Source organism: Actinomadura decatromicini (genome assembly GCF_008121305.1).
In the GTDB taxonomy this organism is placed as follows: domain Bacteria; phylum Actinomycetota; class Actinomycetes; order Streptosporangiales; family Streptosporangiaceae; genus Spirillospora; species Spirillospora syzygii.
Genome location: NZ_VSRQ01000010.1, coordinates 1 through 115,343 on the forward strand (window position 1 = coordinate 1; position 115,343 = coordinate 115,343).

The window sequence follows — 115,343 nt, forward strand, 5'->3', positions numbered from 1 at the left end:
GGATGCGGATCGCCGCCGTGGCGGGCGCCGCGCTGCTGGTCATGATGTGGTCGGCCGTCCTGCCCCCGGCCAACAACCCGTTCATGGACGACCACCTGATCTACGCGCTGCTGATCGTCGGCCTGGCGCTGGTCGGCGCGGGCGAGACCCTGGGCCTCGGACGCTGGTGGGGCGGCACCCGCCTCGTCCAGCGCCTCCCGATCCTGAAGTAACACCCCGAATGCCGAAAGGGCGCCCACCTACGTGGACGCCCTTTCGCCGTGCCCACGAGTCATGGGCTGGGTCAGTGATCGAACGCCCCAAAGCCACTTGCTTGCTGAGCAAGTGGCTTTGGGTGTTCGACGTCCTCTCGGTATGGAGGTTGCCCGCTGTCGGTTAGTCGGGGGAGAGGGTGGGGCGGCGGGGCCAGAGGTGTTGCGCGCCGTGGGGGCGGATGACGGTGAGGGCCTGGGCGATGGCGTCGGTCAGTGCTCCGGCGGCGTCGATCGTGGTGGCTTCGGGCCAGGGCGCGGCGTGGGCGCGCATGGCGGCGGCGATGGCGCTGTCGGCGTCCGAGGCGTTCCCCGTACGGTTGCGGATGCGTTCGAGGGTGAGTGTTTCCGGGGCCTCGCAGCGCAGGGATGACAGGGCCGCGTGTTCCCGTTCGGCTGTCGCGGCGAGGAGGTCGCGGTGTTCCTTGGAGGTCCAGGAGGCATCCAGGATGACCGTCTCGCCTTGGCGGAGCAGCTTCGCGGCGCGGTCGGCGAGCTCGTGGTAGGTGCGTCCGTCCCATTCCTGGGTGTAGATGCCGGTGTTGTAGGGGGCGGCCGCGGGATCGAGAGGGGCGAGTCCGGCGAGTTCCTTGCGGGTCCGGTCGCTGCTCAGCAGTGAGCAGCCGAGCCGGTCGGCCAGGGCGCCGGCCAGGGTGCTCTTGCCGGTGCCGGGGAGGCCGCCCACCAGGATGAGGCCGACCCGGCCCGCGCGCAGATGGCGGAGTGCGATGGCGGCATAGGCGCGTGCCTCGGCGGCGGCGTCGGGGTCGCCCTGGGCGTGGCGCAGGCAGGCGACCTTGGCGCGGACGAACGCCCGGTAGCCGGTGTAGTGGTGGCGCAGCGACGGCGGTGCGGGGTCGGCGGCGAACTCGGCGTACCAGGTGATGAAGCGTTCGGCGAGTTCGGGCGCGTCGAGGCGTTCGAGGTCCATGGCGAGGAAGGAGGCGTCGTCGAGTCCGTCCAGGCTGCGGAGTTCGTCGTCGAACTCCAGGCAGTCGAGGATGCGCGGGCCGTCATCGAGGCAGAAGACGTCGTTCGCCAGGAGGTCGCCGTGTCCGTCGACGACGCGGCCGCCTGCGATGCGCGCGTCGAAGAGGGGCTCGCGTCCGGCGAGGAACTCGGCGGCGAGTTCCTCGATCTCGGCGGCCGTCTCGGCTGCGATCACCTCGCCGTGGAAGGGGCGCACTTGCTGGAAACTGTCGTTCCAGCGGGCCCGCAATGCGTCGCGGGTGCCCTGGGCGGAGATCGCGGCGTCGCGGGGTGCGCGGGCATGCCAGGAGGCGACGATCCGCGCGGTGTCGCGGAGCGCGTCGGCGACCGGCGCGCCGTCCCGCACGAGCGTGGCCAGGCGGCGGTCGGCGGGCATCCGCCGCATCACGACCAGATGGTCGCACACTCGCCCGTCGGGGCCGAGCACGTCGGACACGCCGAGGTACACGTCGGGGGCGAACCGCCGGTTCAACTCGACCTCCCGGTGGCAGGCCCGTGCGCGCAGCTCACGGGTGCTGAAGTCCAGGAAGCCCAGGTTCACCGGCTTCTTGAGCTTGTAGGCGCGGTCGCCGACGAAGACGACGACGCCGATGTGGGTCTCGGTGACGGCAGCACTGTCCACCGACTTCACGCCCTCGGGTAGGAGGTGGGACGGGTGTCGTCGTGGTCGTAGGCGAGGTCGCGGACGACCTCGTCGCGGATCTCGGCGTCGGAGCGGTGGAACGCCCGCAGCAGGTCGCGGCGGGCCACGATGCCGGCCGGCCGCCCGTCATCGCCGACGACCGGCAGGGCGGCCCTCGCCTTGGCGTCGGTCCGGGCGTGCCGCCGTGGCCAGTGCGGTCGGGGTCCGGCCTCGCCCTTGCGCTCCTGCTTGTGGAGCAGGTCGGCCTCGGTGACGATGCCGGTGAGGCGATCGTCGCCGTCCACGACGGGGACCGCGCTGATGCGGTGCTCGGTCATCGCGTCGGCGATCTCGGCGAACGGGGCGTCCTCCGTCACCGTCACGACAGCCCTGGTCATGACGTCTGCGACGGTCAGGCGTTTCATGGCTCTCTCCTCCCAGATGCGCGGCGACTCACGAGGTCTGGCGGGGACGCGGCTGTACATCAGGGCATCCCCGCACCACCGGAACGGCGTGGCCGCCGAGCAGAGCTGTGTTCGGCACGGCCTGCATCGGTGACCTCCTCGGTTACCTCCACCGTCGCGTTCGGGCGGGTCGGCGGGTCAGTGCCGAGCGTCCCGTGCGGCCGGGACCTTCGGCCTCCGTCACCGGACGGCGCTGGCCGAACGGCCCGACCCGATGACGTCCCTTCCCCCGTACCCGGCACCTTCGGCTCTTACCTGCGGAAACGAGGCGACCTACGCCGTGCCCGTTCTCCGTCCGGGGTGCCCATGGTTGGCGAAGTACATCGGCACGATCTGGTGGGTGAGCAGGTGGCCTGCGGACCTGAGGTCGCCGGCGGCGAGGTCGGCATGCCTATTTATGGGGTCACCTCGTCGCGTTGGAGGGGGCAGCTCATGCAGCGGGGGCCGCCGCGGCCGCGTCCGAGTTCGCCGCCGGGGATGGTGATGACCTCGATGTCGTGGTGGCGGAGCATCGTGTTGGTGGTGACGTTGCGTTCGTAGGCGACGACGACGCCGGGTTCGACGGCCAGGACGTTGTTGCCGTCGTCCCACTGCTCGCGTTCGGCGGCGCGGACGTCCTGCTCGGCGGTGAGGAGGTGGACGCGGGGCAGGCCCAGCGCGCGGGCGATCGCGGGGAACAGCGCCTCGTTCTCGTGGACGCAGACCTCCTCGCCTCTTCCACGGGTGAGGGTGTAGGAGCGCAATGGCGGCAGGCCGGGGTAGATGGTGAAGGTGTCGCGGTCGACCATGGTCAGGACGGTGTCCAGGTGCATGAAGGCGCGGCGGCGCGGCAGTTGGACGGCGATGACGCGCTGCACCGTCCCGGTGGTGAACAGGCGCCGGGCGAGCAGTTCGATGGCCTGCGGGGTGGTGCGCTCGCTCATCCCGATCAGGACCAGGCCGTCCTCAAGGACATGGATGTCGCCGCCTTCGATGGTGGGCAGCGCGAAGTCGCCGCCCGAGTACCAGACGGGGATGCCGCCGCCGGTGAACATGGGATGGTGGCGGTAGATGGCGTCGAGATGGACGGTCTCGCGGCGCCGCGCGGGTTTCGCCATCGGGTGGAGGGTGACGCCGCGTCCGATCCAGGCGGACGGGTCGCGGGTGAACAGGTGGTTGGGCAGCGGCGGCAGGACGAAGTCGCCGTCCTCCAGGGAGGACAGCAGCAGGCTGTGCACGGCCAGGCCGAGTTCGGCCTTGGTGATCCCGCCGATCAGGTGGCGGGTCATGGTCTCGGGGTCCATGTCGTCCAGCGCATCCCGGACCGGCGTGGCCAGAGTCGGGCCGAGAGCTACCTCCGACGTGGTGGCGTCAAGAATCTGGGTGCGGGCTTCGTCGCTTTTGAGGGTTTCGGCGAGCAGGTCGGACAGGTAGTGGACCTGGACGCCGCGTTCGCGGAGGGCGTCGGCGAACACGTCGTGTTCCTGGCGGGCGCGTTTGGCCCACAGGACCTCGTCGAAGAGCAGGTCGTCCTTGTTGTCGGGGGTGAGGCGGAGCAGTTCCAGGCCGGGACGGTGCAGCAGAACCTGCCGCAGCCGTCCGACCTCGGAGGAGACGGTGAACACGGAACGTTCCTTTCAGGCGGCTTGCGCGGGCGGTTCGGGCTCGTCGGCCTGTGTGGTCTCCACCGCTTGGGCGGGGACGTGCTGGTCGCGGTATTTCAGCCAGGCGTAGACCGGCATCCCGGCGAAGATCAGCAGGGTGCCCTTGAAGACGACCTCCTGGCCCGCGCCGCCGATCGCCCACACCGAGTACCCGAACGCCAGCAGCGCGACGACGGCCGAGCGGGTCAGGCGACCGCGAGAGAACGCGGGACGGTCGGTGGCCAGCAGCACCAGCTCGGCGGCGGCCGCATACGCATAAGGGATGACGGTGGTGAGGGTGGCCAGCAGGATGATGAAGGTGAACTGGTCGACCAGGCTGGCGTTGTAGTTCAGCAGCATCAGCCCCGACACCAGGACGCTGGACACCACCAGTCCGACGATCGGGGTGCCGCCGCGTCCGGTGCGGGCGAAGGCGCGGGGGAACAGGCCGTCGCGGGCGGCGGCGAACGGGATCTGGCCCTGCAACAGGATCCACCCGTTCAGCGCGCCGAACGCGCTGATCGCCGCCCCGGCCGCGACCAGGTCGGCGGCCCAGCCGCCGAACGCGGCGTCGGCGGCGTCGGCGAACGGCGCGGTCGAGGTCGCGAGCGCCGCCGCCGGGACCAGGCCCAGGACCGCCACGGTCCCGAGGATGTAGATCAGCGCGGTGACGGCCGTCCCGGCGACGGTGGCGCGCGGGACGTTCTTCTCCGGGTCCTTCACGTCCTCGGCCGGGACGGTCGCCGACTCCAGCCCGATGAACGCCCACAGCGTCAACGCCGCCGCCCCGGTCACCGCGCCGAACGCGCTGTCCCCGCTGGCATTGAACTCGCCGAAGTTCCCGGACCTGATGAAGAACAGCCCGCCGACCGCGATCAGCAGCAACGGCACCAGCTTGATGACCGTCGTGACCACCTGCACCGCGCCGCCTTGGCGGACCCCGTAGGCGTTGACGGCGGTCAGCAGCCAGATCGTCGCCACGCCCACTCCGGCCGCCAGGATCTTGTTGTCGGCTAGTTCGGCCCAGAAGTGGGCCGTGTATCCGACGAACGCGACCGCGATGGCGGCGTTCCCCGCCCACACTGCGATCCAGTACCCCCAGGCCGTCTGGAACCCGACGAAATCCCCGAACGCCCTGCGCGCGTACGCGTACGGGCCGCCGGTCCGCGGATAGGCCCGGGACAATCGCGCGAACACCAACGCCAGCAGGATCGCTCCGGCCGCGGTGAACCCCCACGCCACCAGGCTGATCGGCCCGTACTCGGCCAGCGAGGCGGGCAGCAGGAACACCCCCGACCCGATCATGTTGCCCACCACCAGGGCCGTGGCCATCCACAGCCCCAGCTTCCGGTGGGCCGGTCGCACGCTCATGGCAGGCCTCCTTCTCGTCACGCTCTTCGTCAAGCCGGGGCGGCGCCGCATGTATGCGCGCGCCGCGCCGCCGGGGCCGCCTCGCCGTCGCCGGGGGAGTCCAGGGGGGTGCCCTCCACGGCGGCGGCGAGCAGGCGGGTCGCTTCGGTCAGCGCGGCGACCTGCCGCTCCAGCGCCGCCACACGGTGTTCGAGGACCAGGACCGGGGACTCGGGGATGATCTGCCTTGCCATCGCGACGCTCCTCCGCGTCGGCGCGCCGCCCGTTGCGGACGCTCTGCCGATCCCAGCGTCCGCCGCGCGGCCGCCCGTCCGTAGGGACCTTTGTCCCGGCGCGGGCGGCTTCCGTCCCTCATCCGAGTTGTCCTGGACCGCCGTGGGCCGACGCCCAGAAGAACGGGACCATCGCCCCTCAGCGCGAGCGTCCCGGCGCATGATCATGGCGTCACGGGGCGGGACCCCGGATGGGATCCGGGCGGGCGGCACTCGGACGATGCCCCGGCGTCCCGCCCTCCAGCGCGTGGTTGTCGGCGCGGGGACGAAGGTCCCGGCGGGCGGTGACTTTGAGGTGCTGGTCTGTGCGGATCTCCAGACCGACTCTGAGGAGTGGGAAGAGGGCGGTCTGAGCCGCGTGGCGGCTTGAGCGCGCGGTGGAACGCCGGCGCTCGCGTCCGCTTCACGCGCCGTCGCGCATGTGATCCCTGCCTGCGCCGCCTCCGCTGATGGGAGACCTCCGTGCGAAACCACCGTCCAGGCACCGGGCACTCCGCCGGCTCCGGCACCGATACGGCCACGACGACCACCGATCCGCGCGAGCCCCTCCCGCTGCTCCGCAAGGAACTGCACACGGGCGACCGGGGACTGTCGGAACGCGAGGCCGCCCGGCGGCTGGCCGTGTACGGGCCGAACCAGGTCCGAAGGCGTGAGAAGCGGTCTCTCGCGCGTCTGTTGTCGGCTCAGCTCCTGCATCCCCTGGCGCTGCTGCTGTGGGGCGCGGGTGCGCTGGCGTTCGTGGCCGGGATGCCGGTGCTGGGTTGGGCGATCCTGGCCGTGATCGTGATCAACGCCGTGTTCGCGCTGCTGCAGGAGCATCAGGCCGAGCGCGCGGTCGAGGCGCTGGCCGCGTACTTACCCGAGCGGGCCGACGTCGTCCGGGACGGACGACGGCAGGCGGTGGAGGCGGCCGAACTCGTCCCGGGCGACCTTCTCGTCCTGGAGGAGGGGGACAAGATCCCCGCTGACGCCCGGTTGACCGAGGGCGCGCTGGAGATCGACCTGTCGATGCTGACCGGCGAGTCCGCGCCGGTGGAACGGGTGGCGGCCCCGTCGGAGCAGGGCGTCGCCCTGGTGCATGAGCCGAACCTGGTCTTCTCCGGGACGACCTGTACAGGGGGAGAGGCGCAGGCGATCGTGTTCGCGACCGGCGGGCACACCGAACTCGGCCGCATCGCCGCGCTCAGCCAGCGCGCCCCGCGCCGGGACAGCCCGCTGGAGACGCAGGTCAAGAAGGTCGCCTGGTTGATCGCGGCGGTGGCGGTCGGGATGGGCGCGGTGTTCCTGCTGATCGGCGCGCTGGTCGGCCTGCCGCTGACGGACGCGCTGATGTTCGCGATCGGGCTGCTGGTCGCCAACGTCCCCGAGGGGCTGCTGCCGACCATCACGTTGGCGCTGGCGGTCGGCGTCCGGGTCCTGGCGAAGCAGGGTGCGGTGGTCAAGCGGCTCAGCGCGGTCGAGACGCTCGGCTCCACCAATGTCGTCTGCACCGACAAGACCGGCACGCTCACCCAGAACCGGATGCGGCTCCAGGCGCACTGGACCCCGCGAACCGGCATCGCCTCCGGCACGCCGCCCGCCGAACTGGCGCGCGCGATGAGCGAGTGCACCACGGTCTCCTACGACGAGAACGGCGAGTTGCGGGGCGATCCGACGGAGATCGCACTGGTCGAGGGAAGCGGGCCGGATCTGCCCGCGTGCCTCGCGGCCCGGGACGGCCGCCGCCGCGCGCTGTTCCGGTTCGACGCGCGGCGGCGGCTGATGTCCACCGTCGCCGAGCACGACGGCCGTCTCGTCGTCTACGTCAAGGGTGCGCCCGAGGCCGTCCTGGCCCGCACGTCCGGCGTTGACCGCGACGCGGTCATGGCCGTGGTCGCCGACCTTGCCCATCGCGGGTTGCGCGTCCTCGCGGTCGCCGTGCGGGACCTGCCGCCCGGCGCCGACGCGCCGGCCCGCCGGGAGGACGCCGAGACCGGGCTCCGTTTGCTCGGGCTCGCCGGGCTGTACGACCCGCCGCGCCCGGAGGTCGCCGAGGCCGTGCGCCGCTGCCACGACGCGGGCCTGCGCGTCCATATCGTCACCGGCGACAACGGCGCCACCGCGGCCGCCGTCGCGGCGGAGGTCGGCATCGGCGTCCCCCGGCTGCGCGTGGTCGCCGAGTCCGAACAGATCCACGACCACGAGCTGGACGAGCTGGTCACCGGCGACGCCGAGATCGTCTTCGCCCGGTCCTCCCCGGAGACCAAGCTGAAGGTGGCCGACGCGCTGCGCGCGCACGGCCGGATCGTGGCGATGACCGGGGACGGCGCCAACGACGCGCCCGCCCTGCACCAGGCCCACATCGGCGTGGCGATGGGACGCTCGGGCACCGACGTGGCCCGCGAGGCGTCCACGATGGTGCTCACCGACGACGACTTCGCCACCATCGTCACCGCGATCGAGTCCGGCCGCAGGGTCTACGACAACGTCCGCAAGTTCATCCTGTACATCTTCGCGCACGCCGTTCCCGAGATCGTCCCGTTCCTGGTCTTCGCGCTCAGCGGCGGCCTGGTGCCGCTGCCGCTGACCGTCCTGCAGATCCTCGCGATCGACCTCGGCACCGAGACCCTTCCGGCGCTGGCGCTGGCGCTCGGCCGCGAGCCCGCCGAGCCCGGCATCATGGACCGGCCGCCGCGCCCGTCGTCCCAGGGGGTCATCTCCCGCGACATGCTGGTCCGCGCATGGGGCTACCTCGGCCTGATCTCCGCCGCGCTGGTCATGTCGGTGTTCTTCTACGTCCTGTGGCGTGCGGGCTGGCATCCCGGCGATCCCATCGGCGACGGCGCCGCCTTGCACCACGCCTACCTGACCGCCACCACGGCCACGTTCGCCGGGCTGGTCACCTGCCAGATCGGCACCGCCATGGCCGCCCGCACCGACCACGCGTCCCTGCGCCAAGTGGGGCTGACCACCAACCCGCTCCTGCTGGCCGGCATCGCCTTCGAACTGCTCTTCGCCGCCGCCCTCATCTACCTACCGCCCCTGCAACACCTGTTCGGCACCGCCGCCCTTCCCTGGGACGTCCTGGCGATCATCGCCGCGTTCCCCGTCATCGTCTGGGGCGCCGACGAACTCCGCCGCCGTCACCGCCGCCGCGCGCACGTGGACAAGCCATGAGAAGTCTCTGCCAGGCGTGACACCGTTGCTGGTCGGCTCGCCCGCGAGAGAAGTGCGGCGGAGTGGACGGCGATGATTGCCGCCGCTCCGGTAATGGGGTCGCGTACGGCTTTTAAGTAGCCTTCGGCCAGGGTGGGCAACACGGCGGGAACCGAATTGTCAGCCGCCGCCGGGCGGCTGCGTGGGCGGGTTTCCGTTGCCCTCGGCGAGGTGCGGGAGTACGGAGGTCATGAGGCCGTCGAGCCAGGCGAGCGCGGCCGCGCAGGCCGTGCGCGTGCCCGCGACTCCCGAGTGCTCGTCGAGCGGCGGGAGCAGCTTGCGCACCTCCTCGGCCAACGGCGGGGACACCGAGCGGAGCACCTCGTCCCGCAGCACGTTGAACATCGTGGCCGCCCGGTGCGCGGCCGCCTCGTCGGCGGCGTCGGCGTGCAACTGCTCGTTCACGGCGGTGAGCAGCCGCCAGGTGCGCAGCAGCCGGATGGGCGCTGTGACCTCGCAGCCGTTGCGGGCCTCGCGGCCGCCGCCGATCGGGATGCTCCTGCGCGGGAACTCCGAGACGGAGCGGTTGGGCGGCTCGTGCCGGGCGTTCATGTCGCCTCCTGGCATTGGTGACCCCGAGTGGGCCGGCGATTCAGGGCAGGCGGACGTGGCCGTTGCGGGCCTTCCAGAGGAAGTACTTCTCGAAGGCGAGCTTGGCCGCGTGCGCCTGGGGGCCGGGGATCAGCACGCCCGCCTTGCGTGGCGGGAGCATGCGGTCGGCGAGGGTCATGACGCCGTTGTTGCCCGCGTCCATGACGCAGACGGCGGGGATATCGCCGAAGCTCTTGCGATGCGTCTGCTCCTCGCCGCGGATTGTCGAGCTCGGTGCGCTTGCCGAACGGCATCCAGATCAGCGAGGGATTGAACAGGAACCGGTCGGACGCCGACACCACGGTGACGTCGACGTCGCCGTCCAGGGCGTGCTTGACGCTGATCGCCGCGGTCAGCCCGCCGAAGTTCCCACCGAGGACCAGGACCGTCTTCCGCATCGCGCTCACCTTCTCCCGCACGGGCCTGCACTTTCAGACTCGCGGAGCGCGGCCGGCCCGGGTACGCGCGAAGGTCCCTTCCGGGAAGGACGTTCGGTCCTTCAGACCGAGGGACGGCCACGCCGCGCCCCGTCGCGTGCGACGGTCACGCGGGCGGTTCGGGAGCAGGGACATTTCGCGCAGTGGACCTCTCAAGGGGCCGATCGCGCGAAGGTGCGGTCGAGGCCGGTGATCCGCAGGATCTTGGCCATCTGCGGACGGACGCCGGTCAGTGTGATCCTGCCGCCGCGGCGGCGGGCGGCCTGGTCCGCCTCGACGAACGCCGCCAGGCCGCGGGCGTCGCAGAACGTCAGGAAGGAGACGTCGACGACGACGTCCGGGCCTCGCTCGTCGATCAAGTCGGCCAGTTCCAAGCCGAAGGCGGCGGCGGACGCGATGTCGAGCTCTCCAGAGGCGATCAGGCGCGGTGGACCACCGTTGTTCTTGACCAGGGTGGCGAACTGCTCGCACTGGCGCTGCCGAATGGCGCCCATGACGGTTCCTCCCCGAGGGCCTTCGCGTATCTCAAGGCTCTCGTATCGCCGGGAGCACCGACAGGGACGTTGGTCCCGGCTATTTCCGCCAAAGTCCGTTCAGGACGCGGCGAGGAGGCCGTCGAAGCCGGGGGTGCACCAGGTGGACCGGTCGGCGGCCACGGCGAGCGCTTCGATCCGAGGGTGCGCTTCCGCCCATGTTCGTGCGGCCTCGCCCATGACGAACGCGGCGGTGGCGAGCGCGTCGACCTCGGTGAGGTGGCGTCCGGTGAGGGTGATGGACGCCATGCCGGTGCTCGGGCGTCCCGTGCGCGGGTCCACGATGTGGGCGCCGCGCTCGGCGGTGCCCGAGGTGGCGATGGCGAGGTCGCGTCCCGAGACGACGGCGATGAGCCGCGACCGGTCGTGCGGGTCGGCCAGTCCGATCCGCCATGGCTCGCCGGGGGCGGCCTCCCCGCGCAGTTGGAGGTCGCCGCCGCCGTTCACATAGTGGTCGCGCGCACCCGCCCGGTGCAGGATGTCGGACGCACGCTCGATCGCCCACCCCTTCACCAGCCCGCTCGGATCCAGTCGGCCGCCCGGTTCGGCGGTGAACGCGCCGCCGGTGGCGTGCCCGATCTCCGCGCAGAGCCGCAGGACCTCGGCGACCTCGGGATCACACGCGTCGACGTCCGTGCGGCCCTCGGCCAGCCGCGTGATCTGGCTGTCGGGACGGTACGGCGAGAACACCCGGTCGACGTGGTGCAGCCAGGCGACGGCCTGGGCGAGCGCAGCGGTCACGGACGGCGAGCGGGGTGCGCGGACGACGAAGGAGAACACCGTTCCCATCGCGTGCTCGACGTGGCGGATCGGCTCAACCATGGGCGCGGTCCAAGGCGCTCTGCAGGGACGTGATGTAGCCGTCGCTGGTGTAGGAGGCGCCGGACACCGCGTCGATGTGCGCGCTGCCCGCCGCGAGCGCCTCGCGGGTCAGGCGCGGCAGCGACATGGCGGCGATCTCCCGGTCCCGGCCGCTCTCCGACGGGGACTTCAGGACCCGGACGGCCGCCAGGCGGCCGCCCGACATCGTGATCTCGACCTGGACGGGCCCGTACTTCGTCTCGACGCTGTCTCCCCGGTAGGCGCCGTCCGCGGGACCGCCGGCGCGGGTCGTCGGGCCGCCTTCGGGGGCGGGCGGCGGCGTCGCGAGGACCGCCGCGCGGTGCGGCTTGGCCGCCAGGAGCAGGGTGACGCCCGCCAGGGTGGCGCCCGTCGTGATCAGCATTCGGCGCATGGGCACCGCCTCTCAGAGCTCGAACGATTCGGTGCGGACGTGGCGGCGCCGCACGCCCGCCTGCCGCAGCCCGCGCAGCGCCGCCGCCGTCATGCCGGGCGGCCCGCACAGGTAGACGTCCCGGTGCCGCAGGTCGGGGACGACCGCCCGCAGCGCCCGGCCGGTCAGCGGCAGGGAGTACCCGGACGGCTCGTCCACGTAATAGAGGGCGCGGGCGCCGCGGACGCGGGCGATGGCGTCCAGCTCGTCGCGCAGCGCCAGGTCCTCCGGGCGGCGGGCGAGGTAGATGAGGGTCACGTCGCCGGGCAGGGTCTCGAACAGCGTCCGCAGCGGGGTGATGCCGACGCCTCCGGCGATCAGCAGGGACCGGTCGTGGTGCGGCCGTGCCCCGGTGAACCCGCCATAGGGCCCCTCCGCCCACACCCGGGTCCCGGGACGCAGCCGGGCCAGGGCCGCGCTGTGGTCCCCGGCGGCCTTCACGGTGATCCGGAGCCGGTGCCCGCGGGGCGGTTCGGACAGCGAGTAGGGGTTGGCCGTCCACCACAGGCCGGGCGCGAGGAACCGCCAGCGGAAGAACTGCCCGGGCTCGGCGGTGAGCCCGTCCAGGCCCCGCCCGGTCATGTAGACCGAGACGACGCCGGGCGCGACGGGCTCGACGGCCCTCACCCGCAGGTCGTGCCGGAGCCCGCGCACGACAGGTGTCACGAACCGGAACCACACGAGGACGACGGCGACCCCGATGTACAGGGCGTACCAGGCCGCCCTCGCCCAGGCGTCCCCGGCGAACTGGGCGCCGTTGGCGAGCTGGTGCGAGAACGCCAGGAAGATCGCCAGGTAGGTCGCGAAATGCAGGTAGTGCCATACCTCGTACCGGAGCCGACGCCGCGCCGCCCGGGCCGAGGTGATCCCGACGCCGAGCAGCAGGACGAACCCGAGCGTGCCCTTGAGCATCTCCGGATAGTCGAGGACGACGGTCGTGGTCTCGCTGACGACGCTCGTCCGGGCGGTCACGGCGTAGCCCCAGATGATCAGCAGGACGTGCGCCGCGGCGAGGCCCAGGGTGTAGCGTCCGCCCGCCGCGTGCCAGCGGGCCAGCCGGTCGGTGCCGACGCCCCGCTCCAGCGCGGGGATCCGCGCCATCAGCGCCAGCAGGACGGCGCATCCGTAGCCCGCGAGGAGGCCGGTGACGCGGCCGGCCTCGGTCAGCCAGCCGTCCAGGCCCACGATCGGGCCGGTGCTCCGCCACCACAGCGCGAGGACCAGGGCCGCGCCGATGTAGACGAGTACCTGCGGCCACCCGGACGGCACGCGCGCCGACCGCCGTGCGGGCGGAGCGGGCCGCATGACGTCGTACCTGGTAGTGGTCATGGCGGCCACCCTGCCAACGCGATTTCTGCGTTTCCTCTGACATCATGGAGAACGGGCGCCCTCAGAGCCTTCTCAGAGGAAACACACAGGTGAGAGAGGGATGCTGGCGGCACCATGACCAATCCTGATTCCGGGGAGGCCACGGGCCTCCGGAGGGCCGACGGCACGCCTGTCCGGGTGCTCGTCGTGGACGATGAGCCCGACTTGGCGGAGGTGTTGTCCCGCGCGCTGGCGCTGGAGGGGTGGACGGTCCGTACCGCCGGGGGTGGTGCCGAGGCGCTGGCGGTCGCCGCCGACTTTCGTCCGGACGCCGTCGTGCTGGACGTGATGCTCCCCGACATCGACGGTTTGGGCGTCCTGCATCGTCTGAGAGCGGACGCGCCTGAGGTGTGCGTGTTGTTCCTCACCGCCCGCGACGCCGTCGAGGACCGTGTGGCCGGGCTGACGGCGGGCGGGGACGACTATGTCACCAAGCCGTTCAGTCTGGAGGAGGTGCTGGCCAGGCTGCGCGGGCTGCTGCGCCGGGCGGGCATGACGCGCCGGGCCGACGCGACCCGCCTGATTACGGTCGGCGCGCTCACGATGGATGAGGACGCGCGGGAGGTGACCCGCGACGGGCAGCTCGTTGATCTGACTCCGACCGAGTTTGAGTTGCTGCGGTTCCTGATGCGCAATCCGCGCCGGGTGTTGAGCAAGGCGCAGATTCTGGATCGGGTCTGGAACTACGACTTCGGCGGTCAGGCGCACGTCGTGGAGCTGTACATCAGCTATCTGCGCAAGAAGATCGACGCGGGCCGCCCCCCGATGATCCACACCGTCCGCGGTGTTGGGTACGTCCTGAAGGCGGAGACTAGGTGACGGGTCCGCGGTCGTTGTGGGCGCGGCTCACTGCCGGGCTCGTGCTGCTGCTGGCGCTGAGCTGCCTGGCGGTGGGGATCGCGACGACGACGGCGCTGGGCCGGTTCCTGGTGGGCCGGTTGGACGACCAGCTCACCGCGTCCGGCGGCCGGTTCCCGGCGAGCCTGGAGCACGAACGGCGCAAGGACAACGACAACGGTCCCGACACCCGCGGGCAGGCGTCGGGGACGTTCGGCGCGCGCCTGTTCGGGCGGACGGTGACGGCGGCGGCGGTGATCCGGGGCGACTCCGACCGGGCGGTGCCCCTCACGGCCGCCGACCGCCGCGCCCTGGCCGACCTGCCCGCCGACGGCCGGGGACGATCTCTCTCCCTGTCCGCCTTGGACGACTATCGGATGGCGGCGGTGCCGGGCGATGACGGCGACGTCCTGGTCACCGGCCTGCCGTTGCGGCCTGCCGAGGACACGCTGCACCGGGTCGTGCTGGTCGAGGTCATCGTGTTCGCGGCCGTGCTGGCCGCCGCCGGTATCGCGGCGGCGGTCATGGTCAGGCTGACGTTGCGTCCGTTGCGGCGGGTCGCGGCGACCGCGTCGCGGATCACCGAGCGGCCCCTGGCCAGCGGGCAGGTGGCGATGCCCGAGCGGGTCCCCGACACCGATCCGCGCACCGAGGTCGGACGGGTCGGCGCCGCCCTGAACCGGATGCTCGGCCACGTGGAGAACGCCCTGGCCCGGCGGCAGGCCAGCGAGGAGCGGCTGCGCCGCTTCGCCGCCGACGCCAGCCACGAACTGCGCACCCCGGTCGCCGCGATCCGCGGCCACGCCGAACTGGCCCTGCGCACCGCCGAACCCGTCCCACCCGAGGTGACCCGGGCACTCGGGCGCATCGAGGCCGAATCGGTCCGGATGGCCGACCTCGTCGACGATCTGCTGCTGCTGGCCCGCCTGGACGCCGGCCGCCCGCTGGACACCCGCCCGGTCGACCTGACCCGCATCGTCCTGGACGCCACCGCCGACGCCCGCGCCACCGGACCCCGACACCGCTGGGAACTGGTCCTGCCCGCACAACCCGTCACCGTCACCGGCGACGCCCGCAGCCTCCACCAACTCATCGCCAACCTGCTCGCCAACGCCCGCACCCACACACCCCCCGGCACCCACGTCACCGTCAAACTCACCACCACCGGCGACACCGTCGTCCTCGACGTCCAAGACAACGGCCCAGGCGTCCCCGAACAACTACGCGAAGAGATCTTCCACCGCTTCGTCCGCGCCGACCAAGGCCGCTCACGCACCTCAGGCAGCACCGGCCTCGGCCTGGCCATCGTCCAAGCGGTCGCCACCGCCCACCACGGCCACGCCGAACTCGCCGATGCGGAACACACGGTCTTCCGCGTCGTCCTTCCGCGAGCAGACGCCGGAGCAGGTGCCGAACGGCCGGATCCGTAAGGACCATTGGCCGCGGCCACGCGGTGATCTCGTGCATAGCGTCGAGAGCGAGGACGCGGGAGGCGCGATGGGCAGGGTGGCGATACGGACCGAGGGCCTGACGAAGCGATACGGGTCCGTCCTGGCGGTGGACTCGCTCGATCTCGAGGTCGGCCGGGGGGAGATCTTCGGCTTTCTGGGCCCGAACGGCGCCGGAAAATCGACGACCATCCGGCTGCTGCTGGGCCTCGCCCGGCCGACGGCCGGTCATGCGTGGATCATGGACGTGCCCGTCGGCGACGTCGAGCGGGCGCACCGCCACGTGGGCTACGTCGCCGGGGACGTCGCCGTCTGGCCGCAGCTCACCGGTTCGGAGACGCTGACCTACCTGGGGCACCTGCACGGAGATGTGGACGTGCCGTTCCGGGACGAGCTGATCGAGCGGCTCCGGTTCGACCCCGCCATGCGAGCCCGCTCCTACTCCAAGGGCAACCGGCAGAAGCTCGCGCTGATCGCGGCGCTGATGACAAGGCCGGACGTGCTGCTCCTGGACGAGCCGACATCCGGCCTGGACCCGCTGATGGAGGCCGAGTTCCAGTCGCTGGCCACAGAGGCCGCCGCCCGGGGGCAGACGGTGTTCCTGTCGTCCCACATCCTCGACGAGGTCCAGGACGTCTGCCACCGGGTGGCCATCCTCCGGGAGGGGCGGCTGATCGAGGTCGCCGCCCTGGAGGAGTTGCGCGCCCTCGGCGGGACGGTGCTGGAGGCGATCGTGGACGGGCCCGTCCCGGATCTCACCGGAGTGCCCGGGGTGACCGGGGTGGAGGCCGTCGACGGCGGGGTGCGGGTGTCGGTCACCGGCTCGCCCTCTCCCGTGCTGGCGCGGTTGAGCGCGTGCCCGCTGGTCCGGCTGCGCAGTCATGAACCGACGCTTGAAGAGATCTTCCTGAGCTATTACGAGGCGGAGAAATGACCAGGGCCGTGCCGGCGCGCCGCCTCGCGGCGCGACCGCGCATCGAAGGGCGCCGCACGGCGGGCGCCGGGGGCGCCTGGCTGACCGTCCGGCTCGTCCGGCGCGGGGTGGGCTGGCTTGCGGCGGCCATCGCCTTCTACGTCGTGGTGGAGGTCGCCACCTACGAGCGGACCTATCCCGACGCCGCGTCCCGGCGGAAGCTGGCGGCGCTGGCGGACGACCCGGCCGTGCGGATGCTGCAGGGCGTTCCGCACGCGGTCGAGACGACCGGGGGCTACATCGTCTGGGACGCGGGCTGGGTGCTGGCCGCGATCGTCGGCATCTGGGCGCTGCTGGCGGCGGGCCGCCTGCTGCGCGGCGAGGAGGAGTCCGGCCGTGCCGAGCTCGTCCTCGCCGCGCCGGTGCGTCCCGCCCAGATCGTGCGGGCGCAGTTCGCCGTGCTGGCGGGCGCGGCGGTCGTGGCGGGCGCCGCGGCGGGAGTCCCTTTGGCCCTGATGGGGACGGGCGTGGTCGGTTCGGTGCTGTTCGGGCTCGGACTCGCCGGATTCGCCGCGACGTCGGCCGGGGTCGCCGCCGTGGTCGCCCAGCTGTTCCAGGTGCGGCGGCGCGTGACGGGGGTGTCGGCCGCCGTGTTCGGCGTTCTGTTCCTGCTGCGGATGGCGGCCAACAGCGCCGACTCGCGCGGATGGTTGCGGTGGTTCACCCCGTTCGGCTGGCTGGACGAGCTGCACCCCTACCGGGACCCGAACTGGGCGGCGCTCGCCGTCTCACTGATCTTTCCCGTCGTCCTCGCCGCCGTCGCCGTCGTCCTGCGAACCCGGCGTGACGCCGGAGGCGCGCTGATCACAGAGCCGGATCATGCCAGGGCCCGGCTCCGGCTGCTCGGCGGACCCACCGCGTTCGCGTGGCGCGGCGGCCGCGGGATGCTCGTCGGCTGGCTGCTCGGCATCGCCGGGTACGCGTTCGTCGCCGGCACCCTGATCGCGACCGTCATCGACTTCGCCGCCGACGATCCGGACTACCGGCGCGTGCTCGAATCGCTCGGCTGGGACGCCGGGGACGTCGCCGACGGGTTCGTCGGCGCCATGGGCGTGCTGATCGGTCTGCTGATCGCGCTGTTCACGTGCTGGCGGATCGGCGCGGCCCGCGCCGAGGAGGCCGCCGGACGCCTCGACCACGTCCTCACCCGGCCCGTCACGCGCCGCCGCTGGCTCGGCGGGCACGTCCTGCTGACCCTGGCGTCCGCGCTGCTGCTCGCGTCGGCCGCCGCGGTCGCGATGTGGGCCGGCGCCGCCGCGACGAACGCCGACGTCGGCCTCGCCGACACGCTCGCGGCCACCCTCGCTCCGCTCCCGGTCGCCGCCCTGGCCACGGGTCTGGCGGTGCTGCTGTTCGGCGCGCGGCCACGGCTGACCGTGCCCGGTTCGGCGTCGGCGGCGGTCGCCGCCTACCTGATCGAGACGATCGGGCCCGCGTTGGACTGGCCGCGTCTCGTCCTTGACGCCTCGCCGTTCCACCACTTGGCCAACGTCCCGGCCGAACCGTTCAGGCCCGTCCCCGCGCTCGTCATGCTCGCCGCGGCGGCGCTGCTCACCGCGGCCGGCCACCTGCTCTTCGAGCACCGGGACCTCACCGGCGACTGACCCGCCGTGCTCTCAGGCTCGGGGGGCCTTCGGAGATGACTTTCGTCCCTTGGCCCGTGCCGGCGTGCGATGGAGCGTGGAAGGCGGTGGTCGTGCGCGTCGACGTGGCTTGGAGCGTCCGGCCGTACCGGGACGAAGCCAGCAACGGAGGAGGACATGATGTCTGAGCCGATCGTCGTCGGCATCGACGGTTCCGACGAGGCGGACCGTGCTCTGCGATGGGCCGCCGCGGAAGCCGTACTGCGGGAACGTCCGCTCCACATCGTCCATGCCGTGGAGAGCTGGCCCTACAAGGCGCCGGTGTTCGTGCCACCCGAGACGCCCGAGTACCTCGCCGGCGCTGGGCGCCGGGCCCTGACCGCCGCCAAGGAGAGCGTCCTGGAGCGGTGGCCGGGGCTGGCGACGACGACCGAGCTGGTCGTCGAGGAGGCGCCGCGGGTCCTGCGGGACCAGTCGGAGAAGGCGTTCGAGGTGGTGGTGGGCAGCCGTGGCCGCGGCGGGTTCGCCGGACTCCTCCTCGGGTCGGTGAGCATGCGCCTGGCGGGGCACTCGGCCGCCCCGGTCGTGATCGTGCGCGGTGACGCCGCCGACCGCGGCGAGGTCGTCGTCGGCGTCGACCTGGCCCGCGAGGCTTACGCGGTCCTCGACTACGCCTTCGACGCCGCGGCCGTCCGCGGCGCCCGGCTGCGGGTCGTCCATGCCTGGCAGAGCTTCGGCACGCTGGTGGAGGCGGGGCTGGTCATCGACGCCGAGCAGATCGAGTTGGACCTGCGGAACCAGGTCATGGCCGCGTACGGGCCCCTGCGCGCCAAGTATCCCCGGGTCGACGTCGTGGACGAGATCGTCCTGGAACACCCGGTGACGGCGCTGTCCAACGCCTCGCGCCACGCCCGTCTGGTGGTGGTCGGCGCCCGCGACCGGCGCTGGAACGCCCCTCGGCTCGGGTCGATCAGCCACGGCGTCGTCCACAACGGGCAGTGCCCGGTCGCCGTCGTCCCCCTCCACTGAACCCGGCTCCGTCCGCGGCCGCCTTCCTCATGCTGGCCGCCCGCCGCGGCTGCGCCGAACAGGACGGCCGCCGCCGCGCTGGTCGCCGGGCCGACGCCGGCGATGCGCAGGCCCGTGCGGGCGTCGGGCGGCTCGCGGCTCAGCCGGTGCTCTGGTCGGCGGCCTCGGCGGCCTCGGCGCGGAGCGCGGCGACCTCGACGGTGAGGTCGATCCCGACCGGGCACCACACGATGCACCGGCCGCAGCCCACGCAGCCGGACGAGCCGAACTGGTCGTGCCAGGTGCCGAGCTTGTGGGTGAGCCACTGCCGGTAGCGGCTCTTGGCGGACGCCCGGACGTCGCCGCCGTGCAGGTGGGAGAAGTCGGGGTCGAAGCAGGAGTCCCAGAGTTGCCACCGCTCGGCGTGGTCGCCGGTGAGGTCAGTGGTGTCGGTGACCCGCGTGCAGAAGCAGGTCGGGCACACCATGGTGCAGTTGCCGCAGCTCAGGCAGCGTTCAGCGACGTCGTCCCAGCGGGCGGCGTCCAGGCTGCCGGCCATCAGGTCGCGCAGGCCCAGGGCGGGCATCTCGCGGCCCATCCGCCCGGCCGCCGCCGTCACCTCGGCACGGGCCCGGTCCACGTCGCCGGGTTCGGCGGGCGCCGCGCCGATGCCGTCCAGGACGAGGGCGCCCGCGTCGGTGCCCACGTCCACGACGTATCGGAGGCCGTTGTCGCCGGTCAGCTCGGTCAGCGCGAGGTCGTAACCGGGGCCCGCCTGCGGGCCGGTGCCCATGGACGCGCAGAAGCAGGTCTCGCCGGGCTCGGTGCAGTTGACGGCGATGATGAACGCGCCGCCGCGGCGGGCGGCGTAGGACGGGTCGGTGTGGCGGCCGCCGGTCAGGACGCGGTCCTGGATGGCGATGGCACGCAGGTCGCAGGGCCGGACGCCGAGCAGCGCCAGTTGTTCCGGGGCGGGCGGCTGGTCCTTGACCTCGAAGCCGTCCTCGGTTCGGGTCGCCTCCCAGAGCTTGACCCTCGACCGGTGCAGGAAGGGCTTCCAGGACTGCGGCCCGGCCGCGTGGGCGAAGGCCGCGCCGTCGTCCCTGCGGCGCAGCCGGTAGCCGCCCGGGCTGAGCCTGACGCCCCATCCGTACGGCAGCCGGTCGATGGAGTCCAGTTCGGCGAGGACGATGGCTTCGTCGCGGACGGTCGGCCCGATGACGGTGTACCCGGCGCGGCGGAGCGCGTCGTAAAGAGGACCGAGGCCGGTCAGTTCCAATGTGGCGTTCATGATGGACGGCTCTCCTTCACGGCGGACGGGAGCGATGCGGCGATCCGGTCGGCGACAGCGGTGACGGCGGCGGCGACCCTCGGGGTCAGCCCGTGGCCGAGGTCGAAGTCGCGTCCCTCGATCGCGAGGACGCGCAGCCGCACGGGCATCTGCCCGACGGCGAGCCCGAGCGCGACGGCGTCGCCGAGCCCGAGGGCGTGACCGGTGACGGGACGCCGGGCGAGCGCCGCGGTCTCGGCGCCGAGGTCGTGGATCCGTCCGGGGACGGGCGGCTCGGCGCGGACCGCGTCCACGACGATCGCCAGGTCCGCCCCGGCCCACAGCGCGATGAGCCGGGCGGGCTCGCCGTCGGTCACCGCGAGCGTCGCGCCCACCCGGCCGCGCAGGGCCTCGATCACAGCCGGGCCCGCGCCGTCGTCGCGGCGGAAGTCGTTGCCGACGCCGATGACGATGGTCACGACCTGTCCACGGTGAGGTCGAGGAAGTGGGTGGAGCAGGAGATGCACGGGTCGTAGTTGCGGATCGCCTGCTCGCAGTGGTGGGTCAGGGCGTGGTCGTCCAGATGCAGGCGGGTCGCGACGAACCGGCGCATGTCGTCCTCGATGGCGGCCTGGTTCTGCGACGTCGGCGGGACGATCCGCGCGGCCCGGATGAGCCCGTCCGGGCCGAGGTCGTAGCGGTGGTAGAGGGTTCCGCGCGGTGCCTCGGTGACGCCGTGGCCGGTGCCCTCCCGTGGCGGCACCGGCACGGATGGGTAGGGCGGCGGCTCGTAGCCGTCGATGATCCGCAGCGCCTCGTCCACCGCGTAGACGATCTCGACGGCGCGGACCAGGACGCTACGGAACGGGTTGCGGCACTCGGCGCCGAGCCCGGCCCGGTCGGCGGCCTCCAGCGCCAGCGGCGACAGGCGGTCCCGGTTGAGGGAGTAGCGGGCGAGCGGACCGGTGAGGTACATGCCGCCGTCGGAGAAGCGGGCGTGCAGGGCGGTCGAGTGCGGGACCTGCTCCTCGACGATCCGCTCCTCGAATTCGGCGGCGGTGAAGGCGCGGCCGGCGCTGCTGCGGAGCGTCCCTCCCTCCAGCGGATACCGGTCGGCCGTCAGCGCGAGGTATTCGTGGTCGTGGGTGAAGTCGGGGAACTCGAACGCCGCCGCCCATTCCACGGTGGCGAGCGCGTCGTCGAGGGCCCGCCGGAGCGTCTCGGCGAGCGGGCCGAGTTCGGCGCGCTCGGGCGTCCGGTAGAAGCCGCCGACCCGGACGTTCACCGGATGGATCGCCCGGCCGCCGAGGACCTCCAGCAGCGTGTTCCCCGCCTTCTTCAGCCGCAGGCCGCGTTCGACGACGTCGCGGTGGTCGCGGGCGAGCTCGACCGCGCCGGGGTAGCCGAGGAAGTCGGGCGCGTGCAGCAGGTAGACGTGCAGGGCGTGGCTCTCGATCCACTCGCCGCAGTACAGCAGGCGGCGCAGGTCGCGCAGGACGCCGTCCACGGTCACGCCGCACGCCGCCTCGACGGCCTGGCAGGCGCTCATCTGGTAGGCGACCGGGCAGATCCCGCAGATCCTGGCCGTGATGTCGGGCGGTTCGGTGTGGGCGCGGCCGCGCAGGAACGCCTCGAAGAACCGCGGCGGCTCGTAGATGTCCAGGCGCACCTCCTCGACGTCCTGGTCGCGCACCCGGACGTACATCGCGCCCTCGCCCTCGACCCGCGCGAGCGCCCCGACCTTCAGCGTCCGGTCATTGCGATGCGTCATCGTCGGCCTCCCGATCGTCGGCCTCCCGCCCGGGCGGGAGCCGTCCGGCCTCCCGCACGGACGGCTCCTCGCGGAACGCGGAGACGTTGAAGGTGGACAGCACCCGGTGCGTCTCGTCCTCGGTCATGTCCAGCCACGGCAGCAGCGCGCGGGTGTTGGGTCTGGTCCCGCCCCATGCGGGGGAGGGGCCGAAGCAGCCGTAGCAGCCCCGCCCGTACGCGGGGCAGATCGCGCCGCAGCCCGCGTGGGTGATGGGCCCCAGGCAAGGAGTGCCGTGGGCGACCATCACGCAGACGTTCCCTCGGCTCTTGCATTCGAAGCACACGCTGTGGCGTGGGACGTCGGGTTCGCGTCCGGCGAGGTGGGCCGTCAGCACCTCCAGGAGCTGCCGGCGGTCGATCGGGCAGCCGCGCAGCTCGAAGTCCACCGGCACGTGCGCGGCGACGGGCGTCGAGTCGGCGAGGGCGGCGATGTATTCGGGACGCGCGTAGACCACGGACGCGAACTCCCGCACGTCGCCGAAGTTCCGCAGCGCCTGGACGCCACCGGCGGTCGCGCACGCCCCGATCGTGATCAGCTTCCGGGACACCGCCCGCACGTGCCGGATCCGGTCGAGGTCGGCGGGGGTCGTGATCGACCCCTCGACGAGCGAGACGTCGTACGGGCCGTCCCCGGCGGCGCTGGACGCCTCCAGGAAATGCGCGATCTCGATCCGCCCGGTGAGGGCGAGCAGCTCGTCCTCGCAGTCCAGGAGGGTGAGCTGGCAGCCGTCGCAGGAGGCGAACTTCCACACGGCGAGCGTCGGCCGTCCCGTCGCTACAGGTCCCATGGCTACAGCTCCCTGACGGTCATGAGCGGGACGGCCCGCTCGTACGGCACGACGGGCCCGTCCCGGCAGATCAGCAGCGGTCCGAGCTGGCAGTGCCCGCACCAGCCGAGCCCGCAGCGCATGTTGCGCTCCAGCGACAGCCGGACGTCCGCGGCGGGAGTCCCCAACCCGATGAACGCCTCCGCGGTGACGCGCATCATGACCTCCGGGCCGCAGACGAACGCGACGGCGCGGGCCGGATCGACGTCGGCGGCGCCCGCCAGCGAGGTGATCAGCCCGACGTGGCCCGTCCAGCCCGGGGCCGGGCGGTCCGCCGTGACCTCGACCTGTGCGCCGCGTGCCCGCCATGCGTCGAGCTCGCCGGTGAACAGCAGGTCGTCAGGGGTGCGGACGCCGATCAGGACCGCGATCCGGCCGAAGGCGTCCCGGTCGGCCAGTGCCCGCAGCACCACCGGCCGCAGCGGCGCGAGCCCGATCCCGCCCGCCGCGATCACGAGGTCGCGTCCGCGTGCCGAGCCCAGCTCCCAGCCGGTGCCGAACGGCCCGCGCAGCCCGAGGACCTGGCCCGGCCGCGTCCCGCACACGGCCCTGGTCACCGATCCCACGGCCCGGACGGTCTGCTCCAGCACCGGCCCCGTCCGGCTCACGGAGATCGGCACCTCGCCGACGCCGAACGCGTACATCATGGTGAACTGGCCGGGAGCGGGCTCCGGGATGGCCGCCGCGACGGGCTCCAAGGTCAGCGTCACCGTGTCGGCCGTCTCCGCGCGGCTCCGCGTCACCCGGTACGGGACGGGCGCCATCGGCGAGCCCTGCGGCGTCACCTGCCGTGCCGTCTGCGAGGTCATCGCACGTCCTCGGGATGCGCGTACAGGTCCAGCATCCGGACCCGGGTGGCTTCGAGCCGGTCCAGCATCACCGCCGCGAACCGCAGCGTCAGGTCATGGCCGAGCCGGGGGTCGGCGGCGCACAGCTCCCGCACACCCGGCCCGTCGAACTGGACGGTCCTCACCGGTTCCAAGGCGACGGCGCCGAACCTCCAGCGGTGCGGCGGAAACAGCCATGACCAGCCCAGCACCGCCGAGGCGGGCAGGGTCTCCACCACCACGGCGCCCCGGCCGGGCACCTGGAGGTCGAGCGCGACCCTGCCGGAGCGCAGCAGCCAGAACCGCTGGGCGGCTCCGCCTTCCTCGAAGAAGCGGTGCCCGGCCGGAACGTCCACGTCCTCGGCGGTCGTGGCCAGTGCGGCGAGGTGCGCATCGGGCATGCCGACGAAGAATCGCGCCTCTGCCAGAGTGCCGGCCGTGACGCCGCTCGTATGCTCCACCGGACCCGACCTCCTCTCGAAACGACTTCTGAACCGTCCCCGACCAGCACGACGCGGCCCATCCTCTCCGGGCACCTGGCACTTCCCACGGCGGCCGCGCCGACGAACAACCTCATGAGAACCCGGAACGCCAAGATCACCAAGGGACCAAGGTCCTTTCTCACCGCATCCGACCGCTTCATGCCCCGCCGACCTGGCGGCCGGGCCCGCGCTCGCCCGGAGCGGTGCTGCCGTTGTGTCGGCTGGTCAGCGACGGTTGCGTCAGGGAGGGCTCCCCGCTGCGGCTGCGACGTCGATCAGGACAACGCCGCCGAACACCAGCGGGCTGTGCGTGGAGGTCGAGCCGTCCGCCGCAGGGTGAAGGCGAAGGGCAGCATCGGCGTACGGCGCGGCGAAGCCGCCGGGCCGCCGCGCCCCTGCGCCGAGACGGTGGCAGTTCCGGCGGGCCGAGGGCCGAGTGCTCTCAGGCCGGGCGGTGGCGGCGCTGGTCGAGACGGTTCCAAGCCCGGTCCCGGGCGCGGTAGCGGCGGCGGTCCAGGCGGTGGCGCAACAGCAGGTAGTGGCGCAACAGGATGATCGCCGAACTCGACGCCGCGCCAGGTGACCTAGCGCCCGGCCACAACGGACCGATGTCTTCGCTGGAAATGTCCGAAGGTCCCGAATGAATCCGCCCACGGAACAGAGGGACGAACGTCCTTCGCCTCCGAGTGCGAAAGGCCCTGTGCCGCGGTCGGGACCGGAGAAAGGGTGAAGGTGATACCTCGCTTGCGGAGGCGAAGATGATGAGCACCATTGTCCGCGGATCGGCACTATCCGTTCTCGCCGCCGGTGCCTACGCCGTTCTCGTGCGTCCCCGACTGCTCCGATGGGGAGCGACCGCGGAGGAGGCGGCGGCCGTGTATCCGGGCGACGATCTCGTCGAGGACCCGACCGGACAGTCGACCATGGCCGCCTCCCTACCCGCACCGCCGGAGAACGTCTGGCCGTGGCTGGTCCAGATGGGCTGCAGGCGCGGCGGCTGGTACAGCTGGGACCTGCTCGACCACGGCGGGCGGCCGAGCGCCGACCGCATCCTCCCTGAATGGCAGGGGACGGCGGTCGGCGACCGCCTGCCGACCGTGCCCGGCGGCGCGTCCTACTTCCTGGTCGAGCTGCTCGATCCGCCCCGGACGCTTGTGCTGCGCGCGGACCTGGCGTTCCCGTCCGGGAAGCCGTTCGATCCGCGCGGCCCCATGCCCAAGGCGTACACCGACGGAATCTGGGCGTTCCACCTGAGGCCGCTGCCCGACGGCGGGACGCGGCTGATCGTCCGGACGCGCGGCCGGGGAAAGCCCGCCGCACTCGATCGCGTCGTGGCCCGGCTTTTCGGGGAGCCCGCCCACTTCATCATGCAGCACCGGCAGTTCCGTAACCTTTGCCGCCGTCTCGTCGAAGACGCTCCGGTCCGCGCGGGGCATTCGGCTGGTGCTCGTGAAATGACAGGAGGAGTCCAATGAAGGCGAACAACGGCGATTGGGTGATCGTGCGAGGCCACCAGGTGGGGGAGGCGGACCGGAAGGCCCTGATACTCGAAATCCATGGCGAGAACGGCGCGCCGCCCTATGTCGTTGAATGGGACGACGGCCACGTCAGCACATTCTTCCCGGCCGCGGACGCCGTCATCGAACGGCATTCCGCGACTCGCCCGCCGGGCTGATCCGTTGGCCGATCGCGCACGGATCGTGTCTTGCTGAGCATCTGCCAAGAGGGGCGCACGGGGGAGTGTTTACCTCACGTGTGTTTCCCATGATCCGGCTACGGGCTAACGTCGGCCCGTGGCAGCCGAAGACTCGGTGGTACCGCGTCCGTCCGGAGAGACGGCGGAGCCTGCCATCCGCCGGTGCGCGGCCCGGCGCGGCCTCGCGGTCGGGACCTTCGTCCCCGACTTCGAGGCCGGGCGGCCCTGATCGGGCCGCGGGACGCGGAGGAGACTCGCCGCATGACCGATACGCGGACACGCGAGGACGGCGGGACGGCCGAGGCGCGGCGGTTAGAGGTCCGCGGGACCGTGCAAGGAGTGGGATTCCGGCCGTTCGTATACAGGCTGGCCCTGGCATGCGGGGTCCGCGGCGACGTGCGCAACAGCGGCGGCGTGGTGGTGATCACGGCCGTGGGAGAGGCGCCGATGCTGGACGACTTCGCGGCCCGTCTCGTCGCCGAGGCGCCGGAAGCCGCGTCGGTGACCGGAGTGACGGCGACGGCGCTGACCGGCGCGGTGGCACCGGCGGGATTCGCGGTGCTCGGCAGCGCCGCGGACGGGTCGGCCACCCGGGACGTGCCGCCCGACCTGGCCACCTGCGAGGACTGCCTGCGGGAGCTGTTCGATCCGGGTGACCGGAGGTACCGGTATCCGTTCGTGAACTGCACCGCCTGCGGCCCGCGCGCCACGATCATCGCGGCGCTGCCCTACGACCGGGCACGCACGACGATGGCCGCCTTCACGATGTGCCCGGCGTGCGAGGCCGAGTACCGCGACCCAGCAGACCGTCGCTTCCATGCCGAGCCCATCGCGTGCCCGGCGTGCGGGCCCCGGCTCGCCTGGAATCCCGGTGGGCAGCAAGAAGAGGAGGCCCTGAGCGCCGCCGCGGCGGCGATCCGCGGCGGCGGAGTGGTGGCGGTCAAGGGCATCGGCGGCTACCAGCTGGTGTGCGACGCCACCGACGCGGCAGCGGTCGGCAGGCTTCGTGCCGCCAAGGGCAGGGAGGCAAAACCGCTGGCCGTGATGGTCCCGGATCTGGCGGCGGCGCGCGCGCTCGCCGACCTGACCGCCGCCGACATCGGCGCGCTGACCTCGTCCGCCCGTCCCATCGTGCTGGCGCCGCGCGCGAGCGAAGCGCTCGCCGCGCGGGTGTGCGACGGTCTGCCGGACGTGGGCGTGTTCCTGCCCTATAGCCCCCTGCACCACCTGCTGCTGCGCGATGTCGCCAGGCCCTTGGTCGTGACCAGCGGAAACCACGCGGGCGGACCGATGGTGATCGAGGACGACGCTGCTCACCACCGACTGGCCCCGGTCGTCGAGGGTGTCCTCTCCCATGACCGGCCGATTCTGGCCCGCTACGACGACTCCGTCGTCCGCGTGGTGGCCGGGCGGCCGTCCACCCTGCGCCGGGCCCGCGGTCTCGCTCCGGCTCCGCTGCCCCTTCCGGTCGCCGCCACCGAGCCGGTCCTGGCGCTGGGAGCCCAGCTCAAGCACACCTTCACCGTCGCCAACGGGCCGCGGGCGATCGTCGGACCGCACACGGGCGACCTTGAGGACGCGGAGACCTACGCCGCGTTCGAGCATGCGCTGGAGCGCTGCCTGCGCGTCGAGGACATCGAACCGACGTACGTGGCGCACGACCTGCACCCGGAGTACCTGTCCAGCAAGCACGCGGCGCGATGGCCCGCGCGCCGCCGGATCCCGGTCCAGCACCACCACGCCCACGTCGCCGCCACCGCCGCAGAACACGGTGTCACCGGCCCGTTCCTCGGCGTCGCCTACGACGGGCTCGGGCTGGGCGACGACGGCACCTTCTGGGGCGGAGAGATCCTGCTCGCCACCTACACGGGATATCGAAGGCTCGGACGCTTCTCCCGCGCGCCGCTGTGCGGCGGCGCCGCGGCCGTGCGGCGCCCGGCCCGGATGGCGCTCGGCTACCTGTTCGGCGCCGAGCCCCTGGACCACGACGGCCCGGTCGCCGACCCGGCAGCGGACCTGGTGGCGCGGCTGCCCGAACGGGAGGTCGCCGTCGTCCGCCGCATGATCGATCGGGGCGTGAACTCGCCCCCGGCGTCCAGCGCCGGACGGCTCTTCGACGCCTTGGCCGCGCTCCTCGGGATCTGCGACGACAACCGTTACGAGGGTGAGGCCGCGATGAGGCTCGAAGCGGCCGCCGCCGGACAGGACACTGCGGATCCGCTCGACTGGAGGCTGGTACGGAACGGCGGGCTGTGGGTGTACGACGGCACGGCCACGCTGCGCGACGCGCTCGCGGCCCGCGCGGACGGCGAGCCGCCCGGGCGGATCGCCGCCGCCTTCCACCGGACCCTCGCCGCCGTCACGGCCGAACTGTGCGACCGCGCCGCCGCCGATGCCGGCGTCGGCACCGTCTGCCTTTCCGGAGGCGTGTTCCAGAACCGCACGCTCGCCACCGCCGTCGTCGGCGCGCTGGACGAGGCGGGATTCGAGGTCTTCATCGGCGAACGGGTCCCGGTGAACGACGGCGGTGTCAGCTACGGGCAGGCGGCGGTCGCGGCGGCGCGGCTGGCGAGCGCCCCGGAGAGGAGATGAACGGCATGTGCCTGGGCATTCCCGGACGGATCATCGAGGCCGACGACTCCTACCCGCGCATGGGCGTGGTCGACTTCGACGGCGTCCGCCGGGAGGTCTGCCTCGCCTACACGCCGGAGGCGGACGTCGGGGACTTCGTCATCGTCCATGTCGGCTTCGCGATCAGCACGGTGGACGAGGAGGAGGCCGCCCGCACCCTGGCGGTGCTCAACGCCATTCCCGACGCGCTGAGCGCCGAACTGGCCGGCGGCGACCCGTCCGGGAGTGCCGGATGAGATATCTCGACGAGTACCGCGACCCGGTGCTGGCCCGGCGGCTGCTCGCCGACGTCCACGCCACCGCCACCCGGCCCTGGACGATCATGGAGGTGTGCGGCGGGCAGACGCACACCATCGTCCGGCAGGGCATCGACGAGCTGCTGCCCGCCGATGTCCGCATGATCCACGGCCCCGGCTGCCCGGTCTGCGTCACCCCGCTGGAGACCCTGGACCACGCGCTGGCCATCGCCGCCCGCCCCGAGGTGGTCTTCACCAGCTTCGGCGACATGCTCCGCGTCCCGGGCACCCGCGGCGACCTGCTCGGACTGCGGGCCAGGGGAGCGGACGTGCGCGTCGTCTACTCCCCGCTCGACGCCGTCGGCCTCGCGGCCGCCAACCCCGACCGGCAGGTGGTGTTCTTCGCGGTCGGGTTCGAGACCACCGCCCCGGCCAACGCCATGGCCGTGCTGCGCGCCCGCGACCTGGGCCTGGACAACTTCTCCATGCTCGTCAGCCATGTGCTGGTGCCGCCCGCGATCACCGCCGTCCTCGACGCGCCCGACAACCAGGTGCGGGCGTTCCTGGCCGCGGGCCACGTCTGCGCGGTCATGGGCTGGACGGAGTACGAACCGATCGCCGCCCGCTACCAGGTGCCCATCGTGGTCACCGGGTTCGAGCCTCTCGACCTGCTCGAAGGGATCCTGATGGCCGTCCGGCAACTGGAGGACGGCCGCCACGAGGTCGAGAACCAGTACGCCCGCGCGGTGCGCCGCTCCGGCAACACCGCCGCCCAGGACGCGGTGCGCCGCGTCTTCCAGGTGACCACCCGGACATGGCGCGGCATCGGCCCCATCACGGCCGGCGGCCTGGCGCTCGCCCCCGAGTTCGCGGACTTCGACGCCGAACGCCGCTTCGCCGTCGACGGGCTCGACTCCGCCGAGAACGCCGACTGCATCGCCGGAGCGATCCTGCGGGGGACCAGCCTGCCCACCGACTGCGCCGCGTACGGCACGCGGTGCACGCCGCGTCATCCGCTGGGCGCGCCGATGGTGTCCAGCGAGGGCACCTGCGCCGCCTTCCACAACGCCGGGAGAACACGATGACCGATCCGACCGCCCTGAGCTGTCCCGTTCCGGCGCCCGAGACCGAACGGGTCCTGCTCGGCCACGGCTCCGGCGGACGTCTGATGGCCGAGCTGCTGCACGACGTGATCGCGGCCGAGCTGGGCGCGGACCGCGTCACCGAGGACGCCGCGGTCGTCGACACCGGCACCGCCGAAGTGGTGACCAGCACCGACTCCTTCGTCGTCACGCCCCGGTTCTTCCCCGGCGGCGACATCGGCTCCCTGGCCGTGCACGGCACCGTCAACGACCTCGCCATGCGCGGCGCCCGGCCGGTCGCGCTCACCCTCGCCTACATCATCGAGGAGGGCCTGCCGCTGGACGAGCTGCGCGCGGTCACCGCGTCGGCGGCGCGCGCGGCGGGCCTGGTCGGCGTCCCGATCGTCAGCGGGGACACCAAAGTGGTCCCGCGCGGCGCTGCGGACGGCCTGTACGTCACCACCGCAGGCATCGGCGTCCGCCGGCTGGGCGCGGCGCCCTCGGCCGCCCGGGGCCGTCCCGGCGACATCGTCCTGCTGTCGGGACCGATCGCGCTCCACGGCACCGCGATCCTCAGCGCCCGGGAGAGCCTCGGCTTCGAGGCCGAGATCGCCTCCGACAGCAGGCCGCTGCACGCGCTGGTGGCCGCCATGCTCGACGCGGGCGGACCGGACGTGCACACCCTGCGCGACCCCACCCGGGGCGGTCTCGCCAGCGCCCTCAACGAACTGGCCGATACCTCGTCGGTCGGCGTCGACATCGCCGAGGACGCCGTCCCCGTACCGCGGCACGCGGCCGCCGCCTGCGAGCTGCTCGGTCTGGACCCGCTGCACGTCGCCAACGAGGGCTGCCTGGTCGCCTTCGTCGCACCGGCCGCGGCCGACGCCGTCCTGCGGGCGATGCGCGCCCGCCCCGAAGGCGCCGAGGCCCGCGCGATCGGCACGCTCACCGACGAACATCCCGGCCGCGTCCACATGCGCACACTGCTCGGCGGCGTCCGCGTCGTCGACATGCTCGTAGGCGAGCAGCTCCCACGCATCTGCTGACACGCCGGACGAACCGGCCCCGGCTCGAGCCGCGACTACACGTAGGAAATGGCGTGCTCCCTACGCATGTGCGCTGGGCGCGGCCGGTCTCGGCCACGTCGGCGGGAGACTCATCCGGGTGGCACCGGGCCGGCGAATACCCCCAGTTCGAAATGTCGGCTGGATTTCGAGGTATCCCATGCGAACATCGCTGGTTCGTTCCTCCTTCTCGGCCCTGTCGGTGGCGTCGTGCATGCTGCTGGCAGCGCTGGTCGTGGCCGGTGCGCCGGCCCGTCCCGCGGCCGCCGGACCCGATCCCGCACCCAGCTCGGCGGCGGGGCCGGTCCTGTTGACGCCGACACCCGGGGTGGGCGAGAAAACGGCGCGGTCATCGCCGACGATGTTCGAGGCGATCCAGCGGGACCTGCACCTGACCCGCGCCCAGGCGATCACCCGGCTCGGCCGCCAGCACGCCGCCGACGCCGTCGAGTCACGGGCCCGCCGCGCCGCCGGACGGTACTTCGCGGGCTCCTGGTTGCGCGCCGACGCCTCGGCACTGATGGTCGCGGTCACCGACCAGCGCGTCGCCCAAGCGGTCCGCGCCGCGGGCGCCACCCCCACGCTGGTCGCCCACTCCCGCGGTGAGTTGGAGATGGCCCGGCTCAAGCTGCGCGCCCGCGCCGGCAAGCTGCCCGGCAAAGCCGTGCAGGATTGGTACATCGACCCGGTGCGCAACCGGCTGGTGGTCTCGGCGGCGCCCGGTGCGCGGCGTGCGGCCGACCGCTGGGTCGCGGGCGCCGGCGTGGCCGCCGACCTGGTGACCTATGAAAAGAGCCCGCGGCCGGCCAAGCTGACCGCCGACCTGGTCGGCGGCGACGGGTTCCGGAGCCGACGCGGCGGCTGCACCGTGGGATTCGGCGTCAGGCCCCTCGCCGGTGGCCCCACCGGGTTCGTCACGGCGGGACACTGCACCCTCGCCGGCGAGCTGATCACCATCGGCGGCCAGGCGGTCGGCAACACCGTCCGGTCCACCTTCCAGTCCTTCAATCCCATCAGCCCCAGGCGCCTGCGGGACCAGGCATTCGTCCAGGTCGCCCCGATCCTCGGCGGGGTCGTCCCCCAGCCGCAGCCGCTGGTGCGGACCAACTTCGGCAACGTCGCGGTCCTGGGGTCACAGGCGGCCAGGATCAACGACATCCTGTGCGGCTTCGGCAACACGTCCCAGTACCGCTGCGGCCCGCTGGTCAGAATCGACCGGGACCGGCCCGCCGAGTTCGAAGAGGCCCCGGGCGACGTGGTGACCATCCGCAACCTCAACGACGTGGGATTCTGCAGCGCCGCCGGCGACTCGGGCGGCCCGGTGTTCGACCCGATCACCGGCCAGGCGCAGGGCACCGTCTCCACCTCGGCCTGCGGTCAGCCACCCCTCGCCACCTCCGGTTACCAGCCCATCAACCAGACCCAGCTCGACCTCAACGTCCGGCTCCTGCTGCCCGGCCAACCCCCCTCCTTCCCCGCCCCGTTCATCACCGCGTTCTCCTGCGACACCGTCAGCGGGCCGCCCGGCCCCGACGGCGAGCCGTACTCCTCCTTCTTCTGCGAGCTGTACTGGGACGGCGGCACCGACCCCGACCAGGTCCAGGTCAGTACGAACGCGCTGTCGGCCAACCGGATCAACGACTACGACGAGAACCACGTCAGCATCAACGGCAAGTGCGGCCGTGACAAGGACGTCTTCGTCTCGGTGTCGGTCTTCGACGCCGAGGGGCGGCGCGCCGACGCCAACGTCAACTCCTTCTGCCCTCGCTGAACCCACCGGGCCCGTCTCCGGTCCACCGAGATCAGGGACGGGCCCTATCGGCCACCTCGGCCTCCCGGCGAATTCCCCATTTGCAGGCCATAGGAGGTTGGTAAGGCGATTTTGCCGTGTTGCCGAGCGGCGTGCCCGTTGAGCGCGGAACTCCTCGTCGCGCATATCTGCGGCGGCTCCGATCCTGTGCTGGAGCAGCAGCTTCAGTGGGTGCTCGGCGAAGGTGTCCAAGAAGATGTCGAGTCCCCGGCCGACATGGACGTGCCGTCGAAGCCGAGTCCGGCGAACGGCCATGTCGCCATGTCGCCTTGTCGAGGACCGACGCGTCCTCAGGTTCATCGCTCGGCATCTGTCCCGTATAGGAACCCCCTGGTCGGCCGCCTTGTAGCGGGGATTTCGCCGTGGGGTTGATTTGAGGTCTGTGGACTGTGGGTTGGGTGTCGTTTGGCGGTGGTGTGGATAGGTGTGGAAGGTGGCGGAGGTCGATTTCTCGGCGGTCTTCGAGGCGTCGCCGGTGGCGGTCGCGGTTTTGTCGCCGGTGTGGGAGTACGTCGCGGTGAACGGCGCCTATGAGCGGTTGACGGGGTGGTCGCGGGGGGAGTTGCTCGGCCGGAATGTGTTCGAGGTGTTTCCGGGCGGGCGGTCGGACCGGGCTGAGCAGTTGCGGGCGTCGTTGGAGCGGGTGGTGGCCGTGGCCGAGGTCGACACCATGCCGTTGCAGCGTTACGACACCGAGGAACCGGGGCTGCCCGGGGTTTTCCATGAGCGGTACTGGAGCATCGTCAACGCCCCGGTCCTGGGGCCGGACGGAGCGGTAATGCTGGTCATCAACCGGGTCGAGGAGGTGACCGGGTTCATCCAGCGGCTGCGGGAGATCGATGCCGCGTCCGGCGGTGAGCCGCTGCCGGAGGAGCTGGTCGCGGGGACCAGGGCGATCGAGGCCGAGTTGTTCGTGCGGGCCCGGGAGTTGCAGGAGGTCAACCGGCGGCTGCGGGGCGCCCGGGAACGCGAGCGGCAGGCCGCGGTGGCGGCGCGCAGGGCGCTGCGGCGCCAGCAGCAGGCGGTCGCCGACACCTCCCATGACCTGCGGGGTCCGCTCGCCGGGCTGCAGACCCGCCTGGAATCGGCCCTCGCCGACCCCGACGCCGATTCCCGGCAGATCCTGCACGCCGCGCTGCACGACGCCGAGCGCATCGGCGACATCGTCTCCGACCTGCTGGAGCTGGCCCGTCTTGAGGCCAACACCCCGTTGCGGACGCAGCGGGTCGACCTGGCGCACCTGGCCCGGACCGAAACCGCCCGCCGCGCCGAGGGCCACCGGCTCCCCGACGTGTCCGTCACCGTCGACGCCGAGGACGCAGTCGAGGTGGACGCCTCTCCCGTCCGGCTCACCCGGTTGTTGAACAACCTGCTCGACAACGCCGAACGGCATGCCCGAAGCCGCGTCCACATCACCGTCACCCGAGAGGACGGACACGCGGTCGTGGACGTCACCGACGACGGCCCCGGCATCCCCGCCGACGAACGAGAGAACGTCTTCGACCGCTTCTACCGAGGCGCCGACGCCCGCCGCTCCGATCCCGGGGGCACCGGCCTGGGCCTGCCGATCGCCCGTCAGATCGCCCTGGCCCACCACGGCACCCTGCACATCGCCGACCACTCACCCGGCACCCGCTTCACGCTACGACTCCCCCTCCACCGCCCCGACCACAACAACTCCAACCACTGATGAACCGACCCTCCACACCTCCGGCCGCATCAACCGCGCCCCGAAGCCCGAGCAGCGCAGGCTGCGGCCGGTGACGTCGCTGACGGTCGGCGCGCCCTCAAGCCCGAGGTTCGCTGGGCGGGTACGCCCGCTCGTCTTGACTAATGGTCTTGTGGCGAAAGGTAGGTGGCGGCGAGATGGTCGTGGAACTCGGCGTGCCGGAACTGGTAGACCGGGCCGACTGTTCGTAGCAGGCCCAGCCGGTGCGCGTCGTCGAGGAAGGCCATCAGGGAGCGTGGTAGCCGATGTTGCCGGGCTAGCCAACAGGTGGCGATCAGATACGCCAGCCAGGCATGATGCTTCCCGGACGCGAGCCCGAGCGTGAGGCCGGCCGCGACCCCGGCCCCGAGCCCGCCCGCGAACCCGCCCAGGTGTTCGAACCCGAACTCGGGCCGGAACCAGAGCCCGAACGTCAGCCCGCCCGCCAGCCCGAAGGTACAGGCGCGCAGAAGGTGCAGGGCGCGGTCCGCGCGCCACGTGGCGACGGGCGTGTTCGCACGTCCTGTGGCCGCCGGGGTCTCCACCCATGCGCTGAGCCCGAACGCGAGCACGGCCCAGGGCCCGGCAGCGAATCCGGCGGCGAGTCCAGCAGCGAGTCGCCGGACGAGAAGACCCTTTCTCCCGGTGATCTCGAGCCTGGCGTAGCCAGGGGTTTCCTGAGCCCACTCGTGAGCGCCGATCCCGATCCCGATCGCGGACACAAGCCCGAACACGATCCCGGAGATGAGCCCGAACACGATCTCGAACGTGCACCCGAACGCGATCCCGGTCGCAATCCCGAAGGCGAGTCTGGCGAGGCGGCTGATGGGGGTGTGGCTGGTGGCGGCGAGCCGCCACCAGGCCAGGTCTCGGGTGGGGACGGTGTCCAGGAGGTGGGCGAGGTAGCCGAGCCAGCGGGTGGCGTGGTCGGGGTCGTGTCGGTGGCGGAGGCGGAACAGGTCGGCGGGGTCGGTGCTGGGTGGGCGGGTGTGGATGAGGGCGGGGATGAGTTGGTCGAACAGATGGGCTTGCAGGTGTTGCGGGGTGGGGTAGCGGGTCGGGTCGGTGAGCGGGGTGGGGTCGATACGGGTGGTGATGTGGGTGGTGCGCAGCAGCCACAGCCCCAGTGGATTGGAGACAAAGCTGGTCAGGTGGGGGGCGCCGCCGGTGCGGATCTGGTGCAGGGTGTCGGCCCAGCCGGGCGGTGGTATCGGTGGCAGGCAGGAGTCCAGGTGGTCGGCGGCGGTGTCGGCGGTCAGGGGTTGGGGCTGGATGACGGCGGCGGAGGTCACGACGTCGCGGGCGAGGGTGGCGTCGGTGTACTCGCGGGTGCGGCTGGTGAGGATGAGTTGGTCGTGGTCGGCCAGCGATCGGTTGAGCGCGGCGATCACGTTCGTGCGGGCTTGGGCGGGGATTTCGTCGAGTCCGTCCAGGACGGGGAGGACGTGGGCGCGCTGGACCAGTTGGACGGGTGCGTCTGTGCCGTACTGCGGTGCCCGCAGCGAGGGGTAGGTCTCGGTCAGGCGGGCGGCGAGCCAGCCCTGGAGCCTGGGGAAGCGTTCGGTGTCCCAGTCGGCGATCGAGACCAGCACGGGGACCGGGTCATCTGGGTTGGGGTGGTCGAGCAGTTCGCGGACCAGTTGCACGGCCAGGGTGGTCTTGCCCGACCCCGGCCCTCCGACGATGACCAGTCGGCGGCGCCGCAGCGTCCGGAACCGCCCGGCCATCTCGCTGATCTGGTCTCCGGTGCCCGTCCAGGTCAGGACTGCGGCGGCGGTGATGTGCGCGGGATGGTCCATGATCCGCGGGTCGGACGTGAGTTCCCACTGGATGGGGATCGGGGCCGGGTCGTCCAGTTCCCGGATGCGTGCTTCTTCCCGCCATTGGGCGGCGACCATGACCGCCAGCGCGTCCTTGGCCGCGGCCAGCGTGTCGGCGTCGGTGACCGGGCTCGGGCCCCGCTGCCGCCACCACCATGACACCAAGCCGACCACCAGCGTCGGTACGGCCAGCAGCACCGCGATCAGCGCCGCCACGTTCACCGAGGTCTGCAGTCCCTTGGCTCGCCAGGCCGCGAACATCCACACCAGCAGCCCGGCCACCACCACCAACCCGGCGGCCATGACCACCCCACGCCATAAGCCGCCACGCCCTCGCATCCCACCATCGTCCGGCCGCAGCGGCCGCAGTGCCGGAAACTCGCCCAAACCGTGTTCAGCGCGGCGGCGACCACCTTCGGCCGTCAGTCTCCGTTTCAGCGCGGCGGCGACCACCTTCGGCCGTCAGTCTCCGTGGTTCTCGCGGCTGATCGAGGTCAACGTCGCCTCCCTGAGCGAGCTGCCGTCAGGAAAGGCGCCACTGTGCGGGGCCGACGCGCCAGGCGGGCGTGAGGCCGGGGTCCGGACCGGAACCATCCCCGCGTGCGCGGGGCCGACCGGCCGCTGCCTGGTGCCGGGATCAGGTCGGTGGTCAGCGAGGTCAGCGCGTCGATGGTGCGGGCGTTCAGTGCGGCGTCCAGCCGCTCCTCGAACTCGACCGGGTCGAGTCGGCCGTCGGCGACCGCGCCGCGCAGCAGGCCGATGACCTGGTCGCGGTCCGCGTCGGACGCGCGCAGCGCGGGGGAGCCGGGCGGATCTGCGATCATCGGGCCTCCTAGGCGACGGTGCGGCGGTACATGGCCATGGCGAGGCCGTAGGCGGCGATCAGGATGCCCACGCACCAGGCGAGAGCGGTCCAGATGTCGGTGTGGACCGGCTCCTGGGCGAACAGGTCGCGGATCGTGTTGACGATGGACGTCACGGGTTGGTTGTCGGCGAACGCGCGCACCGGGCCGGGCATGGTGTCGGTGGGCACGAAGGCGGAGCTGATGAATGGCAGGAAGACGATCGGGTAGGCGAACGCGCCCGCCCCATCGGGGGTTTTGGCCGTGAGCCCGGGAATGACGGCGAGCCAGGTCAGAGCCAGGGTGAACACGATGAGGATCCCGGCGACGGCAAGCCAGGCCGACGCTCCCGCGCCAGAACGGAACCCTATGAGAAGGGCGACGAGAACGACCAGCACGAGCGAGATCAGATTGGACACCACCGAGGTCAGCACGTGCGCCCACAGCACGCTCGAACGGGCGATCGGCATGGACTGGAATCGCTCGAAGACGCCGCTTTGCATATCGGTGAAGAGCCGCAGTGAGGTGTAGGAGATGCCCATCCCGATCGTGATCAGCAGGATGCCGGGCAGCAGGTAGTTCACGTAGTGCTGCGACCCGGTGCGAATCGCGCCGCCGAACACGTAGACGAACAGCAGCATCAGGGCGATCGGCGTGACCGCGACCGTCAGGATGGTGTCCAGGCTGCGGGTGACGTGACGCATGGTCCGGCCCGTCAAAACGGCGGTATCGCCGAAGAATCGAGTGGTCATCGTTTTTCCTCAGCGGTCTGGGCGGCCGCCGGGGCGTCCGCGCCGGTGTCGTCGCCGATGATGGCGAGGAAGACGTCTTCGAGGGACGGTTGCTTTTCGACGTATTCGACCTCGGCCGGGGGGAGGAGCCGCTTCAACTCGTCGAGGGTGCCGTCGGCGATGATCCGTCCCCGGTGGAGGATGGCGATCCGGTCGGCGAGCTGTTCGGCCTCGTCCAGATACTGCGTGGTGAGCAGCACCGTCGTGCCCCGTCCGGCGAGCTCCTTGATGCTGTTCCACACTTCGACGCGGGCCTGCGGGTCGAGGCCGGTGGTCGGTTCGTCCAGGAAGACCACCGGGGGATTTCCGATGAGGCTCATGGCGATGTCCAGGCGGCGGCGCATGCCTCCGGAATATGTCGACACCCTTCGTCTCGCCGCGTCGGTGAGCTGGAAGCGGGCCAGCAGGTCATCGGCGACCTGGCCGGGGCCTGCCACCCGCCGTAGCCGGGCCACGAGTACCAGGTTCTCCCGGCCGGTGAGGGTTCCGTCCACGGCCGCGAACTGCCCGGTGAGGCTGATGGACTCCCGCACCTCCGCCGGTCGCGCGGCGACGTCGAAGCCATTGACGCTGGCCGTTCCCCCATCGGGTTTAAGCAGCGTGGAAAGGATTCTCACGACGGTCGTCTTTCCGGCTCCGTTGGAACCGAGCAGGGCGAAGACGCTGCCGGGCGCCACGCCGAAGTCCACGCCGCGCAGCACGCGCAGCTCCTTGTACGACTTCTCAAGACCCTGTACGTGAATCGCGTGTGTCGTCATGCGGATCTCCCTTCGTCGGCCCGTGACGGTCTCACTCGCAGAGAACCTGCACCTTGGCGTCGGGGTCGTCTACGTCGACGGTGACCTCGTCGAGATGCTCGATCAGGTCCTCCAGGTGCTGCGGCTTGAGCTCGGTGAGGTCGATCGGGACGCCCGCCTTGTCCAGCTCCACGTTGGCCCTGGCGAGCGCCCGCGGAGGGACGAGGCTCGCGAGCCGGACCCCGGCGCGCAGCAGTTGCAGCGGGACACGGACGTTGATCCGCCCCGGTCCGTCGCCGCCGCTGTCCGTCCAGCTCACCAGCACGCGCAGGTACTTGGGCCGGGGTGTCGGGGACGCCGTCGTCGGTGGCGGCGGCTCGGGCCGGGCCTTTTGCACGGCATTGATCAGCCGCTCGGCCTCGTCCACGGTGATCTTGCCCTCGGCCAGCATCTGCAGGATCTGGCGGCGCTGCTCGTTCATCGCTGCTCTTTCCTCTGACTCATCTCACGCTCACCAGCACAGACGTCCGTCCCTGCTCGATCTCGAAACGGGTACCGGGCAGCGCCCACACCAGTTGCCAGATGCCGCACAGCGCGCCCACCGGACTCACCCGGAAGACAACGCATGCCACCAGTCCGGCCGCCGCGGCGAGCAGCAGCAGCGGTGACAACACCACCAGCACCGGCACGACAGGGAGGTACAGCCGTAGCCGACGGCCACTGCTACGGCGATGGCGTACCGTCACCAACTGCGGGAACATCAGGACCTCTCCAGCTCGGCCAGCGCCTCCTGAGCGCTGATCTCCCCGCGCCGCAGGCGGTCGACGACATCGGCGCCGCTGGGCGCCGGGTCGGTGTCGACGAAGTCGAGACGCTCGGTGATGCGGTTCAGCCGGGCCTTGACCGTCGGGTAGCTCACCCCGAAGATCCGCTCCATCTCCTTGATCGAACCGTGCGCCCGGACGAACGCGGCGACGAACACCTGGTCGTCGACGCTGAGCTGAGCCAACTGCGGCGGCTCGAACCGCCCCTCGATGGCGACATCGCTGTCGGCCAGCCGGACCCGCTCGACCACGAACGGCCGACCGTGCGTCAGGTCCGTCAGCTCCTGCCAGTCCACCCTCGGCCCCCTCGGTCGACGACTCGTTTCCAGCTTCAGTTGTATCTTGACTTTCTGGAGTCGTCAACGCCGAGAGATTGATTTTCTTAATCTAATCATCAATGATCTGAATCCAGCGGTGTTCGCCTAGGTTCTGCTCCCGTGGCCGACCATCCACGCCCGGCGGTCTCGATCGACCGGCGGGCCCGCGAGGGCGCTTGACGAGGGTTTCGTCATCGAGACGTGTGATCCCAGCCGTGGCATCCGGATGGTGAGGGGAGCGCGGAACGAGCGCCCGCAGGGGCGCGGGTACGTCAACCGGGAAGTCGACGTCCAGCCATCGTGACGTCGGGAGCGCACCCTTCTCACCCATCGAACGCACTGATTCCAGAGGCTCGATGACCGTGGCGACGGCCTGCTGCGGACGTCCCGGACAAGGTAGTTCTTTCGGAACCCTCGGGAAGCGCGTCCAGCGACCGCCACCACACCGGAGCCCACCGGTTCACGCGAAACCCCGCCGGTATCCGGCCGACGGCCAGCAGCACGGTTCCGTCCGGTCCCCGCAGCGGCTCACCGGGAGTGCCGGGACGGCCGGGCTCGCCGGGCCTGAACCAGCCGCCGCCCGCCAGCCCGGAGGAGGTGAGGGTCGAACTCGATCGGCTCCAAAGAATCCAGGCGGGATTGCCCCAAGCGACCAAGACCTTGGAGAAGGCCGTCCAGGAACTGGTCGGGCTGAAGGTCGCGGAAGCGTCCTTCACCTCGTTCACCTACTCGCTGGCCATCGCCTACAACGAAATGGAGGCCCATACATTGCGGGAACTGCGGCTCCTACGAACACCCCTGGGAGTGAGAAACGAGTGGATCAACTCGAGGACGCTCTTGGGTTCGACCCCGAAAAGCTGGCTAAGGACGCCGACACCTTCTTCAACCGGCTCCGCGACATGCACCAGGCCGACGCGGAGATCACGGCCCGCGCCGAGTCGGCCGACCGGCGAGTCGCGGTGGAGTACTCAAGTGCCGAAGGTGTCCGGACGCTGCACATCGATCCGCGGGCGATGCGCACCGGGGCCGACGAACCAACGCAGCAGAGACCCTCGACAAACTCCAAAGCCTCCTGCGCCGCTGAGCCCTCGAAACCGGCCGAGCGGCGGCGATATCAAATACCGGCCCTGCGCTGGCCCCTGCCGTCTGTGCGGACCATCCGCCTCCCCAGCACACAGGCCAGCGAACATGGGGCCGCCCTTCGGATTCTTTGCGAGCTGGTCCGGAGGGTGTGTTTGCGAGAGCCCGGTTGATGGCGTTACCCACCCATCTCCGAGTGGCCACAAGTAGGCGCTACCTCGTTCGGAACCCACCCCGCGGGACGTCCTGGCGAGCTCGGCGCGCGCCGCCGAGCCAACATCGAGCCGACGCGGGGACGAACTGGACGGATCCGGCGGGGAGCATACCGGGCATCTTCTTTGTTTGCCCTGGTCAGGGGTGGTGGGTTGCGTGGGACTCGAACCCACAACCTACGGATTAAAAGTCGGCTGCTCTCGTATCAGAGCAGCGCTCTCAGTATTAGACTATACCGCTCTGTCCGCATCCAGCACCATCCCCGTGCCGCTACATCCCGCTCCCTGCCAGTCCGTTTCGAAACCGCCGAGCAGACAACGAGCCGACATGGTCGTACGGCGCCCGCGGCTAAATGCCATGAGCGGGCCCCGTCCTTAGCCTGTAGCTAGCAGAGAATGTGAACCATCCTCGCGTGCACGGGGCCGACAATTTGTGGTTCTTGCCCTCGTACTCTGTCCCAGGAGCATCCCCGCATGCGCGGGGCCGACGACGAGGAACTCGGGCTTGTGGACCGGATCGAAGAACCATCCCTGCGTGCGGGGGCCGACCGTTCTGCGCATGATTACTGGCACGTGCTCGCCTTCGCGGGCATTGCAGGAACCCGGTCACCGGGATGCTCCGCCGGACGTGCTCTCCGCCCGGTGGACAAGCGAGAGCAGTGCGGTCAGGAAGCGCGCTCATCGTGCAGTTTGCGAATCCGGCGCTCGGTCCGCCCACCCGGCCGCCTACCGGCCGGACGCTGATCAGGGTGAGAGCCCATGCGTCTCTCCTTGGAAGGTCGGGGACGCCAGCAGCGACAGCCACGTCCATACCGCTGTGGGCGTGGTCGGCGTCAGAGAGATCAAGGGGCCGTTCGCTGCGCCGACAGCTTCGGGCGGGCAAGGCTGGACGGCCCACAGCCCCGCTGAGGCGCAGTCGAGGATCTCGATGTCACCGCCGGGCGCGGCCGTGACCCGCCAGCGGGCGATCAGCGAAGCGCGGATCGTCGCCAGCAGGTCGAGCCAGTCGCGGGAGATGTCCGGCTCCCGGCAGTCGCCGAGCAAGACGTCGAGTCCCGTCTGGGACGTGACGAGCATGCCCGAGGTCTTCGCCCGGGGCCGGGGCGCCAGGGCCACGAGCGCGGCGATCCACTCGGGGACGACGTCCGCTGGCACCACGCGCGGGCCGTCCATGCCGGGGAGTTCGACGGCCGCGACGCCGTCCCCGATCACGCAATTGCCCGTTCCCGGGTGGCGTCCCACGAGGACGGTGACCTCCACGGTGCGGGTCTCCTCACTCACCGCGAGTAGCTCCTCATCGACCGCCCTATTGCGGGAGCGAGCCCGGCATACCGGGACGCCTCGACGGCGGCGCACAGCACTGCGGGCCGGTCGCCCTCGACGAACCATATTTCGGACGTCAGCGCGCGCCCGTTCTGCGTGTGCGCGGTGAGCAGTCGACGCGCCGAGACGCCGCCACGGCACCGTACCGGTTCGTCGTCCAGCACGAGCACCCCCGTCTCCCGCCACGCGTCGCACAGCGGATCGCCTGCGTTCCCCTGACCGGCGGTGACCGTCAGCACGCCGACCGGGCGCTCCCCGTCGCCCCGCGGAAGCGCCGCCACCCGGACGTCGCCGATCGTCGGGAGCACCACCCAGCCGGTAGGGAGGCGCAGCGGGAACTCAGTCGCCATCATGCCGTCCTAGAAGATCTTGTTGACGACGGGGATGTGCTCCTTCGCGTCGCCGATCGCGTCGCCCAGCGGGTCGATGGCGTTGTCGTCCAGCCACTGGCCGCCGTCGCCGACCTTGTCCACGCACCAGGTGGCGCCGTCGGCCAGGTACTCGTTCTGGTGCAGCTTGCTGTCGGCGATGGTCCAGGTGAGCTGGACGAGCGGGCCCGCGGGCCCCGGAATCCGGGACAGCCCGACAGTGACGGCAGCGTGCGCGAGGCTCCGGCCGATCTTGCGGTCCATGCCGATGTATGGGTTGCGGAACTCGGCCGCGACCGCGCTGCCCAGCTCGATCGCCGCGCCGCCGAAGCCGAGCCTGCTGCGCAGCCGCTCCGCGCCGAGCTGGTAGGCGCGATTGACCTTGGCCGCGTCCAGGTTTCCCTTCTTGGCCGCCGCGATCGCCTCCGACCTGCTGTACTTTGCGATGGCCTCAAGTTGGAGTTTCAGCGGCTCCACCGCCCACGTCAGCTTCCCGAGCGCGTCGGCGAGCTCGGCCAGGCCGCCGCGCCGTGCGACCTCCTGGCCCAGTCCCTCCACGGCGCGGGCGGCGGCCATGATGTCGCCGCGGGCTGCGTCGACGGCGCCGACGACCCGGCCCCGGACGCCCGGCGGCATCTCCACGCCGAGGTCGAGGCCGGTCAGCGTGCGCGCCGAGTCGATCAGGTTCAGGTGCAGTTGCGTGAGCTGCGGGGCGGCTGCGGCGAGCTCGTCGGCGTCGATGGTGAGGGTGGTCATATCTTCCCCTCCGGGATCCCCGAACCGCGGTTGACGAGTTCCGAGTAGCGGGTGGCCCAGCGAACCTTGGCTGCGGCGACCGCGTCGGCCTCGCGCTCCAGGAAGTCGGCGGCGCCGAGCAGGTTCCGGGCCGTGCCGTCCGCCAGGCGCAGGGCCCCGGCGATCCGCGCCTTGACGCGCCTGCCCTCGTCCGACTCCCAGTGGGACAGCCGGACGTTGGCGCGGGAGCCGAGCCGGTGCGCGGTGCATCGCAGCTGCGCGGCCAGCGCTCGCATGCCGTCGGGATCGCCCTCGGGCTCCGCCCCGATCATCGCCCGGGCCTGACCCGGGGGCAGCGTTTCCATGTCCCGACCGTACGAACCGGCCGCCCGCCGGGGCTATGGGTAATGCTCCCCAGCAGGCGGCCGGTGCGGGCGCCGCCAAAGCTCGTCATGGCCAGACGCATCCGAGTTGCTCGGAGTCCTCGGCTCCCCAGGACGTGGGGCTGTCGGTGATGCCGTACCTCCGTTGAGCGCCCACGTCTTTCCAAACCCGGTAGATGGGCTTGGTGTCGGCGCCGCAGCTCATGAACACTGCCGCCGGGCCCTCGTTCACCCATCCGTCCCATGCTTGGAGTCGGCTGTAGAAGCGGTTCGGTTCCAGGCCTCGGCAGCGTTGTCCGCTGGTGCAACTGAACTGGTTGACCGGCCGGGCCCCGGGGATGTTGCCATCTGCGGCGGTGTAGGCGCGGCCTACGAGGAACGTCCCGCCGCCCTGTTGCATGGTCCAGACATTCGGACTGGTCTCGGTGATGTAAAAGGGCACCGCACGCCATGGCGACCAATAGATGTTGATCGGAGTATTCGGCGGGAGTTGCTGTCCGGCCGCATCCTGGCGGTTGACGACCCGGAAATTCCCGGCCAGCTCATGATTGTCGGCGCACGCGAAACCCGCGCCCTGGAGCCTGCTGCACGCCTCATCGCGGTCCAATCCCACCACCGAGGGAACAGTGGGGTTGGTGCCGTAATAGGTGAGCGTCGCCGTGTCGCCCTGCTTGGCCACCTGCCCGGCCGCGGGCGTCTGGCCGTAGACCCTGCCCGTCTGCTGTGCGTCCGGCGGCGGGTCGCCGAGTTTCGCGTCGCAGTTCATCCCGAGCCGCTGGAGCCGGTCGCACCCGTCCTCCTGGAGGCCGCCTTTGACGTCCGGGACGACGAAGGAGTTCGGATAGGTGATCGTCACCCGCCGGTCGGAGGGGACGGCGCCCTGCCCGGGATTCTGGGCCGTCACCACGCCGAGCCGACTGTTGTCGGTGACCGGCGTCGGGTCGATGCTGGCAACGCAGCGGTGGCCCGCGTTCCGGATCAGGCGGCAGGCGGACTCCTTGGTCAGGCCGACCACGTCCGGCACCGGCCGCGCCTGCTGCGCCGGAGGCGGAGACGGCTTCGGCGTGCCGCGTCCGTTCCCGCTCCCGCTCCCAGGGCCGTTGCCCTCGCCGCGGCCCGGGAGCCGGTTCCTGGACGGCACACCCGCACCCGACCCCGGCTTGGCCCGGACGGGCCTTCTGACCGGCGTTCCCACTGGGCCTCGCCCGCTTCCGGGATCCGGGGCCCGCGAGGTGGTGCCGCCCTGGCCGAGGTCGGGGAACCGCGCGTTCCCGGACCGGTCGACGGTGATCGCCCAGCGCTGGAACTGGTTGTTCGCCCAGATCCGTCCGCCGCTCACCTGCAGGTCGAACGGCTCGCCGTGACGCCAGCCCTCGGCGGGCACCGTCTGGCGCATCGCGCCGGTGGACGCGTTGAACCGCCGCAGCCCCGGTGCGGAGTAGTCCGGCACGTACACAGTATCGTCTAGGACGACCGGAGCGCCGAGCAGGGAACCGGGCTGCGCGGCGAGGTCGGCAACCTCCACGTGCCCGGTTCGGGGATCGAGCGCGGCGGCCCGGCGGGAGCGGGTGTCCACGCCCAGGACATAGCGGCCCGCCCCCCGCCAGGAGCCGAGCAGAATCCGGTCGCCGGATAGCCGCAGTTCGCCCACCGACCGCGGCCCACCCGCGTCAAGGGCAAAGGCGCGGCCCGCCCGGGTGACCGCGACCGCGTGGCCGTCGGCCACAGTGATGCCGATGACCGGCGCGTCGAGCCGGACCGTGCGGACGACCCGCCCGCCCGTCACTTCCAAGATCCGGCCGTCGGGCACCAAGAGCCACATCGAGTTCCCCGCCGGGACCGCCGCCCTGATTCCCGGCGGGAGCTGGATCGGCGCGCCCGCCGGGCGGCCCGGGGCCGGCACCTCGCGGACCGCGCCCGTCCGCTTGTTGATGACATAGCCGCCCGAGGCGGTGCTGATCCCCTCTATCTCGGAGCCGCCGTCCGGCACGGCGCTCTTCGGCCCGGTCGGCAGCATCGTGGAAGGGTCGATCACGGTGTACGTGCCGTCCTTCTTGTTGACCGCCACTAGGCGGCCGTCGCCCAGCCGGGTGATCTGGAGCGGCTCCCCGCCCGCGGCCAGCGGGCCGGTCTGCGCGTCGATCTTCCGGCTCTCTCCGTTGACGTGCGCGACCTTGTCGTCGCGTGCCAGGTAGGCCGAGCCGTCGTCGAGCAGCGGCCGCGCCACCGAGTAGCCCGCCCCGACACCGGCGGAGACCAGCGCCGCAAGCAGGACGACCGAGAGCACCGAGCCGCCCGCCTTGCCCGCGGGCCCGGTGACCGGCCGAAGCCATCCCAGCCGCGACGACCTTTTCCGCCGCGGACGACGCGAATCCGAGTTCTGTTCGGATTTCTTCCGCCGGGCGATTCGGAGCCATCCGAAAAGAGGTCGTCCGTTAAGGCGGGATCCGGTCATTACATTCCTTCGGCTGGCGCCATCACCGCAGAGAAGCATCAGAGTAATGCCGGGGAACCTGTAGCGAAATGGGACACGCTCCCCAAAGATGGGAGCGAATACCGAATCGTGGACGGGAACGGGGCGCATGGGCGGGACCGACGTGGACCAGAGGAGCATCCACATCACGGCGGACGGGCGCCGATGGGAGGTACCGGCCGGCGACACGTTCACCTTCGGCCGGGCGGCCGACTGCGACTTCCGCCTACCGGACGGCGACTCCGCGGTGTCCCGCAGAACCGGATCGGTCGAACGCGCCGCGGGCGTCTGGATGCTGGTGAACCGGAGTTCGAGCCGGTCCCTCACCGTCGTCGACCCGTCCGGGCTGCGCAACGTGCTGGCCCCGGGCAAGAGGATCCCGGTGGACGGCCGGATGCGCGTGATCGTGGAAGGCGCCGCGAAATACGAACTCGTCCTGACCGGCCCGGAACCGGAGCACGCCGTCACCACGGGCGACGAGACAGGAGCGCCGACCTCCGCCGGCGCGGACGTGCTCATCAACGAGAACGATCGCAAGGCCCTGGTCGCATTGTTCGCCGGATACCTCCTGGAAGGCGTCCGGTACAACCCGGCTCCCCGCTCGTACGCCGCCGCGGCCTCCCGCCTGGGCTGGCCGCGAACCACACTGGTCAAACGCGTCGAGTACATCCGAACCCGCCTGACCAACGCCGGAGTACCGAACCTGCAGGGCTTCAACGCGCTGAGCATGCTCGCCGAATACGCCCTGACCACCAGGTTGATCACGCCCGACGACTTGCGACTGATCGGCCTCACCTCATCGGGCGGGACGACCGCCCCGTAGCACCGAGACTGGGGAGCTCTTCCGATTCCGCCGCGCCGGCGCGGCTCCTACCTTCGGTGACAACGCGGGCCTGTGGCCCGTCTCGATCCGGAGGAGGCGACATGACCATCCAGGCAGACCTGCTCGAACTGGAGACCCTCTCGCGCAGGCTCGGCACCTGCAGCAACGAGGTTGACGACCTCAAGCACGCGCTCACCACACTCATCTCCACCACCACCTGGACCGGCGGGGCCGCCGACCGCTTCCGGCAGGCGTGGGAGGCACAGTTCCGTCCCGCCCTGGACGCGCTGGCACGCGAGCTGACCGTCGCCTCCCAGGAGGTCAGCCGCAGGAAGATCGCGATCGACCACGCGGCCAACTGAGCGGCAGCGCGGACGGGGCCCGGGATGACCATGAACCTCGATCTGCTGGTCCATGCGGGGAACGACGACCCGGTTGCTGTGACCGTTCACGCTGACCAGAATGCGAGCGTCGGGGATCTGCGGGAGTGCCTCGTCCGGGTGATCGGTGCGGATGCCGCCGCGCCCGCCGAGCCCGGGGAGGAGCGCCTGGCCGACGGTCTTCCCCTGACGACCGCCGGGCTGGTGACCGGGGCGGCCGTCGCGGTGGGCACGCGTCCCGGAGACTTCGCGATCAAGGCGGCGGAGCGGGTCAGCGGCGCACTGGAGGCCGTCGTGGTGGGCGGCCTGCACGCGGGCGCCGGGTGCCCACTCCCGGCGGGGGCCGTGCTTGACGTCGGCCGGTCGCCCGGCCGCGGGCTGCGGATCCCCGATCCGGAGGTCAGCCGTCGGCACGCCCGGATCGAGGCCGCCGCGGACGGCTGCACGGCCGCGCTGCGGGACGAGGGCTCCGCCAACGGGACGCGGCGCGGCGCCTGGCGACTCGAAGGCGACGCGGTGCTCGGCGGGGATGGCGAGCCCGTGGGGATGGGCGAGTCGATGCTCGCCGTGCGCCCGCCCGTCGGCGGCGACGCCGAGCTGACCGCCAGCGCGGCCGCAGGCGTCAGACTCGTCAACCGCCCGCCGCGGATCGCCGTCCCCGACCGGCTCCCCGAGCTGCTGGTGCCGGTCGCGCCCGCCGAGCCGCGCGGGCTGCGCTTCCCCTGGGCGGCGACGTTGCTCCCTGCGCTGCTGTGCGGGGCGCTCTACTTCGTGCTGCCGCGCGGCTTCGCGGGCTATCTGCTGATCATGCTGGTGCTGTCGCCCTTGATGGCCATCGCCAACCTGGTGTCCGACCGGCGTTCGGGTCGGCGCGACCACCGCGCCGAGCGGGTCGCATACGTGCGGGCCCGGGCGGCCTACGAGAAGGCGCGGGACGAGGCCGTCGCCGCCGAGGAGGCCACCGCACGCGCCGCCCACCCCGATCCGGCGGCGGTCGCCGCCCGCGCCGGTGTGCCGCCGGGTGCCGGCGCGCCCGCGGCGCAGCCGTCCTCGGCGCTCTGGGAGCGGCGGCCGGGCGACGCGGACTTTCTGCGGCTGCGGGTCGGGCTGGCCGACCGGCCCGCCCGATTCCCGCAGCGCGTCGACCCGTCCGCCGGGGCCCGCGCCGCGGACGCCGCGACACCGGAGCAGCCGATCGTCCGGGACGTCCCGGTCACGGTCGACTTGGCCGCTGCGGGAGTCCTCGGAGTCGCCGCGCCGCGCCCGGCCGCGGCGGCGATCGCGCGGGCGCTGCTGGCGCAGGTGGCTGTCCTGCACTCCCCGGCCGAGCTGGGCCTTGTCGTGATCACCGGCCGGGACGCCGCTGCGGGCTGGGACTGGGCCACCTGGCTCCCGCACACCCTGCCCGGGTCTGGGGCCTTCTCCTGCACCCGCATGATCGCGACGGACGCGGCGCAGGCGGAGGCGCGGCTCGCCGAGCTGCGACGGCTGGTGGACGAGCGCGCCGCCGAACGCCGCGGCGCGCTGCGGCAGGGGCCGCCCACCGGTCGGTCGCTGCTGGTCGTCCTGGACGGCGTGCACGCCCTGCGCGACCTCGCCGGCCTCGGCGACCTGCTGGTGGACGGCCCCGCGTCCGGTGTTTACGCGCTGTGCTTGGACGCGGAGGAGACCGCGCTCGCCGACGAGTGCAGCGCGACGCTGGTGGCGTCCAACGGCTCGGGCACCCGCGCCACCCTGCGCTGCCGTGGCGTCCCGCCGGTGGAGGACATCCTCGTGGACGGGCTCGTCGACACCACGGCGGCGGCCGTCGGCCACGCGCTGGCCCCCCTCCGGCCGCTCGGGGAACGCGGCGGCGACTCCGCCCTCCCGGACACGGCGCGCCTGCTCGACCTCGCGGACCTGGACTCGTGCACACCCGAGGCGATCCGCGCGCGGTGGGCGCGGAGCCGCGCTGGCCGTTCCACCACCGCTCTGCTCGGTATCGGGGCGGACGGCCCGGTGAGCGTCGACCTCACCCGGGACGGGCCACACGCCCTGGTCGCGGGCACGTCCGGATCGGGCAAGTCCGAGCTTCTGCAGACCCTCGTGGCCTCCCTCGCCATCGCGAACACCCCGGACGCGCTGACGTTCGTCCTCGTCGACTACAAGGGCGGCAGCGCGTTCGCCGCCTCCGCGGACCTGCCGCACTGCGTCGGCCTGGTCACCGACCTGGATGGCCATCAGGTCGGACGCGCCCTAGAGTCGCTGTCGGCGGAGCTGCGGCGCAGGGAGGAGCTGTTCGCCGCCGCCGACGCCAAGGACATCGAGGACTACTGGACGCGCACCGGCGCCCGCCTCCCACGGCTGGTCATCGTGGTCGACGAGTTCGCGTCGATGATCGAGGAACTGCCCGAATTCGTCCCCGGCATCGTCGGCATCGGCATGCGGGGACGGAGCCTCGGCGTGCACGTCGTGCTGGCGACGCAGCGTCCGGGCGGCGCGGTGAGCGCCGACCTGCGCGCCAACCTCAACCTGCGCATCTGCCTGCGGGTGACGTCGCCGTCGGAGTCGGTCGATGTGATCGAGACGGCCGATGCGGCGCGCGTCCCGGTGCGCTTGCCAGGCCGCGCCTACCTGCTCGCGGGCGGCGGCGAGCTCCGGCAATTCCAAACGGCACGCGCCGGGTGGCCGGTCCCGTCCGACCCGGCGGCGCAGGACGCCGCGCCCGCGGTCCAGGCCACGATCCGCCGGATCGAATCCCTCGGCCGTGCCCCGGCCGGATCCCGAACGTCCGCTCAGGTGGAGTCGTCGGAACGCACCGATCTCACCGAGCTGGTGACGGCGATCTGCAAGGCCGCCGACGATGCCGGTCTGGCGACGCCGCCCCGCCCGTGGCTGCCGCCTCTTCCCGACCGCGTCGCCCTCGCGGACCTCGGCTCGTGCGGCGCTGAGGGGCTGGCGGCGGCCGTGCTCGGCCTGGTGGACCGGCCCGCCGCGCAGTCCCAGGAACCGTTCGTGCTCGACCTCGCGCGCACCGGGCCCGTGGCGATCGCCGGGATGTCCCGGTCGGGACGCTCGACCGCCCTGCGCGCCATCGCGGCCGGGCTCGCCGCCAGCGCGTCTCCCGCCGACCTGCACCTGTACGCCGCCGACTTCGGCGACCAGGCGCTTGCCCCGCTGGCGGCTATGCCGCACTGCGGCGCGGTCGTGGACGGCGCCGACGCCGCCCGGTTCGACCGCCTCCTCACCACCCTGCGCGAGGAGATCGGCCGGCGGCAGCGCCGGACCGCGCACCGCCCGCATGTCGTCGTGCTGATCGACCGCCTGGAGGTCTTCCTGTCCCGCTACGTCGACGTCGACGGCGGCCGGCTGGTGGACCGGCTGGAGGATGTTCTGCGCACCGGGCCGGGCGCGGGCGTGACGGTCGTCCTCACAACCGACCGCACCGGGTTCCAACCGCGGATCGCTTCCGCGGTGGCCGGGCGGCTCGTCCTGCGGCAGGCGTCACCGGACGACGCGGCCGTCTTTGGGCTCGATCCGCGGGCCCTGCCGCGCACGATGCCGCCCGGCCGCGGACTCTGGGCGGACGGCGGCCAGGAGATCCAGGTCGCGCAGCCGGACGACGAGGCGTTCGAGCGGCTCGGCCCGGAGCTCACGACCCGCTGGGACGGGCTCGCGGAACACTTGCTGCCGCGCCGGGTGGACGCCCTCCCCGAGCACATCACCCTCGCGGAAGCCGAGGCACTGCGCCGGACTCCACGCCCGCAGGGCCCGGCGGCTTGTGCGCCCGCGGTCGGCGGCGACCGGCTCGGCCCGGCCGACATCGACCTCACCGAGGCCGGAGGGGCCTTCCTTGTCTGCGGCCCGCAGCGTTCCGGGCGCTCCACCGCGCTGGCGTCGATTGCGCTCACCCTCGCCGGCAGGTCCGACCGGACGCTGCCCGTGGTCCTGGTGGCCCCGCGCCCGTCCCCGCTCCGCGAGCTCGGCGGCGAGCCGGGCGTGGACGATGTGCTCCACGGGAACCCGGCCGACATCGCGATGGCGGTCGCGGACGCGGCGGCGGCCGGTCCCGTCGCGCTCGTGGTGGACGACGGCGAGCTGCTCATCGACCCTGCCCTGGCCCACACCCTGGAGTCGGTCGCCCGCGACGCCCGCGACACCGGCTCGATCCTGGTCGCCGCCGCCACCACAGAGGACGTGCAGATGAGCTTCGGCCGGGGCTGGCTGGCGGCGGTGCGGCGGCCGCGCTCAGGGCTGCTGCTGAACCCGGTCTCCACCGAAGGCGAGGTCTTCGGCCTGACGCTCTCGCGCTACCTGAACCGGGGCTGGCCGCCGGGGCGGGCGTTGCTGGTCCGGCGCGGCGACGCCGTCCAAGTGCAGGTCGCGCAGCCCGGCACGGGGAGAGGTCCGGAAGAAGCATGAATCAAACACCTGGCGTGACTGACTTCGATACTTTTGTACCTACTTCCTTCCCGTCGCCGACCTTTACCGACAGCGTCGGCAGTGACGAGGTGGCGACCCGCGTGACGAACCATCCCCCTATTGCGGGCGTGCGGCTGCTGGATCCGCTCCCGTCCGGCGAACCGCTTGTCACCGTGCCAGCCCTGCAAGCCGACCGACCAGTGCGCGCCGTCCTAGTCACTGCGGCGCTCGACCCGGTGCAGGAGCGGCGCGTCCGAAAGGAAAGCGCGAACCTGGAGGCGTTGCTCGCCCGCGTCGACCCGGACGCCGTCCTGCAAGTCCTGGACCACGGGCTCGACACCCAGGGCCGGCGGTTCCTGATCGTCGACATGCCCGGCTCGGAGGCGGCCGCGCCCCTCTCGCCGGACGATGTCGCCGCCGCGGCGCGCGCGATGGCGACCGGCCTGGACGCCCTCGCCGCGCACGGCTTCGTCGGCTCCCCGCCAGGGCTGTGCACGACACCGTCCGGGGCGTTCGTGCTGATGGCACCGCTGCCGCCCGTCTTGGACGAGCTGGTCGCGGCGACCGGCCCGGGCACCGGCCACGAGCCGCCCGAGGTCTTATGCGGCAGCGACTGGACGCGGGCGAGCCAGGTGTACACCTGCGCCTCCATGCTGTGGACGCTTCTCACGGGCCGCTCCCCTCACGCGGACCACGGGACGGAGGACCGTCAGCGGCTCGCCCGGCTGAACGGAAGCGAACCCGTCGCCCCAGGCGACGCCCCGGACCTCCTGATCGACGTGCTGCGCACCGCCCTCCTCAAGGACCCGGCCGAGCGTCCCGCCGAACCCGCCGCGCTCGCCGCGGCGCTGGAGGCCGCCTGGTCGCCGCGCTCCCGGCCGACCATGCCGCCGAGGCCCAGCCCGCCCGGCACTGCGGGCGCGTTCCGGCGGGAGTACGAGCTGCTCAGGAAACTCGGCAGCGGCGGCACCGCGCACGTGTGGGCGGCACGGCGCCGCTCGGACGGCATGGACGTCGCCGTCAAGCTCCTCGACCAGAACCACAGCCGCGATCCTGAGGTCGTCGAGCGGTTCACCCGCGAGTACACGCTCCTCATGGAAGTGCGACACCCGCACCTGATCCGCGTCCACCAGCTCGTCCTCGATCCGGAGGAAACCGGGCTCGTGATGGACCTGCTAGGGGATAACCTCCACACGGTCGCGTCCCGCGGCAGGCCCGCCACGACCGACGCGGCTGGATGGCTGGCGCAGGTCGCCGCCGCGCTCGCCGCGTTGCACCAGGCCGGGATCATGCACCGGGACGTCAAGCCGCACAACGTCCTGATCGGTGAGCGGGACGGCCGGAGCGTCGCCGTGCTCGCCGACTTCGGCGCCGCCCGCAGGACCGAGGGCGCCACCGACACCCGACTAATCGGCACCGTGGCCTATCTTGCGCCGGAGCTCGCCGCTGGGCGCACCCCCACCACGGCGGTGGACGTCTACGGGCTGGGCGTCATCGCCTACGAGCTGTTCGCCGGCCGCCCGCCGTACCGGAAGGAGGACACCACGGCAATGATGCTGGCCCACATGAACGGCGGTGCTCCTCGGCCGGACGGGATCAGCGACGACGCCTGGGCGGTGATCTCCGCGTGCATGACCAAGGACCGGGAGGCGCGCCCCACGGCCGCCGAGGCGGCCCTGCGCTGGGAGGCGCTGGCCGGACGTCCCGTCCTCGACGGCGTGGACGTTCCCCGGCCGCCCGGCGGCGGGCGATCCTCGGCGCAGGCGCTGGCCCCCGAAGATCCCGGATGGGTCCCGGCCGTGCTTGGGAAGGACGACGAGCCGGGCTCCGGCACGATCATCTCGGCGCGGCCCGTGCCCGCCCGTCCGAAGGAGTCGGCGCCGCCCAGGGCGCGCCGGAAGATGACGCTCGCCGCCGTGAGCATCGTCGCGCTCGGCGTGATCGGAGGTGTCGGCGCGGCGATGCTGACGGCGGACTCCGACCACCCGTCCCAGAAGAGCGCCGCCGCGAAGCCGAGCACTCCGCCGCCCCAGCTGACCGTCCAGCCCGTTCCCGCCTCGATCGCGACGACTGGGCCCGGCTCGATCCAGATCGGCTGGACGGCCGACCGGGCGTCCCTGCCCGGCCTAAGCGGCTACGCGGTGTGGGACGTGACCGCCAACCGCCCGATCTCCGCGACCCTGCCCGCCGCCAGCTCCTCCTTCAGGATCTCCGGTCTGCCCGCCGGGGAGCGGGCGTGCTTCCTCGTGGTCGCGTACGTGACCGCCGCCCCACAGGGCCCCCTCGCCCAGTCGACCTGCGTCACCCCGACCAACTGATGAGGACTTCCATGCAGCCGCCCACTCCCGCGTCCGGCTCGCCCAACGGCTTGGGCGAGGTGTCCGAGCTGGCCCAGGCCGTCACCGCCAACGTCGAGCCGGTGCTGCGCGGCAAGTGCATGGTGATCCGGCTAGCGCTGACCTGCCTGATCGCAGGCGGCCACCTGCTGATCGAGGATGTGCCCGGCACTGGCAAGACCTCGCTCGCCAAGGCGCTCGCCGCCAGCTTCGGCGGCACCGCCAACCGGATCCAGTTCACCCCCGACCTGCTGCCGACCGACATCACCGGCGTCTCGGTGTGGGACCGGCGCGGCGAGGAGTTCACGTTTCGCCGCGGGCCCGTGTTCGCCAACGTCGTGGTCGCCGACGAGATCAACCGCGCGTCGCCGAAGACGCAGTCCGCGCTCCTGGAGGTGATGGAGGAGGCGCAGGTGACGGTGGACGGCGAGGCACACCGCGTCCCGTCCCCGTTCCTGGTGGTGGCGACCCAGAACCCGATCGACCTGGAGGGGACGTACAGGCTGCCGGAGGCCCAGCTCGACCGGTTCCTCATGCGCATCGAGATCGGCCACCCGGCCCTGGAGGCCGAGCAGGAGATCCTCACAGGGCGCGCCGCCCGCTCCGCCGCCCCGAAGGTGTCACCCGTCACGACCGCCGAGCACCTCGCCCATGTCCAGCAGAGCTTGGCGAGGGTGCACGTGTCCGCGGAGGTGGCCCGCTATGTCGCACTCATCGCCCAGGCCACCCGCGAGCACCGCGACCTGCGCCTCGGCGTCAGCACCCGAGGGTGCCTGGCCCTGGTCCGGGCGGCGCAGGCTCACGCGGCGTGCGCGGGGCGGCACTTCGCCGTCCCGGACGACGTCAAGGCGACCGCGCCCGCCGTCCTCACCCACCGGCTGGTGCTCGCGCCGCAGGCGGAGGCGTCCGAGAGCACGGCGGCGCGGGTGCTGGCGGGAATCCTCGACCGCGTCCCGGTGCCGGCGCTGAGCACCGCGCGGGCATGAAGCGGGCGCCCATCACCGGCGCGGGCACCGCCCTGGCGGTGCTCGCCGCCGCGTGCTACGCGGCTGGGGCGGCGCTCGGCTACCCGGTGCTGATCGCCTTCGCGGTCGGCGCGGCCGCGTTGCTGGCGGCCGGCGGCTGCGCGGTCGCGATCAGGCCGTCCGTACAGCTCACCCGGGAGATCTCCGGGACGCGCGTCACGGTGGGCGAACAGGTGGCCGCACGGATCCTGGTGCGTAACACCGCCCGCCGGCCGAGCGTGCCGTTCACCGCGGTGGAACGGATTGGGGACGAGACCGTCCCGCTGGAGATCAGGGCCCTGCCGCCAGGCGGGCAGCGGCCGGTGAGCTACCCGGTGACGGGACGCAGGAGAGGCCGCGTCCCGCTGGGCCCGCTCACCATGGAGCGCCGGGACACGCTCGGGCTGTTCCGCTGGGCCCGTCCGCAGACCGGCGAGGACGTGCTCTGGGTCCATCCGCGCGTGCATCCGATGCGGGCGCTCCCGGTCGGGATCGTCCTCGACTACGAGGGCCGAATCGACGAGAACGCCCGGATCGGCACCGTCACCTTCTCCTCGCTCCGCGAGTACGTGCCGGGCGACGACCCGCGGCGGATCCACTGGCGGTCCACGGCCCGTACCGGAAAGCTGATCGTCCGGGAGCACGTGGACACCACCGAGCCCACCACCACCGTCGTCCTCGACACCCGCGCCGACGCCTACGACGACGCCTCCTTCGAGCACGCCGTGGAGGTCGCCGCGTCGGCGGTGCGGGCCGTGGAGCTGGTCGGACGCCCGGTCGGGCTGCACATCCTCGGCGAGCGTCCCGCCGCTGCTCGCGCGGCCGGAGCCGAGTCGGCGCTCGACCGCCTGGCGCTCACCGCACCCGACGCGGCCGCCGGACTGGCCGGGCTCCTGGCGCTCGTGGACCACGCCCCGGGCGGCGGCGCGCTCGTCGTCGTCACCGGACGGGCGGCGCCCGCAACCCTGACCAGACTCGCCGACCAGCGCCGCCGGTTCCGCCCGGTCATGCTCGTCTCCCTCCTCGGCGGCCGGACGGACGGCGACACGGGCCAGGTACCGCAGCGCCGCCTGGGTGTGATCGTGCTGCCCGTCCGCACCGCCGATGAGGCGGCCGCGGGATGGAACCAGGTGGTCGGAGGAGGCTCGCGGTGAAGGCGCTGCGCGTTCTGACGGCGGCGGCGCTGGGCTGGCTGGCCGGGCTCGCGTTCGGGCCGGTGTTCGGCGGGTTCCCCGCGCCCGCGGCGTTCATGGTGGCGATCTCGGCGACGACGGCCGCCGCGACGCTGGTCGCGCTGCTGTCGCTGACGGCGGCGTGGCGGGCGCCGATGCTACTGTCGCTGTCCGGCGCGATCGCCGTGCCCGCGGTCGCCGCCGCCGTGACCGGCACGGGCGCGGACATCGTGCGCGGACCGGCGCAGCTGCTCACGGGCGCGCTGCCCGCCGAGCCTTCGGGACCGCCGCTCGCCGCCGCGGCGGCCGTCACGGGCTGGGCGGTCCTGCTCGGCGGGCTGCTCGCCAGGTCCGGCCGCAACAGCGTCGCGCCCGGGCTGCCGCCGCTGGCCTGCCTCCTCGCCGCCCTCGCGCTCGGCGCGTCTATCGCGTCGCCGCCCGGCTGGTACGCGCCGCTCTGCGTCGCGGCCGTGATCGTGCTGCTGGGCGCCGCCGCCCGGCCCGCCGTTTCGCTCCGCCGCCTGGCGGGCGTGGCCACGATGGCCGCCGTGGCGATCCCGGCTACCGTCTTCATCGGCCCGGCGGCGCCGGGGACGCACCTGCGCTCCCCCGCTGACGCCCGCACGCTCGTGGCGCCGCCCGTCCAGCCGCGGAACGGCGTCAGCCCGCTGCAGCAGTACCTCGCGCTGCGGAACGGTGATATCCCGCTGAAGGTGGCCGTCGAGTCATCCCGGCCGCGGGAGCGCCTCCGGCTGGTCACCCTCACCCGTTTCGACGGGACGTTCTGGACCGTGGCCGCCGAGTACCGGCGCGCCGGCACCCACCTGCCGCCGCCCCCCGCGCAGGGCGACCCGGTGCGGGTGACCCAGAAGATCACGATCGAAGCGGGCCAGGAGTACCTCGGCTGGTTGCCGACGGCGGGCCGCCCGACCCGGACCTCGGCGAACGGCATGGCGGTTGACGAGGGCACCGGAGACCTGGCGGTCCCGAAGGGCACGGCGCCGCCCGCGTCGTACTCCGCGTCCAGCGTGGTGAACGCGGCCGGTCTCGCGCGGCTGCGCGCCACCGAGCCGGTCGCCGCCCCGGCCCAACCGGCCTCAGCGCCGCCGCCGCTGATCCGGAACTTCGTGAAGCGGGTCGCGGCCAGCGAGTCCTCCGCGTCCCGCCGGCTCATAGCCCTGTACGTGGCGTTCACCAGGAACGGCGGGTTCGCCTACGACATCGGGAAGGACGCGGCCGGTGGGCACGGTTACGTGCAGATCCAGCGCCTGCTGAAGACGAAGCGCGGGACGAGCGAGCAGTACGCCAGCGCGTTCGCCGTCATGGCCGCCTATCTCGGCATGGACGCCCGGGTCGTCATGGGCTTCGCACCCAGGGCCCGCAGCGGCTCGTCCTCCGTTGTGCAGGGCCGGGACGTCGACGCTTGGGCCGAGATCCGTTTCGCCGGCCTCGGCTGGGTCCCGATCGATCCCAGCCCGCGCGACAACCAAGTCGAGGGCCGCACGCACACGCGCGCCATGGAACGCCCGGCCGACGACCCATTCACCGCACTGGCCGACGCGCCGGACGATCCCCGCCAGAATGCGGCTCCGAAGACGCAGGAGCGTCCGCCCGTCCATAAGGACGGCAATTACCTGGCGCTGACCCTCATCGTCATCGTCGCCATTGCCTTGGCCTCCATGCTCTCCATCCCGGCCGCCAAGACGATCAGAAGGTTTCGCAGGCGCCACGACCGGTCGGCGCGGCGCGCCGCGCTCGGCGCCTGGTGGGAGACCCGGGACCGGCTCCGCGAGGCCGGGTACACCGTCACAGGCTCCGCCACCTGCGGCGAGGTCGTCCTGCTAGCCTCGCACGTCCCGGGCGTCCGCGCCTTGGCCGCCCTCGTCGACACCGCCGCGTACGCGCCGGAACAGCCGTCACCCGACTTGTCCGCCGACGCCTGGCGAACCGCCCGCGAGATTCGCGGACACCTGCACTCTGCCATGCCCGTCCACCACCGCCTCCGCGCCGCTTTCGACCCTCGTCCGCTACGCCGCCTGTAGCCGTGGACGCTGTCCAATGGCCAACCCAGGCCACCCACCCGGAACGGCTGGGCCTCCCTTCGAGTTGTGCGTGGGACGGGGGCGACGGGCTACGTGGCCTCGCGGGGGCAGGCAAGAGGCGGTCGAGCAGGCAGGCGACGGTGACAACGCGATTACCGGGGCGCCTGGTGCGGTCGGGTTCCGCAGAGACGGCGACGACGAGGCTGCAACTATTCGCCATGACGCTGGCGATCTCCAACGCGGTGGCGTCGGCGTCGACGACGGGCAGCGGCTTGCGCTCCTGCGTCAGCATGGTATTTGAGCCGCACTGGGTTCCGTGCAGGACCTCAAGGCAGCGTTCCAGCTTTGCTGAGGCATCACAGAGGTCCGGCTTCAGCCTGTTTGGTTTCTGGTGGGGATGGCGGCGGCGGTTTGTCGCGCACACGATGAGCGCATGGGAAGAGTAAGGAGTGTCGGTGGTGTGTACCGGCGGTGCGGTTGTGAGGACCCGCAGACCGGCCGAGCGGTGGGGCGCACCTGTCCGCGGCTGGCGGCGGAACGCAGCCACGGGAGTTGGTATCTGCGGCTGGAACTCGGCGCCGAGGAAACGGTCGGGGGCTGGATCGTTGTGGCCCGGGCGCCGGTCGGATAGGTGAGGGCCGTGAGGGCTGGCGAGGTGTGTTCTGGGCCTGCTGTTTGTGGCCTCAGGTCGGCCCCAGGCGGGCCTCAGTCATGATTCCCGGCACACCCCGCGGAGGGTGTTTGCCCTGGTCAGGGGTAGTGGGTTGCGTGGGACTCGAACCCACAACCTACGGATTAAGCCCGGTGACACCGGTTCCGTTCGACGGACCAACTGTGGTACTTCCGGTAGGGGCACATCCTGGCCTTCGTGGGCCCACGCACAGCGGGTTCAGCGGTGGCAGCGATCCCGTAGCTCGGCGATGATTGCCTTCTCGTGCTTGTTGAGATCCCCGTCGATGGTAGCGACTCGTTCGGCGGCGTAGACAATGTCGCTGAGGTTCCCGGGCTCGGCGTCTACGCGGTGCCATACCTCGTCCGGGTCGATGTCGACGACGTTGGCGAGTTGCCCGTCGTTGATCTGATGCCGTTCCCTGGCAAGTCGCGTCAGCCGCTGGAACAGCAGGCGCTCGGCGTCAGTGATCTTACCGTCCGCGTTGATGACGAGCCACGTGACCCACAGCATCAGCTGCAGGTGCCGGGTACGACGGATCAAAGTGTCAGCGAGTTCGATAACCCGTGCTTCCTCACGGAATACGGATCGGGCGTGGCGTCCCGCGAATACGGTCGTGTAGCGGTTCACCAAGATGGTGAGGGGGATCCCGATGCCAGGGATAGCGAACTTGATGATGTTGCGTTGCAGGAGGTGTTTCCCGACGAACGGAAGGCTTTTCGCGGCGGCAAGAACCGGACCGGAGTAATATTTCTTAAGGACTTGCCGGACCAGGCCGGGTACGAACTTCGTCACACCGCTGCGCATGGCCTCTCCGGCCCTTACGCCGAATGCCACCCGGATGAGCTTAAACATGTCTTCGGGGTCGTTGACGTCCAGGGGGATCCGGTAGATCACGGCTATGTCGTGGGCCAAGCGCATCTGCAGCTGGGAGATGTACGTCAGGTCGACCATGAACGTGACGAACCCGGCTGGGACAGTGGCGGGACTGGCGCCGCCCAACGACCCGATGGTCGCGGCGATCGTCCCGGTGTAGAGGCTGGAGGTAATCCCGCCTTCGATCCCAGCGTACTTTGCCGCTAGCTTGATCTGCTGCTCGACGATACCGTCCGCGGGCATGCCCTTGTACTTCTGCTGGAAGTACTCCCAGGTGGCATTCTCGGTGTACGACCGCAGCGCCTGGGCGCAGAGTTTCGTGAACCAGCCGCCCGACTTGATATCGTCCGTGCTCAGCCCTTTGACGAACTCTCGCAGTTTGGCGCGCTCCTGTTCGACGGCCTCGCGGTCGGCATCGCCGTCGTCGGAGTTAAGGGGGCCGGGCAGAGCTTCGGTCACGGGGCATCCTCCTGGTTGGCTCAGCGACCGCCAAGGTTGCCAGATATGGGAGATCGACGGGCGGATCGACCGGGTAACCGATGAGCGCTTTCGTACCTTGTCCCTTGACTGCGATGCCGCCGACCAGTACAGCAGGGCCGATCATCACGAAGTTGAGTGCCGTGGCGTCGAGCGTCGTGCACCCACCGTCCGACGCGAGTGAGTCCGCCCCGGGAAGGCAGGGTGGCACTCTCGGCGAGCCCCGGCAAGCCCGGGGAACGCCCACTTGGGTGGAGCAGTGGGAGCGGGCGGGGGAGCGGCCAGCGGTGGCGGTGTGGACGGCCGCGCACACCACCACGTTCCTATACGCCATCTGCGGTTATCGGTTGTACGCCGCCTACTATCTGATCGCGCTGCGGAGGCTGCGGTGCGGTGAGGGGTTGCTGGGCTTCGCTGGGTGGACGTGGACCTAGCGCACTACTGCGACCATCTGCCTGCAACTGCGGCGGCGGAACAGCCAGATGACGCTGCGTCCACAAGCCCACCGAGACCTCTGGCAGCACTGGTCCGCCTTGTCGTATCTTCCTTTCCAATTCAGTTATCACTGGCTGGAAGTGATGGATGGATCACCGCCTGGTCCAGACCGCCGTGCTCGGAAGGCCGGACTCTCTCGAGCCCGTGATCATGCCTATGGCCTACGAGGTCGCTATGGGTCTGCGACTTACGTACGGCGGAAGGACGTTCTGGTGTGGGACATGGCTCGGCGGCTGTGGCAACCGACTCATGACCAAGATCGGGAAGCGGAAGGTCCCACACTTCGCCCACTATCCGGAGATGGTCGGAGAGTGTCGGCGACGCAACCTGGACGAGACCAGCGCCGACCACCTCTTCATCCACCGGGACCTGAAGACCTGGCTGGGCGACCAGGGAATCGACATCCGGCGTCCCCGATTGCTTGGTGACATTAAAAGGTCCAACGGTGGGACGGGCTCGTCACGCAGTGGCGGGTCGCCTGGGGCGAGCCGGGGAGCTGGCCGGTGTGGGCGCTGGTCATAGCACGGGGCCTTTTACCTTGACGGACGTAGGCATGTCGACTAGATCCAGCGTGTGCCCCACCGGGTATTGCGCGTTCAGCAGCCGGACTTCCAGATCGGGCAGTTCACTGCCGCGTCCCTCGATTGCCATGGACGAGATGTGGCCGGGGCCACGGGAGGCCAAAGCTCTTGGCGGTCCGATGCGGTACCGGGCACATCGTGGAACGGACCGCCGTGGGCGCAGCCAGTCCTCGATCGCCCGCTGCTCGGATCGTCTGGGTACCTGTGCCGGAGTGGCTCCGACCTGCCGTTCCCCGCGAAGCGTACCCACATACCCGACGTTGCGCACTGAAGCGGTCGTATCGGTCCGGAGTTGAAGGAATCGGTTGTCTCGTTGCGTGAAGGATCAGGCGACCAAAGTGGGATTCGGTCCTCGGAGTCGACCCTCGCCATCTCGGAGCGCGGCCCGCGCTGGCGATGTGCGCCCTGTCTCGACACAATCATGACAGCGCGTAGTAATGTCCTGGTCGGCGCCTCGATCTCCGTTCCGCCCAGTGGCGGTGAAGGTGTCGGTAGGCGGAGTGAGGAGAACGCCTGATCGCTGCCGCAGCGGTCGAGGGAGCGTGACATTTGGGATTATGGCCACGCCTATAGGTACGCCCCATGCCTGCATCGCCCGCGTGGCCTAGTGGGCGGATTTCCGCGAAACTTCCCGCGACCGCCAATTTGGCTGCGTTATGCTCCCGCTAAGGCTGCGGTCTCCAAACTCGGGGGGCACCGAGCGAGTACGTTGATCAAAAAGATGGTCGGCAAGACCTGCTCCAGCGTCATTCTTCCAGGTCGTGGCGGTGCGTGCGGTCACGCCGTGTCGGCAATTGGGGAGAACGTGCACGTCCGCCCGCTTTGTCGACTCCGGTATGGCGCGGATCTCGGGCTGACCCTGGTTGCTTGCCCACACCGGGAGGGGTCCCGTGCCGAACGGTCACACTGTATGTCTGCCGTTTCCATGGGGCCACTGCCAGCTTATCGACGGTCGCTGCCGTAGAACGCTCGCGTAAGCAGATCCGCGAGGAGAGTGAAGAAAACAATATGGAAAGGGGGCATTCATGCGGGACGCTGTTCCCACAGGTCGCGAGGCGCGGGGGCATGTCACGTCGCTCTTCGCTCTTCCGCTCGTGATCCCTCGCTCAACCCTTTACGCACAGCTCGGCGTCGCGCCGGAGGCGACGCGCGGGGAGATCCGCGCGGCGACGAACAGGCTAGTCGCCCGTCTGAAAGCGGACGGCGCTGACGAAAAGACGATCTCCGAGACGCCCGGTCTCAACCTGGAGAAGGGCGAGGCGAGGGCCGCCTACGATGCGCAACATCCGCCGCTGCCGTTGATGCGCCTGGAGCCGGCCTGGGCCCCGGTCTTCGACGACCGGGCGGCGTGCCTGGCCGCCCTGCGCCGGGAGCTCGAAGCCTTTCTTCTCGATGCCGGAGAGGCGGTCTATTTCCCGGACGACACCACCCGAACCGATTTCACCGCAGATTTCACACCGACCCCCCTGCTCGACGGCCCGGAGTTCGACTGATCCCGTGAAAAGCCTCGCCAAGGACGACGACAAGAGTATGGACTTCACGAACCCGAACCTGCACCGAGTGATCGGCATCGACCTGGGCACGACGTTCTCCGCCGTGGCGGCCTTCGACACCGAAGAGCTCAGCTCCAAGATCATCACAGACGACTCGTTCGACGAGCCCGCCGACACGACCCCTTCCGTGGTCGCCTTCGACCCCGCGACCCGGCTGCTCGTCGTCGGCGCCGCCGCGAAGGAGGCGATGAGCCTCCCCGGCCGCGGCCGAGAGACCATCATCGAGATCAAACGCGAGATGGGCGCGCTCTTCACGGAAGAGACGCTTGCGAAGTTCGGCGCCAAGGGCACGTCCTTTCAGAAGGATGACCCGCTGCGAGTCCGGCTGCACGGCGAGTGGCTCCGCCCGCAGGAGGTCAGCGCGCTGGTCCTCATGCAGGTGAAGGAGGTCGCCGAGCGAAGGCTCGGCGGAGAGGTCCACGACGCGGTCGTCACCGTTCCCGCTTATTTCACCGAACGCCAGAAGAAGGCCACCGAGGAGGCCGCGCTGCTGGCCGGGCTCCACCCCCGCCAGTTGATCCCGGAGCCCACGGCCGCGGCGATCGCCTACGGGGTGGACCGGGAGGAGGAGGAACCGAGGATCTATCTCGTCTTCGACCTCGGCGGCGGCACGTTCGACGTGTCGATCATCGAGACTCGGGAGAACCAGATCAACGTCCTGGCCACCGCCGGCGACCCGCGACTCGGCGGCGGCGACTTCGACGCGGCCGTCGCGGAATGGCTCAACGAGAAACTCGGCCGCACGGCTCCGAACGAGGACGAGCGGCTGCGGACGCTGGCAGCCGCGGAGAAGGCCAAGATCAGCCTATCTCGCCAGGAGTCCACCACGATCGTCCTCGGCGACGGGACGGAGCCCGTCGCCCTTGACAGGGCCCAGTTCAATTCGCTGGTCGAGCCGACGCTGAAACGGTCGCTGGAGAAGGTGGACGAGGCCCTGGAAATGGCGGGCGGCGGCAAGGACGCGCCCCCGTTGAACATCGACGCCGTTCTGCTGGTGGGCGGCTCGACCCGCATCCGCCTCGTGCGGGAAATGCTGATGGACCGGTTCGGCAAGGACGAGGACTTCGTGCGCGCCGACGGTGACCCCGACACCCTCGTCGCCCGCGGCGCCGCGATCCTCGCCCACCGCTTCGAGCCGTCGGACGGCTTCGACCTGAACAGGCGTCCGACGGCGGAGCGTCCAGCCGACGAGGACGACTTCGACATCAGGCTCATCACCGAGCACACCCTGGGAGTGGGTGTGGAGGAGCACCAGTTCAGCCCCCTCATCCCGCGCGGGGAGAAGATCCCGACCCAGCGGAAACGGACCTACACCAACCAGAAGGACTCCCAGAACGTCGAGATCCCCATCTATCAGGGGGAGTCGGACGTCGTCTTCAACAACACCCGTGTCGGCTCCATTCTCCTCGACGAGATCGAGCCCCGTCCGGCCGGTTTCCACCAGTTCGACGTCATCTTCACGCTCGACGTCAACGGCCTTCTTGAGGTGAAGGTCTATCACGTCAACGCCGACCGCGAGTACGAGGCGACCTTCCGACAGAACACCAGCATCGGAAGGATCGACATGCTCGCCGAGAGCCGCCTGCGGCTCCAGCGGCTGAGAACCACCCAGGCGGACGAGGAGGAACCGGCCGGGAACGAGGACGCGGCGGCGACCGCAGAAGCGGACGGCGTTCCCGAATTCGCCGTGCCGCCCCCGGTCGACGCGACTCCCGAGAAAGGCCCCGCATCTGGGTCGAGTCGCGCCTCCGACGACGTGCCCCTGATCGACCCCGACGCCGTCCCAGCCGAGTATCGGCGCATATTCCGCAAGGTAATCGATTGGGTCTCGGACCACGAGACGCCGGCGGAGTTGTCCGCTGCGCTCCGGGACTTCGCGGCCGGGGTGCGCTCCAACGCCGCGGCCGACGCGCTTGAGCCCCTCGCCGACCGTCTTGAGGACGCCTATGACAGCGCCCGCCGATGAACCCGTCCAGCAGATCGCCCGGGATCTCGACGCGGAGTACGTCGGCGTCGGCCGGTGCGGGACCCTGTACCGGGCCCCCGAGCGGCAGCGCTGCTACCGCCTGATTCCCCGCGCCGAGCTGAGCGCGGACCACCGTGACGAGCTGAAGCGCTGGCAGGGCCTTCCGCGACGTCCCGGCCTCGCTCCCGTGGTCGCCGCCGGCGCTGACGGCGACCAGCAGCATCTAGGCGGCCGCTGGTACCAGGTCGTCTGCTACGAGACCCGTGGGCGGCGCAGCCTCGCTGACGCGTTCGCCGATCCCGTGCCGGCCAACCGGGTGGACGCGGTCATCGTGGCGCTGCGCGCTGTGACCCGATGGTGGAGTTCGCTCGGGCCCGGCATGATGCCGATGCCCGCCGACATCGTGCTCACCGACTCCGGCACGCAGCTCCTGCCGCTGCCCTCCTGGGGCGTGCCCTCGCTCACCGAGCTCATGACCGGACCCGAGCGCGTGCTGCACCTCGCCCCGAACCTGGCGCGCGGGCAGGCCGAGGTGGGCCGGGCGGAGGACCTGTACACCCTCGCGGTCGCCGCGCTGCGCTGCTTCGGCACCATCCCCGACGCGGGTCCCGAACGGCTGCTGCACCGCGCCGCCTGCGCCGTGGCGCCCTCGGGGGAGCGTCTCGACGGCCGGCTTCCGGGCTGGATGCGGCGGGTGGGCCCGATCAGGTCCGTCCTCGACGAGCTGTGCGAGCTGACCAGCCCGGCCGCCATGGCTGAGCGGCGCGGGGACGACGACGTGGCCTGGCTCGTCGGCCGGCTCGAACGCGCCAGGGACGCCATGGACCCGGTCACGGCCGTACGGTCCCTGCGCGACGCCGACGAGCCGCAGGAGGCCCTCTCACTCGCTCGCACCATCCTGGTCGACGACCCCCACTACGACGTCCTGGTGCTCGCCGCCGCCATCGCCTACCAGGACGCGGGCTCGCCGCTCGAAGCCTTGACGCTGCTCGACCGCGCCGTCCAGACCGACCCGGAGCGGCTCGAGGCCTACGCGGAGCAGATGTCCATCATCGGCGACCTGTGGACGACCGTCCTGACGCTCCTCTCCGAAGCCATCGACGACTCCTTCGCCCGAAGGCTCGACACCACCCTCCAGACCGCGTTCCACCACTTGCCGCAGGCCGAGCGCCGTGCGCATGCGGCGACGATGGCCGGCCACCTCATCCGCCAGGGGAAGCTGCGCGAGGCCAACTCGTTCGCCCATCAATGGCTTCATGGCGAAGACGGCCTGATGTGGTGGCGGATCGACCTGATGATCGTGTATGGCACCACCTTCCTGTTGCTGGACCGCGTGAACGAAGCCGCACAGATCGCCGAGGTGATCAGGAAAGGCTTGCGCCGCGTCACCGTCAACAAATCGATGGACGCGGCCACCATCGGGCTGTACGGCCGGCTGCTCGCGCAATTCGAGGAGGAGATCCGGCGTGCCCGCGGGTCTGGGCGGGACGAGCATGAAGAGGGCGAAAATGGTCCGGAGGGGGAATCGTGACCACGGTGCTCACGGCGGCGTGCGCCTTTCTGCTGGTCCTGTGCGCGCTGGGCGGCGGGTATTTCCTGGTCGTCGTACCGCGCCGGTGGCGGGTGCCGCTGCGCGAGGCGCTCGCCCTCCTGGAGAAGGAGGGGAACGAGCGGACGGAGCTCGAAACCGCCGACCGGCTGCTCGAAGAGGCGGTGAACGCCGGTCCCCGAGGACGCGACCTGGCCGACGCGCGCTTCGCTCACGCGTTCGTCCGCGCCATGCTGGGCACTTTCACGCCCGACCAGTACTGGGTTGCCTCCGCCACCGTCGACGGGCTCGCCGCCGCGGCCGATGAGGACCCCGCCACCGCGCACCTCGCGGTGTGGCTCCAGTACAAGCTGGAGCGGCACGAACGCGCGGTCGAACTCTTCCAGCGGCACGCCGATTCGCTCACCGGAAGGCCCGCGGCCCGGCGCGCGGCCGCGGCGTCGCACCTGCAACTGGCGGGCGCGCACTGGCGACGGCGCGAGACCGATGCGGCGATACGCCATTTCGACCGGGTCCGCGAATTGGGCGAGCTCACCGCCGAGATCCCGAAGGCGGCGGACAGCCTGCACGTGCTCAACGGCATCCAGTCCCATTTCGACCAGCGGCACACGGACGCGCGCACGGCCTTCGGGACGGCGCGCGAGCGTGCCGCCGCGCTGGGGCGGGACACCACCGAGGCCGAACTCGGGCTGATCGCCTGCGACTGGACGGTGGGCGTCCCCAACGAACTCGACGCCCGCCTGGCCCAACTCTTCGATCGCGTTACCGACGTCTCCAAGGCCAGTGCGAAGGAGGCGAAGACGGCGGGGGCCGATCGAGCGGAACGGACGAAGGACCCGGCCGAGGAATACCGCAAGCAACTCCGCGGCGTGATCGCATTGCTCCGGCTGGTCGCGCTGCTGCGGGTGTGGCGGGCACGCCCGCTCTCGGGCGAGCTAGGTGCGCGGGATCGGGCGGAACTGATGGAGCGCGCCGACACACTGCGCGAAGCCGATCCCCAGCTAGGGGACGCGTCCCTGATCGAGGGCCTGATCACCTACTACTTCGCGAACGGCGAGGAGCAGCGGGAGGCGTCCCTCGCCCTCCTTGAGAGCGGAATGCGGACGGCCAAGGGCATCGTCGTGCCCGAAGTCCTCCATCTCGTGGAGAAGGAACGCGCGCTCGGCAGCCAGGGCGACGCCATGTCCCGCTTCCTGCGCCTGGTGCACGAACTCCTCGCCGATCCGACGGCCTCGGCGCCGCACCGCGCCGAACTCCGGAGGCTGCGCGATCGGTTCGCGTTGTACAGCGACGATCTCGGAGGCGATCTGGTGTTGCCGCACCGGCCCGCGTCCCCGCACGAGCTGCAGCAACGGATCAACGCGATGCGCCGCCGCATCGACCTGATCGTCTATCCCCGGCTGCGCGATCTGCCGAGCGACGCTCCCTCCCACGTCCTCATGCGAGAACGGCTGACCGAGCTGGACGATGTCGCCCTGGCGTTCACCGAGCAGGCGGAGGCGCTGCACCACAGCGAACTCGAAATCCTCAAGGCGACCGGAGAACTGCTGCTCCCTCAGGAGGAATTGGAAGATGACGACGCAGCCATCGCCGCACCGTTCACGGTCGAACCGAGCGAGCCGCTGGGCGGCGTGGAAGCGACGGATGACGCCCTGGGAGCGGCCGACGCTTGACCGCGAACGGCTGGTGCGGCGGCTGCCGCCGGTGGAGTATCACCGCTCTCCCGACGAGCAGCAGCTGTTCGATGAAGCGTCCCTGCCCAAGTCCCTCCCGCTGATGCTGCGACTCGACCAGGAAGCCGAGTACCTGATGTGCCGCGAGGTAGCCGAAGAAACCCTCGGCGCCGTACCCGACCCAGATGATCTACCCGGCTGACGTCCGCCGTCCGCCGCGGACGGCGGGGAAGGGACACCGATGACCGACGAAGACCGAGCGGCCGGGGACCGGGCCGCGGAACCCGCGCGGCCCGGCTCGCTGGCCCTGCCGTACGCGCCGCAGCAGCTTCCCGACCTCCTGTCCCTGCCGTTCCTCGGCGGCGCGGAGTTGAGCGAGCATTTCGGCCGGCTGGAGGAGATCGGGCGGCGGCGGCCGGAGCGGGAGCCGGCACTGCCCGCCCTCGTCCTGCCCGGTCAGGGCGCCCTCAGCGTCGAGGACTCCCTCGAACTCGGCGAGGAGGGCGAAGACCTGCTTGAGGACGCCCGCGCCAACATCGCCCGAGGCGAGTATCCGCTCGCGCTGGAGCAGCTCGCGGAATTCATCGAGATCTCCCCGGGACATCCCGAAGCCCGTTATCTGTCGGCGTACTGCCATTACCGGTTGGGCGGGGCGGGCCTGATGACCGCGCTCGGCGTCCTGCGCCCGATGCGGGACGAGCCGCTGGAAGACCCCGAACTGCGCACTGGTGTCCGGGATCTCCGCGCCAAGCTGCGCGTCATTCTCACCCAGCAGGAGATGGCGGCGTTCCTCGACGCCTCTCCGCGGGACCCGCGCGCCGCGGCCGACCGGCTGCGGCGCTTCATCGAACTGGCCCCCGAGGAGCCGGAACCCCAATACCTGCTCGCCGTCACGCAAGCGCAGAACGGCGAGTTCGAATCCGCGCTCCGAACCACGAAGTACGCTTTGCGGCAGGCTGAGGGGAACACCGGCCAGCTCCGCGTACTGGCCGAGGCGCTGGAGACGGTGGTGGTGCGCACGCTGGCGGGGCCGGCCGTCCGCGCGCTGCGTGACGGCGCCTATCGGCGGGCCCGCGAGAACCTGGCGAGGGTCGACCGTGAATGGCGCGAGACCGAGGTGCTCCGCGACCTCGACGCGTTTCTCTCCGACCTGTGCGAACGCGGTCATCCGCCGGCGAAGCGGCTCCCGCCGCCGCGCGGCCCGGCCGACCGGGCGGCCCGGCTCTACGCGTTGATCTCCGACGAGGACGGCCGCGAATCCGTCCAGTTGCTGATCGCCGGGCGCTTCGCGGAGGCCGAGCGTGTCCTGGCCCGGATGCTGCACGTCGTTCCGCGCTTCCCGGTGGCGAACTTCATCTATGCCATCTGCCTGTGCGTCCAGGGACGGGAACCGGAAAGGGCCATCGCGGCCGCCGAGATCGCCGCGGGCGACCCGTCGCTGCCCGACACGGGCCAGCTGCTGCGCACGGCCCGGGAAATGTCGCAGGTCCTCGCCATCAACGCGGCGGTCGAGGAGCACAACGCCGCCGTGGAGGCGGTGTCGGAGAAGCCCTCGCGCCAGGAACTCGCCGACCTCGAGCGAAGAATGCGCAAGCTGCGGCAGCGCTTGCCCGAAGTGCAGTCCATGGCGACGACCCGGCAGAGCGCCGCCCGAGTGAGACAACTGGCGAAAGCCGTGGACCAGCGGCTTAAGGATGTCGAGCAGGCCATGGAGAGCGTCGACGTCCCCGAACTCGTCCTGCGGTTCAACCGGTGGGCCGAGCAGGCCGCGAGCGTCCAGGCCCTGTACGACGGTGGGATGCCCGGGTCTCCTCGGGCGGACGGACTCCGGTCGTCGAGCCGATACGTCCACGGCGGTTTTGGCGCCGACAGAGAATCCTTGCTCGACATGGACGAGTTGAGGTCGATCAACCGGAAGGCAAGGCAGTTACTGCGCACCGCGGCCGATCCGCGCGCCCGGAAGGTGCTGCAGGATCTGCTGAACGCCACCGACCGAATCATCCGCTGAAGGGCGGGAGGATGACCGAGCCCGAGACCCACTATGGATGGGACGTCTTCATCAGCTATGCGCGCGAGGACTACCGGAAGGCCAGGGACCTCGCCGACGATCTGCAGAAGTGCGTCACCGCGAAGGGTGTCCCGCCGCGGGTCTTCCTGGACGTCGATCGGGATGGGACGCCGGTCGGAGTCGACTGGGTGCAGTACCTGGAAAAGGCGCTGCGCGGCTCCCGATATATCGTCGCCCTCTACACGCAGCGCTACTTCTCCAAGGGAGTCTGCCTTTCAGAATTGCAGGAGGCCATCCGGCTCACCGACGCCAAGAAGGCTCAGCTCATCCCCGTTCTGATGGAGGACGCGGCCCAGGAGAAGATCGCCTTCATCGCGAACAGGATCAACTGGCTTCCGGTCACCCACCCGAAATGGTTCGATCAACTGCGCGACGCGCTCGACCTGCGCCCGGCCGCGAGCGGCCGGAAGCTGCGGTTCGAGACGACGGTCGCCGACGCCGTCGTCAACCACACCCTCCCGACCGTCCGCGTGACGGTCGTCGGCGCCGACGGCGCACCGGTCCCGGAGAGCGGGGAGCCGGTCGCGCTCACCGTCGTGCCGCCCGGTCCCGGTCTCAACGGCACCCTCGTCGCCTCCACCGTGCGGGGAGCGGCGGAGTTCGCCGACCTGTCGTTCCGCGCGCCGGTCCAGTCCGTCCGGTTCGTGGCCGAGGCCCCCGGCTGCGAGCCGGCCGAGAGCCCGCCGATCCAGGTGAACCCGCCGCCGCGGCCTGGCCGGACGCGGCCCGCCGACCAGGACCGGGACCCTCCGCAGATCATGACGAGCGGCCGCCCGTTCTTCTTCTCCGACGCCCGGGCCCTGGTGGTCCTCGACGATGACCGGTTGACCGTCCACGGCTTCGAGCGGCGATCGCGCGTCAACGGCGCCGTTCAGCTGGCGGCGCCGCCCCGGCTGTGGGCGCGCGGCGCGCGGCGGCTGGCCGTCGTCGACTGGACCGGACGGGTCGTAGTGGCCACGCCCGACGGCCATGCCCGCGCCGTGGACCTGGCCCGCGCCCCCGGCCTGGCCGTCCCAGGGGCGCTGGCCTTCGATGGCAGCACCCTGCTCGTCGGCATGTGGAACGGCACCATCTGGTCGCTGGCCGAAGACGCCGAGCCCGAGGTGCTGATCGAGCACCCCGCGGGCGTCCAGCACCTCGCGGTCGACGGCCCGAGCCGCTGGGGCGGGGGCGGGCGGCTCCTGGTGGCCGACCTGGACGGCACCCTGACGGCGTACGAGGGGGGCCGTCCCAGGGCCGAGTACCCGCTGGAGCGGCTGCTGCTCGGCGTCCACCGCGGGCCCGGGCACACGATCCTCCTCGGCGAGCGGCACATCTACCGCCTCGACGACGGAGCCTCGCGACCGCTGGTGGCCGAGCTGCCCGTCCAGCCCGCCGCCGACGCCCTGATCGGCCCGGAGCTGTCGATCGCGCTCAACGACGAGGGCGTCGGCGTCAGCTTCGACACCGAACTGGGCGTGCACCTGGGCTTCCGCACCGTCCCCGGCGCCCGGCCGGTCTGCGCCACCCGCGACGGCCGGCTCGTGGTGTTCGAGTACCCCGACCGTTCGCACGTCCTCATGTGCGACGGCCGTATCGGGGTCACTTCGGCCTACCCTCTCGCCATCTCCGCGGACGGCCGCACGGTGGCCACCTCGGACGGGCAGCGCATCCTCATCCTGCCGACGGAGGAACTCCATACCGACGCCGCGGAACCGGAGCCTTCGAGGGAGGAGACGACGTGACGACCGCGGTCGGCCTCGAGACCCGGCCCGAGAAGCTGCGCGCCATCGCCGACCGGCTGTGGGACCGCTTCGAGGAGGGCCATCGGCTCCGTCCCGAGGAAACGGACGCGCTGGCGGAATCCTGCTTTCGGCTCGCCGTGTTGCCCGGAACGACGCCCGGCCGGGCCGTTTCTCTCCTGGCCCGGGCCCACCGCGTCGATCCGGTCAATCCCAAGCACCCGTACCACATCGGCCTGATCCATCTCCGGCACGGACGGCTGGACGCCGCGCTGGAATGGCTCACCGCCGCCGCCGAGTCGGCGCCCGCCAACCACCGGATCTGGGCGCACATGTCGATCGTCCACCAGGATCTGCACGACCGGCGTCGGGGCGGCGGCGAGCGGGACCCGCGCTCCAGGAAGATCGCCGCGGCCGTCCGGGCCGGACGAGACGACCACGTCTTCGAGCGCTCCGAACCGCCCGACGATCCTGCGGCGCCACCGCCCGCCCCCGGGGTGTCCGTGGCGTCCGTGCTGCGTCCCGGCCGGTGCCGCTGGTCCGGCATGCACGACATCGACGCCGGGTTCGACCTGCGCCGGCCGACCAGCAAGCGGAGCCGGGACCTCGTCGCCGATGCGCTAGAACGAACCGCCCGCCTCGCCGGCCCGCGCACCGGGGGCACCGCGGCCTTCGTGATCCTGGCGGTCCAGTGGATGGTCCACGGCTATCCGTCCGCCACCGTCCGGCGGCTGGCCGGGGCGCTGCCCCCGGAGGACGGGCCCGCCCGCCGGTTGCTCGACCTGGTCTGTGAGCTGTTCGAGGCCGACGAGGAGGCGCTGCCCGGCCGGCTCGCCGCCTGCCTGGCCGAGGAGCGCCTCCCGGACCTGCTCATCGCCTTGATCCACCAGCGGCGCCTGTGGTGGCCTCCGTTGTCCCTGCCCGACCTCGGCGCCTACACGGCGGCGCGATGGTTCGCCGAGGAGGGGAGCCAGGACGACCCGACGCCTCACCTCAACGCGATGAGGTCGGCCGTGCGCGCTCTCGCCGAACGTCCGAAGGCGCTGGCCGACGTGTCGGTGCCGGGTGGTCCGGAGGCCACTGGCGCGGGCGCGCCCGACGAGCGGCTGGCGGTGTTCGAACGGGACGCCGACCTCGTCAGGCGGCTCAGGGAGCGCACCATGAGCCTGGCCAAGGAACTTCGCGGCGCCGACGTGCGGGACCCCGACCGGCACGCACGGGCACGCGCCGATAAGACGCTCCTGGCCGACATCGCGGGGCGGCTTGAGGCGGTCCGGGGCGGACAGCTCCAAGAACTGCAGGAATTCAGGATCGCCACCGTGCCGCTCGCGCGCTCCGCGGACTTCGACGCGCGCCTAGAGCGCTGCGAGAAGTCACTTCAGCAACCGATCGGGCTGAAAGCGCTCATCAAGAAGATCGGGAGAAGACTGCACTCCGCGGAAAAGGAGTTCGCGAAGTCGGCGCCCGTGCCGCCCTCCACGATGCCCGTGCCGCCCTCCGCGGAGGCGGCGGCGCTCGGCGCGGACCTCGCCGTCCTCGAAGCCGGACCGGACCCGGCGACCGTCCCGCCGACGGCGGCCGCGCAGGACGCCGGGCCGTGGCCGTCGGCGGAGTCCGTGGCCGAGGCGGTCGAGGCGGCCGAACGCGCCCTGGCGGACAACGCCGACCATGCCCTGCGGACGCTCGACGCCTATCCGCCGTCCCTCCGGCGCCGCTCCGCGCTCGTCCTTCTGAGGTCCTACCTTGACGGCCGCCTGGCCGAGACCTGGCACCGGATGGGCCACAGCGTTGCGGCACGGCGCCACTGGCAGGCGATGCTCACCGAGAACCCGACGTCTACTCCGGTGCTGCGCAATCTCGCCGTCGCGCACACGGGGGCCGGCGACCTGCCGGCCGCGGCCCAGGCCTGGCACCGCTACCTGGAGGCGCTCTACATGGAGGCCCTGGTGGCGGGCACGCCCGCCTGCGGCGCGGCCGAGCGCGCGAGGGTCCATCGCGTGCTGGCAGGCTCCTTCGGTACCGCCGCGCTGTGCGGGCAGCCGCCCGCCGAAGACGCGCCGGACGAGCGGCCGCGCGGCGTCCCGGCCGAGCTGACCAGTCCGGCACGTGCCGCACTGGCCGTCGCCCACCTGCGGCTGGAGGAGCTCAACCGCGCGCTGTCGTACCGCGGCGCGGTGCTGCGCCTCGGTGTGGCGCGCTCGGTCCTGCGTCCGGAACTCGACGCGGCGTTCGACGACCGGCTGGAGCTCGTCGCCACGGCCTGCGCCCCGCTTTCCGAGCGGGTGCGCGCCCCGTTCGAGGAGCTGTGCCGCGAGGCGTTCCGGGTCGCCCATGAGGCGGCCTGCGATCCCGGCGGCCGCACCCGCGAGGTGACCGACCCGGCCGAGGAAGAGGCGCACGCCTCCTGGGCGCGCGAGCGGATGAGCTGGAAGGAACGGATCGCCCGCGAGCTGACCGGCGCCGCCGACTGGCCCGTCACCGAGAGCTCTGGCGAGGTCCTCGCCAGCCTGCGGCTCATCGACGGTCTGCGCCTGGACCCGCGGGACGAGGCCCTGCGGCGGGCCGCCGTGCGGCTCGGCCACGGAGATCCCGTGCGACACCTCGCCCTGCTCAACGACCTGTCGGGCCTGGCCGCCGACTTCGCCGTCCAGAAGATCTTCCAGGCCGCCGAGCGGAGGCTCGACTCCTCGACCGACTTTCCGGACCGCTACCTGCGCATCTGCCTGGCCTGGCAGCGCAACGGCGTCTCTGACCGGCACCTCGATCTGCTGGACGACCCCCAGCCCGTGTACGTTCCCTCGGTCCAGCCAGCCATGGACCGTCTGGACGAAGCCGGGGTCGCCGATTCGGAAGTCCGCGGCGCGATCCTGGCGGCCGTGTCGGACATGGAGCACTGGGTCGCCAGGTTCCGCGGCGCGTCGGGGCCCGCTGCCATGCTCGGCCAGTTGCTCCGCGCGGTCGGCGAGGAGGACAGGGCGCGGCCGATTCTCGCCGAGGCCCACGCCGTCGCCTTCGCGGGGGCCTCGATGGCCCGGGCGCGGCTGGCCATGGAATGCGGTGACTTCGCCGACGCCGCGGCTCGCCTCGGCGGGCTCGCCGAGAAGCGCGACCCCGAACATCCGGACCGGGCGGCCGCGCGCCGACTGATGATCGAGACGTACGAGCGCTGGGTCGTCTCTGACGGACCGCTGCCCTCGGTCGCGCAGATCCTGGACGACATCCGACGGTGGCCCGGATCCGTAAGCGAGCACGCCGTCCAGAGGCTCGTCGTCGATGTGACGATCAACAGGCATCAGCGGCGGCCGGGCGACCTGGACTTGGAAGCGCTCGCCACCAGCCTGCGTCGGCTCCTGCTGGAGGACGCACGGAACTCCTTCGCCCGCTACCAACTCGACCGGTTGCTCTTTCAGCAGGCCGTCCAGGTCCGCATGCAGATGCAGAAGACCTTCGGACCGTCGCGTGACGCCCTGCGCGACGAACTGTCCCGGATCTGTGGGGAGTGCGCCTCCCATGCCGCGGAGTTGCTTAATGAGGTCCAGAGGTCTCGACCTACTGACGCTTACCACGTGCTTGCCAATCCCGCCCGCCGAGCAGAGATCGAGAAGATCTTCCCGAAGGTTCGCCGCTACCTTCCGTAGGAACGGCGGCCCACGGGTGAACCGATCGCGGAATTGCCAGCAGGCGGCAGGTGGCGACAGAAGCTCCTGTCTCTCCTCGGCGACTCAGAAGGCCAGCACGAGGAATCCCAGGGTGTAGGCGGTGATGAAGATCAATGGAACCCATCGCTCGACATGCGTCAGCGGAAGATATACCCGCCAATCCCGGCCTTCGCCGAGTTCTCTCCACTCGGTGGGATAGAAGGGCCGCGCGGGAAGGCGTTCCTCCAGCGCGCCGATGACCGCGAACTTCCCCCTGTTGAGTTGGCGGTAGGAGCGCACCAGCATCCACCAGGCCGCGCAGGCCGAAACCAGGATCATGAGCGCCGGCAGGAGCGTCCACACCGACAGCCGTTCCTGCACCCCTGGCAGCATGGCCGAGAGGAAGGTGACGATGAGGGAGTTGAAGGTTAAGAAGAACGTGTTGGCCAGATTGCGCCGCGCGCTGACGCGGTCTGCCATCTCGACGAACAGTTTGTACTGCTCCAGCACGGCATTCTGGTACTTTTCTCCGGGGTCGGTGTAGGTGGACGGATTGATCGACTCGTTCCAGAGGTGCTCGCGGAGACTGGTCATGCCTTCGATCATTCCGGAATCACGTCCACAATGCGTACGATCTGCTCAATCAATGGAATCGGCTAGTAGGGCAAGCGTTGTCAGGCACCGGAAGGGTTGCCGTGGGCCTTGTTTCAGTGAGAATGGGGAAGGGGAGTCTGGAACCCCATAGCAGGAGGGACGCCATGACGAGTCTCGCTGTAACCGGTCACATGGATCTGACGAAGAACAGCGTCCCCCTCATCCGTGCAGGCCTCGACGAACTGCTCAAGCCCTATGCGTGCGCCGGACTCACCGGCGTCTCCTGCATGGCCCGGGGGGCCGACTCCATCTTCGCCGAGAGCGTCCTCGCCGCCGGGGGCAGGCTCGTGGTCGTGGTCCCTTCGCAGGACTACCGGCGCACAACCGTCCCGGACGATCACGCGGAGACCTTCGACCGGCTGCTCGCCGCCGCCGCCGAGCTTCGCGTGATGCCGGCTCCGACCGCGAACCTCAAGGCCTACGAAGCCGCCAACACCATGCTCCTGAAACTCGCCGAACGCCTCGTCGCCGTCTGGGACGGTCGTGTCGGCGAGGGCGGCGGAACCGCGGACGTGGTGGACCAAGCCCAAGCATCGAACATCCCGATCGACATCGTCTGGCCGGCAGGAGCAGCGCGGCTGACCCCCACGCCACCCGCCAGCCCTTCCAGCAGAACCGTTAAAGAGTGGTGACGCGCGCGACGGGAACATGCTCTGGGCGGCTCACAAATGTGTTCCAGGGCCTGCTAACCGCCGACACCTACACCAGCGTGCTCTCTAAGCTCGCGCACACCGCTCCCGAAAAGACCGCCACGCACGTGCTGCGAGCCGGGTGGTGGGTGCCTGGCCCTGGCCCCAAACGGCGCCGACGACCACCGGTGCTCAAGCCGCTCGCTGCCCCACGTGCTAGTGGCCGGTTCGCCGCAGTGCTTGCTGCGTGGTTGAGAGCGTCAACTCCCGCGTCCTATGTCATCTCCAGGGGAATGGGTAACTGAACATCAGACCGCATTCAGCCCAAAGCAGGGGTCGAACGCCGGCGAGTTCGGCACGCCCGCAAACCTGCAATTCAGGCCGCGTAACTCAATCTTCGGCGGGGCGCAGCTCTACTGCGATTTTATGGTCGAGGTCCGGAGTCGGTAGCAAGGATGATACTACGGAGATCGGCGAGCGCGATTTTGCACATCAAAATGAACTCACTCTTCTGCAACCGTGGGCTGCCAATCGCGGCGCGCTGGAGCAGTCCGATGAACGTGCTGTTATTCAGGTGCCGATGAGCGGTCCGGGGGCCGAGTTGGACGCCGCCGCCTGGGCCAAGGGAGGCGGGGTCGTTGAGTAGAGCTTCGGCATAACCTAGCGCAATATAGTGGCCCGGGAGGATGTGGGCCGGGTTCGCGTACATAGCGCCTGCTTCCAGCAGTTTGGCGTACGTCCAGTCCTCACTCAGACGCCAGTCCTCGGCAGAGTCCTTTTTGTGAGGAAAACGATCCGTCCAGTACCGCATTCGCCGTAGCTGGTCACGGAAGCGCTGGTCGGGGTTCAGATAGCTGCGCTGATTAAGAATCTTGTATTGGACTCCAACCACAGATTGAAGATCATTCCGCAAATAGAGCAAGTCTACGCCGGTCCTGGATTCGACAGGCGTCGCGTTGATGCTCATGATCTCCATGAATCGACCGTCTCCGTCCGTAAACGTTTTGATGTCCGAACGGATCTGCTGGCTGGTATCGTTATCCCAGCCAGGGAACTGCTGGCTGTCATATTCGATCATCGCGGCTTCTGAGGAATTCGTTAGATCGGCCAAGGACAACCCGAGTCCCCGATCTCGTGTAACGCCTTCCCTTGTGCGATCTTCGGCAGCCATTCGCGCTTCCCGGCCAGCAGGGTCATGAGGCGATCCCGGCACCGTCAGTCCGACGGAAAATGGTTCGTCTGCCCGGTTGGGCGGGTGCCAGGCGTCCAGACCTGCTTGTGCTGTGGTAATACCCGCTGCCCGCACGGCCAGCACGATCGCATCTCGCTCTAGCCGCCAGAACGGTGCGGCTGGACCCCTGACTTCCAGCCGCTCATCTGCACCTTGGAGATGCGCAAGTACCTCGGCCAAGCCTGGCTGCAAGCTCACGACTGCCGATTTCAAGACAAAGACGTTCTGGTAGCGGGTTACGGCTCCTGCGTAGTCAACGCCAGCACCCCGCAGACGTTCCAACTCCTCCGCCCGCCAAGCTGCACCCCCATAAGGCGCTTCCAGTTCCCCGATCCGGTCCAGCAAATTCTGGAGGCCGATCGGCTCCTCCAAGTACTCGAGACGCACAACCTCCACAACTCGCTGGGTTGTTGTGCGCGTAGCCCTCGGTATGCCGTAGCCCACTGCGACCATCCGCACCCCAGCCGGACGGTTCCGGAACACCCAGCAGATACCGGCCTGGAAATTGACAGCTTCAGTGATCGCCCGGCGAAACGACTCTGCCGTGCTGTCCTCGAGCTCCGAAGCGCTCGCCATGATCAGATAAGCCGTCATCAGTCGCCATCCCTTGCCATGTTGGCCAAGCCCCAGCTCTGGCGATAAAGCGTATGTGATCCATACGCCGTTCGGGCCGACGGCGATGCTGCTGTGGGTCAACAGGCCCAGCAGCCGTATGCTCTCGACTCCCACCTGGGAACATGACGACAACCGTGCGTTTGCCACCCCACTGTCGCCGGCGGGTGAGCTGTACCGGGTTGGATGAAGTGTTTGAACCCGGTGTGGCCATGGCGAGGAGAGCATCGCCGTGGTCGCTCCTGGTTTGACCGTTCTGGTCAGGGCGTGCGGTAGGAAGTTCGCCACTGTGCGGTTCGGGTTGGTGTACGAAGCGTGCATGGCGAACAAGAGTGCTGGTGGGATCTACCGGCGATGTGGGTGCGCGGATCCGCGGACGGGAAAGGCGTGGGGAGACCGGTGCCCGAAGTTGGCGGCCGGCCGACGGCACGGGAGCTGGTATCTGCGGTTGGAGTTGCCGGTCGGTTCTGATGGCCGCCGCCGGCGGATCCGCCGTGGTGGCTTCACCACACGCAAGGCGGCCGAGGAGGCGCTGGCCCAGGTCCGGGCGCCGTCCGGTTCGGGTGGTGGGCTGGTCACGGTGGGCGAGTGGCTTACGCATTGGCTGGCCACCCGTTCCGGCGCGGCTTCGACCATCGGTGGGTACGCGAGTCACGTGCGTCTCTACCTGGCCCCCTATCTGGGGACGGTGGTGCTGGCCGAGTTGTCGGTCGCGCATCTGCAGGCGGTGTTCGCGAGCATCGCCCGTCACCATCAAGCGCGAGGAGCGCCGCTGACGCCGGCCACGCTGAACCGGATCCGGGCGACGCTGCGGACCGCGCTGAACGCCGCCATCCGTCGGGGGCTGATCAGCGACAATCCTGCGTCCCGGGTCGAGTTGCCCACGGCCCGGCGTCCGCGTGCGGTCGTGTGGACCGCGGAACGTGTGCGGCACTGGCAGCGGACGGGGGAGCGTCCGCCGGTCGCGGTGTGGACGGCGGCGCAGACCGCCGAGTTCCTCGACACCATCCGTGACCACCGCCTGTACGCCGCCTACCATCTCATCGCGCTGCGGGGGCTGCGGCGTGGAGAAGCGGCGGGGCTGCGCTGGTGCGACGTGGACCTGGACCAGGGCGTTGCGGTGATATCGCAGCAGATCCAGCAGCATCAGGGCCAGTTGACGGTGTGCCCGCCTAAGACGGCCTCCAGCGCGCGTGTCATCGCTCTGGACCGCACTACGATCCGTGCCCTGCGGGCCCACCGTGACCGTCAGCAGGCCGAACGGCAACGGGCAGGGGAGGGGTATCGGGACAGCGGCTACGTGTTCACCCGTCCCGGCGGTGATCCGTTGGGCCCTGATCGGCTGAGTTGCACCTTCCGCGCGTTGATCGCCGAACACGGGCTGCCGCCGATCCGGCTGCACGACCTGCGACATGGCGCCGCCACCCTCGCCCTCGCGGCCGGGGTCGAACTCAAGGTGGTGCAGGACATGCTCGGACACTCCAGCATCGTGCTGACCGCCGACACCTACACCTCCGTCCTGCCCGAGGTCGCGCACCGTGCTGCGGAGAAGACCGCGGCCCACGTCATGAAGGCGCGAGGCATAGTCCCGGGCACCAATCGGACCCGTCGCCGAGCACCCAGTCGGAAGAAGCGCCGTCGCGGCAGGAAGACGGCAACGCGTCCCGGAGCTTCGTCGGCCCATCCCGCACGCCAGATAGGTCACCCGCAGCGACGCTGAACCTCGGCCGTCAGCCGGTGATTGCGCACTTCTAGAGCCTTCCGGCTCCCTCGTCCCTCGCCGACGACCTTTGAAAGGCCAATTGAATAAGCCTCGCGTGTCGCCCAACCCGGGGTCGACGCGGTGATCAGTCATGCCCAGCGTGGGGGTGGGCCGCCGACCGAGATGGGAGGTCAGGCGGCTGTCCGGTGTGCCCAGAACGTCTGGGACCCAGGACGGCCTCAGTGTGGCCCCAGGTCGAAGTAGCCGGGGCCGCCGCTCTAGACGGTGTTTGCCCTGGTTAGGGGTGGTGGGTTGCGTGGGACTCGAACCCACAACCTACGGATTAAAAGTCCGGAGCTCTGCCAATTGAGCTAGCAACCCTCAAAACTCGTGGATCTACCTGCGGCTTCTTGGTCCGACCTTGATCGTACCCGGCGTACATGGGTGCCACAGCTTAGGATTCCGGCCCCTTGGGGCTGCCACGAGTGTAGAGGGCGGTCCTGGCTTACCGCATCCCCGTATCTGGGCGGGCTCGTCGGCCGGGGATCGCCGACGTGGAGAGGGCGATCTTGGGGGCGGCTGCGGTGACCGGGGTGGTGGTCTGTGGCTTTCGTGCTGGGGTCAGGGGGGTTGGGTCAGGTGGACGGGGAGGTGTTTCAGGCCGTTTTGGAAGTTGGAGGCCAGGCGGACGGGCGGGCCGGTGCGGGTGATGTCCAGGGGGAGGAGTTCGGTGAAGATGGCGCGCATCTGGGTGCGGGCCAGGTGGGCGCCCAGGCAGAAGTGGGGGCCGAAGCCGAAGCTGACGTGGTCGTTGGGGGTGCGGGTGATGTCGAAGCGGTCGGGGTCGGGGAAGACCGTTTCGTCGCGGTTCGCGGAGGCGTGGTAGACGACGACCTTGTCTCCGGCGCGGATGGCGTGGCCGCCGAGGGTGAGGTCGGTGGTGGCGGTGCGGCGGAAGTCCATGACGGGCGGCCAGTAGCGGAGCATCTCCTCGACCGCGGAGGGGAGCAGGGACGGGTCGGCGCGGAGCCGGGCGAGTTCGGCCGGGTGGTCGAGGAGGGTGAGGAGTCCGCCGGGGATGCCGTTGCGGAGGGTCTCGTTCCCGGCGACGGCGAAGAGGAAGAACATGTTCTCGAACTCGTGCGTGGTCAGGCCGCCGTCCAGCATCCGGGACATGATGTCGCCGGACGGGTTCTCGCGCTTCTCGGCGGCCAGCGCGTGGGCGTAGGCGAACATGTCGGCGAGGGCGGTGTAGGAGCGCGGGTTGATGGGGCGACCGTCCGGGTGGGTGGACGTGGTGGGCCGGTGGAGGGCCGCCTCGCGGGCGATGGGGCTCATGGACGCGGTGTCGGCGGTGGAGAGTCCGGCGTGTTCGTCGTCCTGGTAGCCGATGACGCGGGACGCCCAGTCGTACAGCAGGCGGCGGTCGGATTCGGGGACGCCCATGATGTGGGCCAGCGTCCAGACCGGGAGGTCGGCGGCGAGTTCGACGAAGTCGGTGTCCTGGCCGAGGGCGGAGGAGACCAGGGAGCGGGCTCGGTCGTTGATGGTTTCTTCCAGGGCGCGGACGGCGCGGGGGGTGAACGCGGCGGCGACGATGCGGCGCAGACGGGAGTGGTCGGGCGGGTCCTGGTTGAGCATCATCGCGCGGACGAACGCCAGGTCCTCAGGCGTGTCGGGGTCGCGGATCTGGGTGGCGCCGAGGTTCGAGGAGAAGAGGTCGGGGGAGCGCAGCACGTGCTTGACGTCGGCGTGCCGGAACACCGCCCAGTAGCCGGGGCCGGCGGGCCACGGGCCGACGGCCGGTTCCGGCACCCGGACGACCGGGGACTCGGCGCGCAGCTTCCGGAACGTTCCGTACGGGACGCCGGAGGCGTAGGTCGTCGGCAGGAAGATCTCCTCGTGCATGCCCTCAGCGTGCATCATGTCGGGTGTGACGGTGAAGCCCGAAGAAATCCTGCGTGCCAACTTCGCGCCCTGGGTCCTGGACCTGGGCCTGGTCGTCGAGGAGGTGGGGGACGGGACGGCCGTGCTGCGGCTGCCGTGGTCCGATCGGCTCGCCAGGGAGGGCGGCGCGATGTCCGGGCAGGCGCTGATGGCGGCGGCGGACACGGCCGTCGTGATCGCCGTGTCGGGGGCGAAGAGCGGGTTCGTGCCGATGACGACCGTCCAGCTCAACACCTCGTTCCAGCGGCCGGTGATCGGGCGGGACGTGATGGTGAACGTCGAGGTCACGAAGCTCGGCCGGACACTGGCGTTCGCAGAGATCGACCTGACCGTGGACGGCGGGACGACGGTCGCGCACGCCAGCGCCGTCTACGCGATCATCGGTTGACATGAGGCGCACCGAGAGGGTCGCCGTCGAGGACGGCGAGTTCAGTCTGCACGTGTGGAGCTCCGGGGCGGACGGGCCGGGGATCCTGCTCGTCCAGGAGATCTTCGGGGTCGGCGACTACATGGAGGCGGTCGCGGAGGACCTGGTCGCGCTCGGATACGTCGTGGGCGCGCCTGACATGTTCTGGCGGATCGAGCCGGAATGGTCGACCGTGCACAACGATGAGGCGCTCCCGAAGGGGGTGTCGATGGTCTCCCGGTTCGACTGGGAGAAAGGCGTCCAAGACGCGGCGGCCGCGCTGGCGGTGTTGAAGGAGCTGCCGGAGGTCGGCAAGGTCGGTGTGCTCGGCTTCTGCTTCGGCGGGACGCTCGCCTATCTGCTGGCCCTCGATGCCGACATCGATTCCCTGGTGTCGTTCTACGGGTCGGGTGTGCCGGGCGCGCTCGACCGGCTGGACGATATCCGGGCTCCGGCGCAATTCCATTTCGGCGGCGACGACGCCTATATCCCGCGCGAGGACGTGGCGGCGGTGGAACGCGCGGTCGCCGGACGGGACGGCATGGAGATCCACGTCCAGGAGGACGGCGGGCACGCCTTCCACAACCGCAAGGCGCCGATGTTCTACCAGCCGGGTCCCGCCGACCGTGCGTGGCGGCTCACCGAGGAATTCCTCGCCCGAACGCTCACGTAGCTCTCGCGAGGGCGCGCATCTGGTTGCCCGTGCAGTGCTCTGACCAGGGTCCGGGCGGGAGGGCGGGCGAACGCTATCGGGGTGGGGCGGTGTCCAGGGTGAGCTGGGCTAGTTCTTTGCGCGACGAAATCCCGAGCTTCGGATACGCCTTGTAGAGGTGGTATTCGACCGTCCGCGGGCTGAGGAAGAGTTGCGCGGCTATCTCGCGGCTGCTGGTCCCCGTGGCGGCGAGCCGGACGACCTGGAGTTCCTGCGGGGTGAGGCGGGCGAGGAGGTCGGGGGCCGTCGGTACGGAAGGACCCGACTCGCCGGTGGCGCGCAGTTCGGCGCGCGCGCGTTCCAGCCAGGGGGCTGCCCGGAGTCGCTCGAAGGTCTCCTTTGCCGAACGGAGCGGGACACGCGCCTCCGACCGCCGCCGCGCACGGCGTAGCCATTCGCCATAGAGCAGTTCGGTGCGGGCTTTCTCGAACGGCCGCGTCGACTCCTCATGCATCCGGACGGCCCGTTCGTAGAGTTCCCCGCTGTCGGAGAGCAGGGCCTCGCAATGCAGTGCCACGGCGAGCGCCCACGGCTGCCGTGCCGCCTCAGCCCACGCGCGGAACCGTTTTTGGGCCTCATGCGCGCGGTCGTGCTGCCCGAGTCGCACCGCCGCCTCGACCTGGTCGGCGGCGGCCATCATGCTGCCGGTGCTGTGCCTGCGCGCGCCGGACGCCATTCTTTCGAGGCGCCGGAGCGCGTCGTCGAAGCGGCCGAGGCCCAGGTCGAGAAGCGCCAGCGAGCACTCCGCGAGCTCGCCCCGCGGCGCCCCGGCCAGCAGCTCGCGCAGCCGTGCCTCGTCGCCCTCGATCGCGGCGACGCGCGCGAGGACGGCGCCGAGTCCTCCCGCGCGGTGCGGCAGGCCGGTGTCGCGGGCGAGCGCGACCGCCTCGGCGACGGTGGCCTCCGCGTCGGCGTGCAGGCCCATCGCGATCTGCGCCTCGGCCAGCGTCCGCAGGACGTTCGGCAGCGCGCCGACCAGGCCGTGCCGCCGATGGTGCGCGACCTCGGCCGCCGCCAGTTCCAGCGCCGCCTCGTCCGCCCCGATGACGAGCGCGAGCTGCGCCCCTCGAAGCCGCTCCCCGCCATCGAACCCGGCCCCCTTCTCATCCGCTGCGACCTGTCCCCGACCCGCGCCGAATCGGGACGCCTTCTCATCCGCGGTGAGCTCTCCCCGACCCGCGCTGAAGCGAGACGCCTTCGCATCTGCGGTGAGCTCTCCCGTGCCCGGAGACTCGCCATCGGAGTCGGACGCCTTCCCATCCGCGACGGGCGCTCCTGCGGCCGGGGACTCGTCGTTGATGCATTCGGCGGGTGGCGGGGTGCCGGGCGCGTGTAGAGGGCCTTCCGGGGTGGTGGTGCGGGTCTCGGTCACCAGTTGGGCCAGGAGAGGGATTCCGGTGGCATGGTCGCCGGAGGCCAAGAGGGACAGGCCGCGGACGGTGCGGTCGTCGGGGAGCAGTTCGGCGGCGCGCTGGACTGCGGGCAGTTCGCCGGACGTCCAGCCGTAGACGGCGCCGGTGCGCAGCATCGCGGCGCGTTCGGCGGGGGACGCGTTCGCCGCGTGGTCGACCATCATGCGGGACGCGGCGCGCGGGTCGCCGCGCTCGTGCTCGACCGTGGCGTGGACACGGGCGAGCCGCGCCCACTCGGCCGGGTCGTCGGTGAGCTTCTCCGCCTGGACGGCGAGCTCCTCGGCCTCGTCGAGCCGTCCCGCGCGCAGGATGAGGGCGGCGGCGGCGCTGAGGCGTCCGGCACGGGCCCGCGGGGCGGGCGTGAGGTCGGCGGCCTGCCGGTAGAGCGCCGCCGCCGTCGCGTAGCCCATGCGCGTGCGGGCGCGCTCCGCCGCGCGCTGGACGTCGGCGGCGGCGTCCTCGTCCGGGGCGAGGACGGCCGCCGCGCGGTGCCGGGCACGGCAGTTGTCGTCGTCGGCGGTGTCGGCCAGCGCCTTGTGCACGGCGATGCGGCGCGCCGCCACGGCGCCGTGGTAGGCGGCCGCCCTGATCAGCGGGTGGCGGAACGCGATGCTGCGCCCGCTGACCTCCACCAGCCGGGCGCGTTCGGCGGCCTCCAGGTCGGCGAGGCCGACCCCGAGGGGCCGTGCCGCGTTGAGCAGCGTCGGCATGTGCCCGCGTCCCTCCGCCGCCGCGATCAGCAGGATCAGCCGGGCGTTGTCCGGCAGCCCGGCGATCTGGGCGCGGAACGAGGCGAGCACCCGGTCGGCGACGGGCAGCGGGTTCGGGCCGAGCGGCGCGAGCGGGTCCGGGTCGAACGGCGCGCCGGATCCGGCAGAACCCAGCTCCTCCAGGGCGAGCGGGTTGCCGTCCGCCTCCAGGAGGACCCGGGCGCGGACGTCCGGGGCCAGCTCGCGCCCGTCGAGGACCCGCTCGGCGTCGTCGCGGCCGAGCCGGTCGAGCCGCAGCTCGGGCAGGCCGGTGCCGGTGAACGCGTCGTCCCGCGCGGCGAACAGCATCACGACGCCCTCGGCCGCCAGCCGCCGGGCCGCGAAGAGCAGCGCCTCGGCGGTCGGTGCGTCGAGCCACTGCGCGTCGTCCACGAGGCAGAGGACGGGGCCGCCGTCCTCGGCGAGGTCGGCGAGCAGGGTCAGCACGGCGAGGCCGGTCATGAACCGGTCCGGGACGGGCGCGGCGTCCGCCGCGCCGCCGAACGCCAGGCGGAGCGCAGCGGCCTGCGGGGACGGGAGCGCGTCCAGCCGGTCGCGGACGGGCCACAGCAACTGGTTGAGCCCGGCGAACGCGATCCCCGACTCGGCGTCGTTGCCGGTGACCCGCATGACGTGCGGCGGACCGTCCGCCGGGAGGAGCGCGGCCGCCTCGGCGAGGACGGCCGACTTGCCGATGCCCGCCTCGCCGCGCAGGACGAGCGCCGCGCTGCGCCGGCGGTCGCGTGCCTCGGCGAGCAGTCGGGAGATGCGCGCCTGTTCGTCGTTCCGCCCGTAAAGCACGAATCCAAACTACGGGCCCGATTACTGAAACCGCACGGATTCGCTCCGTAGCGGACGGCTCGTACGTTCTTGACCGGCGGAAACCATTGAGGAGGACGTTATGCGGGAACTGTTCGAGCCGCTGTCGACCGGAAAGTTGGAACTGCCCAACCGGTTGGTGATGGCGCCGATGACGCGCAGCCGGGCCGACGACGACGGAAAGGTGACCGAACTGACCGTCGAGTACTACCGGCAGCGCGCGTCCGCCGGACTGATCGTCTCGGAGGGCACGCAGCCGAGCGTCCAGGGCCAGGGCTACCTTTGGACGCCGGGCCTGCACACCGGCGACCAGGTGAAGGCATGGCGCCCGGTGACCGACGCCGTGCACGCCGAAGGCGGACGGATCTTCGTCCAGCTGATGCACGCCGGGCGGGTGGGGCACCCCGTCCTGTATCCGGACGGCGGGCTGCCGGTCGCGCCGTCGCCGATCGCGTCGGGCGGGCGGATCTTCACCCCGGACGGCATGCTCGACCACCCCGTGCCGCACGAGCTGACACCGGACGAGATCGCGGAGACCGTCCAGGACTTCGCGGACGCGGCGCGTAACGCGATCGAAGCGGGATTCGACGGAGTGGAACTGCACGGCGCGAACGGCTATCTGATCCAGCAGTTCCTCGCCGACGGGAGCAACCACCGGACCGACGCCTACGGCGGGACGGTCGAGAACCGCACCCGGTTCGCCGTCGAGACCGCCCGCGCGGTCGCCGACGCGATCGGCGGGGCCCGTGTCGGCTTCCGCGTTTCGCCCGGCGGCGGCAACGAGAACGGCGTCTTCGAGAGCGACACCCTTGAGCTGTACTCGGCGCTGCTCGCGTCGCTGGCTCCGCTCGACCTCGCCTACCTGCACGTGCTGGAGGTCGGAGACCGGGCGACGACCCGCCACGTCCGCGCGGAGTGGCCGGGCACGCTGATCCTCAACGCGCATCCGACGCCCGAGGCGTTCCCGTCGAGGCCGGAGCACGGAGCCGAGGCGCTGCGCGAAGGCGTGGCCGACGCGGTCGCGTTCGGCGAACTGTGGCTCGCCAACCCGGACCTGCCCGCCCGCATCCGCGCCGGAGGCCCCTACAACAAGGCCGACTCCGCGACGTTCTACGGCGGCGACCACAGCGGCTACACCGACTACCCCGTACTCAAGTAGTCCGTTCGATATCCCTACCGCCCAAAGTCGAACATGAGCACGCTCCCGCGCGGGGTCGCAAGGACGGCCGTGTACAGAGTCGTGAGGACGGCCGCGCACGGGATCGTGAGGACGGCTGCGCCTGGAACTGCGAGGACGGTCGCGTGTGGAGTCGCGAGCGTGGCCGCTTGCGGGCAGGTGCGGGGCGGGTGTTCGGGGACGGGGGAGGCGAGGCCCCGCGTGCGGGGGTGGCGGGGCCTCGCCGGGTCGAGCGGGCCCGGTTACAGTCCGGGACGGACTCCGCCGTTGAAGTTGCGCTTGTAGTAGCTGGTCAGCTTGATCTTCTTGACCCGCTTGCCCGAACTCGGGGCGTGGATCATGTAGCCGTGTCCGGCGTAGATGCCGACGTGCGTCCGGCCGCCGTAGAAGAACAGCAGGTCGCCCTTGACCGCGCCCTTCCAGGAGACCTTCTTCTTGACCGACCGGTACATCTGCTGGCTGGTGCGGGGCAGTTTCACCCCGGCCTTGCGCCAGGAGGCGCCGACGAGGCCCGAGCAGTCCCACGAGCCGGGACCCGAGCCGCCGTAGCGGTAGGGGTCGCCGATCTGCTTCGCGGCGTAGTTCACCGCGTAGGCCGCCTTCTTCTTCTGCCGGGCGGCCCTGGACGTTGAGGTCGTCGCCGCGACCGGTGCGGTCGCGATGGTGGCCCGCTGCGGCGAAGCCGCCTGTGCGGAGCCCGCCGGACCGGCCACGAGGAGCGAGGCTCCGAGCGCGGCGGTCGCGGTGAGCGCGAGGCCACCGTGGGTGATTCCGGTCTTCAGGGGAATTCGAGGGGTATGCAGAATGACTCCAGACCTCGCGGGTGGTGCCTACCGGGCAGCCGTCACCCCCGAGGACTTCGTCAAGGGGGGATGGTGCCGCGACCGCGCGATTCCACAGCGTTGTGAGGAATTGGGCGACGCTTCCGGTTCCGTGCCTCTCGGCGGCACGGATTCGGCGTCCGACGGCGGCGTCCGGGGGGACTGCTCGCGGGGTTCGCGCCGGCCGATCGAGGACGGCCGTACGCGCCTCAGCCGCACGTCGGGATGCGTGTTCTGTTATCTGGGCGGCCTGCTGTGCCGCTTGAACCGAGCAGGAACGTACGCAGAACGCGACGAGCATGGCAAATCCCCTAGGCCATTTCGGCGGCGGCGGGCGGCGGCGCCGGACCGGCCACCCCCACCGCTGCCTGCGCGGATTCTGATCGAATTCCGGGAAATGTGAACTAAGTCACGAATCCAGAAAGAAGATCGGTTCCATCGTCGGCCGCGCCGTCCGGCCGCGGAAGTGGAACGGCGTTCTGTGGAAAACTCGAACCGCGCCCACAAGTGTTGTGGGGTACATCACAGATAGAGAAATATGGCCAATATCGACATTCTTGCCACTGTCGGTGCCGAATTGGCGACGGTGAGTGGAGCGGTCCCGTCCTCGGCATCGGTCGGGCGCGCTGGCCGCATGGCCTATGTCGGCCGCACCGCCCGTGTCGCTCGGGTCGCTCGTGTCGACCGCACCGTGCCCGTGCTGACCCGCCGCCCGCGCCGACCCGCGCCGGGGTGTGCGCGGGGCGGCGGACGGCGGCTGGGTAGCATCTCCCCCGAACCACATTCGGTCTCTCACGTAAGGTGCTGCTATGGACTTGAACGGAGTTTCCGCCGTCGTATCCGGCGGCGCGAGCGGCCTCGGTGAGGCCACCGTCCGCGCGCTCGCCGCCGAAGGCGCCAAGGTCGTCGTCGCCGACCTCAACGAGGACAAGGGCAAGGCCGTCGCCGACGAGGTCGGCGGCGTCTTCGTCAAGACGGACGTCTCGAACGAGGAGCAGGTGCAGGCCGCCGTGCAGGCCGCCGTCGACACCGGCGCACCGCTGCGCGTCGTCGTCAACAGCGCCGGCATCGGCTGGGCGTCCCGGACGGTGAACCGCGACGGCTCCCCGCACGACCTCGCCTCGTACGAGACCGTCATCCGGGTCAACCTGATCGGCACCTTCAACCTGATGCGGATCGGCGCCGCCGCCATCGCGAAGACCGAGCCCGCCGACGCCGACGGCGCCCGCGGCGTCGTGATCAACACCGCGTCCGTCGCCGGGATCGAGGGCCAGACCGGGCAGGTCGCCTACTCCGCGTCCAAGGGCGGGATCATCGGCATGACGCTGCCCGCCGCGCGCGACCTCTCGGCGATCGGCGTCCGGGTGAACACGATCTGCCCCGGCATCATCGACACCCCGATCTACGGCCAGGGCGAGGCGGCGGAGGAGTTCAAGGCGAAGCTCGCCGCGCCCGTCCCGTTCCCGAAGCGGATGGGGCGCGCGTCGGAGTTCGCGCACCTCGTCAAGTCCCTGATCGAGAACGACTACATGAACGGCGAGACCATCCGCTTCGACGGCGGTATCCGCTTCCAGCCGAAGTGAGGCCCTGAATGTCCGACGCTGTTCTGACCGAGGAACGCGATGGCGTCCTCATCATCACCATCAACCGTCCCGAGTCGCGCAACGCGATCAACGGCGCGGCGGGGCACGGCATCGCCGCCGCCGTCGACGAGCTGGACGCCCGCAAGGACCTCTCCGTCGGCATCCTGACCGGCGCGGGCGGCACGTTCAGCTCCGGCATGGACCTCAAGGCGTTCCTCGCGGGGGAGAGCCCCGTGGTCGAGGGACGCGGGCTCGGCGGCATCACCGAGCGCGCCCCGGCCAAGCCGCTGATCGCCGCGATCGAGGGCTACGCGCTCGCGGGCGGCTGCGAGCTGGCGCTCGCCTGCGACATGATCGTCGCGTCCCGGGACGCGCAGTTCGGCCTGCCCGAGCCGAAGCGCGGACTGGTCGCGGCGGGCGGCGGCCTGCTGCGGCTGCCGCGCCGCATCCCGTTCCACATCGCCATGGAGATCGCCCTCACCGGCGACCGGTACCCGGCGGAGCGGATGGCCGAGCTCGGCTTCGTCAACCGGCTGACCGAACCGGGCGGCGCGCTCGACGCCGCGCGGGAGCTGGCCGCGCGGATGGCCGAGAACGCCCCGCTGGCGCTCGCGGCGACCAAGCGGGTCATCCTGGAGTCCGCCGACTGGACGGCCGACGAGATGTGGCAGAAGCAGCAGGAGATCACGCTGCCCGTCTTCACGTCCAAGGACGCGCAGGAGGGCCCGGCCGCCTTCGCCCAGAAGCGCAAGCCGAACTGGTCGGGCGAGTAACCGCCCCGCCGACGCCACCAGGACGCCCGGAACGAACCCGTTCCGGGCGTCCTGCCGTTTCCACGGGACGCTCTGTGGTCTGACGGGGGCGGTCTTTGGAGGCGCTCTGGGTTGGACCGATCGCGTTGGTCCGGGGGCCGTGCGGTGGACGTACCACTGCCCGGAACTGGGATCGTTGTGAGCGCCCCCGCGCGTGGTTATTGTCGGAGCGGCGTCCGATCCTCCGGAGGGGAGCGAGTTATGGACGTCGGTGCCGCGCCGCCCGCGGTCAGGACCGGTGCATCGCCGACGCTGGTAGGCCGTGCGGCCCTGCTCACGGCCTTGGAGTCCCGCCTCGCCGCGAACGGCGGCGTCGTCCTCACGGGACCGAGCGGCATAGGCAAGACCGCGCTGCTCGAAGCCGTAGGGGCGGCGGCCGCGGCCCGCGGCGAGTTGGTGCTGCGCGTCGCCGGTACCGAGACCGAGCGGTGGGTCCCGTGCTCGGGGCTGGCCGAGCTGCTCGACCAGCTGCCCGGCGCGCTGACCGCCGAGCTGCCGCGCGAGCGGCTCACCGGGCTGCCCGCGCCGCACCCGGCGCCGCCCGCCGGGAGGTCCCCCGAACGGCCGCCCGAAGGACCCGCCGAGCGGCCGGTCACCGACCGGTCGAGCATGGACCACGTCGCGTGCAGGCTGGCCTTCCGCGGGCTGGTCGCCCGGTGCGCCGACGAGCGCCCCGTGCTGCTGCTCGTGGACGACGCGCAGTGGCTGGACGCCGAGACCGTGCACGCCGTCCGGTACGCCGTGGGCAGGCTCGCGTCCCGGGGCGTCCGCGCGGTCGTCGCCGGACGCTGGCCGGACGGTTTCGCCGCCGGCGACGGAGGCAGCGCGCCGTGGGCGCCCGTGCCCGACGCGCTGCACCTGCCCGTCCCGCCGCTGACGCAGGACGAGCTGGCCGAGATGTTCGAGAGCTACGGCCTGCCGGTGCGCGTCGTGAACACGCTGCACTCCGACTCGGGCGGCAACCCCTACCTCGCGCTGGCGCTCGGCGGCGCGTTCACCGACCGGATCCCGCGGCACTGGCGGCCGGCGCCGCTGCCGCAGCGCGTCCAGGCCGTGATCGCGGAGCGGCTGGCCCGGCTCCCGGCGCAGGCGCACGAGACGCTGCTGATGGCCGCGCTCGCGATCCGTCCGACCACGGACCTGTTGCGCCGTGCGGGACGCACCGAGGCGGCCCGCGACATCCGCACCGCCGCCGTGCTGGGCCTGCTGATCACCGAGGGCGGCGGGATCCGGTTCACGCCGCCCGCGGTCGGGACGGTCCTCGCCGAGTCCGCCGACGCGCGGCACCTCGCGCGGGTGCACCGGGCGCTCGCCGCCGTCGTCCCGGACGCGGCCGGACGCGCCAGGCACCGCGCCCTCGCCGACCCCGGCCCGAACGCCGAGCTGGCGCACTCGCTGGTGACGGCGGCGGAGCAGGCCGTCCGGCAGGGCTCGCACCGGATGGCGGCGGAGCTGTACCGGCTGGCCGCCGACCGGTCCCCGGCCGAGCCCGCGGCGGAGCGGCTGGAATGGCTGGTCGCGGCGGCCGAGACGGGCGCGAACGGCGGCCTGCCCGACCTCGTGCACCGGGCGGCGGAGGCCGTCCTCGCGGCGGACGCGACGCGCGGCCAGCGCGTCCGGGTCCGGCTCGCGCTGCTGGACCTGTCCGGGCAGGGGCTCGCGGAGATGGGCGAGGTGTTCGCGGCGGCGCTCGTCGACGCGGACGGCGACCCCGCGCTCCTCGGCCCGCTCCGGCTGCGGATGGCGATCGGGCTGCTCGTGAACGGCGCGTCCGAGCGCGCGGAGCACGAGGCCAACGGCGCTCTCGCGCACGCCCGCGCGATAGGGGACACGGCACTGGAGGCCAAGGCGCTCGCCCTCCGCGCGAACATCTCCCTCCTGGAAGGACGCGGAGACTACGCCAGCGACCTGAAACGCGCCCGCCGCCTGCCCGAACCTCCACTCGACGGACAACTTCACACAACGCCCCGATACCTGGCCGCCTACTGCGCCATTTTCGAAGACCGTCTCACCGAGGCCCGTACGGAACTACTGCGCATGCTGGCGCTGGTGGAGCGCGGGTCAGGCGAAGAGGTCGTGCACGTCCTGCGGAACCTGTCGGAGGTGTCCGTCCGGACGGGACGCTGCCGCGAGGCGCTCGACTTCGCGGACCGTGCCATGCGCATCACCGAGCAGGCCGCGCTCAGCCCCGGACCGGCCTGGTACCACGGCGCCCTGGCCGAACTCGCCGGGGGCAGTGTGGACCGTGCCGTCGCGTTGGCCGAGCAAGGGCTGCGCGCGTCCGAGCAGGAGAACGACGTCATCTTCCAGAGCCGGCTGCTACACGTGCTGGGTGTCGCGTACATGCGCGCGGGCGACGTGCGTACGGGAGTCGACACCCTCCTGCGCATCGAGACGCTGGGGTCGTCCACCGACGAACACGAACACAGACGCGGGCCGCTGTCCCCGATGGTGCTGCGCTGGCACGGCGACCTCGCGCAGGGCCTCGCGTCCCTGGGGGACACCGAGCGGGCCGAGCGGGTGATCCGCGCGACGCGCGCCGTCGTCGGCGACCGGACGCGCGGCGTCGGCGTCGGCGGCCAGCTCGACCGGGCCGAGGCGTGCGTGCTCGCGGCGCGCGGCGAGCACGACCAGGCCGTCGCGCTGCTGCGCCGCGCCGCCGCGCTCTTCGAACGGCTCGGCCAGCCGCTGGAGGTCGGGCAGTGCCTCCTGGAGGAGGCGCGGATCGAACGGCGGCGGCGGCGCGGCGGCCCGGCCCGGCGGACGGCCGCGGAGGCCCTGGAGATCTTCCTCCGCTGCGGCGCGCGGCCGTGGGCCGAGCAGGCGCGGCACCGGCTCGCGCGGCCCGACGCGGCCGTCCCGGACGGCCCCGCCGCCGCCGTGCCCGCGACGCAGATCACGCTGACCGAAGGGGAACGGCGGATCGCGCTGCTCGTCGGCCAGGGCGCGACGAACCAGCAGGTGGCGCACCGGTTGTTCCTCAGCGTGAAGACCGTCGAGGCGTCCCTCACGCGGATCTACCGCAAGCTCGGGATCCGCTCCCGGTCGCAGCTCGGCTCGCTCCTCGGCGGAGGGCTGGACGGGCCGGGCGCCACCCTGTCCCGATAACGCACCCTCGTCAACCCCTTGGGTGTGTAGGGGTTTCCCTTGCGCCCCCTCCGATGTCCCTATGGATGGTGGCGAGCCGCGAACTTTGCGGTGACATGCACACAAATGCATGCGATCGTTCCCGGGTCAACCGCCTCCCAGCACTCCGGAGCTCCGTGGGCGCGACCGCGCCCGCCCGGAGAGCGACCCCCCTCGGCCGTCACCCCGAGACGGCCGGCAGACAAGGAGCACCGCGTGAGATCCACATCCCGAGGACGTGCCCACAGGCGCGTCGCCACCGGCACCGCGCTGGTCACCGTCGCCGCCATGGCGGCGATCGGCCTCCAGGCGGGACCGGCGTCCGCCGCCCCGGCGAAGCCCTCCCAGGGCGACCCCGGACAGCTCCCCGCCAAGGTCAGCGCCCAGGAGTACAAGGCGCTGGTCGGCAAGGCCAAGGCCCAGGAGGACACGACCGCGTCCGAGCTGAAGTTCAGCGACAAGGTCGAGCTCAAGGCCAAGGACGTCGTCAAGAACCAGGACGGCACCACCCACACGCGCTACCTGCGCACCTACGAGGGCCTGCCCGTCATCGGCGGCGACCTCATCGTGCACCGGGCGCCGTCCGGCGAGATCGAGGGCGTCACCCAGGGGCTCACCAGTGAGCTCAAGGTGAACACGACGCCGCGGACGCTCGCGTCCACCAAGCCCGCCACGCCCAAGGCCAAGGGCAGCGTCGCCCCGCAGAAGATCGTCTGGATGCAGGGCTCCAACCCGGTCCTGGCCTGGGAGACCGTCGTCGGCGGGACGCAGAGGGACGGCACCCCGAGCCGCCTGCACGTGATCACCGACGCCGCCACCGGCAAGACGATCACGCAGTGGCAGGGCGTCCAGACCGGCACCGGCAACAGCCAGTACTCCGGCACCGTCCAGCTCGGCACCAGCCAGTCCGGCGGGCAGTACGTGCTGCGCGACACCGGCCGCGGCAACCACGAGACGACGAACCTGAACCGGGCCCAGTCGGGTCGCGGGACCCTGTTCTCCAACTCCAGCGACACCTGGGGCAACGGCTCGCCGAGCAACAGCCAGACCGCCGCCGTGGACGCGGCGTACGGCGCGGGCGAGACGTGGGACTTCTACAAGACCGTCTTCGGCCGGTCCGGCATCCGCGGCGACGGCGTCGGCGCGTACTCCCGCGTCCACTACGGCAGCAACTACGTCAACGCCTTCTGGGACGACAGCTGCTTCTGCATGACGTACGGCGACGGCTCCGGCAACAACGCGCCGCTGACCGAGCTGGACGTCGCGGGCCACGAGATGAGCCACGGCGTCACGTCCAACACCGCGGGCCTCATCTACGAGGGCGAGTCCGGTGGCCTGAACGAGGCGACGTCCGACATCATGGCGACCGCCATGGAGTTCTGGGCGAACAACCCCAGCGACATCGGCGACTACCTCATCGGCGAGAAGCTGAACATCTTCGGCAACGGCCAGCCGCTCCGGTACATGGACAAGCCGAGCAAGGACGGCAACTCGCTCGACAACTGGTCGACGAACGCCGGAAACGTGGACGTGCACTACTCGTCCGGCATCGCGAACCACTTCTTCTACCTGCTGTCCGAGGGCAGCGGCGCGAAGACCATCAACGGCGTGTCGTACAACTCGCCGACGGGCGACGGCAAGCCGGTCACCGGCATCGGCCGGGAGAAGGCCGCCGCGATCTGGTTCAAGGCGCTGACCGAGCAGATGCGCTCGAACACCAACTACGCCGACGCCCGCCGCGCGACGCTCGCCGCCGCGTCCGCCCTGTACGGGGCGACCAGCCCCGAGTACACGGCGACCGCGAACGCCTGGGCGGGCGTGAAGGTCGGCAGCCGGGCCAGCGACCCGGGCGACCCCGGAAACCCGGGCGACCCGGGCGGCTCCACCACCTGGGCCGCGACCGGCTCCTACAAGGTCGGCGACCTCGTCACCTACGAGGGCGTGCAGTACCGCTGCCTCCAGGCGCACACCGCGTCGCCCGGCTGGACGCCGCCGAACGTTCCGGCCCTCTGGGAGAAGGTCTGACTCCCGTCCGCTCCACGTGACTGACCCGCGCGCCGCGGTGCTCAACGGGCCTTCCCGAGCACCGCGGCGCGCGGCCGTCCATGCCGCCGGCCTGCTTCGCGGCCGTTGTCGGCCATTTACCGGCGGCAAAACATGATCTTCCATTCATTGTCAGGGCTAGGGTGGATCGCATGGTCGGCGAGGACGAGACCGCACCGGCGGGCATCGACATCACCACCCCGCATATCGCCCGAATTTACGATTACTGGCTAGGCGGCAAGGACAATTACGAGTCCGACCGGAACGCCGCCGAACAGGTCATGGCGGCCACCCCGACCATCAAGCCCGGAGTCACCGCGAACCGGGCGTTCCTGAGCCGCGCCGTCCGCTTCATGGCCGGACGGGGAATCACCCAGTTCCTCGACATCGGCACCGGCATTCCGACCGCCGACAACACGCATCTCGTCGCGCAGGCCGTCAATCCCGACTGCCGGGTGGTCTATGTCGACAATGATCCGATCGTGCTCGTCCACGCGCGGGCGCTGCTGTCCGGCGTCAGCGCGCCCACCGCGTTCATCGACGCCGACCTGCGCGACACGGGCCTGATCCTGAAAGGCGCGTCCGGGCTGCTCGACCTCAACCGTCCCGTGGGACTGCTGCTGATCGCGATACTGCACTGCGTCCCGGACGAGGACGAGCCGGGCGAAATCGTCCGCGAACTCATGGACGCCTTTCCGCCCGGCAGCCTCCTCGCCATCACCCATCCGGGAATCGACCAATTGCCGGAGCAGATGGAGGCCGCCGAAAAGGCCCTCACCAAGGCGATGGGATACCGCGTCACCTTCCGCACGCACGAGGGCGTCAGCCGGTTCTTCGACGGCTTCGACCTGCTCGATCCCGGCGTCGTCCCGGTGCAGGACTGGCGCCCCGAGCCCGGCGCGCCCCCGTCCCTCACGACCGGCATGTGGGGCGGCGTAGCGAGCAAACCCTCACTTCGGCGGGGGTAGCAGATCGGCGTGCCGGACCTGGTAACCGCCCTTGGTGACCGGCGCGAAAGCCGCGGGGCCCATGCACGTCCCGACCTTTCCCTCCTCCCATTCGCCCTTGTCGTTCTGGACGCCGTTGACCACCGCCCAGGAGAATCCCATCCGGTCCGGCTCACCGTGGCGGCCGTCCTGGACGCTGAACCCCAGGCGCTTGCCGATCCAGTCTTTGATCGGCTCGTCCGCCTCGTAGACGACCGCCGTGAACGTCGCGTTTCCGGGACTCGTCGCCAGGCAGTCCACCTTGGCCTTCGACGTCACCGTCCACCCTTCCTGCGGCGAGTGGTGAGAGATCTGCACCGTTCCGCGCGCATCGGTGGGAAGCCCCTGCGGGGCGCCCTGCTTCGGCTCCGAATAGGGGACGCCCGTCACGTCGAACGTGAATGCGCGGACGTCCTGATCGGGCGAGAAAGTCAACTTGATCTGCGCGGAGCCTGAAACCCGCGCGCCTTTCGCGGCCCTTTCCGCCTTGTTCCCCGTCTTGTTCCCCGCATTGTTGCCCGTCTCCTGCGCCGCCACGGGAGCGGCAACCAGCGCGACTCCCGCCATGGCCAGCACACCCAACTTGATCGCCTTGCCGAACATCGAGACTCCCGTCCGTTCCAGCCGGACCCGAATGGCCCGACCCCTCGATGCTCCGCCCGACGACCCGTCCCTCCCTCCCCAGCGCGACCGATCCCTTTCCCCCGCCGGTATGAGAGCGCACAAGGAAAAGCCCCCGGGAATTATCTCCCAGGGGCCACAGACTCCGGACGCGAACTAGTGCGTCACACCCTCGGACTTGGAGACCAGGCGGGCGACGTGCCCGGCCATCTCCTCCTGCCGAGCGGCCATCTTGCCGATCTCACCCATGAGCAGGTTCACGGCCGACCCCAACTCCTGCCGGACCGTCCCCACCTCCTGCTTGATCTCCAGCTTCAGCTCCTGCCTGACCCCGCCGATCTCCTGCTTGAGCTCGCGCCTGAGCTCGGCGAGGTCGTCCTTCGTGGCCAGGTTCTTCAGGTCGTCCTTGGTGGCCAGGTCAGCGAGTGTTACCTCTGCGAGGGGCTTGGACGCCATGTCGGTGATGCTACCTCTCGTCGGTCCTCCGGCACGGGTGCCGGACGGGGGAGCCCCATCCTCCCACAGCTGGACACGCTCCGTGATCAACCAGTCGCAGATGGTTTAGCTCCCGTCACGCCGGGTCGGGAACTCAGGCTGCGTGATCTCCCACCGTGATCGTGAAGGTGGTCTCCATCGCCTTGGCGATGCGGTCGAGCATTCCCAAGGTAGGGATTCCGCCCCCGCCCTCGATGCGCGAAAGCGCGGGCTGGGTGATGCCGGCCCGTTCGGCCACCACGCCCTGGGTGAGGCCGAGCTCGATGCGGCGCTCCCGGACCATGTCGCCGAGCCGCAGGTCAAAGCCCGCCTGCTCGTACTCGGGGTGCGGCGCCGCGTCCTCACGCAGCCGCTTCTCCCGGTAGGTCCGCCACGCGGAGTGTCCCGTCATCACCGGCTCCTCTCGTAGACGTGCCCCGCCGGTCCCAGGTGAGACGACTCGCAGATCCCGCGCAAGGCGACCGCTCGCTCGACGTCTCGCGGCTGCGCGTCGTTCCTGACCTTCTGGAACACGGTCAGCAGACGATGAGCCGTCCTCGCCCGGTCGGCAGCCAGTAGGTGATCCGCCACGCCGTTTCCCCAAGGTAGAGCCACAGTTCGCGAACGCCGTCCCGTAACGCCTTGGTGTGGTTCCCGTCGAGCAGGTCGCCGCGGTCGACGAGGTAGTCGTCCACGTTGCGCATGACGCGCTGGTGCTGGGCGAAGCTCAACGTGTCCAGCCACGCGACGACCTGGGGCTCCATCTCGATCTCGAACATATCGTTGATGATATATACCGTCGATGATAAGTCGGGGGCGGCGATTCGTCCAGCACGTAGCGCGCCCCTTGGCTGCGGATCAGTCCCAGCGGGTGGTGCGTTGGCGTTTTATGGCGGAGCGGCGTTTCTTGTTCTCCAGGCGGCGTTCGTTGATGCCGCGGGGGATCTTCTTCGGGACGCGCTTCTTCGGGGGCGGGGCCGTGGCGTCGGCGAGGAGGGTGGCTAGGCGGGTGCGGGCGGCGTCGCGGTTGCGCTGCTGCGAGCGGTACTCCTCGGCGCGGATCGTGAGGACGCCGCGGACCAGGCGGGACGCGAGCCGCTCCAGCGCGCGGGAGCGCATCGGCTCGGGCAGGGACGGCGAGTTCGCGACGTCGAAGGAGAGTTCGGCGGCGGTGGCGCTCGTGTTGACGTGCTGCCCGCCCGGACCCGACGAACGCGAGAAACGCCAGCTCAGCTCGGACTCCGGGATGGAGACCGAGCCGCGCACGTGGACCTGGTCGGGCATGTCTCCATTGTCGCAGGGTAGAAGTGATCTTGTCGCCTCGTTAACCCCCCGCCCTCGACATCTGAAAGTACTTACTTACACTGATCGCCATGACCGATGGACTGTTCTCGGACGACGACCTCATCCGCGTCGTCTCGCGGGAGGGCGCGCTCATCGCGGCGGGCGGCGCGGCGTCGCTGCTCCAGACCGCGCATCCGCAGGTGGCGCAGGGCGTGTACGACCACAGCTACACCGCCGACGACCCGCTCCGCCGCCTGCGCAACACGATGGGCTGGCTGTACGCGGTGCAGTTCGGGACGCGGGAGGAGGCCGAGGCGTTCAGCGCCCTGGTCAGGAAGGGCCACGAGAGCGTCACCGGGCCCGGCTACGAGGCGAACGACCCGGAGTTGCAGGTGTGGGTGGCGTCCACCCTGTTCGCGGTGGCGGTGCAGTTCTACCAGCTCCTGTTCCGGCGGACGTTCGACCCGGCGGAGCTGGAGGAGTTCTACCAGCAGGCCAAGATCTACGCGACGATCCTCGGCTGCCCGGAGGAGCGGATGCCCGCCACGTATCCGCTGTTCCGCGAGTACTACGCGGACATGGTCCAAAGCCTGGAGATCACCGACGCCTCGCGGGCGATCGCGGCGCAGGTGCTGCGTCCGCGGCTGCCGGGCGGGCCGCTGAACGCGCCGGGGCTGATGGCGATCAGGCTGCTCACGGCGGGGCTGATGCCCGCGCCGATCCGCGAGCAGTACGGGTGGAAGTGGGACGCCGGACGGGAGCGCCGGTTCCGGCTCCTCGTCGGGACGCTCGCCGTCGTCTACCCGCGGCTCCCGCTGGCCGTCCGGACGCTGCCGAGGCGGTACTACCTGCACACGACCCGCCGGATGCTGGCGAAGCTGAACCGCCGTCCGGCCGCCGCGGTCAGGACGGGCTGACCGGGGGCCGACCGGGGAGGAGTGCGGCCGCGCGACCCGTGCGGAGGCCGCGCGGCCGCCCCCTCCCCCCGGATGGTCAGACCGACGCCCCCGCGATGATCGTGTCGGCGGCCTTCTTCGCCGTGTCCATCGGGATCGCGAACCCGACGCCGATGTTGCCGGAGCTGCTGCCCGAGGTGGCGATGGCGGTGTTCACGCCGATCACCTGCCCGGCGGCGTTCACCAGCGCGCCGCCCGAGTTCCCGGGGTTGATGGCGGCGTCGGTCTGGATCGCGTTGCTGATCACGGTCTGCTGCTGCTGGGACAGCTGCCCGCGCAGCCCGGGCGGGAGCTGCGGTTCTTCGCCGCCCTCGCGCACCTCGCGGCCGAGGCCGCTGACGATGCCGGACGTCACCGAGCCGTCCAGGCCGAGCGGGCTGCCCACGGCGAGGACCGTGTCGCCGATCGCGAGGGTGCGGCTGTCGCCGAGCGTCGCGGCCTTCAGCCCGGACACGCCCTGCGCCTTCAGCACCGCGACGTCCCCGGCCCGGTCGGCGCCGAGCACCTCGGCGGGCGCCGTCCTGCCGTTGCTGAACTTCACCGACACCGAGCGGGCGCCGGAGACGACGTGCGCGTTGGTGAGGATCACGCCGTCCGAGCGGAGGACGATGCCGGAGCCGCCGCTCGTCCCGCCGGACAGCCGCGCCTCGATCGACACCACGCTCGGCTGGACGGCGGCGGCGACCTGCGCGGTCGTGCCGCCGTTCGTGGGCACGCCCGACACGGCGGCCGGTCGCGCGTAGCCGGTGCCGTCGCCGTTCAGCGCGGTCGTGATCGCCGCGCCCGCGCCGCCCGCCGCGATGGCCAGCGCCGTCGCGGCGGCCACCGCCGCGAGCTTCTGCCGGACCGTGCCGAACGTCCGAGGACGCTCCACCGGCGAGGACATGGGATGTCCCGGCTGCGGCGCCGCGGCGCCATACGGCGTGAAAGGTCCAGGCGGCGCGGGAGGTCCGGGCCGCATCGCGGAACCGAAGGGCATCGAGGGGCGAGGCGGCATGGAGGGGCCGGGGGGCGTGGAAGGCCCGGGTGGCGTCGAGGGGCCGGTGGGCACTGAAGGCCCAGGCGGTGTCGAGGCGGAGGGCGTCGAAGGCCCGGGCGGCGTTGAAGAGCTGGCGGGTGTCGACGGGCCGGATCGTGTGGGGGAGCCGGGGGGTGTCGGCGGGGCGGGGGGCGGGGTGTGGTCCGGGTCCTGCCAGGCCGGGTTCGCCCACTGGCCGGGCTCCGGTCGTCCGGGCTCGCGCGGTTGCTGTGGTCGGTCGGCGTTCATCTGCATCCCCTGTCGTCTGGTCACTTTGAAGGATGCGTCCGGGGGCTCCAGCATCCCTGGACCCCACCTGAAAGTGTGCTGAACGCCCCGCGGCGCGAAAGAACCGCGGCCGGGAGACGAGTCGGACTCGTCCCCGGCCGCGGTTCCGGTGTCGTGGCTGGCCAGGGCGCGGCCTCCCGCTCCCCGTCGAGATCGGGGCGCGCCCTGTACGTCCTACCTAAGCGCAATTTCCTGAACGTTGCCTGAACGCCCGAGGCGCCGGACGGGACGGCGGTCAGCCTTCGTCCAGGGGCAGGACGACCCGGAACGTCGCGCCCTCGCCGGGCGTCGAGTCGGCCTCCACGAGCCCCTCGTGCGCGGCGACGAGGGCGGCGACGATGGACAGCCCGAGGCCCGCGCCGCCGTCCTGCCGGGACCGCGCCTCGTCGGCGCGGTAGAACCGCTCGAAGACCCGTTCCGCCTGGTCGGGCTGGAGCCCGGGGCCCTCGTCCGCGACCTCGACGACGGCGGCGGGGGCGTCGCGGAGCGTGCCGGGGGCGAGCCGCACCGAGACCGGCGTCCCGTCGGGCGTGTGCTTGACGGCGTTGTTCAGCAGGTTGCCGAACACCTGGCGCAGGCGCGGCTCGTCCCCCCGCACCTGGTACGCGACACCGCCCTCGACAGACAGGTCGATGGCTCGCTCAGGTGCCAAGATCCTGGCCTCCTGGACACAGTCGGCGGCGACCGCGAGCAGGTCCACCGGACGCCGCTCGATCGGCCGCTGCCCGTCCAGCCGGGCGAGCAGGAGCAGGTCCTCGACGAGCAGGCCCATCCGGGACGCCATCTCCTCGATCCGCCCCACCAGCCGGTCGGTCTCCTCCGGGGTGCGCGCCGCGCCCTGCCGGTAGAACTCGGCGAACCCGCGGATCGCGGTGAGCGGGGTGCGCAGCTCGTGGCTCGCGTCGGCGACGAACCGGCGCATCCGCTCCTCCGAGTACAGCGCCGTCCGCTCGGAGTGGCGGGCCGCCGCCTCCGACTCGGCGCGGGCCCGGAACGCGGTCTCGATCTGCGCGAGCATCACGTTCAGCGACCGGCCGAGGCGCCCCATCTCGGTCCGCGGATCGCCCTGCGGGACGCGCCGCGACAGGTCGCCCGCCGCGATCGCGCCCGCCGTCTCCTCCACCGCCGCGAGCGGCCGCAGGCTCGCCCGGACGACCCACACCCCCAGCCCGACCAGCACCGACAGGACGAGCAGCCCGACGATCGCGTCGATCATGACCAGCCGTCCGACGGTGCGGTCGACCTCGTCCAGGCTGAACGCGAGGACGATGATCGTGCCGTCGGTGCCGGGAATCGGCTCGGCCAGGATCCGCCACGCCGCGTCGGAGCCGCCCGCCCCGCGCACCGTGAACGGGCGGTCGATCCGGCCGGACAGGTCGGCCGGCAGGTGCGGCGTGCCCGGCTCGCTCCAGGCGTCGCTCCACCCCACGGCGCGGCCGTCGTTCGTGCGGATCTGCCCGTACATCTCGCTCGGGATCCGCACCGTGATCCGGCCGTCGCCGCTCCGCAGCTGCGGGACGACCTGCTCGATCGTCCGCCCGACGGAGCCGCGCAGCTGGTCGTCGGCCCGCCCGATCAGGTAGTGGCGCAGGACGGACGCGCCCGCCGCGCTCATCACCAGCATCCCGAGCGTGACGAGGACGAGCATCCCGGCGATCAGCTTGACGCGCAGCGGCGTCCGCTCCCACAGCCGCGCGAGGCCGCGCGGCGACCACCCGGGACGCCCGCCCGCCGCGGACCCCGGGACCAGCGTGGCCATCAGCCCGGTTTCGCGGGCTCGCGCAGGACGTAGCCGACGCCGCGCAGGGTGTGGATCAGCCGCGGCTCGGCGTTGTCGACCTTGCGGCGCAGCGCGGACACGTACGACTCGACGATGCCCGCGTCGCCGCGGAAGTCGTAGTTCCAGACGTGGTCGAGGATCTGCGCCTTCGACACGACGCGCCCCGCGTTCGCCATGAAGTAGCGCAGCAGCTTGAACTCGGTCGGGGAGAGCTGGATGGCGCGCCCGCCGCGCCACACCTCGTGGCTGTCCTCGTCGAGCTCGACGTCCGCGAACACCATCCGCGGCGGCGGCTCGCTCACCCCGCCCCGGAACCGCCGCAGCACCGCCCGGATGCGGGCGATGACCTCCTCCAGGCTGAACGGCTTGGTGACGTAGTCGTCGCCGCCGATCGTCAGCCCCTTGATGCGGTCCTGGACCGCGTCCCGCGCGGTCAGGAACAGCACGGGCGTGTGGTCGCCGCCGGACCGCAGCCGCCGCGCGACGTCGAACCCGTCGATGTCGGGGAGCATCACGTCCAGCACGATGAGGTCCGGCCGGTGCCGCCGCGCCGACTGCACAGCGTCGGCCCCGTTGGTGGCGGTGACCACGTCGAACCCGGTGAAGCGCAGGCTTCCGGCGAGGAGCTCCAGGATGTTGGGCTCGTCCTCGACGACGAGCAGGGTCGCCTCCGCCGGTTTGCCGCCGTTCGCCGTTCGATCAACCAATGGCACAGTCCCCCTCATTAGTCAGGGCGCAGGTTCGCACGCGAAGCTGAATGTCCCCTGAATGCGAGCAAAGGAACGGTTGAGTCCGCGCTGATACGGAACCGGTGGCCAAGTCCGAGGTCAGCGCCGGAAACGGGGAGAACCCGGCCGTGGGGCGTCAGCGGTCGAGGGCGCGGATGGCGCGCATCGCCTCCCGGCGCGCGTCGCCGGACAGGACGTCGATGTACACGTTCCCGTCCAGATGGCCGCACTCGTGCTGGAGGCAGCGCGCGAAATAGCCCGTCCCCTCGACGCGGACGGGCTTGCCCTTCACGTCGACGCCCTCCACGACGGCGTGCGCGTGCCGGGCCGTCTCGAAGTGCATCCCGGGGACGGAGAGGCAGCCCTCCGGCTCGACCAGCATCTCCCCGTCCGCGGCGACGAGCCGCGGGTTGACGACGTGGCCGACGTGCCTGCGCCCCTTGTCGTCCTTGCAGTCGTACACGAACGCGCGCAGGCCGACGCCCACCTGGTTGGCGGCGACGCCCGCGCCGTCCTCCTCGTACATGGTGACGAACATGTCGTCGACCAGCCGCTCCAGCGAAGCGTCGAACGTCCGGACCGGGTCGCATTCGGTGCGCAGGACCGGATCGCCGAGAAGCCTGATGGGACGGGCCGTGCCCTGCCGCGCGTGGGTCCTCTTGCTCACGCGAAGATCCTATTAAAGACGCGACGGTGCGCACCGACCCGTTAGGGCCGGTGCGCACCGCCGCGCGCTGTCTGTCCCGCCTGACGTTTCCGGTGCCGGGGCGGGCTACAACTCGATCGGCCCGCGCGACTGCTGCGGCGGGACGACCGGAGCCGCCTGGCCCACCGCGTCCTCGGCCGGACGCGGGGACTTCGGCGGCTGCGGGGCCGCGGGCGGGGCCGGCGACGGCGCCGACGGCGCCGACGCGACCGGGGCCTCGGCGGCCGGTTCGGGCTTCTTCATGGACGGCGCGCTCTGCGGCGCGGGCGCGGCCGCCGCGGGCTTGGCCGCCGCCGGGGCGGGCTTCGCGGGCGGCGGGGACGCGGGCTGCTTGCGCGGCGCGCTCTGCCGGACGGCGTCCTCGACCATCTTCTCCAGCGGCCCGGCCTCGTTCTCCGCGGTGAGGAGGCGGTGCAGGGTGTCGCTGATCTCGGTGAGCCGCTGGAGCGCCTGCGTGTGGTTCTTGGTGAGCGCGGTGAGCCGCTGCGTCGCGCCCTCGTTGATCACGCTGGCCCGCCGCTCGGACGCGGTGAGGGTGCGCTCGGCCTCCAGCCGCGCGCTCGTCACCGTCTGCTCGGCCTCCTGCTTCGCGGACCCGAGGACGCTCTCGGACTCCTTCTTGGCGGACGCGAGCACGTGCTCGGCCTTCTCCTGCGCCTGGGCGAGGTTCTTCTCGGCGTGCGCGCGCGCGTCGTCGATGATGCGCTTGGACTCCTGCTCGGCGTCCTTGCGGATCTCCGTCCCCTTGGCCTCGGCCTCGGCGACCTTGTCCTGGGCCTCGTCCTCGGCGAGGTTGATGATCTGGCGGAGCCGGTCGCTCAGGTCGTCGCCGGTCGGCTTGCGGGCCTCCCGGAGCTCGGCCATCTCGCGGCGGAGCCGCTCGGAGTCGTCCTGCGCGCGGGCGAGGCGGGCCTCCAGCTCACGGTGCTTCTGCTGGGCGCGGGCGATGTAGTCGTCGACCTGGCGGCGGTTGTAGCCGCGCATGACGATCTCGAAGGACTCTTCTTGGAGGAGGTTAGGCAGGATTTCGGCTTCGTTGCTCATGATGCCTTGGGGGGTCGTTGGCGGGGGTCGTCACCCCGTCAGGGTCGGTTGCGATCCTCACCCGCCGGTTGAGCGGGTCCACATGTGGAAACGTCAGGACGACTCTTGTCCGGTCCACCCCATTCGCGCAACCGGAACGCGCCTCTCGCTGCCGTTTCTTCACCTGGTAGAAGCGACAAACTATCCAATCTCTGGAGAATTCGCGCGAAGGGCGGGCGTGTCGTCGAAGCGGATTCGGATGGACCCTCCCGAGCCGCTCCCGCGGGGGCCGTGTGCGGGGACGCGGCCGGGGCCGTCCTAGCATCGGCGGCATGAGCGGCGACACGAGGTACGTGGGAGCGTTGGGCGAGGGCCGGCCGAAGATCGACCCGGACGCGTGGGTCGCGCCGGGCGCGGTCGTCGTCGGACGGGTGACGCTGGGCCGGGCGTCCAGCGTCTGGTACGGCTCGGTGCTGCGCGGCGACGACGAGGAGATCGTCGTCGGCGACGAGTACAACATCCAGGACCTGAGCTGCCTGCACGCCGACCCCGGGACGCCCGCCGTCCTGGAGGACCGGGTCAGCCTCGGGCACAAGGCGATGGTGCACGGCGCGCACGTCGAGGCGGGCTCGCTCATCGGGATCGGCGCGATCGTCCTGAACGGCGCGCGGATCGGCGCGGGGACGCTGGTCGCCGCCGGGGCGCTCGTCCCGCCGGGCCGGACGATCCCGTCCGGGGTGCTCGTCGCGGGCATGCCGGGGAAGGTCGTCCGGGAGCTGACCGACGACGACCGGCTCGTCCTGCGGCACACGTCCGAGGTGTACGTGGCGAAGGCGCGGCAGCACCGCGACGCCGTCTGGCAGTGATCCCGGCCCGCCCGTCCGAGCCCATTGCTGATGCGCTGACCTGCGCGGACGCGACGAATGCCCAGATGCGCGGCACCCCGCCCGCGTTCTGCTGACTACCATGACCAGCGTGGTGTGGGGACCGGGCTATGGCAGTGCTCCGCCGCCCAGCCCCCAGGCGGGGCAGGATCCGTTCGCGGAGGCAGAGCGGGACACGCGGGCGATGGTGGCCGCCGCGTGGTGGCCGTCGGCGCCGCCGCAGCAGCGCCAGCACGCGATCGGCGGCCGCATGCTCGTCCTCCCGGACGGGACGTGGTGGCTGTTCGGCGCGTGGGCGCGCTGGTACCGGCTGCATCCGGCGGACGGCCAGTGGTACCTCTGTCCGCCGCCGCGCACGCCCGCCGTCCGGATGGCGGCGCGGCCCGCGCAGCACGGCGCCGGGCAGGTGCCGATGCTGCCGCCGCACGTCGTCCCGGCCGGGCCCGACTTCTCCTACGACCCGCCCGCCGGGCTGCCGTTCGTCGCGCACGGGTTCGCGACCGAGCTGACCGCGCGGGTCCGGGCGACGGTCGACTCGGCCGCCGCGCTGACCGCGCCCGACTACCCGCACGGCTGGCCCGAGTTCACCGCCGAGACGCCGTCCACGGTGGCGGTGGCGTGGGGCGTGATGCTGTGGTGCTCGTCCGCGCCCGCGTTCGACTCGCGGCTGGACGCGCAGATGCTCGACCTGTGGAAGCCGTACCGCGCGCGCCCGCTCCCCGAGGTGGACGGCCCGCGCTGGCTCACCCCGCCGCCGCTGGAGACGCTGGTCGGGCTGTACGCCGAGCGGCTGCGCGCCAGCCGGGTGGACGCGGCGGTCGTCGTCCTGCGGACGATGTGGGCCGTCGCCAGCGCGCTGCGCGACGACGTCCGGTTCCAGATCAGGGCGGACGCGCTGCTCGCCATCCTCGGCACCACGCTCGCCAACCCGACCGTCGACTACGGGGCCCTCCCGTACGGGGACCAGGCGATCGTCCAGCAGTGGCTGACCCGGTGCCCGCCGAACCTGGTGCCCGCGCTGCGCAACGAGAGCTCGCCCGGCGACAACTTCCGGCACGCCTTCTACACGCTGAGCGAGCTGATCGCCGGTTTGTCGGGCGATCCCGCCGAGCCCGCCTACGTCGAGCCCCGGCTCGTGGCCGCCGCGTTGCTCGCCGCTGACCTCGATGTCGTCCGCAAGGACATGGTGGGCACCATCGTCCCCTGGCTCGACCCCGAGATCCGTTACACGGTGCAGGCGGTGTCGGAGCAGAAGGGGCATCCGCTGCGCCGGCTGTGGCCGCAGGACATGCGCCTTCCCGAGCCGCTGCGCTCGGCCGCCGGGTCGGGGCCGGGCGCGGAGTCGCTGCTCGCCGCGATGTACGAGGTCGACCTGGCCTGGTGCAGGCTCGGCGGGATGCCCGCGCGGCCGCGCGGGTTCCCCGTCCCGACCGCGGTCATCGCCGGGATGATCGGACGCGGGCGGGCCCGCGCGACGGGCGCCGTCCCGACCGCGACGCCGCCGCCCGTCCCGGCGCCGCCGCAGCCGAACCCCTTCGTGATGCAGAGCCAGCCGGGGCTCGCGCCGGGCGCGTCGCCGCAGCCCGGCACGCCGCCCGCCGGGCCGGACCGCCCGTTCGTGCAGCCGCCCGCCCAGCCCGGCCGGGAGAACGCGCCGGGTCCGGCGGGGCCCGGCCCCGGGCCGGGGCAGCAGGCCGCGTTCGCCTCCCCGGACCCGCTGATCAGCGGGGCGTCGCACATCGAGGACGACGGGGGCGACGCTCCGGCCGCACCGCCTTACACCGAGCTCGGCTTCCAGCGTCCGGGCGCGGCTCCGCCCGCTCCTATGCAGAGTCCTGCTCCTATGCAGAGTCCTGCTCCTATGCAAAGCCCCGCTCCGATGCAGAGCACGCCTCCGCCGCCGGTGCCGAATCCGGGGGCGATGCAGAAGCCGGGGGCGATGCAGAAGCCGGGGGCGATGCAGGCCGGGCCGCCCGCGCCGTCCCCGTCTCCGCAGGTCCCGCCGCCCGCCGCCGCCGTGTCCGAGCAGCCGCCCGGCGGCTTCTCCCCGCCGGAGGGGGAGCAGCAGGACGAGCCCTTCGCGCCGCCGTACACGCAGCTCGGCTACCAGCCCGCGGGCGCCGTCCCTCCGCAGCAGGCACCGCCCCAGCAGATGCCGCCCCAGCAGGCGCCTCAGCAGCAAGTGCCGCAGCAGAGTCCCGTCCCGCCGCCGCAGCCGAGGCGGCAGGCGCAGCGGCAGCCGTCCGCGCAGACCGCGTTCGACCCGTACTCCACCCGCATGGACGACGGCGCGCACCCCACGAACCCGGAGGTCCCGCCCGTCCCGGCGAGCCCGCCCGGCACGCGCATCCTCGGGCCCGGCGACCTGGAGGACGACCCCGCCGCGCCTCCGCCGCCGCCCGTCCCGGCGGCCGGGCCGGGCACGAAGGTCATGTCCAAGACGATGGTCGGCGACTTCGACTTCCTGGACGACACCCCGTCGCCCGACCAGCCCGTCCACGAGATCCCGCCGCCGCGCGACCGCAGCGAGCGGCGCGTCCTGGAACGGTTCGGGTTCGGCTTCGTCTACGGCGACCACGACGCGAGCGACCTGCTCGCCGGGTTGAAGCAGCAGGTCCAGGAGTGGGACGCGCAGGTCGGCGAGAGCCCCGAGGAGACGCGGGTCGACGGCGCGCCCAGCTCGATGAGGCCCGGCGTGCCGGGCGTCCTGCTGGTCGGCGCGCCGCACTCGGGGCAGCGCAGGCTGGCCAGGATGATCGCGCTGACGCTGGCGAACGCGGGCCTCGGGGACGGCTCGATCCGCGCGCACGACGCCGAGGACGTCCGGGACGCCCCCGCCGACAAGATCGGCCGGATCCTCGCCCAGCCCGGCCCGGTGATCCTCTTCGAGCGGCTGGACGTCGCCGTCGCCTCGGCCGCCGACCCGGGAGCCGTCGTCGGCGCGGTGCGCCGCGCCCGCCGCGACCCGGTGAACGCGACGCCGGTGATCGCGACCTGCGAGCCGCACGCCTACAAGCGGCTGCTGCGCGAGCACCCGAAGCTCGTCCAGGCGTTCCGGGTGCACCGGCTGCCCGACTTCACCGACCTCGACAACCGGATGACGCTGCTGCACCTGCTCGCCGAGGAACGCCGCGTCACCATAGGCGCCGCCGCGCTGGAGGTCGCCCGCGAGGACCTGAACCGCCTGCGCGGCCCCGGCGACCTGGTCGGCGCGCGGCTCGTCGAGGCGTACCTGGACCAGGCCGCCCAGCGGAACATGGAGCGCGCCGGGGCGTCCCACGACCGGCTCGTGCTCACCCCGGACGACCTCACCGGCGTCGCCGAGGGCATCGAGCCCGCGCTGCGCCCGCCCGGCGACATCGACGGCTACCTGCGGCGGCTCGACCAGCTCACCGGCCTGGACGAGGTGAAGGGCGCGGTGCGGGAGCTGGTCGAGGAGGCCGGGCTCGCCGCCGACCGGGCGCGCTACGGGGTGGCGAGCGACGGCGCCCGCCACCTGGTGTTCGTCGGCCCGCCCGGCACCGGGAAGACGACGGTCGCGGGGCTCGTCGGCGGGATCTACGCGGCGCTCGGGCTGCTGGACTCGGGGCACGTGGTCGCGTGCCGTCCCGTCCACCTGGCCGGACGCGACCGGGCCGACACCGAGCACCGGGTCGCGAGCATGGTCGAGCAGGCGCTCGGCGGCGTCCTGCTGATCCAGGAGGCGTACCGGCTCGACCGCAGCCCGGACGTCGTGGCGGAACTCCTCGCCCGCATGAACGCGGGCCGCGCCAGGCTCCTCGTGATCTGCACGAGCCCGGCCGCCGAGATGGAGGGCTTCCTCGCGGGCAACCCGCGCTTCCAGGCGGAGGTCGCGCGCGTCATGGAGTTCACCGGGATGGGCGACCGCGACATGGTGCGCCTCTTCCAGAGCTACGCCGAGCGCGACCTCTACATGCTGGACGAGGAGCTCCGCGTCGAGCTGCTGAGCCGCTTCGAGCGGCTCCGCGAGGACCCGAGGTTCGCCTACGCGCGGACGGTCCGCGCCCTGTTCGAGCAGACGGTGGCGCGGCAGGCGGCCCGGCTCGCGGGCGCGGACGTGAACGCGGCGACCGTCGCCCGGCTCACCGCCCGCGACCTGCCCGAGACGGCCCTTGAGCAGCTGCTCGGCGACTTCCGTCCAGGCGGCTGAGGCGCGGCGGGCGAGTCCCGACGTCCCAGGACGAACAGGACATAGGTATCAGACCGTCGTCTTCGGGGAAGGCTACGACCATCGGGGCCATGGTGGGCCACATGACGACCCACCTCGAGTGGCCCTTGAATGGCCCTGATGGGTCATGTGCCGCCGAGGGGCGGAAGCGTAGCCTCGACCTTGGGTGTGGGGGAGACGAACGGAGGTGGACGCGGTGCGCCAGAACCTCGATCTGCGCGTCCACGACCGTGTTGCGCTGGACGAGATCGAACTCTATGCCGAAATGCTCAGCGCGGTGGCGGCGGCGGAGCGGCCGCTGACCGTCGCCGAAATCGACATGGTGCTCGGGGTACGGTCCGACGGAGCCGGTCGTCGCGAGCTGACGCAGATCGACTGAGCCGAAGCCCGCAGTAACCGGGGACGCGATCCTGGCGTCCCCGGTTTTTCGTGCACGGAGAGTGGCGAAGACCACCGTGCGGTTACTGTAAGCAATCTCACTTCGGCCCCGCCCGACGACCCGCGACCGGGACCGGACGCGGGCCCCCGCGACGCCCCGGAACCGCGCGCATCCCCGCAGATAGGGGCCCTCGCGAGAGGTATGTTCCCGGTGATCTAGGGCAATCTTGAAGATGAGAGGATGGAGGACACCAGCCGAAGCTGGGGCAAAGGTTCTTTTTACGGCCGGTTGCGCCTACGATCCTCTGCGGACTGTTCCGGCACATCAGGAGAACGACGTGCGCTTGCGTCTCACGCCGCGTGAGGACAGCTTCTACGACATGTTCGCCGACTCGGCGAACAACCTGGTCACCGGCGCCAGGCTGCTCGTGGAGCTCATCAGCGAGGGTGCCGACCGGTCGGCGATCGCGGAGAAGATGCGCGCCTGCGAGCACGCCGGCGACGAATGCACCCACGCCATCATGCGCCGCCTCAACGAAACGTTCATCACCCCGTTCGACCGCGAGGACATCTACCGGCTGGCCTCCACGATCGACGACGTGATGGACGAGATGGAGGAGGCCGCCGACCTCGTCGTCCTCTACAAGATCGACGAGTTCCCCAAGGGCATCGTCAACATGGTCGAGGTGCTGGAGCGCGCGGCGGAGCTGACCGCCGAGGCGATGCCGAGGCTCCGCTCCATGAAGGAGCTCAACGAGTACTGGATCGAGATCAACCGGCTCGAGAACCAGGGCGACCAGGTGTACCGCAAGCTGCTGGCGCACCTGTTCAGCGGCGAGTACGACACCCTCACGGTGCTGAAGCTGAAGCAGGTCATCGACCGGTTGGAGGAGGCGGCGGACGCCTTCGAGCACGTCGCCAACACGGTCGAGACCATAGCGGTCAAGGAATCATGAGCGACGTCGGCTCGACGACCGTCCGGGAGCCGGTGCCGGAGGACGATCCGGCCTCCCTCGGCGAGCAGGCCACGCGCCGTGTGTCCGGCCGCGCGTGGCTGCTGCTGCTCGCCGGGATCGCGCTGGTCATGGTGGCCGGCGCGCTCGGCCTCCGGGCGGACGCGCAGGCGGCCGTCCTCATCCTGGTCATCGTCGTGGCGCTGGTCTTCGACTACACGAACGGGTTCCACGACGCGGCGAACGCGATCGCGACGGCGGTGTCCACGCGGGCGCTGACGCCCCGGGTCGCGCTCGGCATGGCCGCCGCGATGAACATGATCGGCGCCCTGCTCGGCGTCGGCGTGGCGAAGACCGTCAGCGAGGTGATCAGCCCGCCGGACGGGCTGCACGGCCTCACCGTGGTCGCCGCCGGGGTGCTCGGCGCGATCACCTGGAACCTGATCACCTGGTACTTCGGGCTGCCGTCGTCGTCCTCGCACGCGCTGATCGGCGGGGTCGTCGGCGCGGGGCTCGCGTCGGCGTCGTCGGTGAACTGGAGCAGCGTCCTCGACAAGGTCGCGATCCCGATGGTGCTGTCCCCGGTCGTCGGGTTCGCGCTGGCCTACCTGGTGATGGTGGCCATCCTGTGGACGTTCCGGCACGCGCAGCCGAGCCGGATCGGACGGCGGTTCCGCATCGCGCAGACGCTGTCGGCCGCGTCCCTCGCCCTCGGGCACGGCCTCCAGGACGCGCAGAAGACGATGGGGATCATCGTCCTCGCCCTGGTCACGACCGGGCACTCGGACGGCGAGACGGTCCCCTGGTGGGTGATCGTGTCGTGCGCGGGCGCGCTGTCGGCGGGCACCTACGCGGGCGGCTGGCGCATCATGCGGACGCTCGGCCGCAAGGTCATCGAGGTCGATCCGCCGAAGGGCTTCGCCGCGGAAGCGACGGCTTCCGTCGTCCTGTACGCCACCGCTTTCGTGTGGCACGCTCCAATTTCCACGACCCACACCATCACCTCGGCCATCATGGGCGCGGGCGCGACCAAGCGGCTGTCCGCCGTCCGCTGGGGCGTGGCCGGGAACATCATCACGGCCTGGGTCCTCACCATGCCGATGGCCGCCGCCGTCGCGGCGATCGTCTACTTCATCGTCCACTTCTTCGGAGCCTGATCTCCTGGGTGTGATGGTGAACGGAGCCCGCCGTCCCTCCCAAGGACGGCGGGCCGTTCTTCCGTCAGTACGTCACCGGGCCGTGATCCGGTTCAACGCGGGCGCCGAGACGGTGCCCTGGGCCTGGAAGTAGGCGACGAGGGCGTCCAGGTCGACGGGGCCGAGGACCTGGTCCTTGCCCTCGGTGAAGACCGAGAAGCCGTCGCCGCCGCCGAGCAGGAAGTTGTTCGCCGCGACCTTGTAGACGGCGGCCGGGTCGAGCGGCGCCCCGTCCACCGTGATCGCGGAGACGCGGTCGCCGACCGGCCTCGCGCGGTCGATGGTGAAGCGCAGGTTCGCCGACGGCTGGAGGATCTTCTCGCCCGCCGCCGTCCACTGCTGTTCGAGCAGGGCGTCGAGCTGCGCGCCGGTCAGCGACGTCACGCCCATCACGTTGCTGAACGGCTGGACGGCGAACGCCTCGCCGTAGGTGACGACGCCGTCGCCCTCCGAGCCGCTCGCCTTGAACGTGAGGTCGGTGCGGACGCCGCCCGGGTTCATCAGCGCGACCTGGCCGCCGAGGTCCTTCGTCCCGGCGAGCTGGGCGTCGGCGATGACGTCGCCGAGCGCGGTCTCCCCGGCGGGGGACTGCGCGCGGGTCAGATCGGCGGTGATCTTGCCGATGGGCTTGTTCGCGATCGCCGCGACGCGGTCCTGCCAGGTCTTCACGAACGCCTGCGTCGCCGGGTCCGGCGGGACGTCCCGGGTGACGACGTGGTTGTCGCCCTGGAGGGACGACCGGACGACGTCCCCGGTGCGCCGGTCCACCTTGAGGTTCACCTCGGTGATCACCCGGCCGAAGGACGAGCCGGACGAGAACAGCCGGGGCCGCCCCGCCGGGTCCTGGACGGAGCAGATGTACTGCTGGTGGGTGTGCCCGGACAGCACGACGTCGATCTCCGGGTCGGCGTCCTTCGCGATGCGCGACCCGGCGCCGGGGACGATCCCGCACTCGTCCGGCCGCGACCCCGCCTTCACCTGGTCGCCCTCGTGGACGAGCAGCACGATCGCGCGGACGCCGCGCCGCTTCAGCTCGCGCGCGGAGCGGTTCGCGGCGGCGACCTCGTCGTCGAACGTCAGGCCCTTGATGCCCGCGGCGGTGACGATGGTCGGCGTGGTCTTGGTGACGACGCCGATGAAGCCGACGCGGACGCCGTTGACGCGGCGGATCGTCCACGGCTTCAGGATCGGGCGGTTCCTCTTCAGCACGTTCGCGGCGAGGTAGTCGTACTTCGCGCCGCGCCACTTCCCGTCCGGCGTGCAGCCGTCGACGGGGTGGCAGCCGCCGTTCTGGATGCGCAGCAGCTCCTTGTACCCCTCGTCGAACTCGTGGTTGCCGACCGCCGAGGCGGTGACGCCGATGTCGCCGAGGAACCGGACGGACGGCTCGTCGTGGTAGGCGGCCGAGATCAGCGGCGAGGCGCCGATCAGGTCGCCCTGCGCGACGGTGAGGGTGTCGCGGTTCTGGAGCCGCTTGATGTGGGCCGCGACGTAGGCGGCGCCGCCCGCGTCGACGGTGTTGCCGTTCTCGTCCACGGCCCGTCCGGAGCTCCCGGTCGGCGGTTCGAGGTTGCCGTGGAAGTCGTTTAAGGCGAGAAGGCGTACTGACGCGGTGGGGGCCGGGCGAGCGGCGGCGGGCTGCGCGGTGAGGCCCGCGACCGTCAGCGCCGCCGTGGCGCAGGCCAGGATGGTGCGTCGTCGAGTCATGCTGCGGACGGTAAGTGCGTCCGGCATACGGTTCCCGGCGGCGCGATGACGTTTTCATGACGACTTGATCAGGGGCTATGCGGCCGCGCGGGCGCATAGGGTGGCGATCATGAGCGAGTCGCGT

At 71.4% G+C, this 115,343-nt stretch carries 96 protein-coding genes, 1 tRNA gene and 1 pseudogene (1 of these 98 running past the window's edge); 51 read left to right on the forward strand and 47 right to left on the reverse strand.

The features are described from left to right. Window positions 1–212, forward strand: a pseudogene (locus FXF68_RS36180) (hypothetical protein); the annotation flags it as partial. Between the two features lie 163 nt (window positions 213–375). Here the strand turns inward: FXF68_RS36180 and FXF68_RS36185 are convergent. From FXF68_RS36185 to FXF68_RS36205, 5 genes are all read right to left on the reverse strand, one after another. Beyond that, entirely contained in the window at window positions 376–1,863 is a 1,488-nt protein-coding gene (locus tag FXF68_RS36185) for a bifunctional aminoglycoside phosphotransferase/ATP-binding protein (RefSeq protein WP_222870262.1), read from the reverse strand. Window positions 1,864–1,868: 5 nt separating this feature from the next. After that, window positions 1,869–2,288, reverse strand: coding sequence for a CBS domain-containing protein (locus tag FXF68_RS36190; protein WP_187438290.1), 420 nt, complete (start codon window positions 2,286–2,288; stop codon window positions 1,869–1,871). A 434-nt stretch (window positions 2,289–2,722) separates the two neighbouring features. Next, window positions 2,723–3,931: an arginine deiminase gene (locus FXF68_RS36195; RefSeq protein ID WP_148767350.1), complete on the reverse strand. Its 1,209-nt coding sequence runs from the start codon at window positions 3,929–3,931 to the stop codon at window positions 2,723–2,725. A 12-nt stretch (window positions 3,932–3,943) separates the two neighbouring features. Further along, window positions 3,944–5,320, reverse strand: a complete 1,377-nt coding sequence (locus FXF68_RS36200; RefSeq protein WP_148767351.1) for an amino acid permease — start codon at window positions 5,318–5,320, stop codon at window positions 3,944–3,946. A gap of 29 nt (window positions 5,321–5,349) precedes the next feature. Then, window positions 5,350–5,553: a hypothetical protein gene (locus FXF68_RS36205; protein WP_148767352.1), complete on the reverse strand. Its 204-nt coding sequence runs from the start codon at window positions 5,551–5,553 to the stop codon at window positions 5,350–5,352. Window positions 5,554–6,054: 501 nt separating this feature from the next. Here FXF68_RS36205 and FXF68_RS36210 point away from each other — a divergent pair. Beyond that, window positions 6,055–8,748 carry a cation-translocating P-type ATPase gene (locus FXF68_RS36210; protein WP_148767353.1) on the forward strand — a complete coding sequence of 898 codons (2,694 nt, stop codon included), beginning with the start codon at window positions 6,055–6,057 and terminating at the stop codon, window positions 8,746–8,748. A 159-nt stretch (window positions 8,749–8,907) separates the two neighbouring features. On the opposite strand, the gene FXF68_RS36215 is transcribed toward FXF68_RS36210, so the two are convergent. The 6 genes from FXF68_RS36215 to FXF68_RS36235 form a co-directional block, all read right to left on the reverse strand. Then, complete coding sequence (locus FXF68_RS36215) at window positions 8,908–9,339, reverse strand: hypothetical protein (RefSeq protein ID WP_148767354.1); 432 nt, start codon at window positions 9,337–9,339, stop codon at window positions 8,908–8,910. Between the two features lie 40 nt (window positions 9,340–9,379). Continuing rightward, window positions 9,380–9,541 carry a hypothetical protein gene (locus FXF68_RS42830; RefSeq protein ID WP_187438291.1) on the reverse strand — a complete coding sequence of 54 codons (162 nt, stop codon included), beginning with the start codon at window positions 9,539–9,541 and terminating at the stop codon, window positions 9,380–9,382. 426 nt (window positions 9,542–9,967) lie between these two features. After that, window positions 9,968–10,309 carry an STAS domain-containing protein gene (locus FXF68_RS36220; protein WP_148767355.1) on the reverse strand — a complete coding sequence of 114 codons (342 nt, stop codon included), beginning with the start codon at window positions 10,307–10,309 and terminating at the stop codon, window positions 9,968–9,970. 99 nt (window positions 10,310–10,408) lie between these two features. Beyond that, window positions 10,409–11,170, reverse strand: a complete 762-nt coding sequence (locus FXF68_RS36225) for an FAD:protein FMN transferase (RefSeq protein ID WP_222870263.1) — start codon at window positions 11,168–11,170, stop codon at window positions 10,409–10,411. After that, window positions 11,163–11,582, reverse strand: a complete 420-nt coding sequence (locus FXF68_RS36230) for an FMN-binding protein (protein ID WP_148767356.1) — start codon at window positions 11,580–11,582, stop codon at window positions 11,163–11,165. The genes FXF68_RS36225 and FXF68_RS36230 overlap by 8 nt, the downstream gene beginning before the upstream one ends. 12 nt (window positions 11,583–11,594) lie before the next feature. Further along, window positions 11,595–12,950, reverse strand: a complete 1,356-nt coding sequence (locus FXF68_RS36235; protein WP_148767357.1) for a ferredoxin reductase family protein — start codon at window positions 12,948–12,950, stop codon at window positions 11,595–11,597. A 186-nt stretch (window positions 12,951–13,136) separates the two neighbouring features. On the opposite strand from FXF68_RS36235, the gene FXF68_RS36240 reads away from it, so the two are divergent. The 5 genes from FXF68_RS36240 (at window position 13,137) to FXF68_RS36260 (ending at window position 18,859) form a co-directional block, all read left to right on the forward strand. Next, entirely contained in the window at window positions 13,137–13,808 is a 672-nt protein-coding gene (locus FXF68_RS36240) for a response regulator transcription factor (RefSeq protein WP_281292256.1), read from the forward strand. Then, complete coding sequence (locus FXF68_RS36245; protein ID WP_148767359.1) at window positions 13,805–15,256, forward strand: sensor histidine kinase; 1,452 nt, start codon at window positions 13,805–13,807, stop codon at window positions 15,254–15,256. Before FXF68_RS36240 ends, FXF68_RS36245 begins: the two co-directional genes overlap by 4 nt. Window positions 15,257–15,287: 31 nt before the next feature. Then, entirely contained in the window at window positions 15,288–16,208 is a 921-nt protein-coding gene (locus FXF68_RS36250) for an ABC transporter ATP-binding protein (RefSeq protein ID WP_246179132.1), read from the forward strand. Then, window positions 16,205–17,851 carry a hypothetical protein gene (locus FXF68_RS36255; RefSeq protein ID WP_148767360.1) on the forward strand — a complete coding sequence of 549 codons (1,647 nt, stop codon included), beginning with the start codon at window positions 16,205–16,207 and terminating at the stop codon, window positions 17,849–17,851. The genes FXF68_RS36250 and FXF68_RS36255 overlap by 4 nt, the downstream gene beginning before the upstream one ends. A gap of 159 nt (window positions 17,852–18,010) precedes the next feature. Further along, window positions 18,011–18,859 carry a universal stress protein gene (locus FXF68_RS36260; RefSeq protein ID WP_246179133.1) on the forward strand — a complete coding sequence of 283 codons (849 nt, stop codon included), beginning with the start codon at window positions 18,011–18,013 and terminating at the stop codon, window positions 18,857–18,859. Window positions 18,860–18,998: 139 nt separating this feature from the next. Here FXF68_RS36260 and FXF68_RS36265 read toward each other — a convergent pair whose 3' ends face one another. From FXF68_RS36265 to FXF68_RS36290, 6 genes are read right to left on the reverse strand one after another with little or no spacing between them, the layout of a single operon-like run. Next, window positions 18,999–20,129, reverse strand: coding sequence for a 4Fe-4S dicluster domain-containing protein (locus FXF68_RS36265; RefSeq protein ID WP_148767362.1), 1,131 nt, complete (start codon window positions 20,127–20,129; stop codon window positions 18,999–19,001). After that, a complete protein-coding gene (locus FXF68_RS36270) occupies window positions 20,126–20,587 on the reverse strand; it encodes a hydrogenase maturation protease (protein ID WP_222870264.1) in 462 nt (153 codons plus the stop codon). The genes FXF68_RS36265 and FXF68_RS36270 overlap by 4 nt, the downstream gene beginning before the upstream one ends. Continuing rightward, window positions 20,584–21,879 carry a Ni/Fe hydrogenase subunit alpha gene (locus tag FXF68_RS36275; protein ID WP_148767363.1) on the reverse strand — a complete coding sequence of 432 codons (1,296 nt, stop codon included), beginning with the start codon at window positions 21,877–21,879 and terminating at the stop codon, window positions 20,584–20,586. Before FXF68_RS36275 ends, FXF68_RS36270 begins: the two co-directional genes overlap by 4 nt. Further along, the gene (locus tag FXF68_RS36280) at window positions 21,863–22,708 is read right to left on the reverse strand and encodes an NADH-quinone oxidoreductase subunit B family protein (protein WP_148767364.1); all 846 of its coding nucleotides are present in this window, start codon (window positions 22,706–22,708) and stop codon (window positions 21,863–21,865) included. Before FXF68_RS36280 ends, FXF68_RS36275 begins: the two co-directional genes overlap by 17 nt. Window positions 22,709–22,710: 2 nt before the next feature. After that, a complete protein-coding gene (locus FXF68_RS36285; RefSeq protein WP_148767365.1) occupies window positions 22,711–23,556 on the reverse strand; it encodes an FAD/NAD(P)-binding protein in 846 nt (281 codons plus the stop codon). Beyond that, window positions 23,553–23,975 (reverse strand): Crp/Fnr family transcriptional regulator, encoded by a 423-nt coding sequence (locus FXF68_RS36290; RefSeq protein WP_148767366.1) that lies wholly within the window; start codon window positions 23,973–23,975, stop codon window positions 23,553–23,555. Before FXF68_RS36290 ends, FXF68_RS36285 begins: the two co-directional genes overlap by 4 nt. Before the next feature lie 842 nt (window positions 23,976–24,817). On the opposite strand from FXF68_RS36290, the gene FXF68_RS36295 reads away from it, so the two are divergent. From FXF68_RS36295 to FXF68_RS36330, 9 genes are all read left to right on the forward strand, one after another. Beyond that, window positions 24,818–25,531: a hypothetical protein gene (locus FXF68_RS36295; protein WP_187438292.1), complete on the forward strand. Its 714-nt coding sequence runs from the start codon at window positions 24,818–24,820 to the stop codon at window positions 25,529–25,531. Next, complete coding sequence (locus FXF68_RS36300) at window positions 25,528–25,731, forward strand: DUF1918 domain-containing protein (protein WP_148767367.1); 204 nt, start codon at window positions 25,528–25,530, stop codon at window positions 25,729–25,731. The genes FXF68_RS36295 and FXF68_RS36300 overlap by 4 nt, the downstream gene beginning before the upstream one ends. A 118-nt stretch (window positions 25,732–25,849) precedes the next feature. Further along, window positions 25,850–25,981 (forward strand): hypothetical protein, encoded by a 132-nt coding sequence (locus FXF68_RS44580; RefSeq protein WP_281292257.1) that lies wholly within the window; start codon window positions 25,850–25,852, stop codon window positions 25,979–25,981. A 32-nt stretch (window positions 25,982–26,013) separates the two neighbouring features. Beyond that, window positions 26,014–28,344: a carbamoyltransferase HypF gene (gene hypF, locus FXF68_RS36305; protein WP_148767368.1), complete on the forward strand. Its 2,331-nt coding sequence runs from the start codon at window positions 26,014–26,016 to the stop codon at window positions 28,342–28,344. Between the two features lie 5 nt (window positions 28,345–28,349). Beyond that, window positions 28,350–28,619, forward strand: a complete 270-nt coding sequence (locus FXF68_RS36310) for a HypC/HybG/HupF family hydrogenase formation chaperone (protein ID WP_148767369.1) — start codon at window positions 28,350–28,352, stop codon at window positions 28,617–28,619. Next, the gene (gene hypD, locus FXF68_RS36315; protein ID WP_148767370.1) at window positions 28,616–29,704 is read left to right on the forward strand and encodes a hydrogenase formation protein HypD; all 1,089 of its coding nucleotides are present in this window, start codon (window positions 28,616–28,618) and stop codon (window positions 29,702–29,704) included. The genes FXF68_RS36310 and hypD overlap by 4 nt, the downstream gene beginning before the upstream one ends. Beyond that, window positions 29,701–30,747 carry a hydrogenase expression/formation protein HypE gene (hypE, locus tag FXF68_RS36320; RefSeq protein ID WP_148767371.1) on the forward strand — a complete coding sequence of 349 codons (1,047 nt, stop codon included), beginning with the start codon at window positions 29,701–29,703 and terminating at the stop codon, window positions 30,745–30,747. The genes hypD and hypE overlap by 4 nt, the downstream gene beginning before the upstream one ends. A 232-nt stretch (window positions 30,748–30,979) precedes the next feature. Next, window positions 30,980–32,536 carry a S1 family peptidase gene (locus FXF68_RS36325; protein WP_187438293.1) on the forward strand — a complete coding sequence of 519 codons (1,557 nt, stop codon included), beginning with the start codon at window positions 30,980–30,982 and terminating at the stop codon, window positions 32,534–32,536. Window positions 32,537–33,008: 472 nt separating this feature from the next. Further along, window positions 33,009–34,265, forward strand: a complete 1,257-nt coding sequence (locus FXF68_RS36330) for a sensor histidine kinase (RefSeq protein WP_187438294.1) — start codon at window positions 33,009–33,011, stop codon at window positions 34,263–34,265. Window positions 34,266–34,405: 140 nt separating this feature from the next. Here FXF68_RS36330 and FXF68_RS44585 read toward each other — a convergent pair whose 3' ends face one another. From FXF68_RS44585 to FXF68_RS36365, 7 genes are all read right to left on the reverse strand, one after another. Then, window positions 34,406–36,406: an NACHT domain-containing protein gene (locus FXF68_RS44585; protein WP_187438295.1), complete on the reverse strand. Its 2,001-nt coding sequence runs from the start codon at window positions 36,404–36,406 to the stop codon at window positions 34,406–34,408. A 191-nt stretch (window positions 36,407–36,597) separates the two neighbouring features. Next, on the reverse strand, window positions 36,598–36,927 hold the full coding sequence (locus FXF68_RS44280) for a DUF1707 SHOCT-like domain-containing protein (protein ID WP_246179134.1): 330 nt from the start codon (window positions 36,925–36,927) through the stop codon (window positions 36,598–36,600). Window positions 36,928–36,935: 8 nt separating this feature from the next. Continuing rightward, a complete protein-coding gene (locus tag FXF68_RS36345) occupies window positions 36,936–37,697 on the reverse strand; it encodes an ABC transporter permease (RefSeq protein ID WP_148767375.1) in 762 nt (253 codons plus the stop codon). Beyond that, the gene (locus tag FXF68_RS36350; protein ID WP_148767376.1) at window positions 37,694–38,494 is read right to left on the reverse strand and encodes an ABC transporter ATP-binding protein; all 801 of its coding nucleotides are present in this window, start codon (window positions 38,492–38,494) and stop codon (window positions 37,694–37,696) included. Before FXF68_RS36350 ends, FXF68_RS36345 begins: the two co-directional genes overlap by 4 nt. 31 nt (window positions 38,495–38,525) lie before the next feature. Beyond that, the gene (locus FXF68_RS36355) at window positions 38,526–38,954 is read right to left on the reverse strand and encodes an SHOCT-like domain-containing protein (RefSeq protein WP_148767377.1); all 429 of its coding nucleotides are present in this window, start codon (window positions 38,952–38,954) and stop codon (window positions 38,526–38,528) included. Between the two features lie 19 nt (window positions 38,955–38,973). Beyond that, entirely contained in the window at window positions 38,974–39,234 is a 261-nt protein-coding gene (locus FXF68_RS36360; protein WP_148767378.1) for a hypothetical protein, read from the reverse strand. Next, a complete protein-coding gene (locus FXF68_RS36365; RefSeq protein ID WP_148767379.1) occupies window positions 39,234–39,593 on the reverse strand; it encodes a DUF2089 domain-containing protein in 360 nt (119 codons plus the stop codon). Before FXF68_RS36365 ends, FXF68_RS36360 begins: the two co-directional genes overlap by 1 nt. Window positions 39,594–40,429: 836 nt before the next feature. Between FXF68_RS36365 and FXF68_RS36370 the strand changes: the two genes are divergently transcribed. After that, window positions 40,430–40,867, forward strand: coding sequence for a hypothetical protein (locus FXF68_RS36370; RefSeq protein ID WP_148767380.1), 438 nt, complete (start codon window positions 40,430–40,432; stop codon window positions 40,865–40,867). A gap of 783 nt (window positions 40,868–41,650) precedes the next feature. Here the strand turns inward: FXF68_RS36370 and FXF68_RS36375 are convergent. The 5 genes from FXF68_RS36375 to FXF68_RS36395 all read right to left on the reverse strand — a co-directional run bounded on the left by FXF68_RS36375 (window position 41,651) and on the right by FXF68_RS36395 (window position 46,002). Further along, window positions 41,651–42,187, reverse strand: a complete 537-nt coding sequence (locus tag FXF68_RS36375) for a hypothetical protein (protein ID WP_148767381.1) — start codon at window positions 42,185–42,187, stop codon at window positions 41,651–41,653. Then, window positions 42,184–42,579, reverse strand: a complete 396-nt coding sequence (locus FXF68_RS36380; protein ID WP_187438296.1) for a hypothetical protein — start codon at window positions 42,577–42,579, stop codon at window positions 42,184–42,186. Before FXF68_RS36380 ends, FXF68_RS36375 begins: the two co-directional genes overlap by 4 nt. 9 nt (window positions 42,580–42,588) lie before the next feature. Then, window positions 42,589–43,353 (reverse strand): hypothetical protein, encoded by a 765-nt coding sequence (locus FXF68_RS36385; RefSeq protein ID WP_148767383.1) that lies wholly within the window; start codon window positions 43,351–43,353, stop codon window positions 42,589–42,591. Further along, window positions 43,350–43,697: a hypothetical protein gene (locus tag FXF68_RS36390; RefSeq protein WP_148767384.1), complete on the reverse strand. Its 348-nt coding sequence runs from the start codon at window positions 43,695–43,697 to the stop codon at window positions 43,350–43,352. The genes FXF68_RS36385 and FXF68_RS36390 overlap by 4 nt, the downstream gene beginning before the upstream one ends. Before the next feature lie 85 nt (window positions 43,698–43,782). Then, complete coding sequence (locus FXF68_RS36395) at window positions 43,783–46,002, reverse strand: PASTA domain-containing protein (protein WP_148767385.1); 2,220 nt, start codon at window positions 46,000–46,002, stop codon at window positions 43,783–43,785. 295 nt (window positions 46,003–46,297) lie between these two features. On the opposite strand from FXF68_RS36395, the gene FXF68_RS36400 reads away from it, so the two are divergent. The 7 genes from FXF68_RS36400 (at window position 46,298) to FXF68_RS36430 (ending at window position 58,346) form a co-directional block, all read left to right on the forward strand. After that, entirely contained in the window at window positions 46,298–47,011 is a 714-nt protein-coding gene (locus FXF68_RS36400; RefSeq protein ID WP_148767386.1) for an FHA domain-containing protein, read from the forward strand. Between the two features lie 101 nt (window positions 47,012–47,112). Continuing rightward, window positions 47,113–47,373 carry a WXG100 family type VII secretion target gene (locus tag FXF68_RS36405; protein ID WP_148767387.1) on the forward strand — a complete coding sequence of 87 codons (261 nt, stop codon included), beginning with the start codon at window positions 47,113–47,115 and terminating at the stop codon, window positions 47,371–47,373. A 138-nt stretch (window positions 47,374–47,511) separates the two neighbouring features. Next, complete coding sequence (locus FXF68_RS36410) at window positions 47,512–51,792, forward strand: type VII secretion EssC family protein (protein ID WP_222870265.1); 4,281 nt, start codon at window positions 47,512–47,514, stop codon at window positions 51,790–51,792. Window positions 51,793–51,893: 101 nt separating this feature from the next. Next, a complete protein-coding gene (locus tag FXF68_RS36415) occupies window positions 51,894–54,110 on the forward strand; it encodes a serine/threonine-protein kinase (RefSeq protein ID WP_148767388.1) in 2,217 nt (738 codons plus the stop codon). Between the two features lie 11 nt (window positions 54,111–54,121). Continuing rightward, the gene (locus tag FXF68_RS36420; RefSeq protein WP_148767389.1) at window positions 54,122–55,114 is read left to right on the forward strand and encodes an AAA family ATPase; all 993 of its coding nucleotides are present in this window, start codon (window positions 54,122–54,124) and stop codon (window positions 55,112–55,114) included. After that, a complete protein-coding gene (locus FXF68_RS36425) occupies window positions 55,111–56,286 on the forward strand; it encodes a DUF58 domain-containing protein (protein ID WP_148767390.1) in 1,176 nt (391 codons plus the stop codon). The genes FXF68_RS36420 and FXF68_RS36425 overlap by 4 nt, the downstream gene beginning before the upstream one ends. Next, window positions 56,283–58,346, forward strand: a complete 2,064-nt coding sequence (locus FXF68_RS36430; RefSeq protein WP_148767391.1) for a transglutaminase TgpA family protein — start codon at window positions 56,283–56,285, stop codon at window positions 58,344–58,346. The genes FXF68_RS36425 and FXF68_RS36430 overlap by 4 nt, the downstream gene beginning before the upstream one ends. Before the next feature lie 889 nt (window positions 58,347–59,235). Here FXF68_RS36430 and FXF68_RS36435 read toward each other — a convergent pair. Beyond that, window positions 59,236–60,351 carry a tellurite resistance TerB family protein gene (locus FXF68_RS36435; RefSeq protein WP_148767392.1) on the reverse strand — a complete coding sequence of 372 codons (1,116 nt, stop codon included), beginning with the start codon at window positions 60,349–60,351 and terminating at the stop codon, window positions 59,236–59,238. A 269-nt stretch (window positions 60,352–60,620) separates the two neighbouring features. Here FXF68_RS36435 and FXF68_RS36440 point away from each other — a divergent pair, with 269 nt between their 5' ends. From FXF68_RS36440 to FXF68_RS36485, 10 genes are all read left to right on the forward strand, one after another. Continuing rightward, the gene (locus tag FXF68_RS36440) at window positions 60,621–60,803 is read left to right on the forward strand and encodes a hypothetical protein (RefSeq protein WP_148767393.1); all 183 of its coding nucleotides are present in this window, start codon (window positions 60,621–60,623) and stop codon (window positions 60,801–60,803) included. Between the two features lie 235 nt (window positions 60,804–61,038). Continuing rightward, window positions 61,039–61,386 carry a competence protein CoiA family protein gene (locus FXF68_RS44870; protein ID WP_425458661.1) on the forward strand — a complete coding sequence of 116 codons (348 nt, stop codon included), beginning with the start codon at window positions 61,039–61,041 and terminating at the stop codon, window positions 61,384–61,386. 1,084 nt (window positions 61,387–62,470) lie between these two features. Then, window positions 62,471–62,938 carry a hypothetical protein gene (locus FXF68_RS36450; RefSeq protein ID WP_148767395.1) on the forward strand — a complete coding sequence of 156 codons (468 nt, stop codon included), beginning with the start codon at window positions 62,471–62,473 and terminating at the stop codon, window positions 62,936–62,938. A 37-nt stretch (window positions 62,939–62,975) separates the two neighbouring features. After that, window positions 62,976–64,964, forward strand: coding sequence for an Hsp70 family protein (locus FXF68_RS36455; protein ID WP_187438297.1), 1,989 nt, complete (start codon window positions 62,976–62,978; stop codon window positions 64,962–64,964). Further along, the gene (locus tag FXF68_RS36460; protein WP_148767397.1) at window positions 64,945–66,495 is read left to right on the forward strand and encodes a tetratricopeptide repeat protein; all 1,551 of its coding nucleotides are present in this window, start codon (window positions 64,945–64,947) and stop codon (window positions 66,493–66,495) included. The genes FXF68_RS36455 and FXF68_RS36460 overlap by 20 nt, the downstream gene beginning before the upstream one ends. A gap of 5 nt (window positions 66,496–66,500) precedes the next feature. Beyond that, window positions 66,501–68,186: a hypothetical protein gene (locus FXF68_RS36465; protein ID WP_148767398.1), complete on the forward strand. Its 1,686-nt coding sequence runs from the start codon at window positions 66,501–66,503 to the stop codon at window positions 68,184–68,186. Continuing rightward, complete coding sequence (locus FXF68_RS36470; protein WP_148767399.1) at window positions 68,158–68,388, forward strand: hypothetical protein; 231 nt, start codon at window positions 68,158–68,160, stop codon at window positions 68,386–68,388. The genes FXF68_RS36465 and FXF68_RS36470 overlap by 29 nt, the downstream gene beginning before the upstream one ends. 39 nt (window positions 68,389–68,427) lie before the next feature. After that, on the forward strand, window positions 68,428–70,194 hold the full coding sequence (locus FXF68_RS36475) for a tetratricopeptide repeat protein (RefSeq protein ID WP_148767400.1): 1,767 nt from the start codon (window positions 68,428–68,430) through the stop codon (window positions 70,192–70,194). Between the two features lie 11 nt (window positions 70,195–70,205). Next, window positions 70,206–71,978 (forward strand): TIR domain-containing protein, encoded by a 1,773-nt coding sequence (locus FXF68_RS36480; protein ID WP_148767401.1) that lies wholly within the window; start codon window positions 70,206–70,208, stop codon window positions 71,976–71,978. Beyond that, window positions 71,975–75,613, forward strand: a complete 3,639-nt coding sequence (locus tag FXF68_RS36485; RefSeq protein ID WP_148767402.1) for a hypothetical protein — start codon at window positions 71,975–71,977, stop codon at window positions 75,611–75,613. The genes FXF68_RS36480 and FXF68_RS36485 overlap by 4 nt, the downstream gene beginning before the upstream one ends. Before the next feature lie 84 nt (window positions 75,614–75,697). Here the strand turns inward: FXF68_RS36485 and FXF68_RS36490 are convergent, their stop codons facing one another. Continuing rightward, entirely contained in the window at window positions 75,698–76,219 is a 522-nt protein-coding gene (locus FXF68_RS36490) for a RipA family octameric membrane protein (protein ID WP_222870267.1), read from the reverse strand. 152 nt (window positions 76,220–76,371) lie between these two features. Here FXF68_RS36490 and FXF68_RS36495 point away from each other — a divergent pair, with 152 nt between their 5' ends. Further along, the gene (locus FXF68_RS36495; RefSeq protein WP_148767403.1) at window positions 76,372–76,899 is read left to right on the forward strand and encodes a hypothetical protein; all 528 of its coding nucleotides are present in this window, start codon (window positions 76,372–76,374) and stop codon (window positions 76,897–76,899) included. 421 nt (window positions 76,900–77,320) lie between these two features. Here the strand turns inward: FXF68_RS36495 and FXF68_RS36500 are convergent, their stop codons facing one another. Then, window positions 77,321–78,856, reverse strand: coding sequence for a hypothetical protein (locus FXF68_RS36500; protein WP_148767404.1), 1,536 nt, complete (start codon window positions 78,854–78,856; stop codon window positions 77,321–77,323). 331 nt (window positions 78,857–79,187) lie between these two features. On the opposite strand from FXF68_RS36500, the gene FXF68_RS36505 reads away from it, so the two are divergent. Then, window positions 79,188–80,459, forward strand: coding sequence for a tyrosine-type recombinase/integrase (locus FXF68_RS36505; protein ID WP_187438298.1), 1,272 nt, complete (start codon window positions 79,188–79,190; stop codon window positions 80,457–80,459). A gap of 287 nt (window positions 80,460–80,746) precedes the next feature. Here the strand turns inward: FXF68_RS36505 and FXF68_RS36510 are convergent. Both FXF68_RS36510 and FXF68_RS36515 read right to left on the reverse strand, forming a co-directional pair. After that, a tRNA-Lys gene (locus FXF68_RS36510) sits at window positions 80,747–80,822 on the reverse strand. 240 nt (window positions 80,823–81,062) lie between these two features. Further along, a complete protein-coding gene (locus tag FXF68_RS36515) occupies window positions 81,063–82,349 on the reverse strand; it encodes a cytochrome P450 (protein ID WP_148767406.1) in 1,287 nt (428 codons plus the stop codon). A gap of 25 nt (window positions 82,350–82,374) precedes the next feature. On the opposite strand from FXF68_RS36515, the gene FXF68_RS36520 reads away from it, so the two are divergent. Continuing rightward, a complete protein-coding gene (locus FXF68_RS36520) occupies window positions 82,375–82,776 on the forward strand; it encodes a PaaI family thioesterase (protein ID WP_222870268.1) in 402 nt (133 codons plus the stop codon). A gap of 1 nt (window position 82,777) precedes the next feature. Then, window positions 82,778–83,467 (forward strand): dienelactone hydrolase family protein, encoded by a 690-nt coding sequence (locus tag FXF68_RS36525; protein WP_148767408.1) that lies wholly within the window; start codon window positions 82,778–82,780, stop codon window positions 83,465–83,467. Between the two features lie 73 nt (window positions 83,468–83,540). Here the strand turns inward: FXF68_RS36525 and FXF68_RS36530 are convergent, their stop codons facing one another. Then, window positions 83,541–86,468, reverse strand: coding sequence for a helix-turn-helix transcriptional regulator (locus FXF68_RS36530; RefSeq protein ID WP_148767409.1), 2,928 nt, complete (start codon window positions 86,466–86,468; stop codon window positions 83,541–83,543). 100 nt (window positions 86,469–86,568) lie between these two features. Here FXF68_RS36530 and FXF68_RS36535 point away from each other — a divergent pair, with 100 nt between their 5' ends. After that, window positions 86,569–87,645 (forward strand): alkene reductase, encoded by a 1,077-nt coding sequence (locus FXF68_RS36535; RefSeq protein WP_148767410.1) that lies wholly within the window; start codon window positions 86,569–86,571, stop codon window positions 87,643–87,645. Between the two features lie 260 nt (window positions 87,646–87,905). On the opposite strand, the gene FXF68_RS36540 is transcribed toward FXF68_RS36535, so the two are convergent. Beyond that, on the reverse strand, window positions 87,906–88,376 hold the full coding sequence (locus tag FXF68_RS36540) for a C40 family peptidase (RefSeq protein ID WP_148767411.1): 471 nt from the start codon (window positions 88,374–88,376) through the stop codon (window positions 87,906–87,908). Window positions 88,377–89,293: 917 nt separating this feature from the next. Between FXF68_RS36540 and FXF68_RS36545 the strand changes: the two genes are divergently transcribed. The 5 genes from FXF68_RS36545 to FXF68_RS36565 all read left to right on the forward strand — a co-directional run bounded on the left by FXF68_RS36545 (window position 89,294) and on the right by FXF68_RS36565 (window position 97,016). After that, on the forward strand, window positions 89,294–90,067 hold the full coding sequence (locus FXF68_RS36545; RefSeq protein ID WP_148767412.1) for an SDR family NAD(P)-dependent oxidoreductase: 774 nt from the start codon (window positions 89,294–89,296) through the stop codon (window positions 90,065–90,067). Window positions 90,068–90,075: 8 nt separating this feature from the next. Beyond that, window positions 90,076–90,840 (forward strand): crotonase/enoyl-CoA hydratase family protein, encoded by a 765-nt coding sequence (locus FXF68_RS36550; protein ID WP_148767413.1) that lies wholly within the window; start codon window positions 90,076–90,078, stop codon window positions 90,838–90,840. 240 nt (window positions 90,841–91,080) lie between these two features. Next, window positions 91,081–93,987 (forward strand): helix-turn-helix transcriptional regulator, encoded by a 2,907-nt coding sequence (locus FXF68_RS36555; RefSeq protein WP_148767414.1) that lies wholly within the window; start codon window positions 91,081–91,083, stop codon window positions 93,985–93,987. Between the two features lie 234 nt (window positions 93,988–94,221). After that, on the forward strand, window positions 94,222–96,030 hold the full coding sequence (locus FXF68_RS36560) for a M4 family metallopeptidase (protein ID WP_222870269.1): 1,809 nt from the start codon (window positions 94,222–94,224) through the stop codon (window positions 96,028–96,030). 170 nt (window positions 96,031–96,200) lie between these two features. Next, window positions 96,201–97,016, forward strand: coding sequence for an SAM-dependent methyltransferase (locus FXF68_RS36565; protein WP_148767416.1), 816 nt, complete (start codon window positions 96,201–96,203; stop codon window positions 97,014–97,016). On the opposite strand, the gene FXF68_RS36570 is transcribed toward FXF68_RS36565, so the two are convergent. The 5 genes from FXF68_RS36570 to arfB form a co-directional block, all read right to left on the reverse strand. Next, entirely contained in the window at window positions 96,999–97,637 is a 639-nt protein-coding gene (locus FXF68_RS36570; protein ID WP_148767417.1) for a hypothetical protein, read from the reverse strand. The genes FXF68_RS36565 and FXF68_RS36570 overlap by 18 nt on opposite strands. Window positions 97,638–97,811: 174 nt before the next feature. Next, complete coding sequence (locus tag FXF68_RS36575; protein ID WP_148767418.1) at window positions 97,812–98,111, reverse strand: hypothetical protein; 300 nt, start codon at window positions 98,109–98,111, stop codon at window positions 97,812–97,814. Window positions 98,112–98,244: 133 nt separating this feature from the next. Beyond that, entirely contained in the window at window positions 98,245–98,541 is a 297-nt protein-coding gene (locus FXF68_RS36580; protein ID WP_148767419.1) for a helix-turn-helix domain-containing protein, read from the reverse strand. 124 nt (window positions 98,542–98,665) lie between these two features. Further along, the gene (locus FXF68_RS36585) at window positions 98,666–98,908 is read right to left on the reverse strand and encodes a type II toxin-antitoxin system RelE/ParE family toxin (RefSeq protein ID WP_246179135.1); all 243 of its coding nucleotides are present in this window, start codon (window positions 98,906–98,908) and stop codon (window positions 98,666–98,668) included. 79 nt (window positions 98,909–98,987) lie between these two features. Next, entirely contained in the window at window positions 98,988–99,413 is a 426-nt protein-coding gene (arfB, locus tag FXF68_RS36590; RefSeq protein ID WP_148767420.1) for an alternative ribosome rescue aminoacyl-tRNA hydrolase ArfB, read from the reverse strand. Window positions 99,414–99,502: 89 nt separating this feature from the next. Between arfB and FXF68_RS36595 the strand changes: the two genes are divergently transcribed. After that, window positions 99,503–100,330, forward strand: coding sequence for an oxygenase MpaB family protein (locus FXF68_RS36595; RefSeq protein ID WP_148767421.1), 828 nt, complete (start codon window positions 99,503–99,505; stop codon window positions 100,328–100,330). A 76-nt stretch (window positions 100,331–100,406) separates the two neighbouring features. On the opposite strand, the gene FXF68_RS36600 is transcribed toward FXF68_RS36595, so the two are convergent. The 5 genes from FXF68_RS36600 to FXF68_RS36620 all read right to left on the reverse strand — a co-directional run bounded on the left by FXF68_RS36600 (window position 100,407) and on the right by FXF68_RS36620 (window position 105,933). Next, window positions 100,407–101,255, reverse strand: a complete 849-nt coding sequence (locus tag FXF68_RS36600) for a S1C family serine protease (protein ID WP_246179136.1) — start codon at window positions 101,253–101,255, stop codon at window positions 100,407–100,409. Window positions 101,256–101,910: 655 nt separating this feature from the next. Then, on the reverse strand, window positions 101,911–103,434 hold the full coding sequence (locus FXF68_RS36605; protein WP_148767423.1) for a sensor histidine kinase: 1,524 nt from the start codon (window positions 103,432–103,434) through the stop codon (window positions 101,911–101,913). Then, a complete protein-coding gene (locus FXF68_RS36610) occupies window positions 103,434–104,162 on the reverse strand; it encodes a response regulator transcription factor (protein ID WP_246179137.1) in 729 nt (242 codons plus the stop codon). The genes FXF68_RS36605 and FXF68_RS36610 overlap by 1 nt, the downstream gene beginning before the upstream one ends. Window positions 104,163–104,319: 157 nt before the next feature. After that, window positions 104,320–104,850: a peptide deformylase gene (gene def, locus FXF68_RS36615; protein WP_148767425.1), complete on the reverse strand. Its 531-nt coding sequence runs from the start codon at window positions 104,848–104,850 to the stop codon at window positions 104,320–104,322. 105 nt (window positions 104,851–104,955) lie between these two features. After that, window positions 104,956–105,933 (reverse strand): DivIVA domain-containing protein, encoded by a 978-nt coding sequence (locus FXF68_RS36620; protein WP_148767426.1) that lies wholly within the window; start codon window positions 105,931–105,933, stop codon window positions 104,956–104,958. Window positions 105,934–106,244: 311 nt separating this feature from the next. Here FXF68_RS36620 and FXF68_RS36625 point away from each other — a divergent pair, with 311 nt between their 5' ends. From FXF68_RS36625 to FXF68_RS36645, 5 genes are all read left to right on the forward strand, one after another. Next, window positions 106,245–106,778, forward strand: coding sequence for a gamma carbonic anhydrase family protein (locus FXF68_RS36625; protein WP_148767427.1), 534 nt, complete (start codon window positions 106,245–106,247; stop codon window positions 106,776–106,778). 100 nt (window positions 106,779–106,878) lie between these two features. Then, a complete protein-coding gene (locus FXF68_RS36630; protein ID WP_148767428.1) occupies window positions 106,879–110,967 on the forward strand; it encodes an AAA family ATPase in 4,089 nt (1,362 codons plus the stop codon). 205 nt (window positions 110,968–111,172) lie between these two features. Continuing rightward, a complete protein-coding gene (locus tag FXF68_RS36635) occupies window positions 111,173–111,364 on the forward strand; it encodes a hypothetical protein (protein ID WP_342787229.1) in 192 nt (63 codons plus the stop codon). Window positions 111,365–111,701: 337 nt separating this feature from the next. Beyond that, window positions 111,702–112,319: a DUF47 domain-containing protein gene (locus FXF68_RS36640; protein WP_148767429.1), complete on the forward strand. Its 618-nt coding sequence runs from the start codon at window positions 111,702–111,704 to the stop codon at window positions 112,317–112,319. Next, complete coding sequence (locus FXF68_RS36645; RefSeq protein ID WP_187438299.1) at window positions 112,316–113,473, forward strand: inorganic phosphate transporter; 1,158 nt, start codon at window positions 112,316–112,318, stop codon at window positions 113,471–113,473. Before FXF68_RS36640 ends, FXF68_RS36645 begins: the two co-directional genes overlap by 4 nt. A gap of 72 nt (window positions 113,474–113,545) precedes the next feature. Here FXF68_RS36645 and FXF68_RS36650 read toward each other — a convergent pair whose 3' ends face one another. Further along, window positions 113,546–115,219: a bifunctional metallophosphatase/5'-nucleotidase gene (locus FXF68_RS36650; RefSeq protein ID WP_148767430.1), complete on the reverse strand. Its 1,674-nt coding sequence runs from the start codon at window positions 115,217–115,219 to the stop codon at window positions 113,546–113,548. Window positions 115,220–115,328: 109 nt separating this feature from the next. On the opposite strand from FXF68_RS36650, the gene mshD reads away from it, so the two are divergent. Continuing rightward, window positions 115,329–115,343: the 5' end (the start) of a mycothiol synthase gene (mshD, locus tag FXF68_RS36655; protein ID WP_148767431.1), read on the forward strand. The gene runs 858 nt beyond the window's last position; only the first 15 of its 873 coding nucleotides appear in the window; its start codon is at window positions 115,329–115,331; its stop codon lies off the right edge, out of view.

Coding starts and splice junctions, on each gene's coding strand:
- FXF68_RS36585 (WP_246179135.1), bottom strand. CDS start 98,908: ATGTTCGAGATCGAGATGGAGCCCCAGGTCGTCGCGTGGCTGGACACG.
- FXF68_RS36580 (WP_148767419.1), bottom strand. CDS start 98,541: ATGACGGGACACTCCGCGTGGCGGACCTACCGGGAGAAGCGGCTGCGT.
- FXF68_RS36215 (WP_148767354.1), bottom strand. CDS start 9,339: ATGAACGCCCGGCACGAGCCGCCCAACCGCTCCGTCTCGGAGTTCCCG.
- FXF68_RS36605 (WP_148767423.1), bottom strand. CDS start 103,434: ATGGCCACGCTGGTCCCGGGGTCCGCGGCGGGCGGGCGTCCCGGGTGG.
- hypE (WP_148767371.1), top strand. CDS start 29,701: ATGACCGATCCGACCGCCCTGAGCTGTCCCGTTCCGGCGCCCGAGACC.
- FXF68_RS36200 (WP_148767351.1), bottom strand. CDS start 5,320: ATGAGCGTGCGACCGGCCCACCGGAAGCTGGGGCTGTGGATGGCCACG.
- FXF68_RS36190 (WP_187438290.1), bottom strand. CDS start 2,288: ATGAAACGCCTGACCGTCGCAGACGTCATGACCAGGGCTGTCGTGACG.
- FXF68_RS36400 (WP_148767386.1), top strand. CDS start 46,298: ATGGGCGGGACCGACGTGGACCAGAGGAGCATCCACATCACGGCGGAC.
- FXF68_RS36470 (WP_148767399.1), top strand. CDS start 68,158: ATGACGCCCTGGGAGCGGCCGACGCTTGACCGCGAACGGCTGGTGCGG.
- hypD (WP_148767370.1), top strand. CDS start 28,616: ATGAGATATCTCGACGAGTACCGCGACCCGGTGCTGGCCCGGCGGCTG.
- FXF68_RS36380 (WP_187438296.1), bottom strand. CDS start 42,579: ATGGCGACTGAGTTCCCGCTGCGCCTCCCTACCGGCTGGGTGGTGCTC.
- FXF68_RS42830 (WP_187438291.1), bottom strand. CDS start 9,541: ATGGACGCGGGCAACAACGGCGTCATGACCCTCGCCGACCGCATGCTC.
- FXF68_RS36325 (WP_187438293.1), top strand. CDS start 30,980: ATGCTGCTGGCAGCGCTGGTCGTGGCCGGTGCGCCGGCCCGTCCCGCG.
- FXF68_RS36280 (WP_148767364.1), bottom strand. CDS start 22,708: ATGGGACCTGTAGCGACGGGACGGCCGACGCTCGCCGTGTGGAAGTTC.
- FXF68_RS36550 (WP_148767413.1), top strand. CDS start 90,076: ATGTCCGACGCTGTTCTGACCGAGGAACGCGATGGCGTCCTCATCATC.
- FXF68_RS36405 (WP_148767387.1), top strand. CDS start 47,113: ATGACCATCCAGGCAGACCTGCTCGAACTGGAGACCCTCTCGCGCAGG.
- FXF68_RS36620 (WP_148767426.1), bottom strand. CDS start 105,933: ATGAGCAACGAAGCCGAAATCCTGCCTAACCTCCTCCAAGAAGAGTCC.
- FXF68_RS36595 (WP_148767421.1), top strand. CDS start 99,503: ATGACCGATGGACTGTTCTCGGACGACGACCTCATCCGCGTCGTCTCG.
- FXF68_RS36385 (WP_148767383.1), bottom strand. CDS start 43,353: ATGACCACCCTCACCATCGACGCCGACGAGCTCGCCGCAGCCGCCCCG.
- FXF68_RS36460 (WP_148767397.1), top strand. CDS start 64,945: ATGACAGCGCCCGCCGATGAACCCGTCCAGCAGATCGCCCGGGATCTC.
- FXF68_RS36420 (WP_148767389.1), top strand. CDS start 54,122: ATGCAGCCGCCCACTCCCGCGTCCGGCTCGCCCAACGGCTTGGGCGAG.
- FXF68_RS44870 (WP_425458661.1), top strand. CDS start 61,039: ATGGGTCTGCGACTTACGTACGGCGGAAGGACGTTCTGGTGTGGGACA.
- FXF68_RS36390 (WP_148767384.1), bottom strand. CDS start 43,697: ATGGAAACGCTGCCCCCGGGTCAGGCCCGGGCGATGATCGGGGCGGAG.
- FXF68_RS36650 (WP_148767430.1), bottom strand. CDS start 115,219: ATGACTCGACGACGCACCATCCTGGCCTGCGCCACGGCGGCGCTGACG.
- FXF68_RS36230 (WP_148767356.1), bottom strand. CDS start 11,582: ATGCGCCGAATGCTGATCACGACGGGCGCCACCCTGGCGGGCGTCACC.
- FXF68_RS36475 (WP_148767400.1), top strand. CDS start 68,428: ATGACCGACGAAGACCGAGCGGCCGGGGACCGGGCCGCGGAACCCGCG.
- FXF68_RS36600 (WP_246179136.1), bottom strand. CDS start 101,255: ATGTCCTCGCCGGTGGAGCGTCCTCGGACGTTCGGCACGGTCCGGCAG.
- FXF68_RS36570 (WP_148767417.1), bottom strand. CDS start 97,637: ATGTTCGGCAAGGCGATCAAGTTGGGTGTGCTGGCCATGGCGGGAGTC.
- FXF68_RS36455 (WP_187438297.1), top strand. CDS start 62,976: ATGGACTTCACGAACCCGAACCTGCACCGAGTGATCGGCATCGACCTG.
- FXF68_RS44280 (WP_246179134.1), bottom strand. CDS start 36,927: ATGATCGCAGATCCGCCCGGCTCCCCCGCGCTGCGCGCGTCCGACGCG.
- hypF (WP_148767368.1), top strand. CDS start 26,014: ATGACCGATACGCGGACACGCGAGGACGGCGGGACGGCCGAGGCGCGG.
- FXF68_RS36555 (WP_148767414.1), top strand. CDS start 91,081: ATGGACGTCGGTGCCGCGCCGCCCGCGGTCAGGACCGGTGCATCGCCG.
- FXF68_RS36425 (WP_148767390.1), top strand. CDS start 55,111: ATGAAGCGGGCGCCCATCACCGGCGCGGGCACCGCCCTGGCGGTGCTC.
- FXF68_RS36260 (WP_246179133.1), top strand. CDS start 18,011: ATGTCTGAGCCGATCGTCGTCGGCATCGACGGTTCCGACGAGGCGGAC.
- FXF68_RS36255 (WP_148767360.1), top strand. CDS start 16,205: ATGACCAGGGCCGTGCCGGCGCGCCGCCTCGCGGCGCGACCGCGCATC.
- FXF68_RS36350 (WP_148767376.1), bottom strand. CDS start 38,494: ATGACGACACACGCGATTCACGTACAGGGTCTTGAGAAGTCGTACAAG.
- FXF68_RS36490 (WP_222870267.1), bottom strand. CDS start 76,219: ATGATCGAAGGCATGACCAGTCTCCGCGAGCACCTCTGGAACGAGTCG.
- FXF68_RS36450 (WP_148767395.1), top strand. CDS start 62,471: ATGCGGGACGCTGTTCCCACAGGTCGCGAGGCGCGGGGGCATGTCACG.
- FXF68_RS36205 (WP_148767352.1), bottom strand. CDS start 5,553: ATGGCAAGGCAGATCATCCCCGAGTCCCCGGTCCTGGTCCTCGAACAC.
- FXF68_RS36625 (WP_148767427.1), top strand. CDS start 106,245: ATGAGCGGCGACACGAGGTACGTGGGAGCGTTGGGCGAGGGCCGGCCG.
- FXF68_RS36515 (WP_148767406.1), bottom strand. CDS start 82,349: ATGCACGAGGAGATCTTCCTGCCGACGACCTACGCCTCCGGCGTCCCG.
- FXF68_RS36630 (WP_148767428.1), top strand. CDS start 106,879: ATGACCAGCGTGGTGTGGGGACCGGGCTATGGCAGTGCTCCGCCGCCC.
- FXF68_RS36295 (WP_187438292.1), top strand. CDS start 24,818: ATGAGCACCATTGTCCGCGGATCGGCACTATCCGTTCTCGCCGCCGGT.
- FXF68_RS36345 (WP_148767375.1), bottom strand. CDS start 37,697: ATGACCACTCGATTCTTCGGCGATACCGCCGTTTTGACGGGCCGGACC.
- arfB (WP_148767420.1), bottom strand. CDS start 99,413: ATGCCCGACCAGGTCCACGTGCGCGGCTCGGTCTCCATCCCGGAGTCC.
- FXF68_RS36235 (WP_148767357.1), bottom strand. CDS start 12,950: ATGACCACTACCAGGTACGACGTCATGCGGCCCGCTCCGCCCGCACGG.
- FXF68_RS36495 (WP_148767403.1), top strand. CDS start 76,372: ATGACGAGTCTCGCTGTAACCGGTCACATGGATCTGACGAAGAACAGC.
- FXF68_RS36290 (WP_148767366.1), bottom strand. CDS start 23,975: ATGCCCGATGCGCACCTCGCCGCACTGGCCACGACCGCCGAGGACGTG.
- FXF68_RS36575 (WP_148767418.1), bottom strand. CDS start 98,111: ATGGCGTCCAAGCCCCTCGCAGAGGTAACACTCGCTGACCTGGCCACC.
- FXF68_RS36310 (WP_148767369.1), top strand. CDS start 28,350: ATGTGCCTGGGCATTCCCGGACGGATCATCGAGGCCGACGACTCCTAC.
- FXF68_RS36220 (WP_148767355.1), bottom strand. CDS start 10,309: ATGGGCGCCATTCGGCAGCGCCAGTGCGAGCAGTTCGCCACCCTGGTC.
- FXF68_RS36480 (WP_148767401.1), top strand. CDS start 70,206: ATGACCGAGCCCGAGACCCACTATGGATGGGACGTCTTCATCAGCTAT.
- FXF68_RS36360 (WP_148767378.1), bottom strand. CDS start 39,234: ATGTTCCCGCAGTTGGTGACGGTACGCCATCGCCGTAGCAGTGGCCGT.
- FXF68_RS36355 (WP_148767377.1), bottom strand. CDS start 38,954: ATGAACGAGCAGCGCCGCCAGATCCTGCAGATGCTGGCCGAGGGCAAG.
- FXF68_RS36565 (WP_148767416.1), top strand. CDS start 96,201: ATGGTCGGCGAGGACGAGACCGCACCGGCGGGCATCGACATCACCACC.
- FXF68_RS36285 (WP_148767365.1), bottom strand. CDS start 23,556: ATGACCTCGCAGACGGCACGGCAGGTGACGCCGCAGGGCTCGCCGATG.
- FXF68_RS36265 (WP_148767362.1), bottom strand. CDS start 20,129: ATGAACGCCACATTGGAACTGACCGGCCTCGGTCCTCTTTACGACGCG.
- FXF68_RS36645 (WP_187438299.1), top strand. CDS start 112,316: ATGAGCGACGTCGGCTCGACGACCGTCCGGGAGCCGGTGCCGGAGGAC.
- FXF68_RS36525 (WP_148767408.1), top strand. CDS start 82,778: ATGAGGCGCACCGAGAGGGTCGCCGTCGAGGACGGCGAGTTCAGTCTG.
- FXF68_RS36225 (WP_222870263.1), bottom strand. CDS start 11,170: ATGGTTGAGCCGATCCGCCACGTCGAGCACGCGATGGGAACGGTGTTC.
- FXF68_RS36275 (WP_148767363.1), bottom strand. CDS start 21,879: ATGACGCATCGCAATGACCGGACGCTGAAGGTCGGGGCGCTCGCGCGG.
- FXF68_RS44585 (WP_187438295.1), bottom strand. CDS start 36,406: ATGGCCGCCGGGTTGGTGGTGGTGGCCGGGCTGCTGGTGTGGATGTTC.
- FXF68_RS36300 (WP_148767367.1), top strand. CDS start 25,528: ATGAAGGCGAACAACGGCGATTGGGTGATCGTGCGAGGCCACCAGGTG.
- FXF68_RS36535 (WP_148767410.1), top strand. CDS start 86,569: ATGCGGGAACTGTTCGAGCCGCTGTCGACCGGAAAGTTGGAACTGCCC.
- FXF68_RS36545 (WP_148767412.1), top strand. CDS start 89,294: ATGGACTTGAACGGAGTTTCCGCCGTCGTATCCGGCGGCGCGAGCGGC.